The organism is Polaribacter marinus, assembly GCF_022662535.1.
GTDB classification, from domain to species: Bacteria; Bacteroidota; Bacteroidia; order Flavobacteriales; family Flavobacteriaceae; genus Polaribacter; species Polaribacter marinus.
In genome coordinates this window covers 230,686-346,028 of sequence record NZ_JAKQYM010000002.1, presented here as the reverse complement: position 1 = coordinate 346,028, position 115,343 = coordinate 230,686, and the positions used below count along the sequence as shown (strand labels likewise).

114 protein-coding genes, 2 tRNA genes and 1 other RNA gene (3 of these 117 cut by a window edge) are annotated in these 115,343 nt (G+C 28.3%); 35 read left to right on the top strand and 82 right to left on the bottom strand.

Annotated features, from left to right (window positions below; genetic code table 11):
• The 3 genes from MC378_RS04805 to MC378_RS04795 all read right to left on the bottom strand — a co-directional run.
• Positions 1 to 337: the beginning of a cation:proton antiporter gene (locus MC378_RS04805; RefSeq protein ID WP_242177588.1), read on the bottom strand. 914 nt of this gene lie to the left of the window's left edge; 337 of the gene's 1,251 nt are visible here — the first part of the coding sequence; its start codon is at positions 335 to 337; its stop codon lies beyond the left edge, outside the window.
• Positions 338 to 441: 104 nt separating this feature from the next.
• Positions 442 to 846 carry a DUF2059 domain-containing protein gene (locus MC378_RS04800; protein WP_242177587.1) on the bottom strand — a complete coding sequence of 135 codons (405 nt, stop codon included), beginning with the start codon at positions 844 to 846 and terminating at the stop codon, positions 442 to 444.
• A gap of 12 nt (positions 847 to 858) precedes the next feature.
• Complete coding sequence (locus MC378_RS04795; protein ID WP_242177586.1) at positions 859 to 2,133, bottom strand: serine hydroxymethyltransferase; 1,275 nt, start codon at positions 2,131 to 2,133, stop codon at positions 859 to 861.
• A 198-nt stretch (positions 2,134 to 2,331) separates the two neighbouring features.
• Between MC378_RS04795 and fahA the strand changes: the two genes are divergently transcribed.
• From fahA to MC378_RS04780, 3 genes are all read left to right on the top strand, one after another.
• On the top strand, positions 2,332 to 3,609 hold the full coding sequence (gene fahA, locus MC378_RS04790) for a fumarylacetoacetase (RefSeq protein WP_242177585.1): 1,278 nt from the start codon (positions 2,332 to 2,334) through the stop codon (positions 3,607 to 3,609).
• A 91-nt stretch (positions 3,610 to 3,700) separates the two neighbouring features.
• Positions 3,701 to 4,420: a class I SAM-dependent methyltransferase gene (locus MC378_RS04785; protein WP_242177584.1), complete on the top strand. Its 720-nt coding sequence runs from the start codon at positions 3,701 to 3,703 to the stop codon at positions 4,418 to 4,420.
• Between the two features lie 191 nt (positions 4,421 to 4,611).
• The gene (locus MC378_RS04780) at positions 4,612 to 5,340 is read left to right on the top strand and encodes an NYN domain-containing protein (protein ID WP_242177583.1); all 729 of its coding nucleotides are present in this window, start codon (positions 4,612 to 4,614) and stop codon (positions 5,338 to 5,340) included.
• Between the two features lie 78 nt (positions 5,341 to 5,418).
• Here MC378_RS04780 and MC378_RS04775 read toward each other — a convergent pair whose 3' ends face one another.
• The 7 genes from MC378_RS04775 to ytxJ all read right to left on the bottom strand — a co-directional run bounded on the left by MC378_RS04775 (position 5,419) and on the right by ytxJ (position 13,077).
• Positions 5,419 to 5,691 (bottom strand): hypothetical protein, encoded by a 273-nt coding sequence (locus MC378_RS04775; protein ID WP_242177582.1) that lies wholly within the window; start codon positions 5,689 to 5,691, stop codon positions 5,419 to 5,421.
• An 87-nt stretch (positions 5,692 to 5,778) separates the two neighbouring features.
• On the bottom strand, positions 5,779 to 6,747 hold the full coding sequence (locus MC378_RS04770; RefSeq protein ID WP_242177581.1) for a deoxyhypusine synthase family protein: 969 nt from the start codon (positions 6,745 to 6,747) through the stop codon (positions 5,779 to 5,781).
• A gap of 12 nt (positions 6,748 to 6,759) precedes the next feature.
• Positions 6,760 to 8,289, bottom strand: a complete 1,530-nt coding sequence (locus MC378_RS04765; protein WP_242177580.1) for a bifunctional GNAT family N-acetyltransferase/carbon-nitrogen hydrolase family protein — start codon at positions 8,287 to 8,289, stop codon at positions 6,760 to 6,762.
• 9 nt (positions 8,290 to 8,298) lie between these two features.
• The gene (gene speB, locus MC378_RS04760) at positions 8,299 to 9,243 is read right to left on the bottom strand and encodes an agmatinase (RefSeq protein WP_242177579.1); all 945 of its coding nucleotides are present in this window, start codon (positions 9,241 to 9,243) and stop codon (positions 8,299 to 8,301) included.
• Positions 9,244 to 9,253: 10 nt separating this feature from the next.
• Entirely contained in the window at positions 9,254 to 10,702 is a 1,449-nt protein-coding gene (locus tag MC378_RS04755) for an arginine decarboxylase (RefSeq protein WP_242177578.1), read from the bottom strand.
• A 366-nt stretch (positions 10,703 to 11,068) separates the two neighbouring features.
• Entirely contained in the window at positions 11,069 to 12,616 is a 1,548-nt protein-coding gene (locus MC378_RS04750; RefSeq protein ID WP_242177577.1) for a DEAD/DEAH box helicase, read from the bottom strand.
• 59 nt (positions 12,617 to 12,675) lie between these two features.
• Complete coding sequence (gene ytxJ, locus MC378_RS04745) at positions 12,676 to 13,077, bottom strand: bacillithiol system redox-active protein YtxJ (protein ID WP_242177576.1); 402 nt, start codon at positions 13,075 to 13,077, stop codon at positions 12,676 to 12,678.
• A 153-nt stretch (positions 13,078 to 13,230) separates the two neighbouring features.
• Here ytxJ and clpB point away from each other — a divergent pair, with 153 nt between their 5' ends.
• Together clpB and MC378_RS04735 are read left to right on the top strand one after the other, a co-directional pair.
• Positions 13,231 to 15,840, top strand: a complete 2,610-nt coding sequence (gene clpB, locus MC378_RS04740) for an ATP-dependent chaperone ClpB (RefSeq protein ID WP_242177575.1) — start codon at positions 13,231 to 13,233, stop codon at positions 15,838 to 15,840.
• Positions 15,841 to 15,930: 90 nt separating this feature from the next.
• Positions 15,931 to 16,428: a SixA phosphatase family protein gene (locus tag MC378_RS04735; RefSeq protein WP_242177574.1), complete on the top strand. Its 498-nt coding sequence runs from the start codon at positions 15,931 to 15,933 to the stop codon at positions 16,426 to 16,428.
• On the opposite strand, the gene MC378_RS04730 is transcribed toward MC378_RS04735, so the two are convergent.
• Complete coding sequence (locus MC378_RS04730) at positions 16,425 to 18,059, bottom strand: aryl-sulfate sulfotransferase (protein ID WP_242177573.1); 1,635 nt, start codon at positions 18,057 to 18,059, stop codon at positions 16,425 to 16,427. The genes MC378_RS04735 and MC378_RS04730 overlap by 4 nt on opposite strands.
• 25 nt (positions 18,060 to 18,084) lie before the next feature.
• Positions 18,085 to 18,825, bottom strand: coding sequence for a DUF6503 family protein (locus MC378_RS04725; RefSeq protein ID WP_242177572.1), 741 nt, complete (start codon positions 18,823 to 18,825; stop codon positions 18,085 to 18,087).
• 102 nt (positions 18,826 to 18,927) lie between these two features.
• Between MC378_RS04725 and smpB the strand changes: the two genes are divergently transcribed.
• The 5 genes from smpB to MC378_RS04700 all read left to right on the top strand — a co-directional run bounded on the left by smpB (position 18,928) and on the right by MC378_RS04700 (position 22,713).
• Positions 18,928 to 19,395 carry an SsrA-binding protein SmpB gene (gene smpB / locus MC378_RS04720; RefSeq protein WP_242177658.1) on the top strand — a complete coding sequence of 156 codons (468 nt, stop codon included), beginning with the start codon at positions 18,928 to 18,930 and terminating at the stop codon, positions 19,393 to 19,395.
• A gap of 43 nt (positions 19,396 to 19,438) precedes the next feature.
• Positions 19,439 to 20,365, top strand: coding sequence for a geranylgeranylglycerol-phosphate geranylgeranyltransferase (locus MC378_RS04715; protein WP_242177571.1), 927 nt, complete (start codon positions 19,439 to 19,441; stop codon positions 20,363 to 20,365).
• A gap of 33 nt (positions 20,366 to 20,398) precedes the next feature.
• Positions 20,399 to 20,977, top strand: coding sequence for a Maf family nucleotide pyrophosphatase (locus MC378_RS04710; RefSeq protein WP_242177570.1), 579 nt, complete (start codon positions 20,399 to 20,401; stop codon positions 20,975 to 20,977).
• Positions 20,978 to 21,100: 123 nt separating this feature from the next.
• Positions 21,101 to 22,054, top strand: coding sequence for a transketolase family protein (locus MC378_RS04705; protein ID WP_242177569.1), 954 nt, complete (start codon positions 21,101 to 21,103; stop codon positions 22,052 to 22,054).
• Between the two features lie 50 nt (positions 22,055 to 22,104).
• Positions 22,105 to 22,713: a porin family protein gene (locus MC378_RS04700; protein ID WP_242177568.1), complete on the top strand. Its 609-nt coding sequence runs from the start codon at positions 22,105 to 22,107 to the stop codon at positions 22,711 to 22,713.
• A 470-nt stretch (positions 22,714 to 23,183) separates the two neighbouring features.
• Here MC378_RS04700 and MC378_RS04695 read toward each other — a convergent pair whose 3' ends face one another.
• A complete protein-coding gene (locus MC378_RS04695) occupies positions 23,184 to 24,059 on the bottom strand; it encodes an FKBP-type peptidyl-prolyl cis-trans isomerase (RefSeq protein ID WP_242177567.1) in 876 nt (291 codons plus the stop codon).
• 82 nt (positions 24,060 to 24,141) lie between these two features.
• Between MC378_RS04695 and MC378_RS04690 the strand changes: the two genes are divergently transcribed.
• A complete protein-coding gene (locus MC378_RS04690) occupies positions 24,142 to 24,522 on the top strand; it encodes an RNA-binding S4 domain-containing protein (RefSeq protein ID WP_242177566.1) in 381 nt (126 codons plus the stop codon).
• Entirely contained in the window at positions 24,519 to 25,022 is a 504-nt protein-coding gene (locus MC378_RS04685; RefSeq protein ID WP_242177565.1) for a phosphoribosyltransferase domain-containing protein, read from the top strand. Before MC378_RS04690 ends, MC378_RS04685 begins: the two co-directional genes overlap by 4 nt.
• Here the strand turns inward: MC378_RS04685 and MC378_RS04680 are convergent.
• A complete protein-coding gene (locus MC378_RS04680) occupies positions 25,014 to 25,529 on the bottom strand; it encodes a shikimate kinase (RefSeq protein WP_242177564.1) in 516 nt (171 codons plus the stop codon). The genes MC378_RS04685 and MC378_RS04680 overlap by 9 nt on opposite strands.
• Before the next feature lie 95 nt (positions 25,530 to 25,624).
• Here MC378_RS04680 and MC378_RS04675 point away from each other — a divergent pair.
• Positions 25,625 to 25,697: transfer RNA gene (locus MC378_RS04675), tRNA-Lys, on the top strand.
• A 45-nt stretch (positions 25,698 to 25,742) separates the two neighbouring features.
• Positions 25,743 to 25,826, top strand: a tRNA-Leu gene (locus tag MC378_RS04670).
• A gap of 155 nt (positions 25,827 to 25,981) precedes the next feature.
• Here MC378_RS04670 and MC378_RS04665 read toward each other — a convergent pair.
• The 4 genes from MC378_RS04665 to MC378_RS04650 all read right to left on the bottom strand — a co-directional run bounded on the left by MC378_RS04665 (position 25,982) and on the right by MC378_RS04650 (position 29,225).
• The gene (locus tag MC378_RS04665; RefSeq protein WP_242177563.1) at positions 25,982 to 26,959 is read right to left on the bottom strand and encodes a hypothetical protein; all 978 of its coding nucleotides are present in this window, start codon (positions 26,957 to 26,959) and stop codon (positions 25,982 to 25,984) included.
• 196 nt (positions 26,960 to 27,155) lie between these two features.
• Positions 27,156 to 27,341: a helix-turn-helix domain-containing protein gene (locus MC378_RS04660; RefSeq protein WP_274704104.1), complete on the bottom strand. Its 186-nt coding sequence runs from the start codon at positions 27,339 to 27,341 to the stop codon at positions 27,156 to 27,158.
• 197 nt (positions 27,342 to 27,538) lie between these two features.
• The gene (locus tag MC378_RS04655) at positions 27,539 to 27,826 is read right to left on the bottom strand and encodes a hypothetical protein (protein WP_242177561.1); all 288 of its coding nucleotides are present in this window, start codon (positions 27,824 to 27,826) and stop codon (positions 27,539 to 27,541) included.
• A gap of 757 nt (positions 27,827 to 28,583) precedes the next feature.
• Entirely contained in the window at positions 28,584 to 29,225 is a 642-nt protein-coding gene (locus MC378_RS04650; protein ID WP_242177560.1) for an SH3 domain-containing protein, read from the bottom strand.
• Between the two features lie 143 nt (positions 29,226 to 29,368).
• On the opposite strand from MC378_RS04650, the gene MC378_RS04645 reads away from it, so the two are divergent.
• Positions 29,369 to 29,605 carry a helix-turn-helix domain-containing protein gene (locus MC378_RS04645; RefSeq protein ID WP_242177559.1) on the top strand — a complete coding sequence of 79 codons (237 nt, stop codon included), beginning with the start codon at positions 29,369 to 29,371 and terminating at the stop codon, positions 29,603 to 29,605.
• Positions 29,606 to 29,640: 35 nt separating this feature from the next.
• On the opposite strand, the gene MC378_RS04640 is transcribed toward MC378_RS04645, so the two are convergent.
• A complete protein-coding gene (locus tag MC378_RS04640) occupies positions 29,641 to 30,897 on the bottom strand; it encodes a tyrosine-type recombinase/integrase (protein WP_242177558.1) in 1,257 nt (418 codons plus the stop codon).
• Positions 30,898 to 31,168: 271 nt separating this feature from the next.
• Positions 31,169 to 33,361, bottom strand: a complete 2,193-nt coding sequence (locus MC378_RS04635; RefSeq protein WP_242177557.1) for a hypothetical protein — start codon at positions 33,359 to 33,361, stop codon at positions 31,169 to 31,171.
• Positions 33,362 to 33,551: 190 nt separating this feature from the next.
• Here MC378_RS04635 and MC378_RS04630 point away from each other — a divergent pair, with 190 nt between their 5' ends.
• A complete protein-coding gene (locus MC378_RS04630) occupies positions 33,552 to 34,358 on the top strand; it encodes a carboxypeptidase-like regulatory domain-containing protein (protein ID WP_242177556.1) in 807 nt (268 codons plus the stop codon).
• 75 nt (positions 34,359 to 34,433) lie between these two features.
• Here the strand turns inward: MC378_RS04630 and MC378_RS15360 are convergent, their stop codons facing one another.
• The 15 genes from MC378_RS15360 to MC378_RS04560 all read right to left on the bottom strand — a co-directional run bounded on the left by MC378_RS15360 (position 34,434) and on the right by MC378_RS04560 (position 48,123).
• Positions 34,434 to 34,559, bottom strand: coding sequence for a hypothetical protein (locus tag MC378_RS15360; RefSeq protein ID WP_274704101.1), 126 nt, complete (start codon positions 34,557 to 34,559; stop codon positions 34,434 to 34,436).
• Positions 34,560 to 34,733: 174 nt separating this feature from the next.
• Complete coding sequence (locus MC378_RS04625) at positions 34,734 to 35,564, bottom strand: prohibitin family protein (protein WP_242177555.1); 831 nt, start codon at positions 35,562 to 35,564, stop codon at positions 34,734 to 34,736.
• A 42-nt stretch (positions 35,565 to 35,606) separates the two neighbouring features.
• Entirely contained in the window at positions 35,607 to 36,503 is an 897-nt protein-coding gene (locus MC378_RS04620) for a cation diffusion facilitator family transporter (RefSeq protein WP_242177554.1), read from the bottom strand.
• Positions 36,504 to 36,584: 81 nt separating this feature from the next.
• The gene (locus MC378_RS04615) at positions 36,585 to 36,971 is read right to left on the bottom strand and encodes an acyl-CoA thioesterase (protein ID WP_242177553.1); all 387 of its coding nucleotides are present in this window, start codon (positions 36,969 to 36,971) and stop codon (positions 36,585 to 36,587) included.
• A gap of 72 nt (positions 36,972 to 37,043) precedes the next feature.
• A complete protein-coding gene (locus MC378_RS04610) occupies positions 37,044 to 39,071 on the bottom strand; it encodes a VWA domain-containing protein (RefSeq protein WP_242177552.1) in 2,028 nt (675 codons plus the stop codon).
• 95 nt (positions 39,072 to 39,166) lie between these two features.
• Positions 39,167 to 39,706, bottom strand: a complete 540-nt coding sequence (locus MC378_RS04605) for a hypothetical protein (RefSeq protein WP_242177551.1) — start codon at positions 39,704 to 39,706, stop codon at positions 39,167 to 39,169.
• A gap of 13 nt (positions 39,707 to 39,719) precedes the next feature.
• Positions 39,720 to 40,466, bottom strand: coding sequence for a 3-oxoacyl-[acyl-carrier-protein] reductase (gene fabG / locus MC378_RS04600; RefSeq protein ID WP_242177550.1), 747 nt, complete (start codon positions 40,464 to 40,466; stop codon positions 39,720 to 39,722).
• 87 nt (positions 40,467 to 40,553) lie between these two features.
• A complete protein-coding gene (gene sucD / locus MC378_RS04595) occupies positions 40,554 to 41,426 on the bottom strand; it encodes a succinate--CoA ligase subunit alpha (protein WP_242177549.1) in 873 nt (290 codons plus the stop codon).
• A gap of 62 nt (positions 41,427 to 41,488) precedes the next feature.
• Positions 41,489 to 42,415: a UDP-3-O-(3-hydroxymyristoyl)glucosamine N-acyltransferase gene (locus MC378_RS04590; protein ID WP_242177548.1), complete on the bottom strand. Its 927-nt coding sequence runs from the start codon at positions 42,413 to 42,415 to the stop codon at positions 41,489 to 41,491.
• Between the two features lie 4 nt (positions 42,416 to 42,419).
• The gene (locus tag MC378_RS04585) at positions 42,420 to 43,001 is read right to left on the bottom strand and encodes a hypothetical protein (RefSeq protein ID WP_242177547.1); all 582 of its coding nucleotides are present in this window, start codon (positions 42,999 to 43,001) and stop codon (positions 42,420 to 42,422) included.
• A gap of 26 nt (positions 43,002 to 43,027) precedes the next feature.
• Positions 43,028 to 43,594, bottom strand: coding sequence for an elongation factor P (gene efp, locus MC378_RS04580; protein WP_242177546.1), 567 nt, complete (start codon positions 43,592 to 43,594; stop codon positions 43,028 to 43,030).
• Between the two features lie 4 nt (positions 43,595 to 43,598).
• Positions 43,599 to 44,384, bottom strand: a complete 786-nt coding sequence (gene lpxA, locus MC378_RS04575) for an acyl-ACP--UDP-N-acetylglucosamine O-acyltransferase (RefSeq protein WP_242177545.1) — start codon at positions 44,382 to 44,384, stop codon at positions 43,599 to 43,601.
• Between the two features lie 3 nt (positions 44,385 to 44,387).
• Positions 44,388 to 45,779, bottom strand: coding sequence for a bifunctional UDP-3-O-[3-hydroxymyristoyl] N-acetylglucosamine deacetylase/3-hydroxyacyl-ACP dehydratase (locus tag MC378_RS04570; protein ID WP_242177544.1), 1,392 nt, complete (start codon positions 45,777 to 45,779; stop codon positions 44,388 to 44,390).
• Positions 45,772 to 46,815 carry a UDP-3-O-(3-hydroxymyristoyl)glucosamine N-acyltransferase gene (gene lpxD / locus MC378_RS04565; protein WP_242177543.1) on the bottom strand — a complete coding sequence of 348 codons (1,044 nt, stop codon included), beginning with the start codon at positions 46,813 to 46,815 and terminating at the stop codon, positions 45,772 to 45,774. Before lpxD ends, MC378_RS04570 begins: the two co-directional genes overlap by 8 nt.
• 45 nt (positions 46,816 to 46,860) lie before the next feature.
• Positions 46,861 to 48,123, bottom strand: a complete 1,263-nt coding sequence (locus MC378_RS04560; protein ID WP_242177542.1) for an HD domain-containing protein — start codon at positions 48,121 to 48,123, stop codon at positions 46,861 to 46,863.
• Between the two features lie 92 nt (positions 48,124 to 48,215).
• Here MC378_RS04560 and porX point away from each other — a divergent pair, with 92 nt between their 5' ends.
• From porX to MC378_RS04540, 4 genes are all read left to right on the top strand, one after another.
• Complete coding sequence (porX, locus tag MC378_RS04555; RefSeq protein ID WP_242177541.1) at positions 48,216 to 49,763, top strand: T9SS response regulator signal transducer PorX; 1,548 nt, start codon at positions 48,216 to 48,218, stop codon at positions 49,761 to 49,763.
• Between the two features lie 323 nt (positions 49,764 to 50,086).
• Positions 50,087 to 50,494 (top strand): tRNA (adenosine(37)-N6)-threonylcarbamoyltransferase complex ATPase subunit type 1 TsaE, encoded by a 408-nt coding sequence (gene tsaE / locus MC378_RS04550; RefSeq protein ID WP_242177540.1) that lies wholly within the window; start codon positions 50,087 to 50,089, stop codon positions 50,492 to 50,494.
• Positions 50,495 to 50,499: 5 nt separating this feature from the next.
• Complete coding sequence (locus tag MC378_RS04545) at positions 50,500 to 51,696, top strand: alanine dehydrogenase (protein ID WP_242177539.1); 1,197 nt, start codon at positions 50,500 to 50,502, stop codon at positions 51,694 to 51,696.
• A gap of 48 nt (positions 51,697 to 51,744) precedes the next feature.
• Positions 51,745 to 52,116, top strand: coding sequence for a DUF4258 domain-containing protein (locus MC378_RS04540; RefSeq protein ID WP_242177538.1), 372 nt, complete (start codon positions 51,745 to 51,747; stop codon positions 52,114 to 52,116).
• A gap of 47 nt (positions 52,117 to 52,163) precedes the next feature.
• On the opposite strand, the gene MC378_RS04535 is transcribed toward MC378_RS04540, so the two are convergent.
• On the bottom strand, positions 52,164 to 52,841 hold the full coding sequence (locus MC378_RS04535; RefSeq protein WP_242177537.1) for a TrmH family RNA methyltransferase: 678 nt from the start codon (positions 52,839 to 52,841) through the stop codon (positions 52,164 to 52,166).
• Between the two features lie 34 nt (positions 52,842 to 52,875).
• Between MC378_RS04535 and MC378_RS04530 the strand changes: the two genes are divergently transcribed.
• Positions 52,876 to 53,577 carry an SIR2 family NAD-dependent protein deacylase gene (locus tag MC378_RS04530; RefSeq protein ID WP_242177536.1) on the top strand — a complete coding sequence of 234 codons (702 nt, stop codon included), beginning with the start codon at positions 52,876 to 52,878 and terminating at the stop codon, positions 53,575 to 53,577.
• A 109-nt stretch (positions 53,578 to 53,686) separates the two neighbouring features.
• On the opposite strand, the gene MC378_RS04525 is transcribed toward MC378_RS04530, so the two are convergent.
• The 4 genes from MC378_RS04525 to rpsF all read right to left on the bottom strand — a co-directional run bounded on the left by MC378_RS04525 (position 53,687) and on the right by rpsF (position 55,325).
• Positions 53,687 to 54,154: a DUF6495 family protein gene (locus MC378_RS04525; protein ID WP_242177535.1), complete on the bottom strand. Its 468-nt coding sequence runs from the start codon at positions 54,152 to 54,154 to the stop codon at positions 53,687 to 53,689.
• A 67-nt stretch (positions 54,155 to 54,221) separates the two neighbouring features.
• Entirely contained in the window at positions 54,222 to 54,668 is a 447-nt protein-coding gene (gene rplI / locus MC378_RS04520) for a 50S ribosomal protein L9 (RefSeq protein ID WP_242177534.1), read from the bottom strand.
• 15 nt (positions 54,669 to 54,683) lie between these two features.
• On the bottom strand, positions 54,684 to 54,980 hold the full coding sequence (gene rpsR, locus MC378_RS04515; RefSeq protein ID WP_091893627.1) for a 30S ribosomal protein S18: 297 nt from the start codon (positions 54,978 to 54,980) through the stop codon (positions 54,684 to 54,686).
• Between the two features lie 3 nt (positions 54,981 to 54,983).
• Positions 54,984 to 55,325 (bottom strand): 30S ribosomal protein S6, encoded by a 342-nt coding sequence (gene rpsF, locus MC378_RS04510; RefSeq protein ID WP_242177533.1) that lies wholly within the window; start codon positions 55,323 to 55,325, stop codon positions 54,984 to 54,986.
• Between the two features lie 124 nt (positions 55,326 to 55,449).
• On the opposite strand from rpsF, the gene MC378_RS04505 reads away from it, so the two are divergent.
• Positions 55,450 to 56,349: a sterol desaturase family protein gene (locus tag MC378_RS04505; protein WP_242177532.1), complete on the top strand. Its 900-nt coding sequence runs from the start codon at positions 55,450 to 55,452 to the stop codon at positions 56,347 to 56,349.
• Positions 56,350 to 56,476: 127 nt separating this feature from the next.
• Here the strand turns inward: MC378_RS04505 and mqo are convergent, their stop codons facing one another.
• The 3 genes from mqo to MC378_RS04490 form a co-directional block, all read right to left on the bottom strand.
• Positions 56,477 to 57,949 (bottom strand): malate dehydrogenase (quinone), encoded by a 1,473-nt coding sequence (gene mqo / locus MC378_RS04500; protein WP_242177531.1) that lies wholly within the window; start codon positions 57,947 to 57,949, stop codon positions 56,477 to 56,479.
• Positions 57,950 to 58,070: 121 nt separating this feature from the next.
• Positions 58,071 to 60,515 (bottom strand): replication restart helicase PriA, encoded by a 2,445-nt coding sequence (priA, locus tag MC378_RS04495; RefSeq protein WP_242177530.1) that lies wholly within the window; start codon positions 60,513 to 60,515, stop codon positions 58,071 to 58,073.
• Positions 60,516 to 60,769: 254 nt separating this feature from the next.
• The gene (locus tag MC378_RS04490) at positions 60,770 to 61,969 is read right to left on the bottom strand and encodes a THUMP domain-containing class I SAM-dependent RNA methyltransferase (RefSeq protein WP_242177529.1); all 1,200 of its coding nucleotides are present in this window, start codon (positions 61,967 to 61,969) and stop codon (positions 60,770 to 60,772) included.
• A gap of 111 nt (positions 61,970 to 62,080) precedes the next feature.
• Here MC378_RS04490 and MC378_RS04485 point away from each other — a divergent pair, with 111 nt between their 5' ends.
• Both MC378_RS04485 and MC378_RS04480 read left to right on the top strand, forming a co-directional pair.
• The gene (locus tag MC378_RS04485; protein WP_242177528.1) at positions 62,081 to 62,806 is read left to right on the top strand and encodes a class I SAM-dependent methyltransferase; all 726 of its coding nucleotides are present in this window, start codon (positions 62,081 to 62,083) and stop codon (positions 62,804 to 62,806) included.
• On the top strand, positions 62,803 to 63,480 hold the full coding sequence (locus MC378_RS04480; RefSeq protein WP_242177527.1) for a ZIP family metal transporter: 678 nt from the start codon (positions 62,803 to 62,805) through the stop codon (positions 63,478 to 63,480). The genes MC378_RS04485 and MC378_RS04480 overlap by 4 nt, the downstream gene beginning before the upstream one ends.
• A gap of 9 nt (positions 63,481 to 63,489) precedes the next feature.
• Here the strand turns inward: MC378_RS04480 and MC378_RS04475 are convergent, their stop codons facing one another.
• A complete protein-coding gene (locus MC378_RS04475) occupies positions 63,490 to 65,673 on the bottom strand; it encodes an ATP-dependent DNA helicase RecQ (protein ID WP_242177526.1) in 2,184 nt (727 codons plus the stop codon).
• Positions 65,674 to 65,812: 139 nt separating this feature from the next.
• Here MC378_RS04475 and MC378_RS04470 point away from each other — a divergent pair, with 139 nt between their 5' ends.
• The 4 genes from MC378_RS04470 to lptB are packed head-to-tail and all read left to right on the top strand — an operon-like array spanning position 65,813 to position 68,720.
• Entirely contained in the window at positions 65,813 to 66,781 is a 969-nt protein-coding gene (locus MC378_RS04470; protein ID WP_242177525.1) for a KpsF/GutQ family sugar-phosphate isomerase, read from the top strand.
• The gene (tatC, locus tag MC378_RS04465; protein ID WP_242177524.1) at positions 66,781 to 67,596 is read left to right on the top strand and encodes a twin-arginine translocase subunit TatC; all 816 of its coding nucleotides are present in this window, start codon (positions 66,781 to 66,783) and stop codon (positions 67,594 to 67,596) included. The genes MC378_RS04470 and tatC overlap by 1 nt, the downstream gene beginning before the upstream one ends.
• Positions 67,586 to 67,939: a carboxymuconolactone decarboxylase family protein gene (locus MC378_RS04460; RefSeq protein WP_242177523.1), complete on the top strand. Its 354-nt coding sequence runs from the start codon at positions 67,586 to 67,588 to the stop codon at positions 67,937 to 67,939. Before tatC ends, MC378_RS04460 begins: the two co-directional genes overlap by 11 nt.
• Before the next feature lie 43 nt (positions 67,940 to 67,982).
• Positions 67,983 to 68,720 carry an LPS export ABC transporter ATP-binding protein gene (gene lptB / locus MC378_RS04455; protein ID WP_242177522.1) on the top strand — a complete coding sequence of 246 codons (738 nt, stop codon included), beginning with the start codon at positions 67,983 to 67,985 and terminating at the stop codon, positions 68,718 to 68,720.
• Between the two features lie 43 nt (positions 68,721 to 68,763).
• Here the strand turns inward: lptB and MC378_RS04450 are convergent, their stop codons facing one another.
• Positions 68,764 to 69,513: a CDP-alcohol phosphatidyltransferase family protein gene (locus tag MC378_RS04450; RefSeq protein WP_242177521.1), complete on the bottom strand. Its 750-nt coding sequence runs from the start codon at positions 69,511 to 69,513 to the stop codon at positions 68,764 to 68,766.
• Between the two features lie 97 nt (positions 69,514 to 69,610).
• Here MC378_RS04450 and MC378_RS04445 point away from each other — a divergent pair, with 97 nt between their 5' ends.
• The 3 genes from MC378_RS04445 (at position 69,611) to MC378_RS04435 (ending at position 72,923) form a co-directional block, all read left to right on the top strand.
• A complete protein-coding gene (locus MC378_RS04445; RefSeq protein WP_242177520.1) occupies positions 69,611 to 70,591 on the top strand; it encodes a YheT family hydrolase in 981 nt (326 codons plus the stop codon).
• A gap of 74 nt (positions 70,592 to 70,665) precedes the next feature.
• Entirely contained in the window at positions 70,666 to 71,736 is a 1,071-nt protein-coding gene (locus MC378_RS04440; protein ID WP_242177519.1) for a putative type IX sorting system protein PorV2, read from the top strand.
• Positions 71,737 to 71,741: 5 nt separating this feature from the next.
• Complete coding sequence (locus MC378_RS04435) at positions 71,742 to 72,923, top strand: lipoprotein N-acyltransferase Lnb domain-containing protein (RefSeq protein WP_242177518.1); 1,182 nt, start codon at positions 71,742 to 71,744, stop codon at positions 72,921 to 72,923.
• On the opposite strand, the gene MC378_RS04430 is transcribed toward MC378_RS04435, so the two are convergent.
• The 30 genes from MC378_RS04430 to MC378_RS04285 form a co-directional block, all read right to left on the bottom strand.
• Positions 72,903 to 74,288: an exopolysaccharide biosynthesis polyprenyl glycosylphosphotransferase gene (locus tag MC378_RS04430; protein WP_242177517.1), complete on the bottom strand. Its 1,386-nt coding sequence runs from the start codon at positions 74,286 to 74,288 to the stop codon at positions 72,903 to 72,905. The genes MC378_RS04435 and MC378_RS04430 overlap by 21 nt on opposite strands.
• Entirely contained in the window at positions 74,285 to 75,028 is a 744-nt protein-coding gene (locus MC378_RS04425) for a glycosyltransferase family 2 protein (protein WP_242177516.1), read from the bottom strand. The genes MC378_RS04430 and MC378_RS04425 overlap by 4 nt, the downstream gene beginning before the upstream one ends.
• Positions 75,021 to 76,382, bottom strand: a complete 1,362-nt coding sequence (locus tag MC378_RS04420; protein ID WP_242177515.1) for a phenylacetate--CoA ligase family protein — start codon at positions 76,380 to 76,382, stop codon at positions 75,021 to 75,023. Before MC378_RS04420 ends, MC378_RS04425 begins: the two co-directional genes overlap by 8 nt.
• On the bottom strand, positions 76,312 to 77,325 hold the full coding sequence (locus MC378_RS04415) for a glycosyltransferase family 4 protein (protein ID WP_242177514.1): 1,014 nt from the start codon (positions 77,323 to 77,325) through the stop codon (positions 76,312 to 76,314). Before MC378_RS04415 ends, MC378_RS04420 begins: the two co-directional genes overlap by 71 nt.
• Positions 77,312 to 78,637: an O-antigen ligase family protein gene (locus MC378_RS04410; RefSeq protein WP_242177513.1), complete on the bottom strand. Its 1,326-nt coding sequence runs from the start codon at positions 78,635 to 78,637 to the stop codon at positions 77,312 to 77,314. Before MC378_RS04410 ends, MC378_RS04415 begins: the two co-directional genes overlap by 14 nt.
• Entirely contained in the window at positions 78,634 to 79,713 is a 1,080-nt protein-coding gene (locus tag MC378_RS04405; RefSeq protein WP_242177512.1) for a glycosyltransferase, read from the bottom strand. Before MC378_RS04405 ends, MC378_RS04410 begins: the two co-directional genes overlap by 4 nt.
• Positions 79,706 to 80,827 carry a glycosyltransferase family 4 protein gene (locus MC378_RS04400; protein ID WP_242177511.1) on the bottom strand — a complete coding sequence of 374 codons (1,122 nt, stop codon included), beginning with the start codon at positions 80,825 to 80,827 and terminating at the stop codon, positions 79,706 to 79,708. The genes MC378_RS04405 and MC378_RS04400 overlap by 8 nt, the downstream gene beginning before the upstream one ends.
• Positions 80,824 to 81,816: a glycosyltransferase family 2 protein gene (locus MC378_RS04395; protein ID WP_242177510.1), complete on the bottom strand. Its 993-nt coding sequence runs from the start codon at positions 81,814 to 81,816 to the stop codon at positions 80,824 to 80,826. The genes MC378_RS04400 and MC378_RS04395 overlap by 4 nt, the downstream gene beginning before the upstream one ends.
• Positions 81,806 to 83,350, bottom strand: a complete 1,545-nt coding sequence (locus MC378_RS04390) for a glycosyltransferase family 2 protein (protein ID WP_242177509.1) — start codon at positions 83,348 to 83,350, stop codon at positions 81,806 to 81,808. The genes MC378_RS04395 and MC378_RS04390 overlap by 11 nt, the downstream gene beginning before the upstream one ends.
• Positions 83,347 to 84,483, bottom strand: a complete 1,137-nt coding sequence (locus MC378_RS04385) for a glycosyltransferase family 4 protein (protein ID WP_242177508.1) — start codon at positions 84,481 to 84,483, stop codon at positions 83,347 to 83,349. The genes MC378_RS04390 and MC378_RS04385 overlap by 4 nt, the downstream gene beginning before the upstream one ends.
• Positions 84,480 to 85,541: a glycosyltransferase family 4 protein gene (locus tag MC378_RS04380; protein WP_242177507.1), complete on the bottom strand. Its 1,062-nt coding sequence runs from the start codon at positions 85,539 to 85,541 to the stop codon at positions 84,480 to 84,482. The genes MC378_RS04385 and MC378_RS04380 overlap by 4 nt, the downstream gene beginning before the upstream one ends.
• Positions 85,542 to 86,651: a non-hydrolyzing UDP-N-acetylglucosamine 2-epimerase gene (gene wecB, locus MC378_RS04375; RefSeq protein WP_242177506.1), complete on the bottom strand. Its 1,110-nt coding sequence runs from the start codon at positions 86,649 to 86,651 to the stop codon at positions 85,542 to 85,544.
• Between the two features lie 18 nt (positions 86,652 to 86,669).
• On the bottom strand, positions 86,670 to 88,064 hold the full coding sequence (locus tag MC378_RS04370; RefSeq protein ID WP_242177505.1) for a CDP-glycerol glycerophosphotransferase family protein: 1,395 nt from the start codon (positions 88,062 to 88,064) through the stop codon (positions 86,670 to 86,672).
• 12 nt (positions 88,065 to 88,076) lie between these two features.
• The gene (locus MC378_RS04365) at positions 88,077 to 88,952 is read right to left on the bottom strand and encodes an N-acetylneuraminate synthase family protein (protein ID WP_242177504.1); all 876 of its coding nucleotides are present in this window, start codon (positions 88,950 to 88,952) and stop codon (positions 88,077 to 88,079) included.
• Positions 88,942 to 90,105 (bottom strand): acylneuraminate cytidylyltransferase, encoded by a 1,164-nt coding sequence (locus MC378_RS04360; protein ID WP_242177503.1) that lies wholly within the window; start codon positions 90,103 to 90,105, stop codon positions 88,942 to 88,944. The genes MC378_RS04365 and MC378_RS04360 overlap by 11 nt, the downstream gene beginning before the upstream one ends.
• 33 nt (positions 90,106 to 90,138) lie before the next feature.
• Positions 90,139 to 90,774 (bottom strand): class I SAM-dependent methyltransferase, encoded by a 636-nt coding sequence (locus MC378_RS04355; protein ID WP_242177502.1) that lies wholly within the window; start codon positions 90,772 to 90,774, stop codon positions 90,139 to 90,141.
• Between the two features lies 1 nt (position 90,775).
• Complete coding sequence (locus MC378_RS04350; protein ID WP_242177501.1) at positions 90,776 to 91,675, bottom strand: glycosyltransferase family 2 protein; 900 nt, start codon at positions 91,673 to 91,675, stop codon at positions 90,776 to 90,778.
• Positions 91,672 to 92,904: a UDP-glycosyltransferase gene (locus MC378_RS04345; protein ID WP_242177500.1), complete on the bottom strand. Its 1,233-nt coding sequence runs from the start codon at positions 92,902 to 92,904 to the stop codon at positions 91,672 to 91,674. The genes MC378_RS04350 and MC378_RS04345 overlap by 4 nt, the downstream gene beginning before the upstream one ends.
• Positions 92,901 to 93,809 (bottom strand): glycosyltransferase family 2 protein, encoded by a 909-nt coding sequence (locus tag MC378_RS04340; RefSeq protein ID WP_242177499.1) that lies wholly within the window; start codon positions 93,807 to 93,809, stop codon positions 92,901 to 92,903. The genes MC378_RS04345 and MC378_RS04340 overlap by 4 nt, the downstream gene beginning before the upstream one ends.
• Positions 93,809 to 94,813, bottom strand: a complete 1,005-nt coding sequence (locus tag MC378_RS04335) for a glycosyltransferase family 2 protein (protein ID WP_242177498.1) — start codon at positions 94,811 to 94,813, stop codon at positions 93,809 to 93,811. The genes MC378_RS04340 and MC378_RS04335 overlap by 1 nt, the downstream gene beginning before the upstream one ends.
• Positions 94,813 to 95,982 carry a glycosyltransferase family 4 protein gene (locus MC378_RS04330; protein ID WP_242177497.1) on the bottom strand — a complete coding sequence of 390 codons (1,170 nt, stop codon included), beginning with the start codon at positions 95,980 to 95,982 and terminating at the stop codon, positions 94,813 to 94,815. The genes MC378_RS04335 and MC378_RS04330 overlap by 1 nt, the downstream gene beginning before the upstream one ends.
• A gap of 8 nt (positions 95,983 to 95,990) precedes the next feature.
• Positions 95,991 to 96,971, bottom strand: a complete 981-nt coding sequence (locus MC378_RS04325; protein ID WP_242177496.1) for a glycosyltransferase family 2 protein — start codon at positions 96,969 to 96,971, stop codon at positions 95,991 to 95,993.
• Entirely contained in the window at positions 96,962 to 97,993 is a 1,032-nt protein-coding gene (locus MC378_RS04320) for a glycosyltransferase family 2 protein (RefSeq protein WP_242177495.1), read from the bottom strand. Before MC378_RS04320 ends, MC378_RS04325 begins: the two co-directional genes overlap by 10 nt.
• Before the next feature lie 2 nt (positions 97,994 to 97,995).
• Positions 97,996 to 99,858, bottom strand: a complete 1,863-nt coding sequence (locus MC378_RS04315; protein WP_242177494.1) for a hypothetical protein — start codon at positions 99,856 to 99,858, stop codon at positions 97,996 to 97,998.
• Positions 99,859 to 99,868: 10 nt separating this feature from the next.
• Positions 99,869 to 100,942, bottom strand: a complete 1,074-nt coding sequence (locus MC378_RS04310) for an NAD/NADP-dependent octopine/nopaline dehydrogenase family protein (protein WP_242177493.1) — start codon at positions 100,940 to 100,942, stop codon at positions 99,869 to 99,871.
• 66 nt (positions 100,943 to 101,008) lie between these two features.
• Complete coding sequence (locus MC378_RS04305) at positions 101,009 to 101,809, bottom strand: class I SAM-dependent methyltransferase (RefSeq protein WP_242177492.1); 801 nt, start codon at positions 101,807 to 101,809, stop codon at positions 101,009 to 101,011.
• A gap of 12 nt (positions 101,810 to 101,821) precedes the next feature.
• Positions 101,822 to 103,036 carry an ATP-grasp domain-containing protein gene (locus MC378_RS04300; protein ID WP_242177491.1) on the bottom strand — a complete coding sequence of 405 codons (1,215 nt, stop codon included), beginning with the start codon at positions 103,034 to 103,036 and terminating at the stop codon, positions 101,822 to 101,824.
• Between the two features lie 19 nt (positions 103,037 to 103,055).
• The gene (locus MC378_RS04295) at positions 103,056 to 104,126 is read right to left on the bottom strand and encodes a DegT/DnrJ/EryC1/StrS family aminotransferase (protein ID WP_242177490.1); all 1,071 of its coding nucleotides are present in this window, start codon (positions 104,124 to 104,126) and stop codon (positions 103,056 to 103,058) included.
• A 1-nt stretch (position 104,127) separates the two neighbouring features.
• Positions 104,128 to 105,381: an ABC transporter ATP-binding protein gene (locus tag MC378_RS04290; RefSeq protein ID WP_242177489.1), complete on the bottom strand. Its 1,254-nt coding sequence runs from the start codon at positions 105,379 to 105,381 to the stop codon at positions 104,128 to 104,130.
• Positions 105,382 to 105,385: 4 nt separating this feature from the next.
• Positions 105,386 to 106,246, bottom strand: a complete 861-nt coding sequence (locus tag MC378_RS04285; RefSeq protein WP_242177488.1) for an ABC transporter permease — start codon at positions 106,244 to 106,246, stop codon at positions 105,386 to 105,388.
• Positions 106,247 to 106,354: 108 nt separating this feature from the next.
• On the opposite strand from MC378_RS04285, the gene ftcD reads away from it, so the two are divergent.
• On the top strand, positions 106,355 to 108,037 hold the full coding sequence (gene ftcD, locus MC378_RS04280) for a glutamate formimidoyltransferase (protein ID WP_242177487.1): 1,683 nt from the start codon (positions 106,355 to 106,357) through the stop codon (positions 108,035 to 108,037).
• Between the two features lie 110 nt (positions 108,038 to 108,147).
• Here the strand turns inward: ftcD and aroQ are convergent, their stop codons facing one another.
• The 3 genes from aroQ to MC378_RS04265 form a co-directional block, all read right to left on the bottom strand.
• Entirely contained in the window at positions 108,148 to 108,561 is a 414-nt protein-coding gene (gene aroQ, locus MC378_RS04275; protein ID WP_242177486.1) for a type II 3-dehydroquinate dehydratase, read from the bottom strand.
• An 80-nt stretch (positions 108,562 to 108,641) separates the two neighbouring features.
• The gene (locus tag MC378_RS04270) at positions 108,642 to 109,142 is read right to left on the bottom strand and encodes an outer membrane beta-barrel protein (protein ID WP_242177485.1); all 501 of its coding nucleotides are present in this window, start codon (positions 109,140 to 109,142) and stop codon (positions 108,642 to 108,644) included.
• A 170-nt stretch (positions 109,143 to 109,312) separates the two neighbouring features.
• On the bottom strand, positions 109,313 to 109,786 hold the full coding sequence (locus tag MC378_RS04265; protein WP_242177484.1) for a hypothetical protein: 474 nt from the start codon (positions 109,784 to 109,786) through the stop codon (positions 109,313 to 109,315).
• 155 nt (positions 109,787 to 109,941) lie between these two features.
• Between MC378_RS04265 and xerD the strand changes: the two genes are divergently transcribed.
• Positions 109,942 to 110,838, top strand: coding sequence for a site-specific tyrosine recombinase XerD (gene xerD / locus MC378_RS04260; RefSeq protein ID WP_242177483.1), 897 nt, complete (start codon positions 109,942 to 109,944; stop codon positions 110,836 to 110,838).
• Positions 110,839 to 111,124: 286 nt separating this feature from the next.
• On the opposite strand, the gene rny is transcribed toward xerD, so the two are convergent.
• The 4 genes from rny to MC378_RS04240 form a co-directional block, all read right to left on the bottom strand.
• Positions 111,125 to 112,693 (bottom strand): ribonuclease Y, encoded by a 1,569-nt coding sequence (gene rny, locus MC378_RS04255; RefSeq protein WP_242177482.1) that lies wholly within the window; start codon positions 112,691 to 112,693, stop codon positions 111,125 to 111,127.
• A 48-nt stretch (positions 112,694 to 112,741) separates the two neighbouring features.
• Positions 112,742 to 112,849: non-coding RNA, 6S RNA (gene ssrS / locus MC378_RS04250), on the bottom strand.
• Positions 112,850 to 112,903: 54 nt separating this feature from the next.
• Positions 112,904 to 113,194, bottom strand: a complete 291-nt coding sequence (locus tag MC378_RS04245) for a cell division protein ZapA (protein ID WP_242177481.1) — start codon at positions 113,192 to 113,194, stop codon at positions 112,904 to 112,906.
• 13 nt (positions 113,195 to 113,207) lie between these two features.
• Complete coding sequence (locus MC378_RS04240; RefSeq protein WP_242177480.1) at positions 113,208 to 113,498, bottom strand: hypothetical protein; 291 nt, start codon at positions 113,496 to 113,498, stop codon at positions 113,208 to 113,210.
• A gap of 146 nt (positions 113,499 to 113,644) precedes the next feature.
• On the opposite strand from MC378_RS04240, the gene MC378_RS04235 reads away from it, so the two are divergent.
• Positions 113,645 to 115,343, top strand: partial view of a M23 family metallopeptidase gene (locus tag MC378_RS04235; protein WP_242177479.1) — the 5' portion only. It continues 5 nt past the right edge of the window; only the first 1,699 of its 1,704 coding nucleotides appear in the window; its start codon is at positions 113,645 to 113,647; its stop codon lies off the right edge, out of view.
• A protein-coding gene (locus MC378_RS04230) for a TonB-dependent receptor (protein ID WP_274704100.1) crosses the window boundary here: on the top strand, positions 115,308 to 115,343 show its 5' portion. 2,460 nt of this gene lie beyond the right edge of the window; the window shows 36 of its 2,496 coding nt (coding positions 1–36); the start codon lies at positions 115,308 to 115,310; the stop codon falls past the right edge of the window. Before MC378_RS04235 ends, MC378_RS04230 begins: the two co-directional genes overlap by 41 nt.

Sequence of the window (115,343 nt, the reverse complement as noted above, 5' to 3'; positions counted from 1 at the left end):
AAAACGTAGAAGTTACAACTCCTAAAGTAGAAAACATTAAAACAGGCCAACGCTGAATTTTTAATTGCTCGAAGTTTGTATGTAAAGCTCCTGCAAACAAAAGAAAACTTAACATTTCATCTAATAAAAGTGTTCTAAAGTTAATTTTAGATATGATTGATTTTTCTAAATCTAATAAAGTAGGATCAATATAACTTAACAATAGAATACTGATTGTAAATATAATAGTGATAATCATTAACCCTATTGTATTTGGCATTTTTAAAAATCGAACATTGATATAGCCGAAGAGAGCAGATAATAAAATTAATATTGTAGCAATAAAATAAGCGTCCATAAAAAATGTATTTCAAATTTAAAGATATAAAAAAACATCAAGACTTAACTTGATGTTTTTTATTTATTATAGTAAAATTTATTTAAAAACGGATAAAAAATCAATTATTGATATTTAACCATAATTCCCTGAAGTTTTGCTCCCCAATCTGCACCAATTGCTTGGCCTTTTATTGCTAGTTTTGTAGAATTTCCAGCAACTTTTTTACCTAAATCCGTTTTATAAAACTTCAGCAATTCTTTTATTTCATTATGTGTATACTCTTCTATATATAATTCAGTTAAAGAAGTATATAAGTCAGGAAAAGTACCTTCAACTTCGCTTTTAAACTTTTCAAGATTATCTTTTTTAACATATCCAGCAAATTGATCAACAACTGATTTAAAAGCAGGCTTTGAAATTATCTCTACTAATGTATATGCATCTTTTTGGTATGCTGTTTTGTCTTGTGCATTAGCGTTAGAAACAGAAAAAGCTAAGAAAACAAGTATTATTACTATTTTTTTCATTTTATATATTTATTACATTACAAATAATCTGTGAGAACTCATCATTTCAGAAACACTATCAGCAATACTTTCTAAAGCTGTTTCATCAGAAGCATTCATTATAGCTTTATCAATAAAATCAACTATTGTTATCATGTCTTCTTCTTTTAAACCTCGAGTTGTAACAGCGGCAGTACCCACACGAATTCCTGAAGTTACAAAAGGAGATTTATCATCAAAAGGAACCATGTTTTTATTGACGGTAATATCTGCTTTTCCTAAAGCAATTTCTGCATCTTTACCAGAAATATCTTTATTACGTAAATCAATTAACATACAATGATTGTCTGTTCCTCCAGAAATAATATGATATCCTCTAGCTACAAATTCTTTTGCCATTGCTGCGGCATTTTCTTTTACTTGTATTTGATACTCTAAAAACTCATCTGTTAAAGCTTCTCCAAAAGCAATCGCTTTAGCTGCAATCACATGTTCTAAAGGCCCTCCTTGATTACCAGGAAAAACTGCCGAATTAATTAAAGTTGACATTTTTTTAGGTTTTCCACTTTTTAAAGTTTCTCCAAAAGGATTCTCAAAATCTTTACCAATCATAATCATTCCTCCTCTTGGTCCTCGTAAAGTTTTATGAGTTGTAGTAGTAACAATATGACAATGAGGTAAAGGATCGTTTAAAATTCCTTTTGCAATTAAACCTGCAGGATGTGAAATATCTGCCATTAAAATAGCTCCAACAGTATCAGCAATTTCTCTAAATTTCTTGAAATCAATGTCTCTAGAATATGCAGAAGCTCCTGCAATAATTAACTTAGGTTTGTGTGTGTTTGCTTGTTCTTCTAAATGATTATAATCTATTCTACCCGTTTCTTTATTTACACCATAAAAAACAGGATTGTATAATTTTCCAGAGAAATTTACAGGAGAACCATGAGTTAAATGACCTCCATGAGATAAATCAAAACCTAAAATAGTATCTCCAGGTTTTAAACAAGCGGCAAAAACAGCTGTATTTGCCTGAGAACCAGAATGTGGCTGTACATTTACATATTCTGCACCAAATAATTCTTTCGCTCTATCAATAGCAATCTGTTCTACAATATCAACAATTTCACAACCTCCATAATATCTTTTTCCTGGATATCCTTCAGCATATTTATTTGTTAAAACAGAACCTTGAGCTCTCATAACTTGGTCGCTTACAAAGTTTTCTGAAGCAATTAATTCTAAACCGTTTAATTGTCTTTCTTTTTCTTCCTGAATCAGGTCAAAAATTTGATTATCTAGTTGCATTGTTATTGAATTTATTTAAGTTTCAAAAATAGACAAAATCAAATTCGTAAAAAACTACTTTTTACAATATTTTATTATTAATGATTATAATTATGCTTTTATAAATAAAGTACTGTTAAATTTAAACTTTTCATTATTAAATTATTTTAAAATGAGAAAAAATTATGTAGGTTTGAAGAAAAATAAAATCTCAATATAATGATCATAACAGCAAATAATCCTAATAGAAAATCTTGGTTAAAAGTAGCAGAAAATTCAGATTTCCCAATACAAAATATTCCATTTGGCGTTTTTATCACTAGAGATGATATTATAACAATTGGTAGTAGAATTGGTGATTTTGCTATAGATTTAGGTGCTTTTCATCAATTAGGATACTTTGATGGAATTCCTCTTACAGAGGATATCTTTTTACAAGATAATTTAAATGATTTTATTGCTGACGGAAGAAAAACATGGCGATTAGTTCGTAACAGAATTGCAGAAGTATTTGATGTTTCTAACGGAAGTTTACGTGATAATGCCGTTCATAAAGAAAAAATCATCTTTAGAATGGACGAAGTAGAAATGTTACTGCCTGTTGCTGTAGGAGATTATACCGATTTTTATGCAAGTAAAGAACACGCAACTAATGTAGGTTCTTTATTTAGAGATCCGAAAAACGCATTGTTCCCAAACTGGTTACAAGTTCCTATAGGTTACCACGGTAGAAGTTCTTCTATAATTCCTTCTGGAACTCCAATTAGAAGACCTTACGGACAAACAAAACCGAATGAAGGAGAAACTACTCCTAATTTTGGACCAACAAAATTATTAGATTTTGAATTAGAAATGGCTTTTATTACAACAGATGCTAATGTTTTAGGTGATAGAATTCCTATTGAAGAAACAGAAGAATATATTTTTGGGCTAGTACAATTTAATGATTGGTCTGCAAGAGATATTCAAGCATGGGAATATGTGCCTTTAGGTCCGTTTTTAGGAAAAAACTTTGCTTCTACGATTTCTCCTTGGATTGTAACTTTAGATGCCTTAGAACCTTTTAGAGTAGACAACCCAAAACAAGTACACGAACCTTTACCTTATTTAAAACAAGAAGGAAAAGGTAGTTATGATATTCATCTTCAAGTAGGTATTCAACCAGAAAATGGAGAAGAAACTGTAGTTGCCAATTCTAATTTTAAATATATGTATTGGACAATGGCGCAGCAACTAGCACATCATACTGTAAATGGTTGCCCTGTTGAAGCTGGAGATATGATGGGTTCTGGAACCATTTCTGGACCAACAAAAGATAGTTATGGTTCTATGTTAGAATTAACTTGGCGTGGACAAAACCCTATAAAACTAAAAGACGGAACGGAAAGAAAATTTATTAATGACAATGATACCGTTATTATGCGTGCTCATTGTAAAAATGATAAAGTACGTATTGGTTTTGGTGAATGTGTTGGTAAGATACTTCCAGCAAAATAAAAAATACTCATAGAAAAGTAAACAAGAAAAAAAGCCTTATTTTAGATAAGGTTTTTTTTATGCCAAAAAATAATTCAACCTCACAAAAAGAATGCAAGAATTATCAAAAATTTATGAAGCTAAATATATTCAAAAACTATTTGATCAAATGAGTCATTCTTATTCTATAATGAATTATATAGCTTCTTTCGGTTTTAGTGAAAGATGGAGAAAAAAATGTGTCATGGATATTAAAATAGACTCTGGTAAAACAGTTATTGACTTAATGACAGGAATGGGAGAATGTTGGAAATATATTTTAAAAAATTCAAATAAAGACTCAAAACTAATTGGATTAGATTTTTCTGATGAAATGATAAATCGAGCAAAGAAAAATAAAAAAAAGTACCATCAATCAAAAATTACAATTCTAAAAGAAAATGTATTTGAGAACTCTATCTCAAAAGAATCGGCTGATTTTGTAATTTCTGTCTTTGGACTAAAAACATTTAATACTGAACAGTTAGAGAAATTAGCAATCGAAATTCACCGAATTCTAAAACAATCTGGGCAATTTTCGCTTATTGATGTTTCTGTACCCAAGAATAAAATATTAAAACATTTCTATATGTTTTACTTAAAAAAGATTATTCCTTTTTTAGGAAAAATTTTTCTTGGAAGCCCAGAAACATATAAAATGTTAGGTATTTACACAGAAAAATTTGACAACTCAGAAACTGCTTATCACATTTTTAACCGACTCGAATTTGAGATTGAATATGTAGAGTACTTTTATGGCTGCGCAAGCGGTATTAAAGGAAGAAAAATTTAATCACATATAGAAGTCATATCTACAAGAAGTGCAATCGTATTCACAAAAATAATTATTCATTTTTATTTGTTAAATTAGTAGCTTATAAACAAAATGAAACTTGACATTAAAGTTGAATGTCATAAATTTAAAATGACAAAACATAGTTTTCTATACAACACCTTATAATAATCAGTATACTTATAAAAAGAATGAATTTAAATTTAGCTGTACTCATAGATGGAGACAATATTCCTTCTGCTCATGTAAAAGAAATGATGGAGGAAATAGCAAAATATGGAAATCCAACAATCAAAAGAATTTATGGCGATTGGACAAGTCCGCATTTATCTAAATGGAAAAACTTGTTGCTACAAAATGCAATTACTCCCATTCAACAATACGCATATACCACAGGAAAAAATGCTACAGATTCTGCTATGATTATTGATGCCATGGACATACTATATTCTGAAAAAGTAAATGGTTTTTGTTTGGTATCAAGCGATAGCGATTTCACAAAACTAGCCACGAGATTACGAGAAGCTGGAATGCAAGTTATAGGAATAGGAGAGAAAAAAACACCTACCCCATTTATTGTAGCTTGTGATAAATTTATCTATATAGAAATCCTTAGAAAACAAACCGAAAAGAAAGATAATATTAATCAAAAAGACCATAATAAAGAAAGTATTGATAAAATAACATCTAAAGTCATTTCTCTTATTTCCGTTACAATTTCTGATTTATCAGACGATGATGGTTGGGCTTTTCTGGGTGATGTTGGTAGTTTACTTCAAAAAAAACAACCTAATTTTGATTCAAGAAATTATGGTTTTGATAAACTAACACCTTTAATTAAATCTATTGGTAAATTTGAACTAGAACAAAGAGAAAACTCAAGAAGCAAATCCAAATTAATTTACGTAAAAAATAAATAAAATCAATACCAACAAAAATTTATAAAATCTCTTTTCATTTAAGAAAAGAGATTTTTTTTTAACTAGTCAATTAATTTATCAACCTTCTAAATCGTTCACATCAAAATCATCATTATCATCAAAAGAATCTTCATCATCTACATAATCTTCCATGGCTTGTTCTAATTTAGAACTTATTTTTACCAAATAAATAGTATCTTCTGTTTGTACTTCTACAGCTTTAACAGTTTCTCCTTTAGCATTTTTAAAGGAAATAATATCTGAATAATCATAACCATCTGGATATTTATCAATTAATAAATCTAAAATATCTTTGGTTAATTTTGCGTATTCTACAATTACTCTTTTCATAATATTATTTTTTTTCTACTTGAGCACAGTCGAAAGCTTATAAATTCTTCATAAAAAAGAATTCTCGATTGCACACGAGCAGATATTTTACATCTCTAATAAGTATGCGAAAATTAATGGTGCAACAATCGTTGCGTCACTTTCTATAATAAATTTTGGCGTATCAATATCTAATTTTCCCCAAGTAATTTTTTCGTTGGGTACAGCACCAGAATATGAACCATAACTGGTAGTAGAGTCAGAAATCTGACAGAAATAACTCCAAAATGGCGTTTCTGGTTTTTCCATATCTTGGTATAACATCGGTACAACACATATTGGAAAATCTCCAGCAATCCCTCCTCCTATTTGAAAAAAACCAATGCCGTTTTTAGAGTTATTTGTATACCAATCTGCTAAGAAGGTCATATATTCAATCCCCGATTTTACAGTACTTGCTTTTAACTCTCCTTTTAAAACATAAGAAGCAAAAATATTACCCATGGTAGAATCTTCCCAACCCGGACAAATAATAGGTAGGTTTTTTTCTGCAGCAGCGTACATCCAAGAATCTTTAATGTCTATTTCATAATATTGCTCTAAAACACCAGACAATAATAATTTATACATGTATTCATGTGGTAAATAACGTTCTCCCTTTGCTTCTGCCTCCTTCCAAATTTTTACAATATGCTCTTGAATTCTTCTAAAAGCTTCTTCTTCTGGAATACATGTATCAGTAACTCGGTTTAAGCCTTTTTCTAATAAATCCCATTCATCTTGCGGCGTTAAATCTCTATAATTAGGTACACGTTTGTAATGAGAATGTGCTACTAAATTCATAACATCTTCCTCTAAGTTGGCACCTGTACAAGAAACAATTTGCACTTTATTTTGACGAATCATTTCTGCAAAAATCTTTCCTAATTCTGCTGTACTCATTGCTCCTGCTAAAGAAACTAACATTTTAGATCCTTTATTTAATTGTGCTTCATACCCTTTAGCAGCATCAACTAATGCAGCAGCGTTAAAGTGTAAAAAGTATTTTTCTATAAAATTTGTAATTGGTTTTTTCATTTTTAAATCTTGTTATTTTTGAAGTCTTTTAACTTCGAATATGTCTTTTCTTCTATCTTTTAAATTACGTACACTTCCAAATTGATTCAGGTCTTTTAGCAAATCTAAATCCACATCAGCAATTAAAATCATTTCGGTATTTGTAGTTGCTTCTGCCTTAATTCCGTTTGCAGGAAAAGAGAAATCGCAAGGCGTAAATACCATCGACTGTGCATACTGAATGTCCATATTATTTACTTTTGGTAAATTACCAACACTGCCAGCAATGGCAACATAGCACTCGTTTTCTATAGCTCTTGCTTGTGCACAATGACGCACTCTAGAATATCCGTTTTGAGTATCTGTTAAAAATGGAACAAACAAAATATCCATGCCTTCATCTGCTAAAATTCTGCTTAATTCAGGAAACTCAGAATCATAACAAATTAATACGCCAATTTTACCGCAATCGGTATCAAACGTTTTTATTTCATTACCACCTTGCATTCCCCAAACTTTTGCTTCATCTGGTGTAACGTGTAATTTTTCATAACGTTCTGTACTACCATCTCTTTTGCAGATATAACCAACATTATACAGCAACTCATCTTTTATTTCGGGCATGCTACCTGTAATAATATTGATGTTGTATGTAATTGCCAACTCAGAAAATTTCTGAACAATTTGCGGAGTATATTTTGCCAATTCTCTAATAGCTTCCGATTCTGGTAAGTGATTATTAGCTGCCATTAAAGGCGCATTAAAAAACTCTGGAAACAATGCAAAATCAGATCTGTAAGCAGAGACTGCATCTACAAAATATTCTGCTTGCTGCATTAATTCTTCTAAATCTTTATACAAACGCATTTGCCATTGAATCAATCCTAAGCGAACTACTTTTTTCTTTGTCGCTGCTTTTTTAGATTTTTTCTCGTAATAAATATTATCCCATTCTAATAAAACCGCAAACTCACCCGAATTTTCATCACCTTCTAAATATCCTTTTAAAATTTTTGAAGGATGAAAATCATTTGAAATTTGAAAGTTTAAAACCGGATCGTTAATTTCTTTTCGTTTTACACTTTCGATATATTCTTTTGGTGATAAAGTTGCTGCATATTTATGATAATTCGGAATTCTTCCTCCAAATGCAATCCCTCTTAAGTTTTGCTTTTCTGCTAACTCTTTTCTATAATCATACAACCTTCTACCTAAGCGTAAGCCCCTGTATTCCGATTTTATAAAAACATCAATTCCGTATAAAACATCACCATTTTCATCATGCGTATCAAAGGTATAATTATCGGTTATGTCTTTATAGGTATGTTGTTCATCAAAACTATCATAATCTATTTTAATAGAAAGTGCACAACCAGCTAGTTCATCATTTATTTTGATAACCACTTGTCCTTCAGGAAATTTTTCAATTAAAGATTTAATTTGATTTTCTTTCCAATAAGAATCTGGCATACTAGTGTATGCCTGAATCATTGCTTCTTTTAGCTGTTTATAATCCGTTAAGGTTAAATAATGAAGCTCAATATTCTCAATGTTCTTAATCATTTTATAACACTAAAAATCATCGTCATCATCTTTAAACTTCGATAGTTTGCTAAAGGGATTAGTATTCATTAATTCTTCACCATTATCATAAGAATCGTCCTTAGAAGCAAATTTGTAGCTTAACATTTTGTAAAACAATTTAGCTGCTAAAAAATCGGATGATTTCTCATTTTCATTCGGGCATAATTCTACCATATCAAAACCAACAACATTTTTTTCTTTAAATACTTGTTTTAAAAAATCTAACGTTTCATAATAAAATAATCCTCCTGGTTCAGGTGTCCCTGTTGATGGCATAATAGAAGGATCTAAAGCATCTAAATCGAACGTAATAAAAACATTTTCTGTTAGTTGATCTATTACATCTTCCATCCAATCTTCATTAACAGCCATATCATGTGCAAAGAAAACTTTATCTAAATTCATATTTCTTTTTTCAGAAATATCCATACTTCTAATACCAACTTGTACCAAATTTGTTGTAGAATTAGCTTCATAAACCGCACAAGCATGATTACAAGTAGAGCCATCATACTCTTTTCTTAAATCTGCATGGGCATCTATATGTAAAACCGTTAAATTATCAAAACACTCATTAAAAGCTCTAATGGTTCCTATAGATATTGAATGTTCTCCTCCAAAAGCAGTCACAAATTTATTTCTATTGATATATTTTTTTGTGATTTGATGCACTTCTTCAACCATTGCTTCAGGAGAAATATTTTCTGTAATAGCCTCAGCTAAATAAACACCTTCTTTATAAACTTCAGAATCGGTTTCAATGTCATATAATTCCATGTTTTCAGAAGCCTCTAAAAAAGCTTGTGGCCCTTTATCTGCTCCTTTTTGCCAGGTACTTGTTCCATCATATGGAATAGGAATTATTACGATTTTTGATGTTGATAGGTTTCCAAACTCTTGTGGAATTCCTGCATAGGTTTTATTTGTATTCATTTTATGTTTATTATAATACTGCTTCTTTTACTAATTTTTCGGATTCAATTTTATTTTCGGATACTTCTCCATAACCTAATATAGAAAGCAATTCGCTACTTTTTTGTTGTTCTTTAAAGACTCTTGAAGTTAAATTTCCATCTTCATCTCTATCTATAATTAAATGTTTTGGATGCGGTATCAAACAATGTTGTAAACCTCCAAAACCTCCTATAGATTCTTGATATGCTCCTGTGTTAAAAAAACCAATATACAACGGATTATCCTTCTCATAAACAGGTAAATAAATTCCATTTATATGCTGTTCAGAATTGTAATAATCATCGCTATCACAAGTTAATCCTCCTAACAAAACACGTTCATATTGTCTGTTCCATTTGTTTATGGGTAGCATCACAAAACGCTTATTTATTGCCCAAGAATCGGGTAAAGTTGTAATAAATGATGAGTTGATCATATTCCAACGTTCTCTATCATTTTGTTTTTTCTGATATAAAACTTCATAAATCGCTGCACCAGATTCTCCTACAGTAAAACTCCCAAATTCTGTAAAAATATTTGGCACTTCTACTTCTGCTTCATCACATGCTTGTTTAATCTGATTGATAATTTCATCAATCATATATTCATAATCATAGTCAAAAGCCAATGAGTTTTTTATTGGAAATCCGCCACCAATATTTAAGCTATCTAAGGAAGAACATACTTTTTTTAAGTTGATGTAAACGTTTAAACATTTCATTAACTCGTTCCAATAATAGGCATTGTCTTTTATTCCTGTATTGATAAAAAAGTGCAACATTTTCAAATCAACTTGCTCGTTATTAGCAATTTCACGCTCATAAAAAGAAACAATATTTTTATAACCAATACCTAATCTAGAAGTATAAAATTCAAATTTAGGTTCTTCTTCTGAAGCAATTCGAATGCCTACTTTAAAAGGTCTTGATGTTTCTTTTTGAAGTAAGGGAAGTTCTTCAAAATTATCAATTATAGGAATGCAGTTTTGATGTCCAGAATTAATTAAACCACCAATATTTTTAATGTATTGATCGCGTTTAAATCCGTTACAAATAATAAATGTATTGTCTTTTATTTTTCCTTCTTTTTTAAGGTTATTAATGATGTCAATATCAAAAGCAGAAGAAGTTTCTATATGGATATCATTTTTTAAAGCTTCATTTAAAACATGCTTAAAATGAGAGCTTTTTGTACAATAACTATAAAAGTATTTTCCTTTATAGTTATGCTTTGCTATACTATTTTGAAACCAACCTTTGGCTTTAATGATGTTTTCTGAAATTTTTGGTAAGTATGTGAATTTTAATGGAGCGCCATATTTAGCGGTTAGTTCCATTAAATTAATTCCGTGCCAAAACAATTTATTATTTTCTGTTTTGAATTCCTCTTGAGGGAAATCGAACGTTTGCTCGACTAAATCTATGTATTTTGTGTTCACTTTGTGTTTTATATTATGTAAATGATAAATGCACTGAACTAAAACAAAATGAATGTTTTAGAATAGTAGTTATAATCCTATTAAAAAGATTTTTTATCACTGTAATATTTGCAAGTAAACTACGTGCAACTTTGAATAAAGTTGCAATTCTTGAAGAAAAGAAAACGGAGATACCTTAATTTTTTCGTTGCATTTCCAAAATGCTATATAATTATCATTCTCCGACTGATAATTATTCCCGAAATAAGAAAAACTTAACATTTCACTTAAAATAAGTGCTTCAAATGTAAATTATTTTTTAATACAAAACACAAAAGCAAAAAAAAAGTGAAAAAAAATTTTCACTTATTGTTTTACTTGTATTTACTACTCTTCTGGAGGGTATCCATGGATTTTCTCGAAATCTTCATCAAAGTTAGCTCTTAAGTAAGCATTTAATTTCTTTCGATAATCATCTTTTAACCAAGTTACAAAATTGTGTGTACTTTTAGAAATACATTTAGCATATCTATTAATTCTATCATCAATTTCTTCTCCTAACATTTTAGCTAAAATTAATGCATCAAAAACATCTTCACTATTTTCTATACACATTTTTGCATGATGCTCTATTGATTTTTCTAAAACTCTTTTAGAAGATTCTCCTGCTCTAATAGTATCTATATATACTTTTTTCATATCGAAATAGGTATCTGTAGATTTCGCAAATTCTTTTTTTACATCAGCAGGAAGCTCATATCTAAATGTACTTTCTATTTCTTCATCAGATAAAATTGCATTTAAATAATAATCTGGTGCTCTAAACATTTTTTGCCAATCTAAATCTGCTCCCCAAGGACCAAATCTGTGGAAATTGTTTCCTAAGTCAATTACATCAAAAGTACTTTTGTTATCTAAAATCCTAGAACCACGGCCAATCATTTGATAATATAAGGTTAATGATTTTGTAGCTCTATTTAAAATAATTGCTTCAATTGTTGGTTCATCAAACCCTGTTGTTAAAATACTTACAGAAGTAATAATAGCATTTGGTGTTTTCTTAAACCATTTTAAAATAAAATCTCTTTCTTTTCTAGTGTTGGTATTATCTAAATGAGCAATAGGATATCCTGCTTTTTTAAATGCATGATACACTTGAATTGAAGTGTTAATTCCGTTATTAAATATTAAAGTTTTCTTTCCTTTTGCTGTTTCTTCATAAGCCGAAACCAATTTAGAAAGCATGTCTGTATTGGTATATAAATCTTCTGAAGATTTAACGGTATAATCTCCATTTGCTCCTACTTCTAAAGAAGTTAAACCAACATTATAAGAATATAAATTAGCACTTGCTAAGTATTCATGATCAATTAAATGCTGAATAGATTCACCAACAAATAGTTCTTGATAATTCTCATACATTGGTAATTTTATATTAGAACTTAGAGGTGTTGCTGTAACTCCTAAAATAAAAGATTGATCGAAAAATTTAAATATTTTTGTAAAAGAATTATAATGAGCTTCATCAACAATTACCAAACCAATATCAGAGATATCTAGTTTTTCATCGTTCAATCTATTCTTTAAAGTTTCTACCATTGCCACAAAACAACTGTATTTGTCCTGATCGTCTAACTTTGCAGTACTATTAATTATTTTGTTTTTTACACCAAATTCTCCAAGCATTTTAGACGTTTGCTTACTCAGTTCTATCCTATGAGTTAACACTAAAACTTTCTTTTTAAAAGTTTCTAAATAGCGTCTTACAATCTCAGAAAAAATAACTGTTTTTCCACCACCAGTGGGTAATTGATATAATAAATGATAATCTGGAGATGCTGTTTCAAATCTATTAAAGATTTCTTGTAGCGCATCTTTTTGATATCCATATAATTCTTTACCTATTGTAATTTCTGAAGTTTTATTTTCTGCCAAACGAATGTAAATTTAGGCTACAAAAATAAGACTTAATTAAGGTTTATTCCAAGTTTAAACTATATAAATCTTGATAAATTTGTTTGAAGTATATCATAATGTGAAGTCTGATACACAGAAACACCTTTTTTTATCACTAATAATTGAGGTGATTGATGCATTACTTGAAAGCTATACCCTATTTCATCAGAAATAGTTCTGTAATTTAATAGATCTAAATAATATACTTTTAAATTTTGATGTTCTTCTTTAAAAAGTGCCTCAAAACGTTTAATAACCATACTACTAATACCACAACGAGTTGAATGTTTAAAAATTAAAATTGAGGTTGATTTAGAAAGTTCTTTAATTTCATCTAATTGTTCAATTGAAGTTAAAGGAATCCAATTTAAATATGACATTTTTGCTTCTTGAGAAGCTTCACTCTCTTTTCCTCCAAAAAGACTATTAAATATACCCATTGTTTCTTTTTTACCCTTTGTCGATGCAAATATAAGAAACTTTCATCAGCCATAAAGTCAGTAAAAACAAAGCAATTAAAGACAAACTGGCTTGTTTTTAGGTTAAAAATAGGATGGTATTAAAATTGCTCTAATAATTTAAAAAAACAGAAAATGAACTTTAATAATTATACAACAAAATCGCAAGAGACCATACAAATGGCGCAACAGATTGCGCAAGGTTTTGGTCATAATCAAATAGAGAACGAACATATATTTAAAGCCTTAACTCAAGTTGATGAAAATGTATTACCTTTTCTATTGAAGAAATTAAACATCAACATTGGTGTTGTAGAACAGATTTTAGACAAACAGCTAGAAAGTTTGCCTAAAGTTACTGGTGCAGAATTAATGCTTTCTAGAGAAGCAAGTAAAACTTTAACAGAAGCTGCTGTTATTGCTAAAAAAATGAAAGATGATTATGTTTCAATAGAACATTTAATCTTGGCTATTTTTAAATCAAAAAGTAATATTGCTCAAGTTTTAAAAGATCAGGGTGTAACCGAAAAACATTTACAAGCAGCAATAGAAGAATTAAGAAAAGGAGAAAGAGTAACTTCTCAAAGTCAAGAAGAAACTTATAACTCTTTAAATAAATATGCTAAAAACTTAAACAAATTAGCAGAAGATGGTAAGTTAGATCCTGTTATTGGTAGAGATGAAGAAATTAGAAGATTGCTTCAAATTTTATCAAGAAGAACAAAAAATAATCCACTATTAGTAGGAGAACCAGGAACTGGTAAAACTGCTATTGCAGAAGGTTTGGCACATAGAATTGTAGATGGTGATGTTCCTGAAAACTTAAAAGATAAATTGATTTTTTCTTTAGATATGGGAGCATTAATTGCTGGCGCTAAATACAAAGGTGAATTTGAAGAACGCTTAAAAGCAGTTATTAAAGAAGTAACATCTTCAGATGGAAATATTGTCCTTTTTATTGATGAAATTCACACTTTAGTGGGTGCTGGTGGTGGACAAGGAGCCATGGATGCTGCTAATATTTTAAAACCAGCTTTGGCTCGTGGAGAACTAAGAGCAATTGGAGCAACAACTTTAGATGAATATCAAAAATATTTTGAAAAAGACAAAGCTTTAGAAAGACGTTTTCAAAAGGTAATTGTAAACGAACCCGATACAGAAAGTGCAATTTCTATTCTAAGAGGAATTAAAGAAAAGTATGAAGCACATCACAAAGTTCGTATTAAAGACGAAGCTATTATTGGTGCTGTAGAATTATCACAACGTTATATTACCAATCGTTTTTTACCAGATAAAGCCATTGATTTAATGGATGAAGCCATGGCAAAATTACGAATGGAAATCAACTCTAAACCAGAAGAATTAGATGTTTTAGATAGAAAAGTAATGCAATTAGAGATTGAAATTGAAGCCATTAAACGTGAAAAAGATGAAACGAAATTAAAATCTTTACGTTCTGATTTAGCAAATTTAAAAGAAGAACGCAATGAAATGAATGCAAAATGGAAATCTGAAAAAGAAGTTGTAGATAATATTCAGAATGCAAAATTGAATATTGAAAACTTTAAAATTGAAGCAGAAAAAGCAGAGCGTGAAGGAGATTATGGTAAAGTTGCTGAAATTAGATATGGAAAAATTAAAAAGGCACAAGAAGATTTAGAACAACTGCAAAAAACATTGCAAGAAAATCAATCTGAAACTTCTTTGATTAAAGAAGAAGTAACATACGATGATATTGCAGAAGTTGTTGCAAAATGGACTGGAATTCCTGTGACCAAAATGATTCAATCTGAACGTGAAAAATTGTTGCGATTAGAGGATCAATTACACAAAAGAGTGGTTGGACAAGAAGAAGCTATCGTAGCTGTTTCTGATGCTGTTAGAAGATCTAGATCTGGTTTACAAAACCCAAATAAACCTATTGGTAGCTTTTTGTTTTTAGGTACAACTGGGGTTGGAAAAACTGAGTTAGCAAAAGCATTAGCAGAATATTTATTTGATGATGAAAATGCTATGACACGTATTGATATGAGTGAATATCAAGAACGCCATTCTGTAAGTAGATTAATTGGTGCACCTCCTGGATATGTAGGTTTTGATGAAGGTGGACAATTAACTGAAGCTGTAAGAAGAAGACCTTATTCTGTAGTGCTTTTAGATGAAATTGAAAAAGCACACCCAGATACTTTTAATATATTGTTACAAGTACTAGATGAAGGTAGATTAACAGATAATAAAGGGCGTGTTGCTGATTTTAAAAACACAATTATTATTATGACCTCTAATATAGGAAGTCATATTATTCAGGAGAAATTTAGCGATCCAAAAGCAGATCTAGAATCTGTTACTGAATTGGCAAAAATTGAAGTTTTAGCATTGTTAAAACAATCTGTAAGACCTGAGTTTTTAAACAGAATTGATGATGTAATAATGTTTGCTCCATTAACTGAAAAAGATATTTTTGAAATTGTAAAACTTCAGTTAGAACATTTAAAGAAAATGATTGGTAAACAAGAAATTACTTTAGATGCAACAGATGAAGCTATCAAATACTTAGCTAAAAAAGGATATCAACCAGAATTTGGTGCAAGACCGGTAAAAAGAGTGATTCAGAAAGAAGTGTTAAATCAGCTTTCTAAAGAAATTTTATCTGGTAAAATAACAACAGATAGCATTATTTTATTAGATGCTTTTGATGATGAGTTAGTTTTTAGAAATCAAACAGATTTGATAGAAAATTCATAAAAGTAAAGTTTGGTTCGTTAGAGAAGGTGGTGTTTTAAAAGACACCACTTTTTCTTTTTTCTGTATATTCGTTTTCTAAATCAATATTTCATGAAAAAATTATACTTCTTTTTTATTTTCGTTTTTAGTTTATTAAGCTCTTGTACGTCTGATGATACAACAACATATTACTTAATTCGTCATGCAGAAAAAGACAAAACAGATACAACAAATAGAAATCCTAATCTGAATGAAAAAGGATTAGAAAGAGCCATAAAGTGGGCAGAGAGGTTTAAAAATGTACAAATTGACGCTGTTTATTCTACCAAGTATAACAGAACCTTACAAACTGGCACCCCTACTGCTGTGAGTAAAAATTTAGAAATTAAAAATTATAATCCTAGTAAAATGTATGATTCTATTTTTCAAAAAGAAACAAAAGGAAAAACTGTTTTAATTGTGGGACATAGTAATACAACTCCTGTTTTTGCAAATAAAATTCTAGGAGAAAAAAAGTATAAAGATATGGATGAAAATGACAATTCTACATTATTTATTGTGACCATTAATGGTAATAAAAGAACAAGTAAAACAGAAAAAGTAAATTAATTTTTTAAAATTTTAATCACTTTTATTTTATTTTCAGACTTTACTTTTAAAAAGTAAACTCCTCCTGTTTGCTGTGAAAAATCAATTTTATTTTGATTGTTTACTTCCATTATTTTTTTACCTAATAAATTAAAAACTTCAACTTTATAGTCTTTGTTGTCTGGAATGTTTATGTTTATAAAATCCTTAACAGGGTTAGGATAGATATTGACAAAATCCACATCTTCCTTATCTATACTCAAAGCATTACAAGGATTTAAATTATAATTATTTTCAATTGGAGAACTTGGTGTTAGATCTCTACCATTAAAAGCCATATAATTTTTAGAGTATTTTAAAGCTCTAAAAGACATCCCATTCGGTGAAGGATCAAATTGATTTGATATTGTTCCATCAATCTGATTTATTGGAGTATAATATTCCCAAACTTTGTTGTTATCAGAATCAATTTCAAAGAAATAACCTTTTACCCCTTCACAAATTAATAAGTTTCCATTTGGAAGTCTTTGAGCACTACTAACTATTGGAGAGTAAAAAGGCGATGGAGTTTCTGATAAATCTGAATAAACATAACTAGGGGTCTCTGGACCAAAAGAAGAGTTTTCTGTATAATCATAAACTTCATTTGTTTTAGGTGGATCAATTATAAAAACTTCTGAAAAACTAGGAGATCTTCCATTTCCATTATTGAAAAGCAATATTTTCCCTTCATCTTCCAATCCTTCTTCTATAAAATAAGGAGTATGTTGGCCAAATAATTTCCGATCTGCTTCTGTTCCTTGTCTATAAGATTGTGGATTCCCCCATCGATATAACAAATCTCCTCCTTTACCATATAATCCTCCAGTACTAGAAGCTGCTTCTAAAGTTGTTGTAGAATGGTCTATTACCCAAATTTCACTTAAATTTCTAGAACTAATTACTATTTGATTTAACTTATGATTGTATTGAATAGAATTAACGTGTAGCCAATTTGCTTCAGGAGTTTCACCGTTTAAAAAATTAATATCTAACTTTTCTGGAGTATCAGCAACAACTCCAAAATTATTTTTTGTATTATCAAAATCTTGAATTACATGATCAATTGCATTCCATTCCCAAATTATATTTACATCATTTGTACCAATAGGTTCAACCTCTAATATTCTTTCATTATATAACTTCCCTTCAGTTAATAAACTTGGGTTTCTTCCTAAAGAGATGGCATCTTCTTCCGATACCAAAGTTGCCGCTAAAATTAAAATATTTCCATTGGGCATTGGGTATACATCATGATGTTGTCTGTAATTATTTGTATTATAACTATAACTCCAAATGACATCGCCATCCCAATTAAACAGCTCTATTTTTCCTCCATTTCCTCCAAAAGTAATATTACTAGATCCATGTTCTCTACCAGCTCTTAATAAGTTTCCATTTGGTAATAAATACACTGCATTACCTGGTAAATAATTACTAGTCCACTCATTAATTACTTGTCCGCAGTTATTAATTAAATAGGTTATTTTATGTATGGTAAATAAAGTATAACCATCATAAGCATTCTCTGTTATTGAAACATTCCCTACAGTATTTTGGCTAACTGAGATTTGATAAGCAAAAAGAAATAGAATAAGTAGTTTTTTAATCATAAAAAGATTTGATATTTTTGTAAAACTACAACTTTACTTTAATGTCTTTCAAAACAATTTCAGATATTTTTTTTAGTTGATTGGTTTCAAACTCCTTATCTAAATCTATTAAAGGAATTATTTTGTTTAAAGGTTGGTAATTATGATAATCGACAAAACGAATTCCACTTTTAACACATTGTTCTTTTAAAACTCTAAAACGCTTTCCTCCTCCATTTGTATGGTAAGAATACGCTAAATAATCAATTAAAAAATCATTCTTACTTATCCAATAAACAAAAACATCTTCAAAGTCTTCTCCTCCTCCATCTTCAGAAAAACTAATCTCTATTTTATAGTATTCTTTTCCCTTAATTGTAGACGGAGTAAGCAATTTCTTTTTTACAGCTTTGTCGTTTAATCCATAAGGTAACACCGAAAAATAATGTACAGAATTTACAGAATTTGCATATTTATTAGCCATAGAATCTGCAACAGTAATCTTATGTCCATTAACTTCTCTTATAAAACCATTATTGGTAACAATGTCTGATATCGTATCACCAATATCATTTTTATGATTTCTCGCTAAAAAAAAATACCCATTAGATTTTCTAGAAGCAATATAGCTATTGTCTCTAAACTTAAATTGAATTTGTGAATTTGCCACTTTATCTGCACCTGAATATATAATAGTTTTATCTATAATTTGTTGCGCAGTTAGTTTAGGTTCAGAAGGTTTACAAGAAATTAAGAAAGCTAAAAAAAGAATTGATAAATATCTCATTGTTTTTAATTAATTTTAGTCAATAAATAGATTTCAAAATTACATTTCTTTGACCAAAGTAAAAATGTATCTTTGTTAAAATTTATAAATACAAATCAGTCTATGGCTGTTCAAAAGAAAATAAACATACAAAATAAAAAAGCCCGTTTCGAATTTGAAATTCTAGACAAATATGTTGCTGGTATACAGTTAACCGGAACGGAAATTAAATCTATTCGTTTAAGTCAAGCAAGAATTACAGAGAGTTTTTGTGAGTTTAATGATAGAGGAGAATTGTTTATTGTAAATATGTACATTCAAGAATACATGTTTGGACATCACTTTAATCATAAACCAAAAAGTGAACGTAGATTGTTGATGAATAAACGCGAATTACGTTCTTTAAAAAAAGATGTTGAGGCTAAAGGAAATACGATTGTGCCTTTACGTTTATTTATAAATGATAGAGGTTTTGCTAAATTAGAAATTGCATTAGCAAAAGGTAAACAAACGCATGACAAGCGAGAAGTATTAAAAGACAGAGATAACAAACGTGATTTAGCTCGAATTAAAAAGAGTTTTAATTCATAAAATGATTTCTTTTCTAAAACTTATTCGTTACAAAAACCTTTTGATGGTTTTATTAACAATGGTTTTAACCAAATATGCGTTGATCGATTCCTTATTCTTTAGCAACATTAGTTTTAAAAAATACACCTTAATTCATACTACATATTTAGGAGTTACTTTAACCCATTATCAGTTTGCAATACTTTCTCTTAGTGTTTTATTTATTACTGCAGGAGGTTATATTATTAATGATATTTTTGATGTTGATGCAGATGTAATAAACAAACCTAGTAAAGTTCTTATTGGAAAACCCATTGCTAAAAAAAATGCATGGTTTATTTACGTTATCATAAATTTACTAGGCTTTATTTTAGGCACTTACATATCTGCTACTACAAAAAACAGTGAGTACAGTTTCATTTTTTTAGCAACTATTTTATTGCTTTTTTTATATTCCAAATACTTCAAAAAAACACTTCTTATTGGTAACTTATTAGTTTCTGTTCTTTTAGGTTTGGTGATTTTTATAACCGTAGTATTTAATGAGCCTCAAACACATACTAGTAACCTTTTAGAAGCAATAAGTAATCTAGGTACAGGGATTCATTTGTTTTTAATAATGATTACTTATATTGTTTTTTCTATATTAACCAATATTATAAGAGAAATCATAAAAGATATTGAAGATATAAATGGGGATTTAAAAATAAAAGCAAAAACATTACCTATATTATTGGGAAGAAAAAGAGCTGCTAAAGTTGCTTTTTTCTTTAGCTCACTTTTATTAGTTTTTCTATTAATTGTTCTTCAGTCTTTAAAAAATGACCTTATATTTTTAATTTACGGAATTGTTTGTATTTTGATTCCACTACTCTATTTTATGTTTAAATTATGGGGCTCTGAATCTAAAAATGACTTTTCTAAACTAAGTAATTTGATGAAAATAATTATGCTTTTCGGTATTTTATCGATGCTGTTGTTTAAAGTATAATAGATTCCTCATTTTTCTAAAAAGAATAAACAAATGTTAAAAGAAAGATTAAAACAATACAACGTAATTCTAGCTTCTAAATCGCCTAGAAGACAACAATTTTTTAAAGATTTAGACATCGATTTTACAATTCAACTGAAAGAAGTTGAAGAAATATATCCTCAAGAATTAAAAGGAACAGAAATAACTGATTTTTTAGCCGATTTAAAATCACAGCCTTTTACAAATTTAAAAGAGAGTGATCTATTAATTACCTCAGATACCATTGTTTGGTTAAACGGAAAAGCTCTAGGGAAGCCTAAAGACGAAGCTGAAGCTTTTTCTATGTTAAGAGATCTATCAAATCAAAAACACGAAGTAATCACCTCTATATCAATAAAAAACAAATACTTTCAAAAGATTGTAAATGACACCACCATCGTCTCATTTAAAGAATTATCAAATGATGAAATTAATTATTACATCAAAAATTATCACCCTTTTGATAAAGCTGGTGCATACGGAATTCAAGAATGGATTGGTTTTATAGCAATTGATAAAATGGAAGGTAGTTATTTTAACGTAGCTGGTTTACCGGTTCATAAACTCTATAAAGAATTAATGAATATATAAACTAAATAAATTTAGACTTCCTCACATTATGTTAAAAAGTCTTTTTTCTATTCTTAATTTTCTTTTCTCTAAAGCGAAATAAAAGTTTATTTTTACACAAATTTTACAACACAACAATTTATAATGAAAAAATACACATACACAGAAAAAAAAGACACACGTTCTGGTTTTGGAGATGGTTTAACAGAATTAGGAAGAACAAATCCAAACGTAGTAGCTTTATGTGCAGATTTAATTGGTTCTTTAAAAATGGATCAATTTATTAAAGAAAATCCAGAAAGATTTTTCCAAATTGGTATTGCAGAAGCAAATATGATTGGTATTGCTGCTGGTTTAACAATTGGAGGTAAAATTCCTTTTACAGGTACTTTTGCCAATTTCTCTACAGGTAGAGTGTATGATCAAATTCGTCAATCTGTTGCCTATTCTGACAAAAATGTAAAAATTTGTGCATCTCACGCTGGTTTAACTTTAGGTGAAGACGGTGCAACACACCAAATATTAGAAGATATCGGTTTAATGAAAATGTTACCAGGTATGACTGTAATCAATACTTGTGATTACAATCAAACCAAAGCAGCAACTATTGCAATTGCAGATTTCGATGGTCCTGTTTACTTACGTTTTGGTAGGCCAAAAGTTCCTGTTTTTATGCCTACAGACCAAGAGTTTATAGTAGGAAAAGGAATTCAATTAACAGAAGGAACCGATGTTACAATTGTAGCAACAGGTCATTTAGTATGGGAATCTTTACAAGCTGCCGAAAAATTAGAAGAACAAGGTATTTCAGCAGAAGTAATTAATATTCATACAATTAAACCTTTAGACGAAGAAATTATTTTAAAATCGATCGCTAAAACAGGTTGTATTGTTACTGCAGAAGAACATAATAAATTTGGAGGTTTGGGCGAAAGTGTTGCAAGATGTTTAGCCACTAACAATCCTACTCCACAAGAATTTATTGCTACTAATGATACTTTTGGAGAATCTGGTACACCAGAACAATTAATGGAAAAATACGGATTAAGTTCTGGCGCGATTATTGACGCTGTAAAAAAAGTAATATCAAGAAAATAATAACGTTTAAGTTTTTTAAAGCGTCTCTATTTTAATACAAATCAATAATTATGAAAAAAGCAATTTTAATAATTTGTTTGGCTTTTGCATTTAGTCAAACTACTACAGCTCAAATTCAATTTGGTATTAAAGGAGGTATTAATTACAACTCTAATTCTATAAAAGAAGTTAGTACCGATGTTTTTGATGGAGCTAAAAGTAAAACAGGTTATCATGCTGGAATATGGCTAAGAGCTAAAATACCAGTAATTGGTTTATATATTAGACCAGAGTTAGTGTATACAAATTTAGAAAATGAAGTTCGTTATAAAACGTCAAGTATTACTTCTAAAACAACTACTTATAGTTTTCAAAAAATAGATATTCCTGTTTTATTAGGAAAAAAGATTTTTGGAATTGGTAATGTATATATTGGTCCTTCATTTCAGTATATATTAGATTCTGATTTTAGCATAAGTGACATTCCTGATGTAAAAGGCGATGGTTTTACTGTTGGATTACAATTTGGTGGTGGAATTGAATTTGGAAAATTAGGAATTGATGTTCGTTGGGAAAGAGGTTTTAATAATACAGAATCTAGTTTCTTTGATGGTACAACAAACGTAGAGTTTGATACAAGAGTTAATCAAATAATAATTGGTTTATCTTATCGATTATAATTTACTCTAATTTGTTACAAATAAAAAAGAGGGAAATATTAAATATTTACCTCTTTTTTATTTGATCTTTTATCATTTTATTTATGAATTTTAACATAAATAAAATGCAATAAATTAAAATTTAGAAGCCTTAGTATTTTCTTTTTTTTATATCTCTCTATTACTCTTATAGGTAAACCTAGTACCCCCCTTTCCTCCTTTAAAATTGTTCCTCCTTCTATAGCTAAATAACAGCCTTCAGATAACTCCCTTTATAATAATTACTTAAGTTTTTTTTTCATAATACTCATTCCAATATCCATTTTTTATTTGAGAATAGGAAAGGCATATATAAATTTATTCTTCTAAATGCATCGTAAAATGCAATTACAAAAAAAGGATACCTAACATTTGATATATTAATATCAATTTTAAGCATAAAAAAAATGCTCTTGAGAAATCAAGAGCATTTTTTAAATAAGTTTTAAAACTTATTTAATATCTGGATTTAAATAATCTGGTAATGTAGGATTATTTGGATCATTAAAATCATTTGCAGGATTTCCATCTCCATTTCTATCTTCATCTTTGGTTAATACTCCATCCCCATCATCATCTGCATCTAAGTAATTGTCTATAAAATCTCCATCAGTGTCATCTAATCTTGGATCTCCATCTCCATCAGGATCTTCCATAATAGAAGGTACTCCATCGTTATCATGATCTGTATCTTTTATAAAGTCATATAATTCTATATAAAAAACTAAAGACTTATTTATAAGACTTCCTACACTACTTCCTATATTACTATATGCTAAACCAGAAGGGATTATTAAAATTCCTTTTCCTCCATTTACATAAGTAATTGGTCCATTATTTGTTACGTTATCTCCACCTTTAAAATGTGTAAATCCATATGTCCAACCTCTAATAACTCCATTTAAAGTTAACCATAAAGGAGTTTCTCTAGTTTCAAAACTGTATAAAGAATCTTTAGCTTCTATACTTAGACCTTCATACTTAACAAAAACAGAATCCATAACCGTAGGAAAACCTTTATCTACACTAGGACTACCAACCTCTATTTCATAATAATAAAGTTTATAATCTATTTCATTTTCTGTAATATCTAATGTCTTTAATTTAGGATCATCATAAAGTGATGTTTGCCCACTATCTAAAACTTTAATAGAATCTATACTCGTATCAAAATAGTTGTTTTTTAGAAAACTAATTATTGAATCACTATCAATTAAAGCTTGTGCTTCATGATCAAATTCTTCTAAAGTGTTAGAATTAGAATTACCGCAACTATATACTGCTGCTGCAATAAATATAAATAATAATATTTTTCTTAGTTTGTACATTTAATATCCGTTAAATTTGAACGCGCAATTTACCATTTTTATACCTTTGTAAAAAGACAAATAGTAGATTTTAACTTTTTTTATGAGAATTGATAAATACTTATGGTGTATACGAACTTTTAAAACTAGAAGTTTGGCTACTGCTGCCTGTAAAAAAGGGCAAGTTAAAATAGATGCAAAAAACATAAAACCCTCTAAAGAAGTTTTTGGAAATGAGTTAATTTTGGTAAGAAAAAACCAAATAAACTATCAGATAAAAGTTTTAGATTTACCAAAAAGTAGAGTTGGTGCAAAATTGGTTGATATTTATAGGAAAGATATTACTCCTAAAGAAGAATTTGAAAAGAATGAACTCTTAAAATATTCTAAAGATTATTATAGAAAAAAAGGAACCGGAAGACCTACAAAAAAAGATAGAAGAGATATTGAAGGTTATCAAGAAGACACAACACAAGAGATATGATTATAGAAGATAATTTAATTTTAGATACAATTCAAATTAATCAGAAAATTAAAAGAATTGCTTATCAAATCTATGAAAACAATAGTAATGAAAAAGAAGTTATCATTGCCGGAATAGTTGGTAATGGTTTTATTTTTGCTGAAAGATTAGTTGCTATTTTAAAAGAAATATCTGAGTTAAAAGTAACTCTTTGCGAAGTATATATAAATAAGAAAAAACCATTAGAAAAAATCACAACTTCTCTTGAGGTAAATGACTATAAAAATAAATCTTTGGTTTTAGTTGATGATGTTCTGAATTCGGGAACCACACTCATTTATGGCGTAAAACATTTTTTAGATGTTCCTTTAAAAAGGTTTAAAACAGCTGTTTTAGTTAATAGAAATCATAAAAAATATCCTATAAAAGCAGATTTTAAAGGTATTTCACTATCAACTTCAATTAAAGAACACATTCAAATAGAGTTTTCTAAAAATAATTCTAAAGCTTATTTAATATAGAAGTATTCTAAGTTCTGTTATTATTTCTTTTTTCGTTTTATTATCGATTTTTAACGTAATTGAAGCTTGTTCATAAAAGAAACGTCTTTCAAAAAGATGTTTTGCCACAAATTCAGGAACTTTCTCAACTTCTACATTTGCAATTAAAGGTCTTTTACTTCTATTTTCTAACAACCTTTTAACCAATGTTGCAATACTAGACTGAAGATATATAGAATGCACATTATTATCTTTTAAAACCTGCATATTATTGGCATAACAGGGTGTTCCCCCTCCTAAAGAAAGTACAAAATTTTCATTTTTATTTAAATATTCTTTTAAATATTTATTTTCTATGGTTCTAAAATAGATTTCACCTTTTTCTTCAAAAATCTCGGGGATAGATTTTTTTTCTTTTTCAGAAATATAATCATCTAAATCAACAAAAGGAAGCTCTATTTTTTTAGCTAACAATTTACCGATGGTAGATTTTCCAGAAGCCATATAGCCCAATAAAACAATTTTCATCTTATTTTGTAATTTTTACAAATATCGATAAAAATATATCAAAAAAACATTTCCTGTTCCAATGATTGATATTATATTTGCACCTTTAAATATTAGACCTGGTAGCTCAGTTGGTAGAGCATCTCCCTTTTAAGGAGAGGGTCCTGGGTTCGAGCCCCAGCCCGGTCACAAAAAAGGTTAAGCAAATGCTTAACCTTTTTTCACTTTATTTAAGCGCACGTGGCGAAATTGGTAGACGCGCAGCCTTGAGGGGGCTGTAAACGTAAGTTTGTGGAAGTTCGAATCTTCTCGTGCGCACTTTTAAAAAAAATAAACAACTAACCTACAGTTAATTAACCTATTTTGAATAAAATTTTAGCCAACATTTAGCTAACTTATTTATTTTACTCCTTTATCTATACAATTTTTGGAGATGTTTTTGACCTAAAATTAATAAAAAGCCCTCCAACGTTTTAAACATTGTGGGCTTGATTTTTTTTTATTCTTTTAAATTTACTTGCATCTCTCTTACTAACTTTGCAATAACTAACAATACAATCTAAAGTAGGGTTATCTAAAGACAAAAAAATATTGTATTTTTCTTTTTGGTTTTGGGAATTAAATATAGCTACTTTATTATGATTTTTAATAATTAATTTATTGGCTTCACTTATTACATTACTAATTAATTTAGCTGAAGCATAAATCTCAGAATTAAATTTTATTATTTTTTTTTGTTCGTGTAACCTTGCTAAATTAATTTTAACATCAGAATTACTTTTTATTAAAACCTGTATTGCAGTATAAATAGCACTTTCGTAATATTTAGAAGCATTTTCATTTCTAAGGCATGTTCTTAAAGATATTTTTTCACCTTTAGTAAAATAAACCTCGCCATACATTATTGTTTCTTCATGCGGAGAAATAAATGATTTATTATTTTTTAAATTACCCATAGTATTAACCATACCTAGTACTTCTTCATAATCCAATACAGGTTCGAACGCATAATGCCCTATCTTTACTTGACTTTCCTTTTTTATATGTAATGTGAATTTTTGTAATATACATTCTGTAATTTTTTTCCTCATTAAGTGATCTGGATTTGGATTTAAAAACAACAGCATTTCTATCAATTCTACCAAGTAATAATTATCAGGGCTCTCAATTTTACAGGCATAATATTGACTGAATTTGGGAATAAAGTATGGTTTCCTAAAAAGATACACTTTTTTACCATTAAAAAACACCTCATCAACTATTTCCATTTCCACTAACCTCTCATTAAGTATATCATCCCAATTTAATTCTAACCTTACTTTACTTGAAGTATTATTTTTTATTTCAAATGGGTTTATACCTTTTTCAATTTTAGCTTTATTTTGCTTCAACTTAAAACCTTTACGTAACACTTGCATTGTAGGTCTATTACTAAATTTTATCTTTTCCATGTGGAGGTTATATTAAATTTAGTACCATTATTACATTTTAGGTGTATAAATACTATATATACATTAAAGTAATTTTTGGTACTATATTATTTTATTATTAAAACCTCCACATATATTGTAAAAAAAAGATATAAAGCCAACTTGTTGGCGTTACTATACATTCTACAACTTGTTAGTGGAGGTGATTTATTAATTTTTAATTGATTGGTGTTAACATTGCTTCTACATCTGTACGTTTAAAGTACACACGCCCTTCAATGCCAAATGCTTTTAACTTACCTGCTCGCATCCATCTATCTACGGAGCTAAGACTAACTTGCAGTATTCTCATCACATCTTTTTTAGTTAATAATTTTTTAAACTGGTCATTTTTCACCTCCATAACTAATAAATCCAATTGGCAGGCTATTTCTCTCTGTACACTCTTTGTCATCTTTATTTTTGTAAAAAAAAATAGGTAGCCACAACTTTTTAGTTATGCTACCTATTCAGTAAATTAATAATATGCTAACGCTTAAAGCGTTTAATTTTAATTTTTGGTTATTGTTAAACCTTTAGTTTTTTAAGCACTATGTCTTACTATAAACGTTTTAAAAACTGCTTAAATTTGTAAATTGTATCTACAAACTTTTTTCGTATTGTAATCGTCAATAAATCACCAGTAATTAATTGGTAATTTAAAAGTTCATCCTTTTCGTCTTTTGTTACAAAAAAACCAATTCTTGGTATTTCTGGTTTTAATTCTATCCTACCCATATTTAACTCTTCTATAAAATACAGTTCACTATCTTTCATTTTTATAAAAGGGTACTCGGTATTATTTATATCATTATTATTTTTTATCTCAATACTTATTTTTTTATTCATATCAGTTCTAATTTAAATAATTTTGTACTCGTTTTTACTATTTATTTTTTTAACTTCCTTTTTACTTAAAAGCATTTTTAACATTCGACTTTGGGTAATCTTTTACAAAAAATCTCATTCTAAATTATTTTAGGTTATTTCAATAATAGGAGCTTTTTAAAGGGTCATATTATATACTAAAAACTATCAACACGTGTTATTTAATATTTTTTCAGTATAGTTCCTTAAAACGGCTTATTTAGAGTTGAGCTATTTATTTAGTTAATGTGTGGAAAAATAAAATCTAGACATAGGTTACCCACCCCTACCTATAATCAGTTCGGATTATAAAAGTCATTGGGGGGCGTGGTTTGTATGTTGTTACTATAAAAAAGAAATATCGCCCCCTTGGCAAAAGCTTATTAATTTAGCTATACCATTGAACTTTATTAATGTGATACTAATTATCCTTTAAAATTGACTATTGTTAAACATTTAGGCATAGCTAACTAATGCAACATAAAACGTTATATAATTGCAGATAAGAGGTTAAATTACATTTACAAACTACATAGGTTAAAACAAGCAACAGGTTTCTTAAATGTTCTATAAACAGTATTTGCAGGCAAATAATAAATATTAGCCAAGTACACTATTAAAAAGAATACAAATAGAAGTCTAATAGATGAAATTACTACCGGATATAAGGGATTTCATATCCAATAATAATGTATTCTCGTGTTTAAATATGGGTATTTATTAGACAACAAAGAGAAAATTAATGAAAAACTGGAGTACTTGAAGCAATTTTACCTTTTCTATTTTTACCAATATTTACAATATAGTTTGTTCTAATAGTAGCCCCAAATCCATTTTGAGAATCAACATAACCTTTTATTGTGTATCCATAGTATTCACCATCATTCCATTTAATAGCCTTTTCATCCCACAAGCCAAAATCAGCAGTTGAAGGTGATTTCAACAATTTCAAAACGCTCTCATGAGCATAATACTTTGCATCACTTACAAACATAGATGGAATTCTATTTTTCTCCTTTTCCTTTTTTATTTTCACATTATCCTCACGAACTTTTTCTTGATGCTTACTAATATTTTGAAGTTGGGTTTTATTCAATTTATTATTCTGTAGATAGTTTTTAGAAGCCCATCCATATTTGGTACTGTCCTTATTTAGAATTAAAGCAAAACCTTTTACAACTGAATCATAAACAATAACTCTTTCATTAGGTTTAAGCACTCTTAAAACTTCCGCTTCAAGTTCTGGGTATTTTCGGACATTTAAACTTGTTTTAGCATATTTAAAAATAGGATTACCATACTTATTCTCAGGTCCAGAGAAAAATGTAAAAACTGTTATAATCATAACCACAAAGAGAAATATTTTTAAGACATCTTTCATTACTTTTTTTTTAAAAAAATTAGATATATTACTTTAATATAATTTAAGTAATAAATAGTTTTCTACAAATATAACACAATGCGAGCAAACAACCCCTCGTTTGCAATCCCTTTTGAACCGTGACAAATGTCCAAATTTGTAAGATGGCAAGAATAAGAAAAAATCCTATTCCTATAGAGGTAATAAGATTTGGCATTAAAATTAAAGAATTAAGACATGATAATAATATGTCTCAAATGGATGTTGGTGCTGCTATAGGAATCGACCGCGAAAATATAAGGAAGTACGAGAAAGGATTACAAGAACCTAAACTTTCTACAATATTAAAATTTGCTAAAATTTTCAACGTAACATTAGATGAGCTTTTTGATTTTACATAATAACATTTCTTAACAAAACTCTCTGTAGTTTAAAATCATTTAATATTTGATGCACTTAATATTTTTGCCAATTGAATAGACATATCACTAGAAGTTTTGTGTATATATTTCATAAACATAGATTCGCTAGAATGTCCTGTTATATTCATTAATAAAGGCGTAGGGATTTTACCAAAGAAATTTGAAGCGTAAGAACGTCTTCCAACATGACTACTAATAAGTAAATTTTTTGGATACATACCTACTTCCATTCGTTCAGTTTCTTCGTTATAAAGATTCCCTTTTACAATTTCAACAATCCCTGCTGTTTTACATACTTTTTTTAAGATTCTGTTATACATAACCATATTACTGTGATCATGCTTAGAAACTCTTGGCGGGAATTCACCTTTATATTTATTTAAAATTTCCTTAACATTTTTATCAATTGGAATTTGAACAATACTTTTAGTTTTAACTTGCGTTAAATATATAAACTCAAACCCTTGCTCTTTAATTATCATACTAGAGTTCATTCTCAATAGGTCAGAAATACGTTGCCCAGTATAACAAGAAATAATCAACCAATCAGCAACTACTTGATGTAATGGATTTTCGTACAAAGTATTTTTTATTTTCTCAATTTCTTCAAACGTCAAATAAACAAATGGCATTTTTACAGTTTTTAAACCTTTTATTTTTTTAAGCTGTGGGGAAACTCTAATACCATTTACCTCTGCATTAAAACAAATTGTTTTAACATAACCAATAATTCTTGACGCTGTATTGTCTTGATATTTACAATCTACCCTCAAATAATTTAAAAAATTTTCTCCAAAACTTATATTAACATCTTTTACTAAAAAAGTTTTATTAGAAACCAACTCAAAAGCTTCTATTTTATTAATTGTTGTTTGATATTTTTTTACTGTATTTAAAGCAATACCAGATTTCTTCATTGAACTTATAAACTTATTACAGTAAATAAGCAATTTATCTAAATCAACAATTTGAACTCTATTAAAATGAATATCAATTTGACTAGTTAGCCAACCTCCATTAATTTGCTCACCATTGCTAGCTGCATTATTTAATGCATCATATATAAAAGTTGTTAATCCTCTTAAGTCAGATGCAATTTTTTTATTTCCGTTATTATTTAATTTAGGCATTCCTTTTTGCTTATTCCAGTCTACTGACTTCAAAGTAAAACCCACCTTCCGTTTAAAATACTTAGCCCTACCAATAGATAAACGGATATATATCTGAACAACTTCTTTATCAGATTGAATTAAGTATTTAATACTAGCCATAGGTATTTATAATTTATTTTTACAAAAATAATACTTTAGCCAACATCTAGCCAACAAAAAGATATAATTTAAAATATCATAAACTCTAACAACATAAGCTTTTCAAAACAAAAACACTTACTTTAGCCTTATAAAACAGGTAATCACTATATTTCACTGAAAATTTCAAATAAAACAAAAATATAAAAAGTACACTTCTCGTGCGCACTTTTCTATTTATTTTCTTACTTTTTAAATAGCATTGACTATTTCTTAATCGTTTGAAATACTGTTACTTTACTCTTATAAATCTTTCAATTTCATTCTCTAATTCGATGACATCAAAAATTTTATTATCATAATAAAATTCAAATGTTTCAAATGAAGATGTTCTTTTTTCTTTCCCTCTATTACCAGTATTTAAATAATCAGTTCTAATGATATAACCATTATCAAAAAATAAATTTGATTTAAATTCACCACTCTCCCAATAATCTCCATAAAACCCTTTTATAGTTTTAAAATCTAAAAAAGAATATTTTTTAGATTTCATTCCAAATCCAGAATGTATTGAGCTAAACACTATTTTAAAATTTGCATCATCAACTGCTTCAAATACCAACTTTTTATCATATAAATCTGTTGCTCTTTTTAATAATGAAACTATTTTTTCGAAGGATTCTTTCTTTATTTGTTTTTTTTCTCTAGAGCTATATTTTTGTACTTTTGTTCCATTAAAGTATCTATTTAAAATATTTTTCTTTTCACTTGGATGAGAATAAGTAACTCCATCTTCTTGCTCATCATTTTTCCATTTCCCTTTATAAATAGCTCCATTGGTTGGAGAAAAAACTCCATTACCTTCTCGTACATCATTTTTCCATAATCCTTTATAAATATCGCCATTACTCCACTTAAAAACACCAAAACCGTGTTTCAATCCTTTTTTATACTCTCCATTATATTCATCTCCATTTTTAAAAATAGTAGCACCTTTACCTTCCTGCTTCTTGTTCTTCCAATTTCCCTTTCTTATTGTTCCATCTTTAAGAATTAATGTACCATAATCCATTTTATTATATTCAAAAGTACCTTGAAACTTATCTCCATTTTTAAAATACATAATTGCGCCATAACCATGCATTTCATCCCTATTAAATTCCCCTACATATTTATCTCCGTTTTTAAAAATGTTTGTTCCTTTTCCATTTCTTTTACCATATCTAAACTCACCTGTATAAGTTTCTCCTGTATTCCATTTGTAGGTTCCCTTTCCATTTGTACAATCTCCAGAAACACATCGATCTGATTCTAAATTATCTGTACTATCTGAAGATAAAATATTGTATATATGCCAACAATTTCTACCTGTACAATTACCTTCAATTAAGTTTAATGTTTTTATATTCTCTAATGGAACTTCTTCAAATTTAAGTTTTAAACTTAAGTTTCTTATAGGTTTACTTAACCAACCAAATCCTTCGACTTTATCTCCTTTCCAACCAGTTTGACCAATTAAATTGTATTTCTTTCCTTTATCATCAATTAGATAAAAAGCACTTGAAGCACCTGGTTCCCCCAAAGTTGAACCACGATTAACTTTAGAAAATTTTAAATGTACATGTGTTTCTGGTTTTGAATCTCTTTTAAATTTATATATTTCAAACACTTTGACATTGCTAATTTTTGAGGCATTTTTTGTAACTCCATAATATTTAGCGTAACGATCTAAATCTCCATTTTCTTTATACCATTTTTGTTCTCCAACATGAACACCGTTAACATATCTTGCTTCTGTATAAAGTTGCCCATTTTCATGATATGCCTTTACTTCTCCTGCTTGTAACCCATTAATATAAAATGAAGATTCTTTTGGCTTACCATTAGAAAAATAACTTACCCTATCTCCAACTAGTTTTCCACCCTTATAGTTTTCAAATAATATTAGTAGCCCATTTTCACTATAAAATTTCCATTTACCATCCTTTTTTTTATTAATATAATATCCAATAGCCCTAACATTTTTGTCTTTATCAAAATATTTATACTCTCCATTTTCTTTATTTCTTTTAAAAGTTTTATAATATTTTACTTCATTTTTCAAAAAGTACTCCCATACTCCATCTTTATCACCTTTTTTATAATAACCTGTACTTGCTAATTTTCCATTAGAAAGATATTCTTCCCACTTTTTATCCTTATAAGTATAAACCGTTTTATCCTTTCTTTTTCCTTCTGAATAAAAACCTTTTGTCTTAAGTTCTCCATTATCGTAGTACCATTTCCATTCACCAACTTTTTGTGGCTTTGGCTGTAACCAAGTACTTGCTTTATACAACTTATTCATTTGTTTATTTTTAAAAACTATTTCTTCTGCAGAATACTGCTTACCTATAGCTTTTAATTGTCCGTTATTGTAATATTCTTTGACTACTTTTTGAGCCTTAACTGCTGTAAAAAGCAACATAGTTATTGCTATTATCATTCGTTTTTTCATGTCTATTATTTTTATAGTAAAGAATATTAATTTAAGTAAATTTATAAAAAAGAAAATAATTGATTATTTATTAAACTAATAATGAACCTATTATAAAGAATATATAATAGTATTTTAAAATAAACTTCTTCACAAATAATTAACCATTTTAAAAAGTTTTATACTTAATTTTGCATTTATGATGAAAAAAAATCTATTTATTTTGTGCTTATTTTTAAGTTTAAGTGCATTCTCACAAAATGACAGTATTCCTGTTATAAAATTAAAAGGTCAGATTGTGCATGCAGAAAGCAAAAAAGCTTTAAGTGCTGCTCATGTTTTAAATTTAAATTCTGTTGTAGGTACCATTACCAACGATAGAGGTTTTTTTACACTTCCTGCAAGAGCAAATGATACAATTCTTGTTTCTTATTTAGGTTTTGCTTCTATTAAATTAAAAATTACCAATGACTTATTAAAAGGGAATGAATTGGTAATTGCACTTTATGAAAAACCCGAAGAAATAAGAGAGGTTGTTATTAAATCTACCAAATTAATTGGTGTTTTGGAAATTGATGTAAAACAAGTACCAAAAGATAGATATACAAGAATTCATATAAATGGACTTCCACAAACTTATGAAGTTGGAAAACCTAAAGGGAAAGATTTTTCTTCTCCAGTTGCTGCAATTTTTCAACCTGTAGATTTTTTATATAATCTTTTTGGAAAAAAACCTAAACAACTAAGAAAATTAAAGAAGCTTAAAAAAGAAGACGATTTACGTAAAATGCTATCAGGTAAATTTGATAGAGAAGTAATGATGGAATATTTAGAAATGGACAGACAAGAACTTTCTGAATTACTAACTGATTGTAATTATTCTGAATACTTTATTAAGAAAGCTTCTGATTTACAAATGATTGAAGCTGTTTTAGATTGTTATGAAAATTATAAAGCGCTTAAAAAAGGAAAAATAGAACGCAACAAAATCCCTGTTAAAAACTAAAGTTTGTTAAAATTGAAAAAGGCCAGAAACAATGTTTCTGACCTTAATCAACTATTAAAAACTAACTAATATTAACTAAAATACAGTTGTGATGTATTTGTAGTTATACTTTCTTCTTGTATTCCAAGTGGCTCTTTTAGATTGAATAATTTCTACTGTATTATTCTTTTTATTTTCTTTACTGATATTTAATGTATTCATAATTATTTTTTATTACATCTATAAGACGCCGATAACCTAAATTAGTTACAATAAATTTTTACTTTAACAAAATTTTATGAATTACAGATTTAGATATCAACACTTTAGGTGTGTTTATAACAAAAAAAAATCCAGCATAAACTGGATTTTTTAAATTGATATAAAGTTTTTATTTTATTGATTACCAAGAATAATTGGCATCCCTGATTTACCAGATCCAATAACAATTACTTTACTATTTGGTGATTTAGAAAGTTCTAAAGTTGCACTAATTCCTTTTTCTTGTAGAATTTTATCCGTTAAAGAAGCACTTAAGATTTTATTTGCTACAGCTTTCCCTTCTGCATCAATTTTTTGTCTTTTAGCTTCTTTTTCTGCTTTAGCAATTCTAAACTCATATTCTAATGATTCTTGCTCTTGCTTTAACTTTGTTTCAATAGCTGTTCTAATTGTTGTTGGCAATTTCACATCTTCTACCAAAACTCTTGTAACTAATAAATATTGGTCTTTTAAAACAATTTTAATTTCATCTAAAATTTCTTGTTCTATTACATCTCTTTTACTAGAATATAACTGTTCTGGAGTATAACGTCCAACAACACTTCTTGCTGCAGCATTAATGGCAGGATCTAACAATTCACGCTCATAATCTTCTCCTTTGGTTTTTATTAATTTTCCTAAATTAGAAAACTCTGGTTCGTACCAGATTGTTCCATTTACTTTAACTTCTAATCCATTTACAGAAAGCACATTCATTTCATCAGAAATAGATTGTTGACGTACTTTTCTTACAATCATACGATTCCAAGGAGCTACAATATGAAACCCCTCACTATATGTTTTTTCTGTATTTATACCATCTCCTAAAGATTCAAAAATAACTCCTCCTTCACCAGGACCAATAGTTACTGTAGATTTAGAGAATAAAATAATTACTGCTACTGCTATAATAATAAAAAATAATCCGCCTTTAGGAAAATTAAATTCAGGTTGTCTTGTTGCCATTTTTATGTTTTTTTATTTTTATCAAATTTACAATTAAAGATTTTAATTACAGTGAATATAAGCACAATCTTCATTTGACAATTCTAATTCTAAAGTAATATGTTCTAAATGAAAATCATCATGTAAAATTGTTTTAACTTTTGTTTTAAGCAATTTTATATCTGCCCAAGTCATAGTGCTATCTACAATTAAATGCATTGTTAAAACGTTATACTCTCCATCCATACTCCATAAATGACAATCATGTATACTCTTAATTTCCTTAAACTCTAAAATCTTCTTTTTAAGTTTATCAGAAGAAATATATAAAGGTGTTCCTTGTAAAATAATACGAATACTTTCTTTACCATTTTTAAAAACGTTATAAAGTATGTATATAGCAATTAATAATGATAAAATAGGATCTAAAATTGGTAGGTACCAAAATTGCATTATAACACTTGCAATAAGTACTGCTACCCACCCCAAAACGTCTTCTAGCATATGTAATGATACTACACGTTCATTAATTGAACTTCCTTTCTTTAGTTTTAATACTGCAGCTCCGTTTACAATTATTCCTAAAACAGCAAACCACATCATTCCCTGTGCATCTGATTCTTGCGGATGCATAATTCTAGGAATGGCATTTTTTATAATAAAAATGGAACCTATTAATAAAATAACAGAGTTTATAATTGCCCCCAATAAAGAAAATCTCTTATAGCCATAAGAATATATTTTTGTAGCCTTTTTATTAGATATCTTTTGAAAATACCAAGCCATGCCTAGACTGATACTATCTCCTAAATCATGAATTGCATCTGATGTAATAGCTAAACTATTTGTATAAATTCCTCCAAAAAACTCTATAATTGTAAAAAATAGGTTTAGAAAAAATGCTGTTTTTATATTTTCTGTTGCTCCATGATGATGATGGTGACTATGATTACTCGTCATAAACTTTTATTAATTAGACAAATAATTTTATAAAAAGATGCAGTATTATATAAAATTAAATTTTGCTGGTTTTTATAAAAACTACTTCAATCTATCTTTAACGTATTCTACTTCTGTCTTTCCGTGTTTTTTAGGTACTCCGTTTTCATCTAAAGACACCATCACAATTTTATCGATATCAATAATTGTTTTGTGTGTAAGTTTGTTTCTAACAGTACATTTTAGCGTTATTGATGAATTTCCAAAGGCCAATACATCCATTCCTATTTCTATAATATCACCTTGTTTTGCAGAGCTTACAAAATCTATCTCAGACATATATTTTGTAACAGTTCTTGGTATTTCTAGTTGGATAATTGCATAAATACCCAATTCTTCATCAATCCATTGTAATAATCTACCACCAAATAAGGTTCCATTTGGATTTAAATCTTCTGGCTTTACCCATTTTCTTGTGTGAAATCTCATATTTTCTTTCTTTATTTCTTCTGTAAATTTCCAACTATTAGTAAAGATAATCTAGGAATAACAATTACTTTTTTAAATTTTACCATAATACTTTCTGATAAACCATTCTATTGTAAATAAACTAATAACAATAAATAAGATCCATTTCCAGTCTATTAAATTTTGCTGCTTTATAATAGATTTTTGTGTAATATGATACGACTTATTTCTTAATAAATCCTTTAATAAATTATCTGTATTATTTTTATAATATAACTTGCCTCCAGATTTTTCTGCTAGTATCGATAACTTTTTATGATTTGCACTTGTAAACTGTTCTTCAACTTGATAATCAGTGATAAAAAAACGCCCGTATTTATTAATATTCTGCCCTTTTACATTAATTTTATAAGTATAATTTCCAAAAGGAAGGTTTTCAATTTCAACTTGATATGAATTATTTATTAATGAAAATGGAAATTTTGTAATTTCTTTGGTATTTACATTAGTTAAAGTAATTTCTAAAGATGCTCTTGCATCAAATTGATAATTTTTATCTGTATAAAAAGCGGAAATTTTGATAGTTGAATTTGCAGGGTATATTGTATTTGTTACTACTTCTAATCGATTTCTTTTTTTATTTGAAGCTAAATACTGAACTAAGTTTCCTAAAAATTCATCAAATTCTTGAAATGAGTTAGAACTTAAAAAACTTGCCGCTCTCCATTTCCATATGCCTTCTCCAAATAATACAGCAGATTTTTGATTATTTTGTTCAAAAGTGGTTAATAATGGTTGCTCTGTTTGTACACCATTTAGATTTTGAAACAATAATGTTTGATGTTCTTTTGTTAAAATTATTTCTCCGAATTTATCTTTTAAAGGCGCAAACTGATTGAAACCAATATTTTTTTGCAAAAATGTTAAAAAAGAATCGTTGTAAATGGCTCCGTAATTTTCTGTCTGATTGATGGCTTTTTTAGTAAAACCTAGTTGTTTTTTATGAATAAAATTCCAATCTGTATTTGCCCCTGTTATCACAAAATAATTACTATTTTGTTGTTTTAACTGAGAGAAAACCCTATTAAACTTATTGTTGGGTTGATATAGAATTACCAACTGATAATCAATTATTTGATTTTTAAAATCATCTACTAAAAGTACATCTACTGAACGTTGTTTATTACTTTCTATAGCCTTTTTAAAAGTACCAATATCTGGATGTAAAACAGATGTTAATATCAATACTTTTGTTTGTTCATCTATAACTTCTACTGAGAATTTTTTTGTGTTATTTTTTATATTTCTCTCTCCTTCAATTTTTTTAATTGAAGCAGTATAATATTGTAATCCTTCTTTTGTTGAAATTAAATTAGCAATAATTGTTTTAGATTTTTGATCAGCAGAAAACTTTACTTTTTCAGTAAATACCGTTTTTCCTTTTCTATAAATTGAAAATTGAGTGGTTACGGTTTCATTCCCATCATAATTTAGTAAAATCTCTACAGGAAACTTATTTTTAATATAACTGTATTTATTAACATTTAACTGGCTTATTTTTAAATCTTGATGTAAAGTTGTGTCACCTAATACGATGGGATATACGGGCTGTTTAGAGTTGATAAATTCATAATCATTACCAATAGTTTGGTTACCATCTGTAAGTAAAATAATTGGTGCAATTTTATCTTTGTGTAATTCATTTACAGTTAAGATAGCATTAGAAATATTTGTTTCTTTTTCTGTAAAAGAGAGTAAATCTAATACCTGTAAAGAATTACCAAATGTAAATTCTTTTATGTTAAACTTAGACACTAACTCTTTGTTATTCTTAATGTTATAAATAATATTTCTTATTTCTTTATCCTCTTTAAAAAATGGAATTGACACACTATTATCAACCAAAACAGTTAAAATTGGTTTTGTGTTTTCTAATACAACACTCTTTGTTTTTGGATTTATAAAGAGTAAAATCAATAAAAAGAAACTCAGTGTTTTTAAAACAAAGAGTAAGATATTAATTTTAGAATGATTTTTTACTTTATAAAAATATTGAAAAAACGCTACTGAAAGACTCAGTAACAAGGCAAATATGATGTATAAAACTGTAGTTGTTTGCAATGATTATTATTTATTGTGAAGATATAAAGAACTATTTAAAAACAAAAAACCTGTAACGTTAATTTGTTACAGGTTTCAATATTATTTATAGTTTATTAATTCTTTGTTTTTATAATTTCAAAAGAATCCATGAAACGACTGATACTCTTGTTATTATCTTTTGATACTGGGCAAATTACCTCACAAATAAACATTATATTATCTACTAAATAACAATTAAGGTATAAATACCCTCCATCAATTTTTATTTTGGTAACTCTACCTGGATATCCATTAAATCTAACTGTTTTATCATATAATATTTTTCCTTTTATATTTTTAACAGCACCTGCAATAGCTCCATCCAAAACTTCCTTGTTGTATTCCTTTGTAGCGTTTATAAATTGACTTTTAGGATAGTCGGATCTTACTAATAAATATACAAAATTATCATCTTCTCCTTCCTTTTTAGAAACCATAATCATATGCATATCCAACTGTCCTACTTCTGTATCTACTTTTTGAACATTTTTTTCAGGAACTGAAGGAAAATCAGCAATAAATCCTAGTTCTTCATATTTATATCTTGACCAATCTTGACTCATCAAAATTGATGCATTTAAAAACAATACAATAATTAGTAAATTCTTTTTCATAATAATTATTTTTTTAAGTTAACATTCCTCCATCAACAGACAGCGTTTGTCCTGTAATATACGAACTCATATCAGAAGCTAAAAATACACAAGCATTTGCAATATCTTGTGGAGAGCCTCCTCTTTTTAAAGGAATAGCATCTCTCCAACTTTGTACAGTTGCTTCATCTAATTTTCCAGTCATTTCTGTTTCTATAAAACCAGGAGCAATAACATTACTTCTAACATTTCTAGAACCTAATTCTAAAGCTACTGATTTTGAAAAACCAACAATTCCTGCTTTTGAAGCAGCATAGTTAGTTTGCCCAGCATTTCCCTTTAAACCTACAACAGAACTCATATTAATGATAGATCCAGCTCTTTGTTTCATCATTGGTCTAATTACTGCTTTAGTTAAATTAAAAACAGATTTTAAATTTACTTCAATAACTTTATCAAAATCATCTTCAGAAATACGCATTAATAAATTATCTTTTGTAATTCCTGCATTGTTTACTAAAATATCAATTGAGCCAAATTCCTCTAACACATCTTTAGCCAATTGTTGTGCAGCATCAAAGTTTGCAGCATTCGATTGATAACCTTTAGCTTTAACGCCTAAAGCTTTTAATTCTGTTTCTAAAGCATTTGCAGCTTCTACAGAAGAACTATAAGTAAAAGCAACATTGGCACCTTGTTTTGCAAATTCTATTGCAATTCCTCTACCAATTCCTCTAGTTGCTCCTGTAATTATAGCCGATTTATTTTCTAGTAATTTCATATTATAGTATTAGTTGATATTCAAATATAAAAAAGAAATTCCCGTTTTCACGGGAATTTTTATATGTATTTATTCGTTTTTAAAATATTATTTTAAAACACTTGCTACCATTTCTCCAATTTTAGCTGGTGAGCTCACAACATGAACTCCATTTTCTGCTAAAATTTTCATTTTTGCTTGGGCAGTATCATCTGCACCTCCAACAATTGCTCCTGCATGTCCCATTGTTCTTCCTGCTGGTGCAGTTTGTCCTGCGATAAAACCAACAACTGGTTTTCTATTTCCATCAGCTTTAATCCATTGTGCAGCTTCTGCTTCTAAATTTCCACCAATTTCTCCAATCATTACAATTGCTTCAGTTTCTGGGTCATTCATCAATAATCCAACAGCTTCTTTAGTTGTAGTTCCAATAATTGGATCTCCTCCAATACCAATTGCAGTAGTAATTCCAAAACCTTGTTTTACAACTTGATCTGCAGCTTCATATGTTAAAGTACCTGATTTAGAAACAATACCAACTCTTCCTTTCTTGAAGATAAAACCTGGCATAATACCAACTTTAGCTTCATCTGGAGTAATTACTCCTGGACAGTTAGGACCAACTAATCTACAGTCTTTATTGTCTATATATGCTTTAACTTTTACCATGTCTGCAGTAGGAATTCCTTCAGTAATACAGATAATAACTTTAATTCCTGCATCTGCTGCTTCCATAATTGCATCGGCAGCAAAAGCTGGTGGTACAAAAATAATTGAAGTGTCTGCTCCTACTTTTTCTACAGATTCTGCAACTGTATTAAAAACTGGTTTTCCTAAATGTTCTTGACCTCCTTTACCTGGAGTTACACCTCCAACAACGTTGGTTCCGTAATCAATCATTTGACCTGCATGAAAAGTACCTTCACTACCAGTAAAACCTTGAACAATAATTTTTGAATTTTTATTTACTAAAACACTCATTGGTTTCTAAATTTTAATTTGTTATGCAAAAATAACTGTTTGAGTCATTTAAAAAAAGAAAATTAAGATTTCTTTCTGTCTTTTAAAAAACGTTTTATTTCTGCTAATTCTTTTAGTTTTTCTCTTGATTCTGAAATTGGAGTTCCGAAATAACTTTTTCCTCCAATAACCGATTTTGTGACACCTGTTTGCCCTAGAATTATAGCTCCTTTTCCTATTGTAATTCCACTATTGGTCCCAACTTGTCCCCAAATAGTAACTTCATCTTCAATAATAACACAACCAGCAATACCTGTTTGTGAGGCAATTAGACATTTTTCACCAATAATGGTGTCATGACCAACATGAACCTGATTGTCAATCTTTGTTCCTTTTCCAATTGTTGTATCTCCAGTTACACCTTTATCTATTGTACACGAGGCACCTAAATCTACATGATCTTTTAACACTACTCTACCTCCAGAAATCAATTTATCAAATCCTTCGGGTCTATTTTTATAATAAAAAGCATCTGCTCCTAAAACAGTATTTGCATGTATTGTTACATTATTTCCTATAACACAATTGTCATAAATAGTAACATTAGGATGAATGATACAATTTTTACCAATTGAAACATTATTTCCTATAAATACATTTGGTTGGATGACTGTACCTTCACCAATAACAGCGCTTTCAGAGATGCTAACTTTAGAAGCTATAAATGGATTAAAATGTTTTGTAATCTTATTAAAATCGCGAAAAGGATCATCTGAAATTAAAAGTGATTTACCCTTAGGACATGTTACTTCTTTATTAATTAAAATAGTTGTTGCCGCAGAATTTAAGGCTTTGTCATAATACTTTGGGTGATCAACAAAAACAATGTCTCCTATTTCTACAACATGAATTTCATTAATTCCTAAAACTTGAAAAGTTTCAGCTCCAACGTAATCAACTCCTAAGAGTGTAGCTATTTGAAGTAAGGTTTGTGGTTTTGAAAATTTCAACTTTTTATAAAAATTTAAAAGATCCTTGAATCAATTTAAAAGTATCTTTATATTTATTATATCTGTTATCCATTGTCCAAGACATAATCATAAACATTTTGTCTTTACCTTCTATAAACCCAATCAAATAAGCAATTTCTAAATCGTCTACTTTACCGTGAAACTCATATTGTTTAGAATCTAAATTTTTTATTTTATTGTCTAGAGGCTTGACTTTTAAGTCTGTGATATTTTCTTGAAAACTTTGTAATTGAATATTTGTATAATTATCTAAAGCTGATATAGAATCATTATACATTTCTATTTCTTTAAAAGTATCAATAAATTCTTGTTTACTTTCATCTAAAACTACGGTATAGGTTTCTTTAAAAATATTTGCATACTCAAAAGAAGCTTCATCATGAAGAGATTTGAGTTCTGTCATATAATCTGGAACAGATAAAGAATATTCATTATTTACATGAACAGCTTTTAAATCTTCTACGTTAATATTATCTTTTCCTACAGAACTAGCAGACTCAATAATTTTTTTACAAGAAGAAAATGATAATACCGTAAATAAAATTAAAACAATACTTTTTTTCATTTCAAACAATTTTTTCAAAATTAAATTTATTCTTTAATTCTTTCTTGGTAAGTTCCTTTAGTTGTTTCTACCTTAATTTTATCTCCTTCATTTATAAATAAAGGGACATTTACAGTTGCACCAGTTTCAACAGTTGCCGGTTTTGTTGCATTTGTAGCAGTATTACCTTTAACTCCTGGTTCTGTATGTGTTACTTCTAAAATAACACTTGCAGGTAAATCTACTGATAGAGGCATATTGTCTTCAGAATTGATAATTATAGTAACAATTTCTCCCTCTTTCATCAATCCAGGATTATCTAAAGCAGCTTCTAACAAACGTATTTGAGAATAATCTTGTTCATTCATAAAATGATAAAACTCTCCATCATTATATAAATATTGAAATTTATGAGTTTCTACACGAACATCTTCAATTTTTCTTCCAGCAGGGAAAGTATTATCGATAACTTTTCCGTTTGTAACACTTTTTAATTTTGTTCTTACAAAAGCAGGACCTTTTCCTGGTTTTACATGTAAAAATTCTGTGATTTTATAAATATCATTATTGTATCTAATACACAATCCGTTTCTAATATCTGATGTTGTTGCCATTTCTTTAATTTGCTTTAAAATATCCTTTCATTATTCCTCTATGGGAATCTTTTATAAATTGAACGATTTCATCTCGTTCTGGGGTTGCTTCCATTTCAGCTTCTATAATATCTATTGCTTGAGAATTATTGTAATTTTTTTGAAATAAAATTCTATATATATCTTGTATTTCTCTAATTTTTTCTGCACTAAATCCTCTTCTTCTTAATCCAACAGAATTAATACCTACATAAGATAAAGGCTCTCTTGCAGCTTTTACATAAGGTGGTACATCTTTTCTAACTAAAGATCCACCAGTAACAAATGCATGCTTCCCTACAGAAGCAAATTGATGCACTGCAACCATACCGGCCAAAACTACATTCTCTCCAATTGTTACATGACCAGCTAAAGTTGAATTGTTTGAAAAAATACAATTGTCACCAACAAAAGAGTCATGTGCAATATGGCAGTAAGCCATTATCAAACAATTATTACCTATAACAGTTTTCATTCTGTCTGAAGTTCCTCTATTAATTGTAACACATTCCCTGATTGTTACATTATCTCCAATAACCACAGTTGTTTCTTCGTCATCAAACTTTAAATCTTGAGGAATTGCTGATATTACTGAACCAGGAAAAATTCTACAATCTTTTCCAATTCTTGCACCTTCCATAATTGTTACGTTAGAACCAATCCAAGTTCCAGAACCAATTGTTACGTTATTGTGAATTGTTGTAAACGGTTCTATTACTACATTTCTAGCAATTTTTGCTTGAGGATGTACATAAGCTAAGGGTTGATTCATAAGTTATTTTTTTCTAGCAATTTGTGCCATTAATTCAGCTTCTGCAACTAATCTACCATTAGCATAAGCATAAGCTTGCATATGGCAAATCCCTCTTCTAATAGCTGTAATTAGTTCACATTTAAAAATTAGTGTGTCTCCTGGTAAAACTTTTTGTTTAAATTTAACATTATTCATTTTCATAAAATATGTCAAATAGTTTTCAGGATCTGGTACTGTACTTAAAACTAAAATACCACCACACTGTGCCATGGCTTCTACTTGTAAAACACCGGGCATTACTGGAGCTCCTGGAAAATGACCTACAAAGAAATTTTCATTCATTGTTACATTTTTCATCCCCACAACATGCTTGTCTGAAAGTTCTAAAATTCTATCAACCAATAAAAATGGAGGTCTATGCGGAAGAATATCCATAATTTGATGAATATCCATTAAGGGTTGTTGGTTTAAATCGTATTGAGGAACATTATTCCTCTTTTCTAATTTAATAATTTTTGATAATTTTTTTGCAAATTGTGTATTTACTAGATGACCGGGTTTATTTGCAATAACTTTACCTCTAATGCGCTTACCAACCAAAGCTAAATCTCCAATTACGTCTAATAATTTATGACGTGCAGCTTCATTTGCCCAATGTAATTCTAAGTTATCTAAAATACCATTAGATTTAACTTTAATGTCATCTTTATTAAAAGCTTTTTTTAATTTTTGCATTGTACTTTCTGATAACTCTTTATCAACATAAACAATAGCATTATTTAAATCTCCACCTTTAATTAAATCGTTTTCTAATAACATTTCTATTTCATGCAAAAAACTAAAAGTTCTTGCATCAGCTATTTCAGATTTAAAATCAGACATTCTTTCTAAAGTAGCATTTTGAGTTCCTAAAATTTTAGTACCAAAATCTACCATTGTAGTTACCTCATATTTATCTGAAGGCATTAAAATAATTTCGCTTCCAGTAACTTCATCTTTATAAGAAATAATTTCTTTAACAATATATTCTTCTATTTCTGCATCTTGTTCTTCAATACCAGCTTCTTCTAAAGCTTTTACAAAATATTTTGAAGATCCATCCATTATTGGTGGCTCAGACGAATCTATTTCTATTAATAAGTTATCTATATCTAAACCAACTGCTGCTGCTAAAACATGTTCTGAAGTTTGAATTTGCACTCCATTTTTCTCAAGATTAGTTCCTCTTTGAGTATTTACAACATAGTCAGCGTTTGCTTCTATTGTTGGAGCACCTTCTAAATCTACACGAATAAATGCAAAACCATGATTTACGGGAGCTGGTTTTAATATCATTGTTACATTATTACCTGTATGTAATCCAACACCAGATAAAGTTACTTCTTTTTGTATTGTTTTTTGTTTCTTACTCATTTATAATATTATTTTGAGCCTTCAACTCTTTAACTATATTATCTATTTTAGATACTATTTTTGGAAAATTTTTAAAATATACATAGCTCTTGTTAAAATCTGCTACTTTATATGCAGGAGAACCATTAACAATTTCATTGTTTTTTATATTTTTAGAAATACCAGCTTGCGCTAATATTTTTACATTATCACCTATTTTTAAATGCCCAGAAATACCTACTTGACCTCCAATCATACAATTACTTCCAATTTTTGCAGAACCTGCAATACCTGTCTGTGAAGCTATAACAGTGTTTTCTCCAATTTCTACATTATGTGCAACTTGAATTTGATTATCAAGTTTTACACCTTTTCTAATAATTGTAGATCCTAAAGTAGCTCTATCTATTGTAGATGCAGCACCTATATCTACATTATCTTCTATAATTACATTTCCTATTTGCGGTATTGCCTTATACTCGCCATTTTCATCAGGAGCAAAACCAAAACCATCTGAACCAATTATAACTCCAGAATGTATTTTGCAATTATTTCCTATTTGAGATTCTGAGTATATTTTTACTCCAGAAAAGAGAATACAATTGTCTCCAATTACTGTATTATCACCAATATAAGAATTTGGATAGATTTTTACATTATTACCTATACTTACATTTTCTCCAATATAAGCAAAAGCTCCTATATATTCATTTTCTCCAATTTTTGCAGAATCAGAAATAAAATGAGGAACTTCTCTACCGGTTTTGTTGTTTTTTACTTCGTTATAAAACTCTAATAACTTAGAAAAAGATTTATATGCATTATCTACTTTTATCAAGGTAGTTTTAATTTCTTTTTCTAACACTAAAGTCCTATCAACTATAGTAACAGAAGCATTTGTTTTATATAAAAAACTATTATATTTTGGGTTAGATAAAAAAGTTAAAGAACCCTTTTTTCCTTCCTCTATTTTAGATAATTTAGAAACTTCTTCATCAGGATTACCTACAACATCTCCTTCTAAAATATCTGCTATTTGTTGGGCTGTAAATTTCATTAAATGCAAAAATATAAAAATTATAGGGATTGGGCTAATTTGAAACTACTTTGGATAACAAATAAAATGTTTTATCACTGGATTTGTTAACGCTTGTAAATTTAATTGATCTGATGCTTTTGCAATATCTTTTAGTTTTCCTTTTTTATTTAAAATTAAAATGGGCTCATTAGAATTATATGCTTGGTTTCTTATTTCTTTATTAAAGATAAAGTAATCTACTTCATTGAGTGATAAATTTAGTTTTTTAGCAACTTTATTTCGTTTTTTATTGATATAACTTTCACCAAACTTTTCCATTTGAATTTCTATTCGCAATAATTTTCTATCTACAATCATTTTAGATAATAACGACAATATTATATCACTGTGGTTTGTCCATTCTTTTATGGCAGATAATATATCATAATCATCTAATTTAGAGAACATATTTAATGTTTCTAATGTAAAATTCTCTTTCGAAATTTGATGATATAAAAAGTATTTTAAAGAAGAGTTTGCAAAAAGCTCTACACCTTCTACAGCTAATTCTTTAGCTCTTTTTAAAACATTCACCAACATGTTTTCTGCAACCAAACCCGTTTTATGTAAATACACTTGCCAATACATCAGCCTTCTAGCTATTAAGAATTTTTCTACAGAATAAATTCCTTTTTGTTCAATTACTAATACATCTTCTTTCACATTCATCATGGCAATTAACCTATCTGATGATATATTTCCTTCGGTAACACCTGTATAAAAACTGTCTCTTTTTAAATAATCTAATCTATCAATGTCTAATTGACTTGAAATTAACTGACCTAAAAATTTACGGCTATGATTTCCTTCAAAAATTTCTATTGCCAAACTTAGTTTACCGTCAAACTCATCATTTAACTTTTGCATAAATTTTAATGAAATCTCTTCATGAGAAATACCACTAACAATACTGTGTTCTAAGGCATGAGAATAGGCACCATGACCAATATCATGTAATAAAATAGCTATATAAAGTGCATTTTCTTCTTCTTTAGAAATTTCAACCTGCTTAAAACGCAAAACCCTCACAGCTTTTTGCATTAAATGCATACAACCAATAGCATGATGAAAACGTGTGTGATTTGCTCCAGGATACACCAAATTAGAAAATCCCATTTGTGTAATTCTTCTTAATCGTTGAAAATAAGGATGTTCTATAATATCAAAAATTAAAGTATTGGGTATTTGAATAAATCCATAAATTGGATCATTTAAAATCTTTAGTTTGTTAGGTGTTTTTTTTTTCAAGAAATAAAATTTTATCAATCTACTGCAAAGTACGAACATTATTTTTTTTGGCAATATTTTATCATTTTAAAACTTCAAAAAAGATAAGAATTGGTTAATTTTAACGTTAGAGATTAAAATCAAAAAAATATATGAATAGCATACAAATTTTATGGGTTGATGATGAAATAGAATTATTAAAGCCACACATTCTTTTTTTAGAACGTAAAGATTATAAAGTTACAACCTGTACAAATGGTGCTGATGCAATTGATTTAGTTGATGAAAAGAATTTCGATATTGTTTTTTTAGATGAAAACATGCCTGGTTTAACAGGTTTAGATACGTTAGCAGAAATTAAACAAAAACAAGCAAATCTACCTGTGGTAATGATTACCAAAAGCGAAGAAGAATATATTATGGAAGAAGCAATTGGTTCTAAAATTGCTGATTATTTAATTAAACCTGTAAATCCAAATCAGATTTTATTAAGCTTGAAAAAAAACCTAGATAACTCTAGATTAGTTTCTGAAAAAACAACTTCTAATTACCAACAAGAGTTTCGAAAAATTTCTATGGATTTAGCCATGGTAAATTCTTATGAAGATTGGATTGAACTTTATAAAAAACTAATTCACTGGGAATTAGAACTAGAAAACATTAGCGATCCTGGAATGTTAGGTATCTTAGAAAGTCAAAAACAAGAAGCTAATAGTCAGTTTTTTAAATTCATCAAAAAAAATTATCAAGACTTTTTAACCTCACATGATAAGCCTACCTTTTCTCATACACTTTTTAAAGATTATGTAGTACCTAATTTAAGTAAAGAGCAAGGAGTTTTATGGGTTGTTATTGATAATTTACGTTACGATCAATACAAAATTTTAGAACCTTTTATAAATAATTATTATAAAAAAGAGCAAGAATATTCTTACTTCTCTATACTACCAACTGCTACACAATATGCTAGAAATGCTATTTTTTCTGGATTAATGCCTTCTGAAATGGAAAAACGACACCCAAATTTTTGGAAAAACGATACTGATGAAGGCGGAATGAACTTATATGAAAACGATTTTTTATCGGCACAAATAAAACGATTAGGTTTAGATATCAAACACGAGTATTATAAAATTACCAACCTAAAAAACGGTAAAGATTTAGCAGACAATTACAACGGAACAAAACAAAATGATTTAACTGCTGTTGTGTACAATTTTGTAGATATGTTATCGCATTCTAAAACAGAAATGGAAGTTATTAAAGAATTGGCTGGAGATGACAAAGCCTATAGAAGTTTAACCCTAAGTTGGTTTAAAAATTCTCCCTTATTTGAAATCATTCAAAAAGCACAACAATTAGGTCAAAAATTAATAATTACTACAGATCACGGAACCATTAATTGCAAGCATCCAACAAAAGTAATTGGTGATAAAAACATTAGTGCAAACTTGCGTTACAAAACCGGAAGAAGCTTATCTTACGAAGAAAAAGATGTGTATGCTGTTAGAAATCCTAAAGACATATTTTTACCAACTGTAGCAATGAATAGTCCGTTTATTTTTGCTAAAGAAGATTTGTTTTTTGCCTATCCAAACAACTTTAATCATTTTGTAAAATACTATAAAAACACCTATCAACATGGTGGAGTTTCTTTAGAAGAAATGATTATCCCTTGTGCTGTTTATAGTCCAAAGTAAAAAAGTAGCCCGTATTTAGCTGGCAGTAAGTAGTCACAGTTTTCAGTTTCATCAATACATTTATTTTTGAAGCTATTTCCAGCTTTACACTATATCTTTTTGCTGAAAAAGCAAAAAGGATGTCGTTTCAATCTGGGCTAAACTTGTTTGCCAACGGAAATTAATATAAAAAAGTCTGATCATTTTTTAATACTTGTTAGGCTTTTTATTTTATCTGATAAAATATAACAAATATATTATTTGTTTTAAGTCTTCATTAACTTTATATATTATTGATTGTAAACTGTAACTGAATACTAAATACTTTTTATATTTTTGCCTTTATGAACAAAAACTATTCTTTAGAAAACTTATCTGAAGTTGCTACGGAACTTATTTCATCGGTAGAAAATAAAATTTTATTGTTTCACGGTCAAATGGGGGTTGGAAAGACAACACTTATTAAAGAAATTTGTAAGCAATTAGGTGTTATAGATAATATCTCCTCTCCTACCTTTTCGCTCGTTAATGAATATAAAACATCTAAAAATGAAAGCGTTTTTCATTTTGATTTTTACAGAATTGAAAACGAAGAAGAAGCGCTAGATATGGGGATAGAAGAATATTTTGATACTAATAATTGGTGTTTGGTTGAATGGCCAGAAAACATAGAAAATTTACTACCTTTAGATGCTGTACAAATACATTTAGCTGTATTAGATAATGGTCAGCGAAATATTCAACTAAAATAAAACTTATGAGTTCATATTCTCCATTTAGTAAAGAAGAATTACTTCCTCAAGAAGAAATGTTAGAAATAAAAAAGCATAAAGGAGAATTATTTATTGGCTTACCAAAAGAGTCTTATTTAGGTGAAAAACGTGTTTGTTTAACTCCTGATGCTGTAGGTGCTTTAACTGCTAACGGACATAGAATTGTTGTAGAAACAGGCGCTGGAGATGGAGCAAACTATACAGACAAAGAATATTCTGAAGCAGGTGCCAAAATTTCTTACAATATTGAAGAAGCTTTTAAATGCAATATTGTATTAAAAGTTGCTCCTCCGACAGAAGAAGAAATCGTATATATAAATCCGCAAGCTATTTTAATTTCTTCTTTGCAATTAAAAACACAAAGTAAAAAATATTTTGAATGTTTAGCAAAAAAGAGAATTACAGCCATTGCTTTCGATTATATAAAAGATGAGCATAATTCTTATCCTATTGTAAAATCTTTAAGTGAAATTGCTGGTACAGCATCTGTACTAATTGCAGGCGAATTAATGAGTGGAGTTAATAAAGGAAACGGTTTATTATTGGGTAATATTAGTGGTGTCCCACCTTCAAGCGTTGTTATTTTTGGCGCAGGAACAGTTGGTGAATTTGCTGCTAAAACCGCAATAGGATTAGGTGCAAGAGTAAAAGTTTTTGATAATTCTATAACCAAATTAAGAAAATTACAAAATGCTCTTAATGCTCCAATTTACACTTCTACTTTACAGCCAAAATCAGTTGCAAAAGCCTTAATGCGTTGCGATGTTGCTATTGGAGCTATTAGAGGTAAAAATAGATCGCCAATTGTAGGTACAGAAGCTATTGTAGAAAAAATGAAAGAAGGTGCAATTATTGTGGATGTTAGTATAGACAGAGGGGGGTGCTTTGAAACTTCCAATGTAACTACACACAATACACCAACCTTTGTAAAACATGGAGTGATACATTATTGTGTTCCTAATATTCCAGCCCGTTATGCAAGAACTGCTTCTGTTTCTATTAGTAATATTTTTACACCTTATTTATTAAATATTGCCGAAGAAGGTGGTTTTGAAAATACAGCGCGTTTTGATAAAAGTTTACGAAACGGAATGTATTTTTACCATGGAATCCTTACCAACAGAACCGTTGCAGATTGGTTTGATTTACCATTTAGAGATATTAATTTGTTGATTTTATAAATTGATTTTCTCTTTAAAAAAACTAAATTTGCACTCTAATTTTCTACAATGCAATTATTAAAAAGAATAGGTTATTATTTAATTGGTGTTTCACTTAGCTCTATTGGGGTTTACTTTTTTTGGCAAAAGAAAAATGCAACCTTTGATTACGGAATGGATGCAAGAACTTTAAAAACCATTAGAATTAGAAAACGTATTTTTTCCGAAGAAGCTAAACAATCCATGTTGCAATATCATTTAGACTCAACAACAATTGCTACTATTTTAAATAATGGTGATGTTGATTTTGGAAAAGGTAGTCCTAGACAAAAGCCTTGTGCAGCGTATTTTATAACCGGAAAAAAAGAATTAGAAAAAGTAAGTTTATTAGTTAAAAGATGTGACTCTACAGCTACTATTGAAAAAGTAATTGTAAAGTAAAACACTTTTAATATTCTTCTTCAATTAGAAATTTATGATTTTTAGAATTATTTTAAATTTCTATTCTTAAGATAATGTTCTTCTATTTTATCTACATTTTTAATCGTTTTCTTAACCCAATCAAAATAGAGAATTTCCTTTTCTTCATTAGATAATTGCCAATTAACCTGAGAACTTCTAAGTTTTGTTGTTACATCTTGTAAAATAATTGCTGCTGCCACAGAAATATTTAAACTCTCTGTAAAACCAACCATTGGTATTTTTAAAAAGCCATCTGCTTGTTCTTTTACATAATCAGAAACACCCTCTTTTTCTACACCAAAAACAAAAGCTGTTTTTTTTGTAATATCAAAATCTTGTAACAAACAAGAATCGTTATGGGGTGTTGTTGCAATAATTTGATAACCTTTCAATTTTAAATGATCTAAACACATTTTTGTATTATCTCCATCGGCTCTATATCGATACTGATTCAACCACTTTTGAGAACCTTTGGCAACATGTCTAGAAACCTTATTTGTATATTTATTTTCTATAGCATGCACGTCTTGCACTCCAAAAATATCACAAGTTCTTACAACCGCACTTGCATTATGAGCTTGAAAGATATCTTCTAAAACTACTGTAAAATGTCTTGTTCTATCCTCTAAAACTCTTTTAAAAAGTGATTTTCTTTTATCTGTTAAATATTTTTCAAAATATTCTAAAAGTTCTTTGTCAATCATAAACACAAACATAAAATTATTATTTTAGCTATCGATGAAAAAATTAGTTGTTTTAACAGGAGCAGGTATTTCTGCCGAAAGTGGTTTAAAAACATTTAGGGATGCAGATGGTTTGTGGGAAGGACATAATGTAATGGAAGTTGCTACACCAGAAGGGTTTCATGGTAATCCTGAATTAGTTTTAGAATTTTACAATCAAAGAAGAAAGCAATTATTAGAAGTTTTACCCAATAAGGCGCATTTTAATTTAGCCAAATTAGAAACTAGCTTTGATGTAAAAATTATTACACAAAATGTAGATGATTTACACGAAAGAGCTGGTAGTAATAACATTATACACTTACATGGAGAACTTTTAAAAGCAAGAAGTACTGTAGATAAATCTATTATTTTAGATTGGAAAAAAGATTTAATTTTGGGAGATTTATGCAAAAAGAACAGTCAATTAAGACCACATATTGTTTGGTTTGGAGAAGCAGTTCCTATGTTAGACAAAGCCATTGAAATCACTAAAAAAGCTGATATTCTAGTAATAATAGGAACTTCTATGCAAGTATACCCAGCAGCAAGTTTGATAAATTATATAAAACCCAACACGCCTATTTATTTTATAGATCCAAAACCAGCTGTTTCTAAAAGTAGTTTTAATAATTTAACGATTATTAAAGATGTTGCCAGTTTTGGTACTGATAAGTTAATTAAATTGCTAAAAGTTAGCAAACAGGTTTACCCCTGATTGTAGCAATTGTTTGAGCTCTTTTTGAGATTGTGCTTCATAAAAATATCTTTTTATGAAGCACATCAAAAAAGCGAGTGCGAAAAGTAGGAAATAGCTTCTAAAAAAATTATGAAATTAATTGATTAAAATACTCAAATATTTCTCCTTTGGAAATAGCACTACCTTTCTCAATTAAATCAAAAATCTCTGTATTTCTATCACCATTATAAGGTTTAGTACCTTTAAAGATATCAATCAAATCATCTTTAGGGTTATTCATTAACCACTCAAACCCCTCTTGCTCTAGGATATTTATTTTTTTATTTATTTTAATTGCAATTCTGTGAATCACATTTTCATCGCATTTAAATAAATTTGCTGTTGTTTCAGAAAAATGCTCTACATAGCTGGTTTTAGTTAATACATCATCCCAAACTACATCAGAAAAAACATTCATTTCATCTTCTGCAACTTGTGGTTTTTCTTCTTTAATCTGTTTCCATTCTTTTGCATCTATACTTTGCGAGGCTAAAAAACGAGCAAATTCTTGATGTAAACTTTCAAATTGTTCTTTGGTAAGCTGTCTGTATTTCATATATGTACAAAAATAAAAAAGCTCGTTATTTCTAACGAGCTTTTCTGTGTAAAATTTAAAAAATTTCTTATTCAGAAACTACTTCAAATGTAATATCAGCAACTACCGCTCTATGTAATCTTACAGAAGCTTCGTATTTACCTAATCTTTTTACAGAACCACCAACAACTTTAATAAATTTCTTGTCTAATTCTGTTCCTGCTTTTGCAAGAGCTGCAGCTAAATCGATGTTGTTTACAGAACCAAATAATTTGTCTCCTGAACCAACTTTAGATGCAATTTTAATTTCATATCCTTTAACTGTTTCTGCTATAACATTAGCGTCTTCAATTAATTTAGCTTCTTTGTAAGCACGTTGTTTTAAATTCTCTGCTAAAACTTTCTTTGCAGATGAAGTAGCTAAAACTGCTTGTCCTGTAGGGATTAAAAAGTTTCTACCGTAACCGTTTTTCACAGATACAACATCATCTTTAAATCCTAAATTTTCTACGTCTTGTCTTAATATCAATTCCATATCTCTACTTCTTTATTATTTTAACATATCTCCAACGTAAGGCATTAACGCTAAATGACGCGCTCTTTTAATTGCTTGCGCAACTTTACGTTGATATTTTAATGATGTTCCTGTTAAACGTCTTGGTAAAATTTTACCTTGTTCGTTTACTAAATACATTAAGAAGTCTGCATCTTTATAATCGATATACTTGATATCTTTCTTTTTAAATCTACAATATTTTGCTTCTTTTTTTGTGTCTATATCTAATGGCGTTAAATATCTAACGTCAGCAGATTTACCACCTTTTGCTTGTTGTTCTATTGATGCCATTTCTTATTTTTTAGTAGATTTAACACGTTCAGTTCTAACTTTAGCCCAAGCTGCAGCATGTTTGTCTAATCTAACAGAAAGGTAACGCATAACGCTATCATCTCTTCTAAATTCTAACTCAAATGCAGTAATTTCTTCACCAGCAACTTTGTACTCTAATAAGTGGTAAAATCCACTTTTCTTTTTTTGAATTGGGTAAGCTAATTTTTTTAAGCCCCAATCTTCCTTGGAAATCATTTCGGCACCTCTAGAAACCAAATAGTCCTCAAACTTTTGTACTGTTTCCTTTATCTGAGTATCAGATAAAACGGGATTCAAAATGAAAACAGTTTCGTAATGATTCATAATTAAATATTTATTGTTTATTTTTAAGGCTGCAAATATACATACTTTTTTATATTTAAAAGCATCTTTTTTGCTTAATAATTAATTCATTTTTAGAATACTAATCACACTTAAAGATACTGATATGCATATACCTGAAATTCCTAACTTAATTCATTATGCCATTCCTTTTTTTATAATAACAATAATCATTGAAGTAATTTTAACTGTAAAAGTAAAATTAGATGAGTATGAATTTAAAGATGCAAGGACCTCTATTACCATGGGATTAGGAAATGTAGCAATTGGTTTATTTACAAAAGGAATTACATTAAGTCTGTTTTATTTAGTTTATAATTTTTTTCATTTATTTGAAATTCCTTTTGTTTGGTGGGCATGGGTTGTTTTATTATTTGCAGAAGATTTTTGTTATTATTGGTTTCATCGAATTAGTCATGAAAGTAGATTGTTCTGGGCAAGTCATGTTGTACATCATTCTTCTAAAAAATATAACCTAAGTACTGCATTAAGACAAACTTGGTCTGGTGGGTTTTATACGTTTATTTTTTGGTTTCCTTTAATTTTAATAGGTTTTCATCCAGTTATGGTATTGGTACAAATGTCTATTAGTTTAATTTATCAGTATTGGATTCATACAGAATTGATACATAAAATGCCTAAATGGTTTGAAGCTGTTTTTAATACACCTAGTCATCATAGAGTACATCATGCTACAAATCCTCAATATTTAGATAGAAATCACGCTGGAATATTTATAATCTGGGATAAACTTTTTGGAACTTTTGAACCTGAAATAGAGCAACCTATTTATGGTTTGGTAACAAATATAGAGACTTATAACCCTATAAAAATTGCTTTTGTTGAATGGTATTTTATGTTTCGTGATTTTTTTACTTCTAAAACATCATTATCAAATAAATTTAAATATTTAATGAAACCTCCTGGTTGGAAACATGATGGAACAAGTATTTTATCAACTGATTTAAGAAATAAATGGAAAGAAAATAAAAAAGCTAATGTTTAAAAGATTTTGTTTTTAATTGCCTTACAAGTAGTATGACTAGGGATTTTTTTTTTAAAAGAATCTCTGTATTTTATAAAAATTTCTTCAAATATATTTGAATACTTTTAATTTAGGAAAATTAAACTTATTAAAGATTTAATGCAATCCTGCTCTTATTCAATTCCTTAGCAAATAATTCTTTTGTGATTTTTGATTTATAAAAAGGAACTATTTGTTGTAATTTTTCTTTCCCTTCTTTAGAGTTTATAATTTCAGGAAATGCTTTTTCAATCACTTCTAACATAATAGACGTTGCGGTAGAAGCTCCTGGAGAAGCTCCCAACAAACACGTAATACTTCCATCTTTGCTAGAAATTACTTCTGTACCAAATTGTAATTTTCCGCCTTCAAACTCATCCTTTTTAATAATTTGAACTCTTTGGCCAGCTTTCATTACTTCCCAATCTTCACTTTTTGCATTTTTCACAAACTTTCGTAGAGAATCCATTCGATCTTCTTTACTCATCATGACTTGCTCAATTAAATATTTGGTTAAGGGTAAATTATGCCAAAAAGCACCAAACATAGAGGGGATATTATCAAACTGAATGGATTTGAATAAATCTAAATTAGAACCTTCTTTTAAAAACTTGGGACTAAAACCTGCAAAAGGGCCAAACATTAATTGACGTTTACCATCTATATACCGTGTGTCTAAATGTGGAGTAGACATTGGTGGGTCTCCAATTCCTGCTTTGCTATATACTTTTGCATTGTGCTGTTTTATAATATCTTCGTTGGTACAAACCAACCATTCTCCACTTACAGGAAAACCTCCATACCCTTCTTTCTCTTCAATTTCTACTTTCTGTAATAACAACAAACTTCCACCACCCGCACCAATAAAAACATGTTCTGCTTCTAAATTATGTTGTTCATCTGTTTTTAAATTTCTTACTTCTACCGTCCAATCTAAATCTGTGTCAGGATCTATATCTAACACTTCCATATTACAATGAACTGGCGTGTCAAATTCGTTTTTTAAAATAGCGAATAATTTTTCTGTTAACGAACCGTAATTCATTTCTGTTCCTCTATTTATTTTAGAAGCAGCCATGACTTCATCTTCTGTTCTATCTTTTATGATTAAGGGAAACCAGTCTTTCATCTTACTGATTTCTCTTGTATAATCAATCGAATCGAACATAAAATGTTTTTTCATTTCTTGGAATCTTTTTTCTAAATAATCTGCATTATCTTTTCCTAAAACCCAACTATGGTGTTTTACAGAAGTAATAAACTCTTCAGGGTTCTCTAATAAACCTTCATTGATTAAATAAGACCAAAACTGTTTAGAGGTTTCGTATTGTGTACAAATATCGATGGCTTTTTTGATAGAAATTTCACCATTTTTTTCTGGACAATAATTTAATTCACACAACGCAGAATGACCTGTTCCTGCATTATTCCAAGCAGCAGAACTTTCTTGAGCAACTTTATCTAAACGTTCTAAAATTAAAATATTCATTTCTGGTTTTAGCAGTTTTGTAATTAATGCTAAAGTTGCACTCATAATTCCACCACCAACACAGATTAAATCGTATTCTTTTATAAAACTCATAAATGATCTTTTATTTAATAAATATAATGTTTAATTAGTACTCGACTATACTCTAAAAGACAAGCTAATTGAAAACTGCAATTTCCTACTTCCTAATTCCTACTTCCTAATTCCTAATTATTTAATACGCATCCACGTCTATAATAAATCGAATGGGTCTAAAATCTTTTACAGCTTCAAATGTATTTTTAATTTTTGAAAGTTGATTTTTTGTATTTGCTAAACTTTGTTTAGGCGGAATTTTAATAACAATATTTTTAATATATTGATTTCTAATTCTTGAAACTGCAGGAGCTGTTGGACCTAAAACATGTTCACCAAAAGCACTGTATAAAGCTTTAAATAACCAGTTTACACCACTATCTACTTTATTATAATCTTTATGTTTAAGTGTAATTTTTATCAATCGATAAAAAGGTGGATATTTATATTGCCAACGCTCTTGTAACTGTTCTTTATACATTTCTGTATAATTTGTAGTAGAAACTTGTTGTAATATTTGATGATACGGATTGTACGTTTGTATAGCAACATTTCCTTGTTTTTTACTTCTACCAGCTCTTCCAGAAACTTGCACCATCATATCATAGGCACGTTCATGTGCTCTAAAATCGGGGAAATTTAACATAGAATCAGCATTTAAAATTCCAACTAAGGTAACATTATCAAAATCTAATCCTTTAGATAACATTTGAGTTCCTACTAAAATATCAATTTCTCTAGCCTCAAAAGCACCAATTATTTTTTGATAGCCGTGTTTTCCTCGAGTAGTATCTAAATCCATTCTTCCGATTTTAAAATCAGGAAAAAGTTCTTTTAATTCTAACTCTATTTGTTCTGTTCCAAAACCTTTGCTATCTAAAGTATTACTTCCACAAGCTCCGCAACTATTTGGCATTGCACGTTGGTAATTACAATAATGACAACGTAATTCGTTTTTAAATTTATGATAGGTTAAACTCACGTCACAATTAGGACATTGAGGAGAAACTCCACAAGTTTTACACTCTACAACTGGTGAAAACCCACGTCTATTTTGAAACAAAATAACTTGCTCTTTTAGGTCTAAAGCATCTTGAATTAATGTAAGTAATCTATCAGAAAAATGACCTTTCATCTCCTTTTTTCGTTGCTTTTCTTTAACATCAATCAATTCAATTTTTGGCAACAGTACGTTTCCGTGACGTTTATTTAAAACTACAAAACCATATTTATTTTGTTGAGTATTAAAATAAGTTTCTAAAGAAGGAGTCGCAGAACCTAATAAAATTTTTGCATTGTGTAATTTAGATAAAACAATGGCAGCATCTCTTGCATTATATCTTGGTGAAGGTTCAAATTGTTTATAAGAAGTTTCATGTTCTTCATCTACCACAATTAACCCCAAATTAGAAAAAGGTAAAAAGATTGAAGAGCGAGCCCCTAAAACAATTTGTGCTTTTGTTTTGTTTTCTAAAACATTAATCCACACTTCTACCCTTTCATTCATAGAGTATTTAGAATGGAAAACAGAAATTTGATCGCCGAAATAAAACTGTAATCGTGTAATAATCTGAGTAGTTAATGCTATTTCTGGCAACAAAAACAACACTTGCTTTCCTTGATCTAAAACCTCTTGAATTAATTTTGTATACACTTCTGTTTTACCAGAACTTGTAACTCCGTGTAAAAGTACCACGTCTTTTTCTTTAAAAGATTCTTTAATCTCAGAAAATGCTTTTTCTTGAAATTCATTCAATACTTTTAAAGAATTGGTATCACCTTTAAACTGAATTCTATCTGTCTGAATATGATAAAACTCAAAAATATTTTTTTCTACTAAGGATTTTAAAATAGAGGCAGAAACATTTGCTTTTGTTTCTAAGTCTTTTGCTTTTATTGGTTTTTTAGTAGACTGTAATTGAAAGAAAGTTAAAACTGCTTCTCGTTGTTTTTTTGCTCTTGATAATTCTGTCAACAATTTTTCTAAAGAATCATCAGAACTAAATTCTGAATGCAAACGAACATACTTCACCAATTTAGGTTTGTATTGTTCATAAATTTCTTCTTTAACTATAATTGCTGATTTTTTAATCAATGAGTTTACAATGGGCATTACTTTTTTCTTCCCTAAAATGTCTGCAACTTGATAGATGGTTAACTGTGATTGATGATGTAATGCTTCAAAAATTAAAAATTCATCATCTCCTAAAACAGATTCGTCTGTAAAAGTTTCGTTTTTATTGATAATCGTTTCACTTTCTAACAAAAATGCAGATGGTAAAGCAGCTCTATACACATCACCTAAAGAACACATATAATAGGCAGAAATCCATTGCCAATGTTTTAATTGTAGTTCATTAACTAAAGGAGTTTCATCTAAAATTTGATGAATGTCTTTAGCTTCATATAAAGTTGGTTTTGTTTGATGAATATTAAAAACCAATGCAGAATACATTTTCGATTTTCCAAAAGAAACAGCAACACGCATTCCTTTTTTCAAAAAAAGAGCTTCTTCTTCGGTTACAGAATACGTAAAGGTTTTCTGAATAGGAATGGGTAATATAACGTCTATGTAATGTAGCAAATAACTTATTTTTAGTTGTTTGTCATTCTGAACCAAGTAGGAAGCATAATCTCACTTGAATATACAAATTTCTCAATCGTTTTAAAACCTTATTTTCAAAATAACAAGTGGAATCAAAATTACATAAAAATCGCTACATTATAATTAAAAATTACGCACAAATAGAACAAATAAAAGAACTTATTGATTATGATTTAACTTCTAAAAATAGACATGATTTTGTAAATTCCTTTTTCTAAATAAGTCTAAAAAAATTAATCTTCAGAATTTGTTTCTGTATTAGAATCTGTTTCTACTTTAGGTTCTTTAAATTTACGTGTTCCTTCATATAGGTCGTATCTTACAAACTTACAATCTAAATCTCCATTTTTAAGTGCAATTCTTTTAGAGGTTCGTAAGCCTACAGATTTTAAAGCACCTGTATCTGAAGTAATCAACCAAGCTGTAGAACCAGGGTAATTGTGCTTTAATGTATCTCCTATTTTTTTATAAAATTCTTCTGTATCTATATTTAAACGCTCACCATAAGGTGGATTGAATAGAATTGTAGTATTACCAAATACTTCTTTTTTAGAGTTAAAAAAGTTTACATGGTGTACCCCTATAAACTCATCTAAATTCGCATTTTCTACATTGGCCTGTGCTTTTTGTACAGCAGATGGTGCTTTATCAAAGCCCATGATTTTAAAGTGTGAAGAACGGATTTTCTTTAATAAAGATTCTTGTATTGTAAAATATAAGTCTTCATCGTAATCTTTCCAATTTTCAAAAGCAAACAATTTTCTATTAATATTTGCAGGTATATTATTAGCAATCATTGCAGCTTCAATTAAAATAGTTCCAGAACCACACATAGGATCTATAAAATTTTCTTCGCCGGTATATCCTGACAATAAAACCATACCTGCTGCTAAAACTTCGTTTATTGGCGCAATATTAGTAGCTGTTCTATATCCTCTTTTATGCAAAGAATCTCCAGAAGAATCTAAAGAAACGGTTAACCATTCTTTTTGAATATGAATGTGGATTTTTACATCTGGGTACTTTAAATCTACATTAGGTCTTTTATGATATTTATGACGAAAATAATCAGCAATTGCATCTTTTGATTTTAAAGAAATATAATGCGAATTTGAAGTAAAATTTTTAGAATTTACAACAGCCCCTATTGCAAAAGTTCCGTCTGCGTCTAAATAATTTTCCCATTTGATTTTTTGAATGGCTTCATACAGATCTTCTTCATCGTAAATTTTACAAACTTTAATGGGTTTTAAAATTCTAACAGCAGTTCTTAAAGCAATATTTGCTTTGTACATAAAACCTTTATCTCCTCTAAAAGAAACACTTCTAATAGCCTCTTTTACATCTTGTGCTCCTAAATTTTTAAGCTCCTCTGCTAATACACCTTCTAAACCAAAAAGTGTAGTTGCCGTCATTTTAAAATCTTTATCCATAAATCACTGTAATTGTTTGCAAAAATACATTTTTAAATAGGATTTATACTAATTAAGAAATTCATTTTTAAAAACGTAAGATTTGGTTACTTTTACAGACTGAAAATACTTATGAAAACAAAAGATTGGTTTACAAATTGGTTTAATACACCTTATTATCATACCCTCTATAAAAATAGAAATGATACCGATGCACAGTTATTTATGAAAAATATAACTGAGTTTTTGGACTTGCCTAAATCTACAAGTATTTTAGATTTACCTTGTGGAAAAGGGCGTCACTCTGTATTTTTAAACTCTTTAGGATACAAAGTTACTGGTGCAGATTTATCTGAAAACAGCATAAAACATGCTAAAAAATTCGAAAACAACCACTTAAAATTTGAAGTTCATGACATGCGAGAGCCTATTCAAAATCAATATGACGCCATTTTTAACCTATTTACAAGTTTTGGTTATTTTGAAGATGATAAAGAAGATCTTCTTATTTTAAAGAATATAAAGCAAGGATTAAAAAAAGATGGTTTTTTTGTTTTCGATTTTTTAAATGCAGTAAAGGTAAAAGCTAATTTAGTTACAAAAGAAGTAAAAGTTGTAGACAACATTACCTTTAATATAAAGAGAGAAATTAATGATGGTTTTATATTAAAACATATTTCATTTTTTGCTGACGGAAAAGAACATTCCTATACAGAACGTGTAAAGTATTTGGATGTAAATAAAATGAAATTATATTTTGAAAAAGTAGGTTTTACAATTACAAATATTTTTGGTGATTATAATTTATCTACTTTTGATGCAAATACTTCTAACCGATTAATTATTGTTGCCAAGTGAATTATATCTTATTAATTTTATCTGTACTTATTGGTTCTTTATTGGTTTTTATAATGAAACCTAGTAATAAAATTGTACGTTTATTATTAGCTTTTAGTGGTGCTTATTTACTTTCTGTTACTGTTTTACATCTACTACCAGAAGTTTATACGGCAACTTCAAATTACAAAACAATAGGTATTTTTATTTTAATCGGTATAATTTTACAATCAATTTTAGAGTCATTCTCTAAAGGAGCAGAGCACGGACATATACATATTCATAATGATAACAAACAGTTTCCAACTTTGTTATTTATTAGTTTATGTTTACATGCTTTTTCAGAAGGGTTGCCTATTCATAATTCTGGAGATAATTTATTATGGGCAATTATTGTTCATAAAATTCCTATTGCAATTGTATTGACTACTTTTTTATTACATGAAAAATACTCAAAAAAAAGAGTGTTATTTTTCTTGTTTTTCTTTGGATTAATGAGTCCTTTAGGTGTTTTATTAGGAGATAAAGTTCCCTTTTTTATTACATATTCTACAGAAATAACAGCTTTAATTATAGGAGTTTTCTTACATATCTCTACAATTATTCTCTTTGAAAGTTCTGAAAATCATAAATTTAATTTACAAAAATTTACAGCAATTTTATTAGGTGTATTATTAACATTCTTTACTTTATAAAAAGAGAATTTAGTTTCCTACTTCGTTAATAAACTTGATCCTCATTAATCGAAGTTCTTCTTCATCATAATCTCCATCAAATTCGTCTAAAGCTTCCTGAATTTTATCGGTTTCGGCTTCCATAAAATACTCGTGAATTTCTTCTTGCTGGTCTTCATCTAGCAAATCATCTAAAGAATAATCGATATTTAATTTCGTTCCAGAAAAAATAATAGCTTCCATTTCTTTTATCAATTCACTAATTTTTAAGCCTTTCGATTTTGCGATATCTTCTAAAGGCAATTTTTTATCCGTATTTTGTATAATAAATAGCTTTAGTCCAGAATTCATCCCAGTACTTTTTACAATTAAATCGTCTGGTCTTAGAACATCATTTTCTTCTACATAATCAGCTATTAATGTTACAAAATCTTTACCAAATTTTTTAGCCTTTCCCTCTCCAACTCCGTGTACTTTAGAAAGTTCTTCTAATGTACATGGATATTTTAAAGCCATATCATCCAAAGATGGATCTTGAAAAACAGCAAAAGGCGGTACTCCTAGTTTTGTAGCAACTCTTTTACGTAAATCTTTTAAAAGTTTAACTAACTTTTCATCTGCCGCCCCACCAGAAGATTTTGCATTTGTTATAATAGCATTATCATTTTCTTCAGAATATGAATGATCTTCTGTCATCATAAAACTTGTAGGATTATTCATATAATCCTCTCCTTCTTTAGTTAGTTTGATAACTCCATATTGTTCAATTTCTTTTCGAATGTAGTTTACCACCAAAACTTGACGTAATAAGGCCATCCAGTATGAAGCAGACCTGTCTTTTCCTATTCCAAAATAATCTTGTAAATGTGTTTTATGTGAAGTTAGTAAAGCATTTTCTTTACCTATTAAAGTATTTACTACTTCTTTTGATTTGTATTGTTGAAGACTCAACTTGACTACCTTTAATAATTTTACGACATCTTCTTTAGCTTCGTGTTTTTTCTTTGGATTTCTAGAATTATCATCCATATCTGCACCATCCCCATTAATTTCATCAAATTCTTCACCAAAATAATGCAACAAGTATTTTCTTCGGTTCATAGAAGTTTCGGCATAACCCACCACCTCTTGTAACAAAGCATGACCAATTTCTTGTTCAGCAACAGGCTTACTAGCCATAAATTTTTCTAATTTCTCGATGTCTTTATAAGCATAAAAAGCCAAACAATATCCTTCACCGTCATCTCGTCCGGCTCTACCTGTTTCTTGATAATAACTTTCTAAACTTTTAGGAATATCATGATGAATTACAAAACGAACATCGGGCTTATCAATTCCCATTCCAAAAGCAATAGTAGCCACAACCACATCGCAATCTTCCATTAAGAACATATCTTGATGTTTTACTCGTGTTTTAGCATCTAAACCAGCATGATATGGCACTGCTTTAATTCCGTTTACTTGTAAAATTTGTGCAATTTCTTCAACTTTTTTTCTACTTAAACAATAAATAATTCCAGATTTACCCATTCTTTGTTTTACAAAACGGATAATATCTTTTTCTACTTCTTTTGTTTTGGGTCTTACTTCGTAGAATAGATTAGCTCTATTAAAAGAAGCTTTAAATCTATTTGCATCAGTAATTCCTAATGTTTTAAGAATATCTTCTTGTACTTTTTCTGTAGCTGTTGCTGTTAAACCAATAACCGGTACATTATCAATAGCCTTAATAATATGTTTTAAATTTCTGTATTCTGGTCTAAAATCGTGACCCCACTCAGAAATACAATGCGCTTCATCAATGGCTACAAAAGAAATTTTTTGGGTTCTTAAAAAAGTAACATATTCTTCTTTTATTAAAGATTCTGGTGCTACATATAAGAGTTTTGTTATTCCGTTTGCAATATCTTCTTTAACTTGTGCAACTTCTGTTTTATTTAGAGACGAGTTTAAAACATGAGCAATACCATGATTTTCAGAAATACCTCTTATAGCATCTACCTGATTTTTCATTAATGCAATTAAAGGAGAAACAACAATTGCTGTACCTTCTTTCATTAATGCTGGTAATTGATAGCATAGAGACTTTCCACCACCCGTTGGCATTATAACAAATGTATTTTTGTTACTTACTATACTTTTAATTACTTCTTCTTGTAAACCTTTAAACTTATTAAATCCAAAGAATTTTTTAAGAGGACCATGTAAATCCATTTATGTATATATTCGTTTAACATTAAAAACAAAATACAAACCTTTATATAGTTTGTTGAAACTATTTTTTGTAGTAAATTTGCCTGTTTCTTATATCTAAAGATATAACTTTTTTTTATTCTGATAAAATACTTTAAGCTTGAAAAATCATTCCACAATTATTGCAAATGCAAAAGAAACAATTTTAGCTGAAAGCAATGCTATTGCTAATTTAGCAAATTTAATTAATACAGATTTTGAAAATGCTGTTAAATGTATTATAAAATCTAAAGGAAGGGTAATTGTTACAGGAATTGGTAAAAGTGCCAACATTGCAACTAAAATTGTGGCAACCTTTAATTCCACTGGAACACCTGCCATTTTTATGCATGCAGCTGATGCTATACATGGAGATTTAGGGAATGTTCAAAAAGACGATGTTGTTATTTGTATTTCTAAAAGTGGAAATACTCCAGAAATTAAAGTATTGGTTCCGTTAATCAAAAGTTATGGAAATAAAATTATAGCTATTACCGGAAATATAGATTCTTTTTTAGGTAAAAATTCAGATTTTCCATTAAATACTTTTGTAGAAAAAGAAGCTTGTCCAAATAACTTAGCGCCAACAACAAGTACAACAGCACAATTAGTTATGGGAGACGCTCTTGCTGTTTGCCTATTAAAACTAAATGATTTTACAAGTAAAGATTTTGCAAAATATCATCCAGGAGGTGCTTTAGGCAAACGTTTATTTTTAAAAGTTTCAGATTTAACTAAAAACAATTTATTACCTAAAGTTAATGTTACAGATAGCATTACTAAAGTAATTATAGAAATTTCTGAAAAAAGATTAGGGGTAACTGCTGTTTTAAAAGAAGATAAAATTGTAGGAATTATTACAGATGGTGATATCAGAAGAATGTTAAGTAAAACTACCGAAATAAATCATTTTACTGCTAAAGACATTATGGGTAACAACCCAAAGACAATTCTTGAAAGTGCAATGGCTATTGAAGCTTTAGATACGCTAGAAAACAACAACATTACTCAAATCTTAGTTGTTGATGATCATCATAATTATGTAGGTGTAGTACACTTACATGATTTAATTAAAGAAGGTATTTTTTAATGGGAGAACAACAAAAAGAAATGTCCTTTTTAGGTCATTTAGAAGAACTTAGATGGCATTTGGTAAGAAGTGCTGCGGCAATTTTTATTATGACAATTATATTCTTTGTTTTTGCAGAACAAGTTTATAATCACTTTTTATTAGCACATATAAAATCTGACTTTATCACTTACCGATTATTTTGTGATTTCTTTAATTTTTTTGGAATGGATAGTGCTTTTTGTAATGTTAATTTTGATGATAAAAAACTACAGAGTATAAAAGTTACTTCTCAATTAATGAATTCCATTTGGTCTTCTTTTATTTTAGGTATTATTGTTTCTTTTCCTTATATTTTATGGGAAATTTGGAGGTTTGTTTCTCCTGGTTTAACAGCACACGAAATAAAAAGATCTAGAGGATTTATCTTTATTGCTTCTCTTTTATTTTTTATCGGTGTATTTTTTAGTTTTTATGTTATTGCTCCAATTTCTATTCAATTCTTATACAATTATCAAATTACAGATGCAATTCAAAACAGTTTTACTCTAGAATCACATATTGGACTAGTTACTAACATGTTATTAGGTGTTTCAATCTTATTTGAACTACCTGTTTTAATATACTTTTTAACTAAAATAGGTTTAATTACACCAGAGTTTTTAAAGAAATACAGAAAACATGCCCTAGTGGTTGTATTAATTGTAGCAGCAATTATTACACCACCAGATGTTGCCAGTCAAGTTATAGTAGCCATACCTATTCTTATTTTGTATGAAATTAGCATAAAAGTCTCAAGAAGAGTTATCAAAAAACAACAAAAAGATGCCAAGTAAAGTTCAAAAATTTAATGAATATCGTCAGAAAATGAACGATAAAATTTTAGCTTCTGATAATAAAGTAATTAAAAGAATATTTAATTTAGACACAAATGCTTTTAAAGAAGGGCATTTACCTGTAAAAACAAAAGAGTTATTAGGCTTAGTTGCCTCTGCAGTTTTACGTTGTGATGATTGCATTCAATATCATTTAGAAACTGCATATAAAAACGGTGTTTCTAAAGAAGAAATGATGGAAACCATGTCTATTGCCAATTTAGTTGGAGGTACAATTGTAATTCCTCATTTAAGAAAAGCATTAGAATATTGGGAGCTTTTAGAAGAAGAAAATACTTTATAATTACTTTAAGAAATCACTTTAACAGTTTTACTATCTTTGATGTATGATATTAAGAGCAGATAACATTCAAAAGCTTTACGGAAGCAGAAAAGTTGTAAAAGGCATTTCTCTAGAAGTTCAACAAGGCGAAATAATAGGCCTTTTGGGTCCAAATGGAGCAGGAAAAACAACTTCTTTCTACATGATTGTTGGAATGGTAAAGCCAAATAAAGGACAAATCTTTTTAAATGATGAAGAAATTACCGAAGACCCAATGTACAAACGTGCACAAAAAGGTATTGGTTATTTAGCACAAGAAGCTTCTGTTTTTAGAAAATTATCTGTAGAAGACAATATTATGTCTGTTTTACAATTTACCGATTTATCAAAAAAACAACAGAAAATTAAGTTAGAGTCTTTGATTGAAGAGTTTAATATTGGTCATGTTCGTAAAAATAGAGGGGATTTATTATCTGGAGGAGAAAGACGGAGAACAGAAATTGCACGTTGTTTAGCTTCTGACCCAAATTTTATTTTATTAGATGAACCTTTTGCTGGTGTAGACCCAATTGCTGTAGAAGATATACAAAGCATTGTTGCACATTTAAAAGATAGAAACATTGGAATTCTAATTACAGATCATGATGTACAAGCAACTTTAGCTATTACAGATAAAACGTATTTAATGTATCAAGGAAGCATTTTAAAAAGTGGAACTCCAGAAGAACTAGCTGCTGATGAAATGGTTAGAAAAGTATATTTAGGTAAAGATTTTGAATTGAAAAAGAAGAAAGTTTTTTAATTTTCTTAAACTACTTGCTTCATTATTTGCTTTTAACAGACACTTAATTTGTAGATTTTCTCTTATAGTTACTAATTATAGAAAGAATTACATATAATGTGATGATTAAAGGAATTGAAATATAATGTAAGAAAATAATCATTAATAAAGAAGCTAGTAAAAACAAGTATTTCATTAAATTATTCTTTACTGAATACTCTTTAAATTTTAATGAAAACAAAGGCAATTCTGCATTCATCAAATAGGTTAAAAACAAAGTCACCCCAATCAAAAAGTAATTATTATTAATTAAATTCTGAACAAACTCAACATCAGTATTTGCTTGAATTAAAGGTAAAGAAATTATAAACAAACTCATTGCAGGCGTTGGTAAACCTATAAAAGAATCTGATTGTCTTGTATCAATATTAAATTTAGCTAATCTGTAACAAGCACCAAGTGTTAATAATAAACCTATATATTGAAGGTAATTGGTATCGTTTTCAAAAACAAAATTAAAATCAAATAAAGAATTATTATAAACATGTTTATTTGCTATTAAATTAAACATTATAATTCCAGGTACAACTCCGCTTGTAACCATATCTGCTAAAGAGTCTAATTGTTTACCTAACTCTCCAGATACATTTAATAAACGCGCTGCAAATCCATCAAAAAAATCAAAAAATATCCCTAAAACAACAAGCAAACCTGCTGTTACAAAATTTCCTTGTACAGCAAAAATAGTAGCAATTGTTCCACTTAAAAGATTACCAAGAGTTAATAAATTAGGAATCTGTTTTTTTAAATTCATTTTTATTGTTAATTTAAAAGCTAAAATATGAAATCTGATTTAGTTAGTTTTCTAAATCGCTTATTTTTTGTCATATTTGTAGAAATATAAATTTTCTATGCCTGTTTTTACATCTGACTTCTCTCCTACTTTACCGTTTAAAAACAGTCATTTTAACACAATGTACAGACCGCTATTTATGAAAGATAGCGTTCATTATTCAAGAAAAAGAATTACAACTTGGGATCAAGACTTTTTTGATTTAGATTTTTCTTTTGTAGGGTCTAAAACATTGGCCATATTAATTCATGGTTTAGAAGGGAGTTCAGATTCAAAATATATGACTTCGACCACAAAGTACTTAAACTCTAAAGGTTTAGACACTGTTTGTTTTAATTTAAGAAGTTGTAGTGGAGAAGATAATTTATTACTTCCTACTTATCATAGTGGAAAAACGGAAGATGTAGATTATGTAGTAAATCATATCTTAAAAACATATGAATATGACAATATAATTATAATTGGTTATAGTTTAGGTGGTAATCTTACCTTAAAATATTTAGGAGAAAAATCTACAAATATCTCACCTAAAGTAAAAGGTGGAATTGCAGTTTCTGTTCCTATAGATATTGCTTCTTCAGAATTAGAATTAGATAAACTAAAGAACAAATTGTACATGGAAGTTTTTTTTAAGACCATGAAAAATAAAATATTAGAAAAAGCCTACAAGTTTCCTGAATATCAATTAGATAAAGAAAAACTTTTTAAAGCTACTAAGTTTAAACATTTAGAACATTTGTATACAATTCCTGTTTTTGGTTTTACAAGTCCAGAAGATTATTGGGAAAAAGCAAGCTCTAAACCTTACCTTTTAAAAATAGACAAACCAACTTTATTAATCAATGCAAAAGACGATACCTTTCTATCTAAAGAATGTTTTCCATTTGAAGAAGCAAAAAAATCTGAAATTTTTCATTTAGATGTTCCCAATTATGGTGGTCATGTAGGATTTATGAGTTCTTTTAAACCTACAGAAAACAGATGGTTAGAGCAAAGAATCTATCGTTTTATTAAAGAAAATATTAAGATTGATATTTAGTAGACAATAACTATGAAAAACATCAGTTATTTTAGTAGGTTTACAGATATTTTTTATTGAAAAATTTTTAACTTTTGAAACATAAAATATTACTTTTTTTACTCTTTTCATCAACACTTCTATGCGCACAGGCATTTAGAAATTATTCGAATGAATTTTTAACTATTGGTGTAGATGCTGCTGCATTAGGAATGAGTAAAAGTGTTGTTGCAACAACTCATGACGTAAATTCAATTTACTGGAATCCAGCTGGTTTAGTTGGAATTGAAGATTACCAAGGTTCATTAATGCATGCTTCTTATTTTGCAGGAATAGCCAATTATAATCACGCTGCCTTTGCAATGCCTATAGATGGGAATAGTGTACTTGGTGTTTCTGTTATTCGTTTTGGAGTAGATGATATTTTAAATACTACTGAATTAATAGACAGTCAAGGAAATATCGATTTTAATAGAATTAGTCTTTTTTCTGCTGCAGATTATGCTTTTAATGTTGCTTATGCTAGAAAATTAATTTTTAATGATTTAAAGATTGGTGTGAATGCAAAAATTGTAAGAAGAATTATTGGTGATTTTGCAAGTTCTTGGGGATTTGGTTTTGATGTAGGCCTTCAATTTGATAGAAATGATTGGAAATTTGGTTTAATGGCAAGAGATATTACAACAACATTTAATAGTTGGGCTATTAATGAAGAAGAATTCAATAAAATTAAAGATGCTATTCCTGGAGAAAATCAAGAATTACCACAAACCACAGAAATTACTAAACCTAAATTACAATTAGGTGTTGCTAGAAATTGGGAAATTGGACGTTATTTTAATTTACTAACAGAAGTAGATATTAATATGCGCTTTGCAAAAACAAACGATATTTTTTCTTCTGATTTTGTTAGTTTAGATCCAGCAGCTGGTTTTCAACTAGATTATGATAAAATTGTTTATGTAAGGGCAGGTATTGGTAACTTTCAATACATAACAGAATTTGATAATTCTAAATCTCTTTCTATGCAACCCAATTTTGGTGTTGGTTTTAAATACAATGGCATACAAATAGATTACGCATTAACAAATATTGGTAGTGTTGGAAATGCTTTGTATTCTAATATTTTCTCAGTTACAATAGATTATAGTTTTTTTAGACGTTAATTGCTATGAAAAAAAATTACTTTTTAATTCTTCTTTTTGCTTTTTTACTGAATCCTATCTATTCTCAAGTACAACTTTCTGTTTATTCAGAAATAAGTATTGTAACGGCTGGACCAGGAGAAGAATTATATGAATCATTTGGACACTCTGCTATCCGAATTAAAGATCCAGTTTTAAACCTCGATTTAATTTACAACTATGGAATGTTTGATTTTAATCAACCAAACTTCTATACAAATTTTGCAAAAGGGAATATGATTTATAGCTTAGCACGTTATGATTTTAAATATTTTTTAGCTAGTTACAAAAGAGACAAACGTTGGCTTAAACAACAGGTATTAAACTTAACGCAACAAGAAAGACAAGCCTATTTTATTTTTTTAGAAAGAAATGCATTGCCTCAAAATAAAAATTATCAATACGATCCTTATTTTGATAATTGTGCTACAAAACTAAGAGATATCACTAAAGATATTTTAGGAGATAAAGTTGTGTTTAATGATGAAACATTAGAAAAAAAACTAACTTTTAGGCAACTAACAAACCATGAAATTAACTGGAATTCTTGGGGTACTTTTGGATTAAATATAATTGCTGGTACAAAATTAGATCAAATAGCTACTTCTAATGAGTACATGTACTTACCCGATTATATCTATAGTGCTTTTAAAAATGCAACAGTTTATATTAAAAATCAGCCTACAAAATTAGTAAAAAGAGAAGATGTCCTTTTAAACTTTAAAGAAAAAGAACCTAAGGTTTCAGCTTTTAGCCCATTATTAATATTTAGTGTTCTTGCTCTGTTAGTTATATTTATTACTTATAAAGACTATAAAAAAAATAAAAGAACAAAATGGTTAGATTTTACATTGTTTTTTATAACAGGTTTGATTGGGGCTATTTTGGTATTCTTATGGTTTTTCTCAAGTCATTCTACTGCACCAAATAACTTTAACCTTTTATGGGCATTTGCACCAAACTTGTTGGTAGTATTCTTTCTAAGAAAAAAGTATTCTCAAGATTGGGTAAAAAGATATGTATTATTATTACTTTTCTTTTTGTTACTAATTCCAATACTTTGGATGACAAAAATTCAAGTATTTCCAATTGTATTAATTCCTTTTTTACTATTACTTTTTATAAGATATTTATTTCTTTACAAAAAACTATTGACCTTTAAAAAATAAAACCGTAGTTATTGTTTTTATTAGAATTTTAAAATCTAAAAAACCGTTTCTCTCTTTATTATAATACAAGTCATAGCGAAGTTTAGTTTCTTGTTCTTCTAAAGTATTAGCATACGGATAATTCACTTGTGCCCAACCAGTTAAACCAGGCCTTACTACATGTCTGATAGCATAAAAAGGAATCTCAGTTTCTAGTGTCTCTACAAATTCTGGTCTTTCTGGTCTTGGCCCAATTAAACTCATATCTCCTTTTAAAATATTATAAAACTGAGGAAATTCGTCCAATCGTGTATTTCTTAAGAACTTTCCAAAAGAAGTAATTCTAGCATCATTTTTTGCCGCCCAAACAGCACCTTCTTTTTCCGCATTTTTAACCATAGAGCGAAGTTTATAAATTTTAAAAATTTTACCATTAATTCCAACTCTCTCTTGAGAATAAAAAAGTTTGCCTTTATTTCCAAATAAATTCCCTATCAAAAGAAAAGGTAATAATATAAAAAACAACAATAATCCTATTATTGAAACCATAAGATCTAATACTCTTAACCCCAATAAATATAATTTACTATTACTGTTTTTACTGAAATTGATATATTTAAAAAAATCATAATTTAAATACTCTCTAGGTACTCTTGCAGTAACATTTTCATAGAAATTTTCAAAACTAATAATATTCACTCCGTTTTCAAATAAATGAATAAGATCTTTATTAATTATTTTAATTTCATCATTTGACAAATCCTCTTTAGATACAATTACTTCAGAAACAAATTCTTTAGATATAATTTCTAGAAGCTTTACAGAATTAATATTTATAAACCCTTTTACACCTGGAATTTCTTGGTCAGAAATATATGCATTAACATGATGAATATTATCATCTTTAATCTGAAGTATCATTTTTTTTATTCTATCAGATTTTCCTATAAAAACAACGCTTTTAAAATACTTCGGCGAAAATATAAGCCACATATATAGAAACCTCCAAACAACAATTGGTACAGATAGTACTAAGAAAAAATATACAATTTGTAGTCTATTTAAAGGTAATGAAGGTGATAAAAAAGGCGTAAAAATGTAAAAAACAGTGGTTACAAAAGCAGTTAATACCACACTCCTTACAATTAAGTACCTATTGTTAGAAACATTTAAATTATACAACTGAAAAATTTCACCAAAAAGAATATAATAAAAAGTTAAAAGTAGAAGCCAATAAATTGAGTTAGGGTTATAGAAAGTTATATAATTAAATTCTAAATAAATTGAAGCAATAAATAGACTTAAAATTAATAAAATAATATCTACAAAACGTAATAAAACTTTTCTTTCAGAAATATTATAGTATGACGTTTTAGGGTTTGTCATTTTAATAGCTTATTTAATACATTAGAAGATACATAAAACAAAGCCCTAAAATAAGATAATTTTTCTACTTGCCTATATAATTTCCAATTCCATTTTAACATTTCTATTTTATTATTTGAAATGGATTCTTGTCTATTCCTATATTTTGCTAAGATTTTGGGTAATCCATATGCATAAGATTCTTTTTTTAGAATTTTTAGCCATAAAGCATAATCTTGTCTTTTTTTTAGATTGGGCATATAAATTTTACCCAAACAATCTTTATTATAAATAGCTGTTAAGCATCCTATTTTATTGGAAAACAACATATCTTTATAAGATAATTTTTCTTCACAAATAATTGACTTACTTAAATTGCTTCCATCTTCTTTTATTACTTTATATGAAGTATAAGTGAGATTATAATTATTTGCAATCATAAAGCTTAATTGCTCTTCTAATTTATTTTGTAACCAAAGGTCATCACTATCTAAAAAAGCGATAAAATTGCCTTTAGAAAGCTCTATTGCTTTATTTCTAGCAACTGCTGCGCCTGAATTATTTTTTAATTTATGTAATTTAATTCTATCATCTTTCTCAATAAACGAGTTAATAATTTGAACACTATTGTCTGTAGAAACATCATCAACAATTATCATTTCCCAATTTTTATATGTTTGAGAAATAACACTATTGATCGTTTCTGCAATAAATTTTGCAGAATTAAAACTTGGGGTAATTATAGAAACTAAATTATTCATCTATTAAAGATATAAAGTTTTTTAGTTTTCCTTTGGTTTTCTTAAAATCAGAATTTGGTATAATATTATAAAAAATATCTTCTTTAAAGTATTTTAATATCTCTGTATTTAATTGTTCTAACTCATATTTTGAAAGTTCTTGCTCTATCAAAAAAGTTAATTTTCCCTTTTTTTCTTGAATGACTTGATAATTTAAAAATATTTGAAAAGTATTTCCTAAATTTTTGAAAATATAATAAAAATATAAACTTGGATAAATATTTGTCTTACCATAAATACTCTTACCTACTCTACCGGTAACTTCATCTATAATTAAGTGTGATTTGCCACATGAACATTTTTTACTTCTTGGAGCTAGTGTTACATAATCACCTAACTTATACCTAATAATAGGAAAGGATTGCATTTGAAGATTTGTTACTAAAATTTCTTGATCAATTTCTTCTACCAAAACACCTTCCATATTAATATGCATATTCCCTTCTGTACATTCAAATGCAATAATTCCAGCTTCTGTTGCTCCATATTCACTTATCATCTTAACTCCAAAAGCTTTTTTTACTTCTTCTTGATAGATATTTAAGACCTTTTCAGATGTACCTTTTACCATTTTTAGTTTCTTAGGTTTTTCTAATGTAGACTTATTTAAATAAACGGCTGTTTGGTAAATCATAGATGAATATCCACTTATAAAACTGGCATTTTTAGTCTGTTTGATAAAATTTTTAATTTCATTTTCTTCATAACTAAAAATTCTATATCTATTTTGTAAAAAATCTAAAAAATTATTTTTTATCTTTTGAATGAAAGAAAAATTAAATCCCCAGAAATATCCATTTCTAAACCAAGGTTGAATATTAAACCAAGAATAACCTCTCTGAATTGCTGCTCTATTAAAACTATCTGCAGTTTCTTCTCTATTAAATTTTAGTGTTTTTCCTGAAGTTCCTGAAGTTGTTGCTAAAAACGTTTTCTTAAATTTTAAATTTGTATGAATACTTTTTGAATTTGAGAGTAATTCACTTTTTGTAAGAATTGGAATTGATTTGATATCAGAAAGTTTAGAGATTTTATTTACATCTAAATCAAACTCAATAAATTTATTTTTATAAAATTCTGAATGCTCATTTGCTACTAAAAGTAATTCTTTTAATTTTTTAAACTGATAATTTTCTAGCTCTTCTAAAGACCAATTTTCTGACTTTTTTAAGAAATAAAAATGTTTTTTAAGAGATGGATTTCTAATATTTTGTCCTAATAAATAAATAAATTTTCTTAGCATATTATTTAAGAATCTGTATCCATTTAGTTTTATTTTTTTGCCAGCTAAACGATTCTGCTTTTTCTCTAGCATTTAAAACCATCTTTTCATCGTAATTTACAATTAAATTTTTAATAGCTTTATACATTTCCATAGCATTGTTTTTCTCTACTAAAACACCATCAACTGTATTATCTATTAAAAAAGGTAAACCACCAACATTTGTACTAATAATAGGTAAACCTAATGCCATGGCTTCTATAACACTTACGGGCATATTATCAAAATTAGTAGTATTTATAAAAACATCAAATTCAGTAGATTTATGATGCCAATCTTCTTTTGTTAAAGTATCTGTAAACTCGACAGAAGATTCTAAAGAATATTTTTTTATCAAACTTTTAGTTTCTAAAAAAGAATTATCTACAAATGGACCAACCATACATAACGTTGCATTTGAGTATTCTTTTTTTAATAATTTTAAAACTTCAATAGCTAATGTTGGATTATAAATTTCTTTAAAAGCCCTAACCCAAAAAAGTTTAGGCAATATTATTTTTCTTAACTTAAACTGATATAAATCTAATTCAATTATATTAGGAATATGAGTTACTTTATATTCTTTTAATTTAAAAAAACTATAAAGATAATTTGAAGGAGCAATATTTATATAAGAATTTTTAAAAATTAAGTTTGATAAAAATTGATTATTGTGAATTCTATGAGGCAAATTTCCTCCGTGTAAAATAGGAATGTATTTTACTTTAAACAGACGAGCTAATTGAGAAATAACTAAAGCATAGTAAAAATTATAAGTACTAAATGTATCTATTAAAATATAATCTATTTGATTTCTCTTTTTTATTGTTGTAAAAAACATGTCTAGAAATCTTAACAGTTTATTTAGTTTATTTGAAGAAACTGTTACATCATAACCTTCAGTTGTTAAAAGTTTAGATAATAAAAATATAGGCGAACCATATTTAGTTTTTTTAGTTAAATTATTACCAATATATAGAATTTTAATCTTCTTCATTATCAGTAATTCTTATTAAACTTAAACCGTAAATAAATCCCGGTAATGCAATTCTCATTGCAGAATGACTTATGGTAAGCAACCACAATAAATAAAAACAAATAATAAATGCTTTTTGATAATAATTGCTATTTAAAAAATTAAATAAAGGAATTGATATTAACATTATTAAGATTACTAAACCAATATAGCCATGTTCTTCCAACAATCTACCAATTTCATTATGTGATGCTCCCGTAACTTCTTTTAAACTTTCTAATCTTAAATACTTACCGTTACCAACACCAATCCCTAGTGGATTATTTAAAAAATTATCAAATTGAATTTGTAAAATGTCTAATCTCCCTGAAGTAATATCTTTTTGAACACCTATTGCATTCTGACCTACATATCTATTGTCTAGCATACCATTGGTAATATTTGATGTATACAACCAAATTGCAAACATAAAAAAAATAGCAATAGATATGTACTTAAAAAAAACTCCAATAGATATTCTCTTAAATACAATATAAAAAAAAGCAAAAAAGAAGATACAGATTGCAGCAGTTAATATACCTCCTCTAGAAAAAGTTAACAATCCTCTATAGGTAAAATAGATTAGAAATAACGAATCTAAAAAAATAAAACCTGTCAATTTTTCTTTTTGTAAAATAAATATGGTTAGAATTATCATTCCTAAACCTATTGCTGTAGCAACTTGATTTGGACCAAAACCACCTGAAGTTGTAAAGTTTGCAACACCTCCAAAAACTATTTCTGAAACATCTGGTGTTCGGAAATAGAGGTAAGTAATCATTGAAAAAAGAGGCAAAATCATAAAAAAGAGTGCATCCATTAACTGCTGCTTCGATATGGGTCTTAAATAGAAATAAAATGAAACAACCCCTAAAACTATAGGTCCACTTAAATTAAAGACAATATTTGTTCTCAATGACTCACCTACTGGAACTTGAGTATATATAATCCCAAAAAGCAATAATAATATATAAAATATATAATGAACCGAAAATACTTGCTTAAACCTACCAACAAAAATTCCTATAACCAAATATAAAATAACGGCATACTTACCCATTTCATATAAGTAAAACCCTCCAATCATTCTCCCAAAAACCTCTGCACCAACTATATATGATGCAAATAAAAAAGCCTCCTCTTTTTTATTATTAGAAAAAGAAATTAAATATATAGGTAATAGAATAATTAATAATCCATAAATCTTTGGAAAAAGAGGAAATGTCCCCAAAAAACCAAAAGTAATATGAATAATTATTAGTAAAAGTTTATTATCTAATATTTTTTGAATCAATTTATTTGATAAATTTTTAGTAATGTATTGATAAAACTATCCCTAGAATAATTTTCTAAAACAATTTTTGAATGATTTTTACCAAAAAAAAATCTCTTTTCTTCTGATGTGACTAAAACTTTCATTGCTTTATAAAATTCCTTCGAATTTTCTTTTTCAACCAGAAAACCAGAAACACCTTCTTCTATTACTTTTTCACATTCTCCTACATTTGTGACAATCACCGGAAGCTTAGCTAAACCATATTCTAATAGTGAAACAGGTAATCCTTCTGATTTTGAAGAAAGAACTCCGATTGTAGACTGATTTAAAATGTTTTGTATGTCTAAGCATTCGTTATAAACAAAAATATGTTTTTCTAATTGGTTTAGCTCTATATAGCTTATAATTTCTTTGGTATAATTATTTTTATAGAGTTTACCTACTAAATGTAATGTCCAATTTTTATGCTCTTTATGTAAAAAATGAAATGCTTTAATTAAGTTTTTATGATCTTTAACTTGCTTAAAACCTGCAAGGTGAACAATTCTTCTTTCCGTTTCACCAAATAAAACAGTTGTTTTACTGGAGTTTACAAACATTGGAAAGTTATTTAAAAAAAACACTTTTTTTGTTAACAAATTACTCTCTGCCCACTTTTTTAATTCTGAATTTACAGATATAATAGCCTCAAAGAATAAAGAACATATATTTAAAGGAAATGTTTTTTTATTGCTTAAATCTTGAGAGATACCAAAATGATCATGCCAAATTAATCTTACTCTTGGAACAATTAATTTAATTAAAAAAGCAAAAAAATATGAAGTAGAATGTGCGTGAATAATATCAATTTTATTTTTTTTAATGTATTTCTTAAATCTTATAATTGACTTAAAATCAATTGTTTTATTTTTTTTTAAAAATAAATAACCAACTTCTTTATTTACGTTGTTTTTTAAAATCCCTTCTTTTCTTGTAGTGCAAATATGTGAATTAAAACCACGCTCAAAAAGGGCATTAGCTATATTAACAGAAAGAACCTCTGCACCACCAGCATTTAAAGAATCTATAACCTGTATTATACCTTTTTTATTCATTTAAAAGTAACTTTTTAATTTCTTGTTCAAATTTTCCTAGAGTAAACTGTCTCGACCACTGTTTTGCGTTTGCAGCATGCTCTAAATATCTATTAGGTGTTTGTAAATACGCTTCTATAGCACTCACAACCTCATCCACATTAGAATCTACAACTCTACCTCGAGTATTATCTCCTAACATATAAGGCACACAAGACACCTTGGAAGTAATGGGCAAACATTCCCAAAACATAGCTTCTGCAACTACTTTAGGCCAACCTTCGGATTTTGATATAAAAATAAGAAAATGGGATGCTTGAAAAGCTCTTTTAACCACATCTTTCTCTACATTTCCATGTAAGACCACCTTACTTTCTAATTGATGTACTTTTACATAAGCTTCTAACTCTGTTCTTTGAACTCCATCTCCATAAATATGTAACACAACCTCATATCCTTTTTTTAATAATTGATGAGTTGCTTTCACACTAATTAAAGGTTGTTTCCCTACGGTTAACCCTCCTACAAAAATCAACTGAATTTGTTGGTTGACATTTTTAGGAGGAATCGCTATCATTTCATCTTGATGATAACTTGCTGTAAAAAAAGGAATAATATTTTTGGTTTGATTTGGCCAATCTCCATACACTAATACCTTCATGTTTTTCGTTAAAAAAGTATTACTTAATAACCATTTTTGAAATTTATATGAAAGAGGTTGTTTACTTTTTGGGTCCCAATTTCCGGCGTATTTTGCTGTTTTTTGTTTTGAAGGAAATGCTATTTGAACCAAACAACCTAATAAACCAACATTACCAGGACAACGTAAATGAATGTGATTGACTTCTTTCATTACCCTATAAATCAAACTACAAATCTGAGGTATGATTAATATTGATTTTAATAAATTTTTAAAAGAGGTAATATCAAAATTCAGAATTTCAACTACTTTTATATTTGGGTGCTGGTAAGCAATTTCAATACTTGAAATTTCTTTTTTAGTAATTGGAGCTAAAATAATAATTTCATCCACATACTTTGTCCATAAATTCATTTCGCGAACATAAGGTTCATACCCATAAATTTGTCCATCTTTCACTTTATGAACAGCATGTGTTATAATCCCGAATTTCATCTTTCTATATTAGGCTTGTTAAAAATTAATGACACTAAACCAACACATCTTCCCATAGCTTCTGTAAAAGCTTCTTTTCTTTTAGTAGTTGTAAAAACATTTACAAATCGTACTAACATCAATACAATGGCAATAGCGTTCCATTTAAAGCGAGCATTTATACTAGGATTTGCATATTTTACTCGCCAAACATACCAACCATTTCTGGTTACCATTTTACCATATTTAAATTGATTGGGTCTACCTGCAGCATCATGATGATGTTCTAATTTGGCTGCTGTATTGATATACAATTTCCCCTTTTTCGCTAATCTTAAAGAGAAATCAGCATCTTCGTACAATCCATATCCTTCAAAGTATTTTGAAAAGGAAATTTCTTTAAAAACTTCTTTTCTATAGGAAGCAACTCCCCCCATTAATTGCTCTACAGGGTAAATTTTATTGCTTGGAGGCAAAAAACTAATAGAACGACCATTAGAAAATTTAGGCATCCAACCTGGCGGAGTAGTATCTAACAATCCTAGTTTTTTTCTTAGTTTAAATCTAGTACCTTCTTTTCTTACCCAACCATCGTAAGAGAATTTATTTTCACTGACATCATCAGTCTTAACCCAATCAACTTCATTTGTGATATATCCCCCAACCGCTAAAGCCTTTGGATGTGTCATATATGTACCTATTAAGTTTTCAAAATACTTTTCTTGTAATAAGATATCATCATCTAAAAAACAAACAACATCTATATCTTCATGAACTCGTTTAATACCAAAATTACGTTGTTTGGTCAACCCTTTTTCTTCTTGAGAAACCTTATAATAAATTAAGTTTTCAAAAATGTGTTGATCTAAAATTTCTTTCGTTAAATCATCTGTAGAACCATCTACAATTAAAATTTCATTCGGATATAAACTTTGGTTAGTCACCGTTTTTAACAACTTTAATAAAGCTGTTGGTCGCATGTATGTACAAATAATTAGACTAAACTTCATATTCCATTAAATTAGTTGCCCATTTTACACTTGCATTCCAACGTTGTTTAAAATAATGAAAATATTGAATCGGATTTTTAATCGATTGTTTTTTATAAAATTTAACAAACAACAATAATTTATAACCTTTTAATTGTTGGTTGGTTAAGTGTTTTAAATTATAAGCCATTACCGTTGGTGATGGTTTGGGTTGTATGAAATCTTTTTCCCATTTAGGATGAACTTTAGCTCTAAACCCACCAATGGGTGCTTTTAAATGAAGCATTGTAATATACGGAATATATAAATTATCACATCCTTTATTCCGTAACTGCATCCCAAAATCATTATCCTCTCCATATCCAAATTCATGCTCAGATTTAAAACTACATGTTTTTATCTGTTTACTTTCTACTAAAGAAGCATTCGTGCCAAATCCACTCCATTGAAAATGTGTTTTATTATGTTCTATTTCTCCTTTTTGTAAACAACTTATACTAAAACTAGAAATTCCAAACATATTAATATAGCTAAATGATTTTTCTAATAAATCTTTTTCAAATCGAATATCATCATCTGCAAAAAACACCCAATCAGAAGTTACTTTAGACAAAGCAATGTTTCTTGCATTACAAGCTCCTAATTGATGAATAAATATATGATCTATTTCAAAAGGCCAAATATCAATTAAATAATCTAATTCTGAGACCGAACCTTTTACCCCATTTTGCTCTACAATGATTACTTTTTTTGGAAGTAATGTTTGTTTAGATAAATCTTTCAATACATTGTATAAATGTTCTTTACGTCCTAATGTAGGAATTAATACATCTACTTTAAAATCTTTTTTTGCAATTTGTTCTTTACTTGATAAAACAGTAATATGCTTAAAAGTTATCTCATTACCCGTTTGTTTTTTTGCAAACAAACTCAGCCATAAACTCCCTAGATAAATCTTTTTTTGATGATATAATAGGCAAAAAAACAAAATAAAAACCCATTGAATTTTATAATGTTTTTTCACAAACTTAAAAAGAGATTTAGTTGTTGCCTCTACCTCTATTTTAGCATTTTTTAAATCACCTTTCAATAATTTTGGCTCTGAATAACAAAGCAAACCTTTTGGCATGCTTAATTTAGTAAAACTAGATAAATACAATCCAAAAGATTGTGAAATATTCACAATTTCTTTTGATTGCTGAATTACACTTGCATAAGCACCACCAATGTCTCCAGACATCATCCAAGTAGGATATTGAACCTCTTTTTTTACATTGATAAAACAATGTTGATCTACATATCCGATATTATTAGAAATTGAACTGCAACCATAACTCGAAAAAATTAATTGATGATGAAAGATAGAGGTCATCTGCTGATAATTAATATCGTTTTCTAATTTTTCATGACACCATATCAATAATTCATTTGGATACAAATTAGATAAATGATACAAAGATTTTTGTATGGTTTTCTCTTCACATAAAAACACTTCTTTTAAAGTTGTATTTCTATATTTTAGAGACTTAATTCCATTATGAAAAAGAACAATCATAGGAAACTTTTATAAAACTTGATATTTTGTTGAATAGACTTCTCCATATCAAATTCATTTACAATTCTATTTCTTGCCGCTTTAGCCATTATTGATGTTTTTTCAGTTTCATTTAACAAAACTAAGACTTTAGTTGCAAAATCCTCTGTATTTATAGGATTTACTGTATATCCAGTAACTCCATCTATCATTAATTCTTTTGCCCAACCAATATTAGAGGTTACCATTTTTTTTTCTAAAGCCATGGCTTCTAACCAAGTCATTGGAAACGCTTCTGCAAAACTTGGTAATAATACAATTTCTGATTGTTGAATATACGTAATCACATCTTTATAAGGGACTGCATTTATAAAAAGTGTGTTTTGTAATGCTTTTTCTGATAACAATTCTTTCAATAAATTTACTGTAGATTGTTTGGTAATCACATCTTTATTATCTCTTCCTAATAAAGTCAAAGTAACCGTTTGATCTTTCTCTATGATGCTGTTAAATGCTTTTGCTATTTCTAAAACTCCTTTTTTCCTGATAATCGTTCCAAAGTACAATAATGATTTAGGTTTTATTTGTTGATGATTTGGTACAAATAATGAAATATCAATAGCATTATGAATCACTTCAATTTCTTTCTTTAACTTAAATAATTCTTGTGTTTTATCAGCTACAAATTTACTCACTCCAACAATCTTATCTGCTCCTAATAAAGCTCTTTTTTCAAAAAACCTATTCTTTGGTTTTACGGGTCTATTTTCTAAATCACAGAAATAGGTATCAGAACCATGAAGACGAATTACAAAAGGGCATTTAAATTTCATAAAAGCCGTAAACCCCGTCCACTCTGGTGCTTCAATAACTTCTATTTTATTTTTTAAAATAATCTGATTTACATACTTATTAAAATATCGTCTGTTGGTAAACCATGTAATCCCTTTTACCGCATTTTTTTTTACCAAATGTACTTCTACTCCATTTTGAATAACAACATTTTCTTTAGGTTGACTGTGAACAAAAACAGTTACTTTACATTGGTTCTTTACCAACTGTTCTGCTAAGTTTTTTGTAAAGGTTCCTATTCCGCCAATGTTCCCTTTAAAACTAGCAATGGGATATTCTGGAGTAATAAATGCTAAGTTCATGGCAACAATTTTATATGATGTTTAACCATTTTTTCCAAATTATACTCTTGCTCAATTAAATCTGAAGTATTTTCTGTAATACTATCTTTTTCTATAATAATATTTTCTAAAATAGAAGCCAATGCTTTACAATCTCCTGGAGCATATATATATCCGTTTTTATTGTTTTCTATAACTTCTAAATTCCCTCCTACAGTTGTCGTAATTACAGGGATGTTTGCTGATAAACTTTCTAAAATTGACAAACTAAAACACTCCATATAAGTTGGTTGAATCATATAACGATAATTACAAAACAATTCATTTAGTTTAGAAGAACTCCCTTTAAAAGAAACCTTGTCTTGTAATTTATATTCATTAGTGAGTCGTTGTAATTCTTCTTTGTAAGCACCTTCTCCATAAACATCAACAATTACATTTTCTAATAATTTAGGGTTTAAATAACTTAAAGCCTTTAACAAATCTTGAATTCCTTTTGAAGGTCTTAAATGAGAAGCTACTATAAATTTGTTTTTATTTTCTTGTGTTCTTTTTTCAAAAACATCAGTATCAATTCCGTTATAAATAACTTTAGTTTTCTTTTTTAAGAATGTACCATAATCATTTAAAATATGATTCACCGTATATTGTGAGACACCTATAAATTGATGTATATATTTGCTATATAAAATCCCTGCTAATCTTTTTTTCACTCTCTTTTTTAAAGAAAAACCTTCTAAGGGTCTTGGATTATGATCTACAGCAATTACATAAGAATTTGGATTATATGTCTGAATATCTTTATAGAACTTAGTACATAGTTCCGTAAAATGAGTAATGATAATATCATAATGATGATTACAAGAAACTTCTATAAACTTATTTTCTACAGATGTATTATTTGCACTATAAATAGTTAAGTTTTTATAAAAATCAAAAGCTGTGTAATCTGTAAAAAACCAATCTACGGTAAATCCTTGTTCTTTTAGTTGTTCATCAAACAATTTAAAGAATCTATCCATACCACCAATTCTGTTTGGTTTTAAAATATAATTACAAACTACAGCTACTTTTTTCATTTATATAGACTTTAAAACATTTACAATTTGTACACATGCTGTTCCATCTCCATAAGGATTTTTATTACTTACCATAGTACTGTAAACCTCAATATTATCTAACAGAATAGTAGCTTCTTTTATTATTTTTTCTTGATTGGTTCCTACTAATTTTACCGTTCCTTCTATAACCGCCTCTTGCCTTTCGGTAACATCTCTAGTTACCAAAACTGGTTTTTTTAAAGATGGTGCCTCTTCTTGCACACCTCCACTATCTGTAATTATTAAATAGGATTGATTTAACAACCAAATAAAAGCTTCGTAATCTAAAGGAGCAATTAACAATATATTATTATGATTACCTAAAGTATCATAAACCACTTTTTGCACATTTGGATTTAAATGAACAGGGTAAATAATCTGAACATCTTCTCTAGTGGCCAATTGCTTTAAAGCATTACAAAATTCATAAAATTTATCTCCAAAATTTTCTCTTCTATGTCCAGTAACAACAATTACTTTTTTATTAACGTCTATAAACTGTTTAATTTCTTTAATATCTTCTCTACCTTCATTTACATGCTGTATTCCCCATAACAAAGCATCTATTACTGTGTTACCTGTTATAAAAATATCTTTCTCATTTACCTTTTCATTCAGCAAATTATTAGCTGATTGTTGTGTTGGAGCAAAATGAATATCTGCCACTCTTCCTGTTATTTGTCTGTTAATCTCTTCGGGGAAAGGAGCATATTTATTATAGGTTCTTAAACCAGCCTCTACATGTCCTATCTTAATTCCTTTATGAAAACTAGCCAATGCCACCATACTACTAGTAGATGTATCTCCGTGTACCAATACCAAATCCGGATTAAAATCTGATAACACAGGATCTATAGCCATTAATATTCTTGCACTCAACTCATTTAAAGACTGATCGATTTTCATTAAATCTAAATCATAATCTGGAGTAATTTTAAAAAAAGACAATACCTGATCTAACATTTCTCTATGCTGAGCAGTAACACAAACTTTAGTAGTAAATTCTTCTGTTTTTTTTAACTCTTTTACCAAAGGAGCCATTTTAATAGCTTCAGGTCTGGTACCAAATACGACTAGTATTTTTTTCATGATTGTTGATTATGATTCTTAAATAATTTGACTCAATGAATTCACAAAACATTCTGTGGATTTTGAGGGTTCATTACCAACAATTATATGATACCACTCGGTTCCTATTTTAACATTAGATACTTTATTTAACAAGGTATTTTCAACTATTTTTTCTAAACTCTCTTTAGATTCACAAAAAATAACAGCTTCTTTTGATGGCATAGATCTAAAATGAATATAATCATAATTTTGTCCAATATCTCTAATCCCTTTTTTTAATTGAGGTTGTTCATAATTATAATACACGCAAGGTTTTTTGTGTATTACAAAATCAAAAACAGTAGAAGAACACACATTCGTTACCATTTCACTATGATGACAGATATTTGAAAGTAATTTATAATCTTCATTTTCTGGATATCTTGCTTTCGTAGTATTTCCATACTCCTTCCATATTGGATCTATAGATACAATTATGTCTTTGTTATTATTGATAATCTCATCAAATCTATTGGAAAAATCTACCGGACATCTTCTAAAAATAATTCCAATGTTGTTCCCTTTATTATTTAAACTACGTACAGCGTTTGCTAAATCTTCTAAATAATACTGATCTAATGGAGAGGTAGTTTCATCATCACCAGAATAACATATATATTTTTTATTAGTATCCAATCCATAACTCTTACAAAAGTCTGCTCTACTTTCTATTAAGTTATCATCATAATGTGGTTCAAACTGAGGAGTACCAGTAACAATCACCTGATTTTCATCAATAAACGAATAATACTTTAAAAGTTCTTCTTTCATTAAATTACTCCATACATAATAATAATCTGTTTCTAAAACCAACATGGCTTTGGGTACATTATCCCATGATTGAATAAAACACGCTGTTTTTATTCCTAGATCTTTAGCTGCTAATAAGGGTGCTAAAGCTTGTGTATTTCTTTGATTTGAACAAAAAACTAAATTAGGTTTGTAAGCTTCTAATTGAGATTTACAATCTGTATATCTTTGAGTACTTCTTTCTAATTTAACTATTTGATTTTTAACAAAATTTAACCCTTTTTTATTAGAGCAAAATGTCTCTAAAATGTTTACCATTACACTTTTTAGAGTATTCCCAAAATTATTATAAGTTAAAGGGAACTTATACATTTGATAAACATGATCCTTAAATTCTTTGGTAAATAAATTTAACTCAATTCTTTTTCTTGCTCTAGATAAAATTGAAGTTAAAGAATGTGTAGTTGCTTTTTCTATTTTAATTTCTTTACGAAACAGCTTTTCATTAATAGGAAAACATGATCCATTCCAATAAGAAACCTCAACTTCTTTTTGTTGTAATTTTTTATAAAAATCTGAATACACAAAATTTCTAAGTCCTCCACCATCAGGAAGTAAAAACAATATTTTTTTATTTGTCATATTTACAAACTACTATTTTCTGTACTTTAATTTTTTCCTTTGCTCTTCTTCAATCCCTAATATATCCGATTGCTTATAGGTTAATGCTTTATACACTGCTTGTAAATCTCTATTCAATTTACGTAGCCCCATGGGTTCTAAAGATGCTGCATGATCGGTTCCTTTCCATGTTCTATCAATAGTATAATGTCTTTCAATTACATTTGCTCCTAAAGTAAAAGCAGCAATATCTACAGCAATTCCTAAATGATGACCCGAAAACCCTATATGTTTTACTTTGTCTCCGTATTTTTCTATTAACAACTTAATATCCAACAAACAAACATCTTCAAAAGGAACAGGATAACCAGAGGTACAATTGTAAACAACTAAATCTTTGTTTCTTCCTTTTTCTTCAAAAAAACTTATCAAATCATCAATTTCTCCTTTAGTTGTCATTCCAGTAGAAATATGTATTTCTCCTTTATAATTATCTGCCAACCATCCTAACATATCATAATGATTGTTACAAGCTGAAGGAATTTTTATAAAAGCAGGATTTAAACTTGCTATTTCTTTTGCAGAAGTTGTATCCCAAACAGAAGTTGAATATTCTATGTCTATCTCCTCACAATACTCTTTTAAAATTTTGTGTTCCTCTACATTAAACTCTAAATACTCTCTATGTTCTCCATAAGTACCACCATATGAATTTGCTGGATTTGGATGTGGGGCACTATATTGTTCTTCAGTTAATAACTCTTTGTTATTTCTTTTCTGAAATTTTACAGCATCACAATTACAAAAAATCTTTGCAATTTTTATTAATTCTTTAGCTATTTCTATTTCTCCTTTATGATTACATCCTATTTCTGCAATTACATAAGGCTTTTTATAGTTAACACTCATATCTTTTATTATAATTAATTATAAACTCCGAAGCCTCTCTTATTGCTCCCTTTCCGCTTTCTTTATTTAAAGTAATATCTGCAATTGCTTTTATTTTAGTCATTGCATTGTTTGGTGTAAATGACCATCCAACGGCACACATAGGAGCCATATCATTAATATCATCTCCTATATATGCTAGGTGATTAAAATCTATATTTTGATTTAATGCTATTGATTTTAACAAGGCATATTTATCTTTAACTCCAAAATAACCTGCTTTTATTTTTAGTTTTTTCATTCGTTGTTTTACCAACTCTGAATCTTCAGAAGTCATTACAAAAACCTGTACTCCATGCTCTCTTAAAACTTCTAACCCCATACCGTCTCTCATATCAAATTCTTTAGAAAGTTCTCCATCTTTACTAAAAGTGACTGTTCCGTTAGTAAATACTCCATCAACATCCAATACTAAGTATTTTATTTGTTTGGCAGTTCTTTGGTGCTGCAACCTATTTTTTATTAATTGTTCAGCAACAATCCAATCATTCTCGGTATCAATTTCAGTTAATGTATCTTCGTTCATTTCTACCAAACCTATGTTTTGGCTTAGTCTGTTTTTAGAATTTAAAAAGGATTCTTTTTTTATTGCATATACAGCACCATTTTCTATTAATAATCCATTAAAATCTTGTCTTCTAGGTCTATTAAAAATGTCATAATTTACAGGAGTTCCATTCTCAGACCACACAAATCTATGAGTTCTAACAACAGATAAAGAACTGTTATATCCTTCAACAATAACTTTATTTAAACAAGCGTTTATGTCTTTTGAAGTTGTTAATGGAGAAGTAGCTTGCAATAAACAGAGTATATCAAAATTATGATTAATAAGGTTTGAAAACTCTAATAATGCGCTTTCTGTAGAAGCTACATCATTTGCATTTTCATTACTCCTTTTTAGTGTTTTTACTTTTGTAGACCATTGGTAATGTTTGTTTACAAAATCAATAATTTCTTCATCATCAGTAAAAACATAAATTTCATCTAAATTAGAAAAAATAGCTTCTGCTAACACCCAAGAAAACAAAGGTCTCCCTAATAATTTCTTTTTATTTTTCCCTTTTATACTTTTAGAACCTTTTCTTAACGGAATGATTGCTACTTTTTTCATTGTTTTTTTCTTTTTATATAGACAATATTAAATTTAACTTTTAACAGCAACCATTCCATAACTCATACCGAGTGCTTTAGGGTTTCGTTTTTCAATATAATTTTCTAATTGTTTTTTTACCCTTTCTTTAAATGATTTTGGTTTTACCTTTTTATATTGAGTATCTACTATCGCATATTCTTTTATTTCGAAACCTAAGTTTTCTAAATAGAACCGTACAATATGTTCCCAAGGGGTAAAAACATGATGTTCTATAAGGTGTTTTTCTTGAAATGCATAAAGAGTTCCTTTTAAAAATAAATTAAGAGTATTTTTGCTTGATTGTGGATTTGGTGTTGTCAAAATTAATACGCCTCCTTTTTCCATACTGTTATAAATATTTGTTAATCCGAGTAGAGGATTTGCTAAATGTTCTAACACTTCTAAAAAAATTACACCTCCTGCTTTTTTTGAAGTTATTGGTGCATGTTCATTTAAATCCCATATTTGTGCTTCTTCTATTTTACGAACATAATCGAAAGGTTGCCATTGAAAACCTCTAGATTTAATACTTTTTTTCATATTTCCCCATCCAGATCCAATATCACTTACTATACAATTAGGTAAGTTTTTGAAATACTTATCCATCATGCTATTTGCAAAATCTGTTCTATTTTTAAATTTTTCCATATTACTTTTCTTTTGGACTCCAATACAATTTTGTATTTGGTAATTTTTGATATTCTTTAAATTCTTGAAATGTTAATCTATTTGCATTTTTTAGCAATTTAGGAAAATTATAAACGACATCTAAAACAGCTTGAAAAATAGCGACTGTTGCTTTTACATCTCCTTTAAAAGTCTTCTTTTTTATTTGTTGCCAAAAAGTATATGCTAATCTTCTAGGTATTTCCTTTACCGGATAAAATAAAAAATACAAATACCAACCTGATCGTAAAGACCTTCTTAACCTTAAGCTATAATCTTTTTGTTTTTTTCTTAATTTTATATCTACTCTATGATGAACTAATACTTTAGGGTTGTATAAAATATTCCAACCTTTTTTAAATAGTTGAAAAGCAGCAAAATCTTCTTCTCCATAAAAAACAAACCAAGCTGGATATTGGGCTATTGATTTCCATGCTGATTTTCTCCAAACATGTCCACAACCTACAAAGCCTTTGTTCAATTCATAATCTTCAGTACTTGTAATTGAGCTCGGTTTTTCTTTATTCCAATATATTCTTAAATTCTGAACACCACAGTTTGGATAACTATTAAAACAACTCTCAATCTCTTCTAAAACATTTTCTGATAAAAACTGCGCATCATCATCTAAAGAAATAATATACAACCCTTTTGCTTTATTGTTCAATATATTTCTATTAAAAATTAAGCCTTTACTTTTTTTATTGACTATGGAGATACAATCTTTTTTTTTTAAATACTCACCTGTTCCATCTATAGAAGCATCATCACAAACTATTAACTCTACATCTTTTCTTTTTATAATAGTGCTTAAAGATGTAATGGTTTGCTGTAAATCTAGAATTCTATTTTTAGTAGTAATTACTATTGAAAACTTAATCATATAATTGACTCTATAGTTTTTTTTAAATAAATAGGACCTACATACTCTTCTAAATCTATTCTATTTAACTCTTGATTTATATTGTTTTTCCAATTATTATATAAATCTTCTAATAAACGAGTAATAGATTCTACATCATTTGCTTCTGAAATAAAAGGATAATTTTCCCCAAGTAATCTTTTAGTTTCACTGTAATAAGGACCTAATAATAAAATGGGCTTATTAGCTGCTACACAGTGAGGGAATTTACCTGGTAAAAAAGGGCTAATTTCTGATTTTGATTCTAAAATAATATTCACTGAAACAGTATTCTGGACTTGTAATGTTTCTAAAAAAGAAACATTTCCTTTACTCCAATAAACATTTTTATCTATTTGATTATTTAAGTACTCTTGGTAATAACTAGCATTTCCTAATAACAATAGTTTTGATTTTTTTTCTGCCTCAGGAAATTTTTCTAGGAACAATCTATATCCCTTAATCAACGCTTTAGGAGAACGCTGTTTCATTAAATTTCCTGCATGCAAAATATTAAATTTTGAAGTGTCTAAATAATTAGGTAATTCAAAAACTTCATTATTATTACTATCTAAGTTTTGATGTGGTATAATAATTCCTGTTTTTAAAAAATTAGGGAAATAACTCCCCATCCATTCTTTTAATAACAAACTTGGAAAAGCACTATACTTGGCACTTTCAGAAACTTTTCTGAAAAAATCTTCTTTAAATTGATATCCTGCTTCTACCCAATTATAAGGTCTTGGATAATAATGAAAAGGATACGGATCGTGTATATAAGCTAGCCATCTATTATGTAAACTAGGGAAACTTAACATGGCATGATGTGGTCTAAAGCTAGCTCCTTTACTTAAAGTAATTACTAAATCTTCGTTATTATAATACTTTTTAACTGCTTTAGCAATGCTTTTAGAATCGTTAAAAAATGTAAAGGAATGTCCAAATACATTTTCTAAATATTTAGATACATTTATTTTGGTGAGTCTTTGAAAAACTCTTTGTGTTCTACTTAACACATAGTTTAAAGAGAATTTAACTTCAGGAATAATAATACAATCCACTCCATCTAACTGAATCTCTTTTCTAGTATAATGTAATACCTTTAGTTGATATCCTATTTTAACTAAATTTAAAATTAAAGCAACATTTACCTTAGAAGCACTACTATCTTCAATATCTATAGATTCTGATATGATTAATATACTTTTCAAAATTGTTTTAAAAATTTATATAAGTTAAATCTTAATGGATACATCCAAAAATAAACTTTGTCCATAAAACTTTGTTCTAATAATTTAGAAATAATCATTTTTGATTTTAAAGTATACGTTTTATGAAAAAAATATTTCTTTAGCTTATTTGTCATTAAATTAAAAACCATTAAATTTTCACAAACTAATTGTTGAGCTTTAATATATGAAGCCAATCTTATTGGGTTATTATTCCAAAACTCTCCTGTATTAGAATTTTGATGTTTTCTATTAAAATACAATGCGTTTTTTATAATAGAACCTCTTAAATTATTTAATATTAAAAGTCTAGAATAACACTCCCATTCTTCAGCATACATTAATTCTTCGTTAAACAAATTTTTCTCAAATAATGCTGTTTTCCACATTACAGTACAAGATGCCAATGGTAATTTCCCTAAAATTACCTTTTCATATATATTTTCTTCTAATTGTCTTGCCTCAATATTTAAAATTGGTTTTAATAAGTCTTTATTAAAATCTCCTTCAAAAGATTGTTTTTTGTAATGGACAAAACTTATGTCTTTATTTTTAAAACTAGCTACACATATTTCTATTAATTGTGGATGTATAATATCATCATCATCAAAAAACACAAGAAACTCTCCTTTTGCTTTTTTAATTCCAATATTTCTGCTTGCAGGTAAACCTTGACAAATTGTTTCTGGTTTTACGATTAAAATAAATCGATTATCATTAACTACTTGTTTTTTTACTAATTGAACAGTATGATCAGATGAATTATCATCTATAATAATACATTCCCAATTTGTATATGTTTGTGCAATTATAGAATCTAAAGTCTCGCTTATTAAATGAGCTCTGTTATAGGTTGTCAATATAATTGTTATTAATGGGCTATACATTATTTATTTAAAATATTATGTGTTAAAACCTTTAAACTTGTCTTATAATCATTAAGAGTCATTACGTTTCTAAATAATAAAATCATGATAAAAAAAGAGTATACTCCTTGATTTTTTGACTCTTGTCTAACTCCTTTTATATATTTATTTTTTAAACAAAAAAGATGTTTTTTATAAGAATCTCTAAAATGTTTTTTATAAAAAAACTGAATCTCTTTTCTATTTTTAATTATTTTTTTATAAAAAACTATATTTTTCTTTTGTAGCTCAATAATCATTTCTCTTAATACAATTGGGTAATTGTATTTTTCAAAAATATCTAAATACATTTTTAGTTTATTTTTTTCAAATATTATTGATTTTTCAGAATTATTATCATTTATTTCATTAGTCAAACTATCTTGATGAATTCTATATTTATAAACTACTTCATTTATATGATAAAACTTAAATTCCATAAAGCCTCTTAACCAAAAATCATAATCTTCAACCATAAATAAAGATTCATTGTAGCCTTTGTTTTCTACATAGACCTTTTTAGAATACATAAAACATGCTCCAACTACATTTCTCCAAATCAGTTCTTCTGGTTGTTCTAATTTAAATACTCTTAATTCTTTACCTTCATCATTTATTTGTATAAAATCAGCATAAACAAAATCTACTTTTTGGTCAACAATACAATTGAACATTAACTCAATTGCATTGGGTAAATACAAATTGTCATCACTTGTCCATGTAAAAAAATCTCCTACAGCAGTTTTATGCCCTATATTTAAACTTGCAGGTAATTTTTTATTAGCTGTATTATTAATAATCTTAATTCTATTATCTTTTTTTTGATATTTTTCAGCTATAGCCAAAGAAGTATCAGTAGAACAATCGTTTACAATAATTAATTCTATATTTTTATATGTCTGATTTAAACAACTTTCTATTGATTGACTCAAATATTTTTCTCCGTTGTAAACTGGAAGAATTATAGATATAATAGGATTATTCATTAAATATATTTCGATATAATATTTTCTAATTTTTGCACATAAGAGGGTAGATTAAACTTTTTAATTCTTTGTAAATTTAAAGCACTTTCCGTTTCCCTTTTTTCTTTATTGTTTATGAGCTTCTTCAGCTTTTCCTCTAGAACATTTTGATCATTAGTAATTAAATATTCACTATCTTCTAATAATTGCTTACATCCTGGATGGTTAGACACAATAGAAGGTATTCCATAAGCCATATATTCCATCACAGAGTTAGGCATTCCTTCTATTTGAGAAACTAAAACAGCTATATCTAATATATTTAACACAGCAATAACTTCTATATTTGATAATATAGTTACAGATTCTTCTAAATTATTTTTTTTGACTCTATTTATTAAATTTTCATAGATGTTTAAAGAAGCTAAATCATTTTCTTTATTCCCTAATAATATTAAATGAATCTTTACATTCGTATTTTTTTCTATATTAATAAAAGCATCAAATAATAAATCAAAATACTTATCTTTTCTATAATGTGCAATCATTCCTATTATAATTGCATCTTCTGGTACATTTAATTTTGTACGTATTTTTTGCTTGTTTAATTTAACAATATCTAGTGTTAAATATTGAGGTAACAAATGAAATTTAGATTTTGGTATTGGTAACTCTTTTTCAAAAATGTCATAACAATTAGGTGCATTACCAATTACACATGGTATATTTTTTCTTACAATTTCTTCAATCCAATCTTTTTTAATAATATCTAAACCTAGTTGATGCCAAAATGTAAATTTTACTGATGGAATCATTTTATAAATAAAATAAGCCAATTTAGAAGTGTGATTTAAATAAGGAATTACTAATGAATACTTATAAGGTTTTAGTCCCTTACGAACTTTATTAAGATATTTATAATTCCAACGAATTCTCTTGATATTTTTTAATGTCCACTCTTTTGGTAAATACAAATAAGGATTTGCAAAATGATGTGTATTTCTTATACCAGATGCTATGGAGAAATCTTTAAACTCATTAGTTTGAAAATCTGAATGCATTAAAAACAAATCAACATTGCATCCTCTTTCTTCTGTTAAATACTTAGCCAAACCTAAAGCTTGTCTTTGAGCTCCGCCTAAAGCTCCATAATGCAATATGATTAAAATATTGGTGTTTTGCAATTTCATCCTATCCTCTATAACTTTATTTTTTTTCGTACTACAAATAAAAATTCTCTGAGAGGCAGGATAAATAAAGCCTTCAACCTCCATTTCTTATCTATCTTTTCTCTACCTCCTACAAAATAAATATTATAAACTAATTTTCTTATTATTTCATTAATAATTTCTTTTAAAAATTTAGAATCATAGCAATTATTGTTTTTTAATATAATATTGGTCCATTTAAGAAATTGATATAATTCTGCAACACTAATATAATTATTAGTATACATCACTTTAGTTACCAAAGCATCCGTAAATATTTTTTGATTGTAATTAATTTTTTTAAATAAATTTAACTTGATAATAATATCGTTCTCTAATTGAGTTTGTTTAAACTGAGAGGAAACCTGTTTGTCATGAACCCTATAGTAATAAAGTATTTCTTGTAAATTATGAAGTCTACAACTCCATACAGTCCTTGCCCAAAAATCATAGTCTTCAGCATGCCACATTTTTTTGCCAAAAGAAAAACCTTCATAAGACTTACGCCTTAACATTGTAGCTCCCAAACTCATAGGATTACTTAATAGCATATAAGACTTAATTTCTTTGTGAAACTCTTTATGCTTAATAATAACCTTACTTGCACTAAAGGCTTGTAACCAACATCCACATGCATCAATGTCCGTATTTAATTCTAAAAAATTAATTTGTTTTTCAAACCTATTCAAAACATTGATATCATCCCCATCAACTCTTGCTATATATTTTCCTTTAGCAACTTTAAAGCCTATATTTAGACTATCTATTAAACCTTTATTTTCTTCTTTTTCATAAATCTTAATTCTGTCATCCTTATAGTTTCTGATAACATCCAAAGTGTTGTCCGTAGAGCAATCATCAATTACTATAATTTCAAAATCTTGTATGGTTTGGTTTAATATAGAATCCATACATTCTTTTATGTACTTTTCTACATTATAAACAGGTAAGACAACAGTGATTAGTGCCATAATTTTCTTATTTGCCTTATATAATACTTAATGTAAAAAAATAATGCCCCAATACCATTAATTTTTATATCAAAAAATAAATATTTAAAAACAGATTTAAAATTTCTCTGAGCAATTAAATCCAATATATAAGTATTCATTACCTTAGTAACAGTTGCTTTTTGATTTGAATTATATTTTTTGGGAGATAACTCTAAATACTCATATATTTTTATCAATTGATTAGCTTCATGTTCATGATGTTTTACTTTAGAGTTTGATAACATTAAACCATTATTATGAATTCTATAACAAGCAAAAACCTCATTACTTCTATAAGCTAAGCAACCATCATTTTTAAGTATTATTGTATATAATGCCCAATCACCATATAAAATATTTTTATACTCCTTTGGATAATCAAATTTTACATTTCTAAACATTACTGTTAAAGTTGATAAATTATTTTGAGTATAAAAATTTTTTAAAGTTAAAACTCTTTCTTCTTTTTCTGATCTACATAATATTTCCTTATTATTATCTTCATCTTGAAAATAAAAACTAGCATTTGCTGAGTGTATAACATACTCCTCATTTGCTTCCAAAAAATCTACTTGCTTTTGCAACTTTAATGGATCTATCCAATAATCATCGCCTTCGCACATGGCTATGTATTTCCCCCTTGCAGACATCCTGTTCCAAAGACCATTAAATCTACATATAAATTTACCGTTCTCAAAATACTGAGACGTTTTTCTATCTCGTAAAAACAATCTTATTTTATTAGGGTATTTTTCTGCATATTTAATACATATTTCTCGAGTACGATCATCTGATTGATCTTCTCCAATTATTATTTCAAAAGTAAAATTAGTAACTTGTTTTAGTATACTATCTAAACATTCTTCAATAAAATTTTCATGATTGTATGTTGGTACTGAAATTGAAACTAATGGAATATGTTTATTAATTTCCTTGTTTTTCCCTAAATATTCATTTTTTTCTTCAATTAAAAATAATCTATTTAACTCTTTTTGAATCATATTTATTTATTTTCTAAAAAAATATTACTAATTCTTTTTACTGGATCAATCGGCTTTCCTTGATCATCTAAAACATGAATACCTCCATTATATAACCCTGTTTTCCATTTAATAGCATCCTTAAACTCTTCTTTTCCTTCCCATAAATACGGAACTGCAAAAACACCCTTTTTAAAAATTTCATATAATCCTTGTGCAGAATAAGGATTCATAACATTTTCCTCAATAATAGCTCTAATCTTCTTAACTGACTGATATAAATCTTCTGTTCTAGTATTTACATCTTTATTATTAATCATATTATCTATATGTCCAGCTTTTTTAAGTTTCCTATATTCTTTTAATGCTAATGTTGTTATTTGAATACTTTCATTAATTATTTTTGGCGTTGCTAATTCTACTGCTTCACAATAACTTACAACATGAATAATGTCAGGACTTTTAGGGTTTTCTGGTTCTATATCGTCCATCATTGCCGTTACTGATGCTAATTGCATTCTTGCTTTTTCTAGATCTGGTGAAAAATAATCTAAACCTGCCCTGGGCTGAAGAAATACAGTAAAATTTTTATCCTCTAATTCCCTTACTAATTTTAACAAAGCTCTTGCTTTGGCTAAATCCTGTATACCTAATGTATATTTAGGGGTATTAAGCATAATTTGTAAAACAAAATACTTAATCCCATGCTTTTTAGCAGTAATTGCTGCTAAATAAGCAGAGAGAATATATGTGTAATCATCTCCTCCTCTAAATGAAAAATGATGTGGAATGTTTGGTTCAAATGGTTTATTATATAGTGCTATAATTTTAAGAGTTTCTATATGATTAATTAAATTAGTAAGTACATTATGTGGACCTCTACCATCTATTTTATTAAACCACCAAAAAGATAATGCGTGCCACGATATATTTATTGTGCGCTCATAAATTTTGGCCATTTTTTGTGTTTCACGTGTACCTGAATATGTTCTAACTAACATTGGTCTTGAAGCTTCCCATATTTTGTATAAATCTTCTTCTGAATTAATGGGAACTCCTCCACCATTGGGCTTGTCTTTCCAATCGGTACCAAAATCAGACTGACTTAATTGAGATGAACCAACTGACACTATATCTAAGAATTTTGTTTCAGATAATGTTTTTAACCAATTATGAAACTCTTTCTTTACCTCTTCATAGTTTGAGTTATAAGGACCTACATGAACTCTCATTAAAGGAAGATTACTTTCTTTCTTATTATAAGTAATTTTCTCAACTAAAGTGTCTTTAAAGCTACCGTAAGATGGATACTGAATTCTTTTTGGTGGAGTAACAAAATTATATTTCCGAGATAATATTAAATCTTGTGAAAAATCCATCCTTGCATCATCATATTTTGAACCTTTCATTAATTCAGTAGGGATTTTATTCTCAGGTACATTAAACTTCTTTAACGTTTCTAATTGTGTTTCATCCCCTATAAAAACAGATACCTTATTATTATATTCCTGTTTAATTTTTTTACAAGCTTCAGGAAGACCTGCAAAATGAACAGATTTGATTGGACCACCAAGTTCAGCTAATAAAAGTTTATCTTTCAAAAAATAATATACTTTCCCGAAATTAGTTTGAGCATCTTTAGGATCTAATCTATAACTAAATCCTAAAATTGTTATATTATTCTTGAAAATCCACTTCTCAAGAAGACTTAAATTATGTATGTCTGATATATCTGCTACAGCTTTGGCAATTATTGCATTTCCTATAACAACTTTGTAACCGCAGTCTTCTATAATTTTCCCAAATGTAGAAATACCCAGTGTATGGATATCATTCTCCGGTCTTATTAATCCAAAAACATCATTATCTTCTATATAATATTCCATATAACTATTGTTAAAGTGAATTTATAAATTGTTCTTTACTTAAATGATCAATACCCAGATTTTTTAAGGTACGTCCATTAGTCTTAAAATCAACTTTTAATAAAGATTCCATTATATTAAAAACAGCAGTTAATAAAGGCACTTCAACTTTTGCTAATTTAGCTAACTCCATAAATGGTAAAATTCCAGTAGGAAGATCTTCAGTTACCAATCTCGTTTCAAGCTTATCTGGTGCAGTAATTAAAAAGTACGCAGGATTATTTTTCATCTTATCACACAGGGTATCTCCTTGAATATTTGAATATGAAAATGAGACCCAATCACTAACAGAAATCAAGTCTAATCCAAAAGATTTTCCTATTAACAATCTTTCTTTATCTAGTTTCATTAAAAAATCAGCAATTGTAGGTGTCATATCATTATAAAAATAAAACATGTCTCCTCTTTCTATCGAAGCTGCATTAAACATTACAACTGAAGGATGAAAAATAGCTCCAATATTTTCTAAACTTGTTTCTAAAACACTTTTTGCTTTAATAAAACAATTATAAATTTGATTTATAATATTCAAAACATAATCTGTATCAGTTGAAGGATACGCAGCCAAAGGAACTTTATTCTTTACACCAATTATTCTAACCTTTCCTTTCCCTTCAGCTCTACAAGCATAAATTAAACTTTGAGCCTCGGCAATATAAACTCGTTTATTTGAATAATTTTCTACCTCATTTCTAAACTCTAAAGCTCCTAAAGTTCTTCCTGGGTTTAATAAAATTATTTGATTTTCTTTTAAGTATGGAGCTATGTTTTTAGCTACTTCTTTATGAGCAGAGGCTACAGTTGTTACCATTATAATATCTGCATCATCAATAGCATCTTGGTAATTATTAGTTACTTTCTTTACTTTTCCATCACCTTGTATAAAACCACTTAGAGTTATTTTCTTAGTAGTAATAATGTCTGTGAACTGATCAGTATTTCTATTAAATAAAGTTATATCATATCCCAATTTTCCAAAATGACCCGCCATAGCTTGTCCTCCATTACCAGCTCCTAAAATTGTAATTGAATATTTTTTTGACATTATAAATTTATTTACTAAAAGTAAAATACTACTATTTTAAACTTGATAATTACCTTTCAAATTATTTTAATCATTAACTTTTCTAAAAATAAAAAATGTATTCCCATAAGTACTGTTATCATCTTTACGAACTTTTCTAAATGATAAAGCAACCATAATAGAACTCATTATCCTATAAATATAATACCTATTTGCACGAATACTTTTTTCACTATAATCTTTTCCTTTGACAAAAATACGCTTGAAAACAGGAGCGATATATCTTTCAAATAATTTATGAATTGAATAGGTTATTAAAGAACTCTCTTCAACTGTAAAGCCACATTCCTTTGCAATTTCGGAATACTCATTTGATGTTCTTCGACACCAAAAATCTCCTTGCTGACGAAGTGGACCTGTTTGTTCAAATATTATGAAATAACCATCATCGCTAAGTTTATTATGAATATTTTTAAATAGAGCAAGGATAACATCATCATTTAAAACATGAGCAAAAACTGCTATTGAATATACTAAGTCTAAATTATTCCATTCATTATTTATACCATTTGAAGAAACCTCTAATAAAGCCTCAGGGCAATTTTTCTTAGCCTGTTCTATCATTGATTTTGAAATGTCAATACCATACCATTTTTTTGGTAAATCAGTAAACGAAAAATACTTAAGATACTGACCATCACCACACCCAAAATCACAAACATTAACTACTTCTTTATTCTTAATTAACTTGCTTAGTTTTTCACGTACAATTTTCCTTCTACTATAATAATATGGAACTGCTGTTATTGTATAAAAAACTTCTTTTTTATAGGTGTATGAAATCTCTCCTCTTTCTTCCCAATAATCTTTATTTTGTTTTTTTTTCATTTAAACAAAACTTTATATAATTCTCAAGTTTATTCCATCTTCTCCCAAAATTTCAATTTCTTTTTTGGCAGTTTCAAATTTATGTTGATAAACAAGATTGTCGTTATCAGCAATCAAATAACCTGCTGGACGGTCTGAACTACTAATATTATTAGTTATTTCTGTTCCACAGTTTTTATATAAATAAAAATCTTCTATTATTTTTTTTTCTAATAACAACTCAACCCCAATAACTTTATTAAAAACACCCTTTTTTGTATATATATAATTGACTGAAGCATTTTTAAATAATAGCATGTTGTTTTTTGGTCTAATTGTTTTTCTTTCAATAGTTGCTAAAAAACAATCTAAAACATTATAATCTCTTATCTTTTTAATAAAATGATGTTTTGAACCTCCTCCAATTCGAGAACTAAATTCAATAACAAACACCCCATCATCATTAATTATTAATTGTATCAAAAGAAGTACATTTTTTAAATCAAAAGCTTGTGATATTTTTATTGCAATTTGCTCTATTACAGATTTGTGTTCATTATGAATTTCTGAATTAAATAAACTTTGAACTATTGTAAAATTATTATGATTTTTTTCAAACTTCACATTTTCTGAAATCATCAATGCTTCAGCTTTACCATCACTAATTAAAACGTCAGCACTATATTCTTTTCCGGCTATAAATTCTTCTACAATAATTTTTTTATCACGACTAATTTGCATAGCTTCTTTCATGGAAGCTTTAAGCTCATTTTCTGATTTCACTTTAATCACCCCTTTTGAACTATTAGCATCTGACGGCTTAACAACTAAAGGGTATGATATTTCAAGTTCACTACTCTGAATGTCATCAACTATTTGAAATTTAGCGGTAGGAACTCCATACTCTTTAAAGACCTCTTTCATAAAAGTCTTATTCGTTAAACTCAAAGCTTTATCATAAGTTAAATGACAAGGTAAACCCATCTGCTCGCAAACATATGCCATAGTAAGTAAAGCTTGGTCTATACAGGCAGCAATTACAAACGATACTTTATTTTTTATAGCAATTTCTAATACAGCTTCTTTATTTAAAGTACTTTCTTGTATATATTCATCTGCAAAACATTTAGCAGAAGGATTAGCTGTATAATCAACTAACAATACATGAAATTTTTTATTTTTTAATATTTTTATCAAGTCAATATGATCTTGTGTTCCCCCTAAAACTATGACTTTTTCTTTCTTCATACGATAACATAATTATTCTTTAACAACTTAATATAATATTAGATATTAATTTTATGTTTTCTTCCGTCAAATCATAATACAAAGGCAAACACAAAACTCTAGCTGCAATACTTTCAGAAACTGGCATTTTTTGTGTACCAACATAATTTAAGGTGTTTAATGATGGATAAAAATATCTTCTAGGATATATCTCCTTTTTATTAAGTTCTTTTATCACTCTTAATAACTCTTCTTCTGTATTAAATATAACAGGGTAATAACTATAATTCCAATTGGTATGATCTCTTATTTTAATCTTTCTAATTTTTGAAAAATCTAAAAAAGTATTATATCTACCCACCACCTTTTTTCTATCTGAAACAATTTCTTTAAAATATGGAAAAATAGCTAATCCCATAGCAGCTTGCAATTCACTCATTTTTGCATTGATACCAATCCCATGAAAAGATGTTGCTGTTTTATGTCCAAAATTGTGATGGTAAAACAATTTCTCATGTAATTCTTTAGATTTCGTAAATATGGCTCCGCCTTCTCCTGTATGAAATATTTTTGTTGCATGAAAACTACAAGTGCTTATATCTCCATAATTAAATATGGATTGCTTATTATAAGTTACACCAAAACAATGCGCAGCATCATAAATAACTTTCAAATTGTATTTTTTTGCTATTTTTTCAATTTCTATAACGGCACAAGGGTTCCCAAAAACATGAGTAGCCAATATTGCCGAAGTTTTATTTGTAATTGCAGCTTCAATTTTAGTTTCGTCTATCGTTAAATTTTCTGAATCAATATCCACAAAAACAGGTTTACAATTTTCCCAAACAATACTCGATGTTGTAGCTACATAACTAAAGGGCGTGGTAATAATTTCGCCTCTTAAATTTAATGCTTTTATTGCTATTTGTAATGGAAGTGTACCGTTTGTAGTAGCAATAATATTTGGAATCTTTAAGTAATCTTTTAATTTACCTTCTAATTCCTTTACCAATTCTCCTCTATTTGTTAACCAACCTTTCTCCCAAGCTGATTTTAAAATAGCTTGATACTCTTCTTGTGGCGGTAAAAAAGTTTTAGTAACATTTATCATACTATTTTATGATTTCCCATTTAAACTGTGGTTTTATATACCCTGGTTCTTTTCCCATATAAACGCCTAATTCTCTTTGTCTATCAATCACAGTAAACATAGCAATATCTTTTTCTACAAAAATGGCAGTCTTTCTATTTTTCACTAAAAAGAAAGACAGGAAATACTGACCAGATTGAAAAAATGAAGCTGGAAAATTACACTTAATATTATTTTCTCCTTCCTTTAAAGAAATATCTTTAGAATTACTAAAAGAAAACATAGCCTCTCCCATCTCATTATATAAATGGTAAGTAATATGATAATAATCTTCCTTGATATCTTTTAATGTAATGTTTGTAATTAATGACAACTCATCATCTTCCACCAATTTATCATCATTCTTTTTTCCAATAACCTCAATAGCATTTAGTCTAAAAACATCATTTTCATACCTCCCTGCTTCAAATTGTTGATTTCCTTCATTCTTTCCTAAATAATAACTAATCGCATTATCAACATCTGTATCAATAGACACTTTTCCATTTTCTAATACAATAGCCCTAGTGCACAAACTTTTTACCGAAGCCATGTTATGACTTACAAACAAAACTGTTCTACCTCCACTGGTAGAAATGTCTTTCATCTTCCCTATAGCTTTCTTTTGAAAATCTGCATCTCCTACGGCTAAGACCTCATCAACAATTAAAATGTCTGGTTCTAAAAAAGCGGCTACAGCAAACGCCAAACGAACAGTCATTCCACTAGAATATCTTTTTACAGGTGTATCTATATAACGTTCACAACCAGAAAATTCTATAATCTCATCTAATTTAGAAATAATTTCTTTTTTGGTCATTCCTAAAATGGCTCCATTTAAGAAAATATTTTCACGCCCCGTCATTTCTCCATTAAACCCAGTTCCAACCTCTAGTAAAGAGGCTATTTTACCATTGTATTTAATAGAACCCGTTATAGGACCTGTTACCTTAGAAAGAATCTTAAGCAAGGTTGATTTTCCTGCCCCATTTCTACCAATTATCCCAACAACATCACCTCGTTCAACCTCGAAGTTTATATCTCTTAATGCCCATACATAATCTGAATTTCCTTTTTTTGATCTGTCATTGGTTTCTCCTATTTTTAAAAAAGGATCATCTTTTCCTCGTATTTTATAAATAAATCTTTTAAAATCATCCGCTAAACTTCCCGAACCAACATTACCTAATCGATATTGCTTTGATAAATTCTCAACTTTTAAAATAATATCTTTCATAAACTTAAACAGTATCTATAAAGTTCTTTTCTGATCTATTAAATACAATAACTCCTACAAACAAAAGGCCTAAAACTAAACCTATAGTTATTATAAATAAATTGGTATCAAAATGATAACCACTTGTGCCAAATAATAAATACCTACTCATTTCTATAATTCCTGCAAGTGGATTATATTCTACAATCCAAGCATAATCGGGCATTTTTTCCTTAAAAAAAGAAATGGGATACATTACGGCAGATAAATACATTAGCAATTGCAAACCGAAGTTTACTAAAATTTTCATATCTCGATACTTTGTAACAAGAGCGGATATAATTAAACCTAACCCCAAACCTAATAATCCCATCAAAATAATTACTACAGGGAAAAATAAAATAACTGGAGTTAATTTTAAGTTTGCTCCAGAAATATAATAATATGTATAAAAACAGGCGAGTATAAATAATTGTATTCCAAACTTAAACAAATTAGAAACAATGGAAGTTAAAGGTGCTATTAATCTTGGAAAATATACTTTTGAAAAAATTCCTGCATTTGAACTAAATGACGTAGAAGTAGAAATTAAACAAGTTTTAAAATATCCCCAAACAATAATTCCAGACATATTAAACAAAAAAGCTGGAGTTTCACCTGTTGAAACATTTGCTACATTGTTAAAAATTAAAGTAAAGACTACTGTTGTAAACAAAGGCTCTAACAAATACCACAAAGGCCCTAACACTGTTTGTTTATATACTGTTACAATATCACGTTTCACAAACAGCATCAACAAATCTCTATACCGCCATACTTCCTTTAAATTTAAATCGAATAAACTATTTTTGGGTGTTATTTCAAAAAGCCATTTATCATTCTGCATCTTAAATAATTGTATTAAAAACAAATATAATTTATTTAATGCGTTTTTTTAACTTTTATGAAGCAGATTAACGCTTACTTTTTTAAATTTGACTAAAATTATTTTCTAATGAATAAACAATTAATAGAATGTGTTCCTAATATTAGCGAAGGAAGAGAACTAAACAAAATTCATACAATTGCAAATATTGTAAAAACAGTTGAAGGTGTGAAACTCTTAGATGTAGATCCTGGTAAGGCTACAAATAGAACCGTAATTACTTTTGTTGGTGAACCTGAAAATGTTATTGAAGCTGCATTTAGACTGATAAAAAAAGCTGCGGAATTAATAGATATGAGCAAACAAACTGGTGCACACCCTCGTTTTGGTGCTACAGATGTTTGTCCGTTGGTTCCAATTGCTAACATCTCCATGGAAGAAACAACTAAATATGCACATCAATTAGGAAAAAGAATTGGTGATGAGCTAGGAATTTCTGGATATTTTTATGAAAATGCAGCAACATCTAACGCCCGAAAAAACCTTGCTACAGTACGTTCTGGAGAATATGAAGGATTAAAAGAAAAATTATCTAATACTAATTGGAAACCAGATTTTGGTCCAACAACATACAACAAACAAATCATTTCGTCTGGAGTCACAGCTATTTCTGCACGTGATTTTTTAATTGCATATAACGTTAATTTAAATTCAACTTCAACTCGTAGAGCAAATGCCATTGCTTTTGATATCCGTGAAAATGGAAGAGTTAAATTAGTGGATGGAAAAAAAGTCATTGGTAGTAATGGAGAGCCTGAGAGAATTCCTGGTAAATTAAAAGCAGTAAAAGGAATTGGTTGGTTTATTGAAGAATACGGAATTGCTCAAATATCGTATAACCTAACCAACATTTCAATTACTTCTATGCACGAAGCTTTCTATGAAACAGATTTTGCTGCAACCAAAAGAGGTTTACGAGTAACAGGTTCCGAATTAGTTGGTTTGGTTCCCTTACAAGCCATGTTGGATGCTGCTGATTTTTATCTAAAAAAGCAAGAACGTTCTTTAGGGATTAGTGAAAGTGAAAAAATAAAAATTGCCATCAAATCTTTAGGCTTAGACGATTTAAAACCCTTTAATCCCCAAGAAAGAATTATTGAATATGTAATGAATGCTGATGCTGATAAAAAATTAATTGACTTTACTGTAAAAGACTTTGCAGAAGAAACAGCATCAGAATCTATGGCTCCTGGAGGAGGAAGTATTTCTGCTTATGTTGGTGCTTTGGGAGTTTCCTTAGGAACTATGGTTGCAAATCTATCGGCACATAAAGCAGGTTGGGATGCTAAATGGGAATACTTTTCTAATTGGGCAGAAAAAGGACAGAAATATAAAAATGATTTATTATTCTTGGTAGATGAAGACACCAATGCGTTTAATAAAATTATCGATGGGTTTAGAATGCCAAAAACTAATGCTGAAGAAATTGAAATTAGAAAAAAAGCAATTGAGGAGGCAACAAAATATGCTACAGAAATTCCTTTTAAAGTTATGAAAACCGCATATAATTCAATTGAAGTAATGTTAGAAATGATGAAAAACGGATTGCAAAATTCGCTTTCGGATGGAGGTGTTGGTGTTTTATGCGCTAAAACGGCTGTTACTGGAGCATATTTTAATGTAAGAATTAATGCAAAAGATATAAAAGACAGACAATTTGCGGAAGAAATTTTAGAAAAATCCGAAGAAATTTATCAAAAAACTATTGTTTTGGAAAATGAAATGATGGATTTAATCAATAAAAATATTTAATCTTATTCAGAAAAGGAAACTTTCATTTTTATAAAATATTCAAGTCATTTTACATTTTTAATGTAGAATGACTTTTTTTTTGGGAAAAAAGTTTAGATATAAGTTTAAAATTACAAAAAACTCTGAATAGCTAATTCATATCCTTTTAAACCAAAGCCAAATAAAACACCTTTTGCATTTGGGGCAATATAACTTTTATGCCTATACTCTTCACGAGCATGAATATTAGAAATATGTACTTCTACAACCGGAGTTTCAATTCCTTTTACAGCATCACCTATGCCAACAGAAGTATGTGTATATGCCGCTGCATTTAAAATGACACCATCATAATCAAAACCAACTTCATGTAACTTATCTATAATTTCTCCTTCAATATTAGACTGATAATAAGACAATTCAATAGTTTTAAATTGTAATTGTAACTCTTTAAAAAAATCGTCAAAAGATGCGGAACCATAAATTTCTGGTTCTCTTTTTCCTAATAAATTAAGGTTTGGTCCGTTTATGATTATTAATTTCATAATTCAAAAATACATTTTTTAAACAAAAAAACGGAAGCAAAATTAAATTGCTTCCGTTTTTAATAATAATTTTGTTTTTATTATAATGCAAACATAGCACCAAATCCAAAATTAGAAATAGTAAAACCATCTTTACTCATTCCTGTATAAGATGCTTGTAACATTACTTTATCGCTAATAGCGTAACCAACCATTGGTCTGTAATAGAAAGCTCCTTCTTGTCCATTAGGGCTAATTCCAATACCATAACCTAAATCAGCTCCAATAGTAAATTTTTCTGAAGCAGCGTAACGACCAGCTGCAGCAATAGGTAAAAAAGAAGTATCATTAGCATCAATTCCTGTACCTAATATATCATTTTTTCCAAAATAATGAAGATAAGATACAGAAGGCCCTACTTTAAATTCATCTGAAAGATTAAATAAATAATTAGCTTCAACCGAAATAGCAAATGATGAAATATCACTCATATCTCCTGTTGGAAATCCTAAATTACCTCCTACGTTAAATGCCCCTTCTTGTGCATTTGCAGTTCCTAATCCACAAATTGCAAATACTGCAATAAATAATAATTTTTTCATAATAAAGTTGTTGTTTTAAATTTGAGCCGCGAAAATAAGACAAACCATACAAATGAACTATTATTATAATTTATATTTTTTGTTTAACAAAAACAACCTACATTTTAAAATAATTCATAAAAAAACGGAAGCTATTAGCTCCCGTTTTTAAAATATTAAATATTTAAGTCTTAAAAGTCAAACATAATTCCTAAACCAATATTAGAATAAGTTCCTCCTGTAACACTAACACCTGAATATGAAGCATTTAAATTCATAGAATCGCTTAATCCATAAACTACCATAGGTCTATAATAAAAACCTCCATCGTTTCCTGTTGAAGCTCCTAAAGCATAACCTACATCAGCTCCTAAACTAAATTTGTCAGATACAGCATATCTACCAACAACAGCTAAAGGAATAAAACCTGTAGAATCAAAACCATCTTTACCACTGTAATTTTGGTATCCAGCAGCAGCACCATATGTAAAATCTTCATCTGCGTTAAACATGTAGTTTAAATCAACTCCAAAAGAAAATGATGAAAAATCACTTACATCCCCTACTGGAATTCCAAGATTTACACCTCCACTAAATCCACCTTGTGCATTTACTGTTCCTAATCCAAAAATTGCAAAAGCTGCAATTAATAATACTTTTTTCATAATATATTTGTTTAAATTTATGAAGCAAATATAAACAAAAAATAATACCAACAAATTAAACTCTTAAATTTAAGTTTTTTTTTAGACTAAAAGAATAAAAATGAAATATTCTTTTTTATTAAAATTGATGGTTACTTTTGTTATATTTATAATATATGAATTGGCAAAATGCAATTAAAGATTATCAGCTTTTTTTAAAAATAGAAAGAGGTTTGTCTCAAAACACAATAGATAGTTATTCTAGAGATTTAGAAAAGTTACAGTCTTTCTTAGAAGAAAATGCAATTAAAGTTACTCCTATAACTATTGATGATGATTGCATCCAACAATTTATTTATGATGCTGCTAAGAAAATAAACCCTAGAAGTCAAGCCAGAATAATTTCTGGTTTACGCAGTTTTTTTGATTATTTAATTTTTGAAGATTATAGAGAAAGCAATCCTACCGATTTAATTGAAGCTCCTAAAATTGGGAGAAAATTACCAGACACACTTTCTGAAGATGAAATAAATGAATTAATATCTGCCATTGACCTAAGTCATCCACAAGGTGAAAGAAATCGAACTATTTTAGAAACCATCTATAGTTGTGGCTTGCGTGTTAGTGAGCTTATTTCTCTAAAAATTTCTGATTTATTTTTTGAAGAAGGCTTTATAAGAGTTCTTGGTAAAGGAAACAAGCAACGTTTTGTACCGATTCATCACAGTGCTCAAAAATATATTCTATTTTATATAAATAATATTAGAGTCCATATAACTGCTCAAAAAGGTTTTGATGATATTGTTTTTTTAAATAGAAGAGGAAAAGGTTTGACTAGGCAAATGATTTTTATGATTTTAAAAGGTTTGGCAGTTAAAATCGATTTAAAAAAGAAAATTAGTCCACATACTTTAAGACATTCATTTGCAACTCATTTATTAAAGAATGGTGCAGACTTAAGGGCTATACAACAAATGTTAGGACATGAAAGCATTACAACTACAGAAGTCTATGTACACGTAGATAAAAGTTATTTAAAAGAAGTAGTAGAAACATATCATCCTAGAATGTAATAATACAACCTACATAATATAGTTTTTTATATAACTTTTTAAAAGTCACATAGTAAGAAAAAAGAATCTCACCTTTATTTCTTTTAAAAAAATAGTACATTATTTTTAATTTTATACTAGTATATTTTATAAAAAATACTAATATAATTATATAAATATACTAATGTTTTAATAAAATAGTTATGAATGTCCTATAAAAAAGCCTTTCAGACTTACAAAATTTTTAAAGTAAAAAAACCTTGAGTAAATACCCAAGGTTTTTATTTTTTATATATAAGTACTCAATTTATTTAGCCACGTTTACCGCTCTTGTTTCTCTAATTACTGTAACTTTAACTTGACCTGGATATGTCATGTCGTTTTGTATTTTTTGAGAAATGCTAAAAGACAACTCAGCAGCTTTTGTATCATTTACTTTACCACTTTCAACCATAACACGTAATTCACGTCCTGCTTGAATAGCGTAGGCTTTTTGTACTCCTGTGAATCCAAAAGCAATTTCTTCTAAATCTTTTAAACGTTGTATGTAAGAATCTAATACTTGACGTCTTGCTCCTGGTCTTGCTCCTGAAATAGCATCACAAACTTGAACTATTGGAGAAATTAAACTTTTCATTTCAATCTCGTCATGGTGAGCTCCAATTGCATTACAGACTTCTGGTTTTTCACCATATTTTTCTGCCCATTGCATTCCTAAAAGAGCATGAGGAAGTTCGCTTTCAGTATCTGGAACTTTACCAATATCATGCAATAAACCAGCTCTTTTAGCCATTTTAGCATTTAAGCCCATTTCTGCAGCCATAATACCACAAAGGTTTGCCACTTCTCGAGAGTGTTGTAATAAGTTTTGTCCGTAAGAAGAACGGTATTTCATTCTTCCGATAGTTTTAATCAACTCTGGATGTAAACCATGTATTCCTAAATCTATTACTGTTCTCTTACCAACTTCTATAATTTCTTGTGTTATCTGATTTTCAGTTTTCTTTACAACTTCTTCAATTCTTGCAGGATGTATTCTACCATCAGTAACCAATTTATGCATAGATAAACGAGCAATTTCTCTTCGAACAGGATCAAAGCAAGAAAGAATAATTGCCTCTGGAGTATCATCAACAATAATCTCTACACCGGTAGCAGCTTCTAAGGCTCTAATATTTCTTCCTTCACGTCCAATGATTCTACCTTTAACATCATCTGATTCTAAGTTAAAAACAGAAACACAATTTTCTACTGCTTGTTCTACACCAACTCTTTGTATAGTTCCTAAAACAACTTTTCTAGCTTCTTGCTCTGCAGTTAATTTAGCTTCTTCTACAGAAGTTTGTATAAAAGCCATTGCTTCTGTTTTAGCTTCATCTTTTAAAGAAGAAACAAGTTCTTTTTTAGCATCTTCTGCAGATAGACCAGAAATTTGCTCTAACATATCTACGTGACGTTTGTGCATTTTTTCTAGTTCTGTTTCTTTCTTTTCTAAAAAATCTAGTTTATTATTAAAGTCGTTTTCTTTTTGCTCTAAAGAACGATTTAGTTTCTTGTTCTTATCTACTTCTGAAGCAACTTGAGACTCTCTATCTCTAATTCTTTTTTCTACATCAGATATTTTTTTCTCTCTAGATAAAATAACCTTTTCATGTTCTGATTTTAATTCAATAAATTTCTCTTTTGCTTGTAATATTTTATCTTTTTTAATTGATTCTGCATCAATTTTAGCTTCTTTTAAAATTGCTGTAGCTTCTTTTCTAGTACCGTTAAGTAACTTTTTTCCTTTTGCTTTTTCTAAAGCTTTTGCTATTATAAAACCTATTGCAGTTCCTAATATAACTCCCACAATAACGGGTAGTATCATCTCTATCATAATTTCTGTTTAGTATATAAAAAAAGCCTACATTAGTTGGGTTTATATAAACTCCATTATGGTAATTATAGGACTAACTAGTTGATCAAGGATCCATTCTAAGACGGCATGCTTTAGCAACTAAGACTTATCCTTCATAATAGATTAGTGTTGAGTTTATCAAACAAATTACTAACGTAGGCAGTGTGTTGTTAATGTATTTTAATGAACTTATTTTAAATGTGTATTGACTAAATTAGTCAGCTCATTTATTTTTTTTATTGCTTCTGTATTTGTAGAATCTTTTTCTAAAGATTTTATCTCTAATTTAGAAGCAAATTGTAAAGCACACATCGCTAAAACATCTTGTTTATCACTTACTGCGTAATTTTGCTCATACATAGAAATTAACTTATTTATAGCATTTGCCGCTTTACGCATCCCTTCTTCTTCTTTAGTGTTGTTAACACTTAAAGGATATGTTCTACCTGCAATTACAATATTAATCTTTAGTTTTCCCACAATGTAAAGAACTTTATTCTTGCAACTGAATTATACATTTATCTATTTCTCTAATTAATGTATTTATTTTCAGTTTTGTATCTTTTGTATCTGTACTACTGCCGTTAATAGTTTTTGCAATTTTTAACAAATCATATTCTTTTTTTTGCTTTATTAATAACTGCTCTTTTTCTATAAGCTGATGCTGTAATCTTGTGCTACTTTGAAGCAAAATTTCATTTTCATTTTTTAAAAATTCATAATTAGAAAGTAGTTCTTGTAACTTATCTTCCAGTAAATGAATTGCTTCTAGTGTATTACTCATCTTACTTATTAGAATAAACTATGCTTACAAAGTTAATATTCTGTTTTTAATATTACAACTTTTAATTGCTTTTTTATCAAACAATTGATTCTGAGCTCTTTAAAAAAAGAAGGATTTTTATTACTTTTATCAAAAATTATTATCTTTTGAAAAAACTTATTTTAATATTTATTGCTACTACTAATTTACTAGGATTTTCTCAAGAAAAATATCCACAAAATTATTTTAGCCCCCCATTAAATATTCCTATCATTCTTGCTGGTACTTTTGGTGAACTTCGCAGTAATCACTTTCATGCTGGGGTAGATATTAAAACTCAAGGTAAAGAAGGCTTAAAAGTTTATGCTGCTGCAGATGGTTATGTTTCTAGAATAAAAGTACAACAATTTGGTTACGGTAAAGCCATTTACATCACTCATCCTAATGGATATACAACCGTTTACGGGCATCTTAGTAAATATGCCGATAAGATTGAAAATTACGTAAAATCAATACAATATAAAAAAGAAAGTTATCAAACAGGAAACTTATTTTTTAAACAAGATAAATTCCCTGTAAAAAAAGGCGATATCATTGCTTACTCTGGTGATACAGGTGGTTCTGGAGGTCCACATTTACATTTTGAAATTAGAAATACATCAACAGAAAAGGTAATAAATCCTTTATTATTTGGATTAAATGTTGAAGATTCTAAACCTCCAATTTTTCAATCTTTAAAAGTCTATATTTTAAGTAGTGATGCTAGAGTAAATACCCAAAAGAAAGGCTATACCATTCCAATAAAAAAATTAGAAAAAGGAAATTACATTGCAGATAGAATTTCTGCTAGTGGAATTATTAGTTTTGGAGTAAGTGTATTTGATAGATTAAACAAAGCAAATAATAAGAACGGCATTTATAGCTTAGAAATGCTGGTAAATGGAAAACGTTTTTATTATCACGATGTAGAAACCTTTTCTTTCTCTGAAAGTAAATACATCAATTTACATATTGATTATGAGCATTATAAAAGATACAAAAAGCGCTATCAAAAAACATATAAAGAAACAGCTAATAAATTATCTACATATGAAAAACTGATAAATAATGGGAAAATAAACATTAAAAAAGGGTTTAACTATAATGTAAAAATTATTGCTAAAGATTTAAAAGGAAACATCAGCACTATCAAAATTCCTATAACAGGTAAAGAAAGTAATGTGATTTTTGACGAACAAAAAGATACAACTGGATATAAAATTATAGCTAAAAAATTTCAAAAATTCACAAAAGAAAGCGTCACTGTTGCTTTTCCCAAAAACACTTTTTATAATGATCTCTTTTTAAATTTTAAAGTTGAAGATGACATCGCGAAAATTCATACACCAACAGTTCCATTAAATAAAAAATTTACTTTAACATTTAACGTTTCTAAGTTTACTAAAACAGAGCAACAGTATTTATATATTGCCAATTTAGAGTATCCCAAATATCCAAGGTACCAATCAACTAGAAAAAAAGACAGTACTTTTTTTACAACAACAAAAACGTTAGGTAACTACACACTACTAACTGACAAACAGAAACCTACAATAAAATTACTGTATTTTAAAGATGGTCAATGGATTTCTAGCCTAAAAACAATAAAGGTAAAGATTGATGATATTGGCTCTGGAATTAAAAACTTTAGAGCAACAATAGACGGTGAATGGATTTTAATGGAGTACAATCATAAAAAAAAGATATTAACCTATAATTTTAATGATAAAAAATTGGTTGGTAGCAAACATATCTTTAATCTTGTAGTTTCGGACAATGTTGGAAATACTAATGAGATTTCTACAACGTTCTTTAAAAAACAAGCTA

Coding starts and splice junctions, on each gene's coding strand:
- MC378_RS04475 (WP_242177526.1), bottom strand. CDS start 65,673: ATGGATTTACATGGTCCTCTTAAAAAATTCTTTGGATTTAATAAGTTT.
- MC378_RS04630 (WP_242177556.1), top strand. CDS start 33,552: ATGATGAAAAAAAATCTATTTATTTTGTGCTTATTTTTAAGTTTAAGT.
- MC378_RS04560 (WP_242177542.1), bottom strand. CDS start 48,123: ATGTTCGTACTTTGCAGTAGATTGATAAAATTTTATTTCTTGAAAAAA.
- MC378_RS04400 (WP_242177511.1), bottom strand. CDS start 80,827: ATGAAATTCGGGATTATAACACATGCTGTTCATAAAGTGAAAGATGGA.
- MC378_RS04645 (WP_242177559.1), top strand. CDS start 29,369: ATGGCAAGAATAAGAAAAAATCCTATTCCTATAGAGGTAATAAGATTT.
- lpxD (WP_242177543.1), bottom strand. CDS start 46,815: ATGAAATTTACAGCCCAACAAATAGCAGATATTTTAGAAGGAGATGTT.
- MC378_RS04365 (WP_242177504.1), bottom strand. CDS start 88,952: ATGAGTGTTAACTATAAAAAGCCTTATGTAATTGCAGAAATAGGATGT.
- MC378_RS04350 (WP_242177501.1), bottom strand. CDS start 91,675: ATGATTAAGTTTTCAATAGTAATTACTACTAAAAATAGAATTCTAGAT.
- MC378_RS04290 (WP_242177489.1), bottom strand. CDS start 105,381: ATGAAAGATATTATTTTAAAAGTTGAGAATTTATCAAAGCAATATCGA.
- MC378_RS04490 (WP_242177529.1), bottom strand. CDS start 61,969: ATGGATAAAGATTTTAAAATGACGGCAACTACACTTTTTGGTTTAGAA.
- MC378_RS04685 (WP_242177565.1), top strand. CDS start 24,519: ATGATTATAGAAGATAATTTAATTTTAGATACAATTCAAATTAATCAG.
- MC378_RS04605 (WP_242177551.1), bottom strand. CDS start 39,706: ATGAAAAAGAATTTACTAATTATTGTATTGTTTTTAAATGCATCAATT.
- MC378_RS04725 (WP_242177572.1), bottom strand. CDS start 18,825: ATGAGATATTTATCAATTCTTTTTTTAGCTTTCTTAATTTCTTGTAAA.
- MC378_RS04540 (WP_242177538.1), top strand. CDS start 51,745: ATGCAATTATTAAAAAGAATAGGTTATTATTTAATTGGTGTTTCACTT.
- MC378_RS04680 (WP_242177564.1), bottom strand. CDS start 25,529: ATGAAAATTGTTTTATTGGGCTATATGGCTTCTGGAAAATCTACCATC.
- MC378_RS04485 (WP_242177528.1), top strand. CDS start 62,081: ATGAAAACAAAAGATTGGTTTACAAATTGGTTTAATACACCTTATTAT.
- MC378_RS04690 (WP_242177566.1), top strand. CDS start 24,142: ATGAGAATTGATAAATACTTATGGTGTATACGAACTTTTAAAACTAGA.
- lptB (WP_242177522.1), top strand. CDS start 67,983: ATGATATTAAGAGCAGATAACATTCAAAAGCTTTACGGAAGCAGAAAA.
- MC378_RS04705 (WP_242177569.1), top strand. CDS start 21,101: ATGAAAAAATACACATACACAGAAAAAAAAGACACACGTTCTGGTTTT.
- rpsR (WP_091893627.1), bottom strand. CDS start 54,980: ATGGCATCAATAGAACAACAAGCAAAAGGTGGTAAATCTGCTGACGTT.
- MC378_RS04730 (WP_242177573.1), bottom strand. CDS start 18,059: ATGATTAAAAAACTACTTATTCTATTTCTTTTTGCTTATCAAATCTCA.
- MC378_RS04340 (WP_242177499.1), bottom strand. CDS start 93,809: ATGTATAGCCCATTAATAACAATTATATTGACAACCTATAACAGAGCT.
- MC378_RS04380 (WP_242177507.1), bottom strand. CDS start 85,541: ATGAAAAAAGTAGCTGTAGTTTGTAATTATATTTTAAAACCAAACAGA.
- xerD (WP_242177483.1), top strand. CDS start 109,942: ATGAATTGGCAAAATGCAATTAAAGATTATCAGCTTTTTTTAAAAATA.
- MC378_RS04295 (WP_242177490.1), bottom strand. CDS start 104,126: ATGATAAATGTTACTAAAACTTTTTTACCGCCACAAGAAGAGTATCAA.
- MC378_RS04785 (WP_242177584.1), top strand. CDS start 3,701: ATGCAAGAATTATCAAAAATTTATGAAGCTAAATATATTCAAAAACTA.
- MC378_RS04435 (WP_242177518.1), top strand. CDS start 71,742: ATGAAAAAAAATTACTTTTTAATTCTTCTTTTTGCTTTTTTACTGAAT.
- clpB (WP_242177575.1), top strand. CDS start 13,231: ATGAACTTTAATAATTATACAACAAAATCGCAAGAGACCATACAAATG.
- efp (WP_242177546.1), bottom strand. CDS start 43,594: ATGGCAACAACATCAGATATTAGAAACGGATTGTGTATTAGATACAAT.
- MC378_RS04795 (WP_242177586.1), bottom strand. CDS start 2,133: ATGCAACTAGATAATCAAATTTTTGACCTGATTCAGGAAGAAAAAGAA.
- porX (WP_242177541.1), top strand. CDS start 48,216: ATGAATAGCATACAAATTTTATGGGTTGATGATGAAATAGAATTATTA.
- MC378_RS04660 (WP_274704104.1), bottom strand. CDS start 27,341: ATGGAGGTGAAAAATGACCAGTTTAAAAAATTATTAACTAAAAAAGAT.
- MC378_RS04735 (WP_242177574.1), top strand. CDS start 15,931: ATGAAAAAATTATACTTCTTTTTTATTTTCGTTTTTAGTTTATTAAGC.
- MC378_RS04665 (WP_242177563.1), bottom strand. CDS start 26,959: ATGGAAAAGATAAAATTTAGTAATAGACCTACAATGCAAGTGTTACGT.
- MC378_RS04770 (WP_242177581.1), bottom strand. CDS start 6,747: ATGAAAAAACCAATTACAAATTTTATAGAAAAATACTTTTTACACTTT.
- tsaE (WP_242177540.1), top strand. CDS start 50,087: ATGAACAAAAACTATTCTTTAGAAAACTTATCTGAAGTTGCTACGGAA.
- MC378_RS04765 (WP_242177580.1), bottom strand. CDS start 8,289: ATGATTAAGAACATTGAGAATATTGAGCTTCATTATTTAACCTTAACG.
- MC378_RS04710 (WP_242177570.1), top strand. CDS start 20,399: ATGTTAAAAGAAAGATTAAAACAATACAACGTAATTCTAGCTTCTAAA.
- MC378_RS04360 (WP_242177503.1), bottom strand. CDS start 90,105: ATGAAAAAAGTAGCAATCATTCCGTTAAGAAAAGGTTCTAAAAGTATA.
- MC378_RS04420 (WP_242177515.1), bottom strand. CDS start 76,382: ATGCTAGAGAAAAAGCAGAATCGTTTAGCTGGCAAAAAAATAAAACTA.
- aroQ (WP_242177486.1), bottom strand. CDS start 108,561: ATGAAATTAATAATCATAAACGGACCAAACCTTAATTTATTAGGAAAA.
- MC378_RS04625 (WP_242177555.1), bottom strand. CDS start 35,564: ATGGCAACAAGACAACCTGAATTTAATTTTCCTAAAGGCGGATTATTT.
- MC378_RS04655 (WP_242177561.1), bottom strand. CDS start 27,826: ATGAATAAAAAAATAAGTATTGAGATAAAAAATAATAATGATATAAAT.
- MC378_RS04640 (WP_242177558.1), bottom strand. CDS start 30,897: ATGGCTAGTATTAAATACTTAATTCAATCTGATAAAGAAGTTGTTCAG.
- ytxJ (WP_242177576.1), bottom strand. CDS start 13,077: ATGGGTATATTTAATAGTCTTTTTGGAGGAAAAGAGAGTGAAGCTTCT.
- MC378_RS04800 (WP_242177587.1), bottom strand. CDS start 846: ATGAAAAAAATAGTAATAATACTTGTTTTCTTAGCTTTTTCTGTTTCT.
- MC378_RS04430 (WP_242177517.1), bottom strand. CDS start 74,288: ATGACAAACCCTAAAACGTCATACTATAATATTTCTGAAAGAAAAGTT.
- fabG (WP_242177550.1), bottom strand. CDS start 40,466: ATGAAATTACTAGAAAATAAATCGGCTATAATTACAGGAGCAACTAGA.
- MC378_RS04425 (WP_242177516.1), bottom strand. CDS start 75,028: ATGAATAATTTAGTTTCTATAATTACCCCAAGTTTTAATTCTGCAAAA.
- MC378_RS04620 (WP_242177554.1), bottom strand. CDS start 36,503: ATGACGAGTAATCATAGTCACCATCATCATCATGGAGCAACAGAAAAT.
- MC378_RS04695 (WP_242177567.1), bottom strand. CDS start 24,059: ATGTACAAACTAAGAAAAATATTATTATTTATATTTATTGCAGCAGCA.
- MC378_RS04325 (WP_242177496.1), bottom strand. CDS start 96,971: ATGGCACTAATCACTGTTGTCTTACCTGTTTATAATGTAGAAAAGTAC.
- MC378_RS04650 (WP_242177560.1), bottom strand. CDS start 29,225: ATGAAAGATGTCTTAAAAATATTTCTCTTTGTGGTTATGATTATAACA.
- MC378_RS04445 (WP_242177520.1), top strand. CDS start 69,611: ATGCCTGTTTTTACATCTGACTTCTCTCCTACTTTACCGTTTAAAAAC.
- lpxA (WP_242177545.1), bottom strand. CDS start 44,384: ATGAATCAACCCTTAGCTTATGTACATCCTCAAGCAAAAATTGCTAGA.
- MC378_RS04570 (WP_242177544.1), bottom strand. CDS start 45,779: ATGAGTAAGAAACAAAAAACAATACAAAAAGAAGTAACTTTATCTGGT.
- smpB (WP_242177658.1), top strand. CDS start 18,928: ATGGCTGTTCAAAAGAAAATAAACATACAAAATAAAAAAGCCCGTTTC.
- MC378_RS15360 (WP_274704101.1), bottom strand. CDS start 34,559: ATGAATACATTAAATATCAGTAAAGAAAATAAAAAGAATAATACAGTA.
- speB (WP_242177579.1), bottom strand. CDS start 9,243: ATGAATACAAATAAAACCTATGCAGGAATTCCACAAGAGTTTGGAAAC.
- MC378_RS04700 (WP_242177568.1), top strand. CDS start 22,105: ATGAAAAAAGCAATTTTAATAATTTGTTTGGCTTTTGCATTTAGTCAA.
- MC378_RS04355 (WP_242177502.1), bottom strand. CDS start 90,774: ATGGAAAAATTTAAAAATAGAACAGATTTTGCAAATAGCATGATGGAT.
- MC378_RS04535 (WP_242177537.1), bottom strand. CDS start 52,841: ATGATTGACAAAGAACTTTTAGAATATTTTGAAAAATATTTAACAGAT.
- MC378_RS04635 (WP_242177557.1), bottom strand. CDS start 33,361: ATGATAATAGCAATAACTATGTTGCTTTTTACAGCAGTTAAGGCTCAA.
- fahA (WP_242177585.1), top strand. CDS start 2,332: ATGATCATAACAGCAAATAATCCTAATAGAAAATCTTGGTTAAAAGTA.
- MC378_RS04320 (WP_242177495.1), bottom strand. CDS start 97,993: ATGATTCAAAAAGAGTTAAATAGATTATTTTTAATTGAAGAAAAAAAT.
- MC378_RS04415 (WP_242177514.1), bottom strand. CDS start 77,325: ATGAAGAAGATTAAAATTCTATATATTGGTAATAATTTAACTAAAAAA.
- mqo (WP_242177531.1), bottom strand. CDS start 57,949: ATGAGTTTTATAAAAGAATACGATTTAATCTGTGTTGGTGGTGGAATT.
- MC378_RS04780 (WP_242177583.1), top strand. CDS start 4,612: ATGAATTTAAATTTAGCTGTACTCATAGATGGAGACAATATTCCTTCT.
- MC378_RS04585 (WP_242177547.1), bottom strand. CDS start 43,001: ATGAAAAAAAGTATTGTTTTAATTTTATTTACGGTATTATCATTTTCT.
- MC378_RS04505 (WP_242177532.1), top strand. CDS start 55,450: ATGCATATACCTGAAATTCCTAACTTAATTCATTATGCCATTCCTTTT.
- MC378_RS04460 (WP_242177523.1), top strand. CDS start 67,586: ATGCCAAGTAAAGTTCAAAAATTTAATGAATATCGTCAGAAAATGAAC.
- rpsF (WP_242177533.1), bottom strand. CDS start 55,325: ATGAATCATTACGAAACTGTTTTCATTTTGAATCCCGTTTTATCTGAT.
- tatC (WP_242177524.1), top strand. CDS start 66,781: ATGGGAGAACAACAAAAAGAAATGTCCTTTTTAGGTCATTTAGAAGAA.
- MC378_RS04775 (WP_242177582.1), bottom strand. CDS start 5,691: ATGAAAAGAGTAATTGTAGAATACGCAAAATTAACCAAAGATATTTTA.
- MC378_RS04335 (WP_242177498.1), bottom strand. CDS start 94,813: ATGAATAATCCTATTATATCTATAATTCTTCCAGTTTACAACGGAGAA.
- MC378_RS04405 (WP_242177512.1), bottom strand. CDS start 79,713: ATGAATAAAAAAGGTATAATACAGGTTATAGATTCTTTAAATGCTGGT.
- MC378_RS04305 (WP_242177492.1), bottom strand. CDS start 101,809: ATGAAAAAAAAACAAAATAAAGATTATTGGGAAGAAAGAGGAGAGATT.
- MC378_RS04395 (WP_242177510.1), bottom strand. CDS start 81,816: ATGAAGTTTAGTCTAATTATTTGTACATACATGCGACCAACAGCTTTA.
- MC378_RS04285 (WP_242177488.1), bottom strand. CDS start 106,246: ATGCAGAATGATAAATGGCTTTTTGAAATAACACCCAAAAATAGTTTA.
- MC378_RS04240 (WP_242177480.1), bottom strand. CDS start 113,498: ATGAGTAATACACTAGAAGCAATTCATTTACTGGAAGATAAGTTACAA.
- rplI (WP_242177534.1), bottom strand. CDS start 54,668: ATGGAATTGATATTAAGACAAGACGTAGAAAATTTAGGATTTAAAGAT.
- MC378_RS04545 (WP_242177539.1), top strand. CDS start 50,500: ATGAGTTCATATTCTCCATTTAGTAAAGAAGAATTACTTCCTCAAGAA.
- ftcD (WP_242177487.1), top strand. CDS start 106,355: ATGAATAAACAATTAATAGAATGTGTTCCTAATATTAGCGAAGGAAGA.
- MC378_RS04300 (WP_242177491.1), bottom strand. CDS start 103,036: ATGAAGAAAGAAAAAGTCATAGTTTTAGGGGGAACACAAGATCATATT.
- MC378_RS04385 (WP_242177508.1), bottom strand. CDS start 84,483: ATGAACTTAGCATTTATTACTCCAGAATATCCCATTGCTAGTTTTAAA.
- MC378_RS04315 (WP_242177494.1), bottom strand. CDS start 99,858: ATGGAATATTATATAGAAGATAATGATGTTTTTGGATTAATAAGACCG.
- sucD (WP_242177549.1), bottom strand. CDS start 41,426: ATGAGTGTTTTAGTAAATAAAAATTCAAAAATTATTGTTCAAGGTTTT.
- MC378_RS04370 (WP_242177505.1), bottom strand. CDS start 88,064: ATGACAAATAAAAAAATATTGTTTTTACTTCCTGATGGTGGAGGACTT.
- MC378_RS04525 (WP_242177535.1), bottom strand. CDS start 54,154: ATGAAATACAGACAGCTTACCAAAGAACAATTTGAAAGTTTACATCAA.
- MC378_RS04615 (WP_242177553.1), bottom strand. CDS start 36,971: ATGAGATTTCACACAAGAAAATGGGTAAAGCCAGAAGATTTAAATCCA.
- MC378_RS04310 (WP_242177493.1), bottom strand. CDS start 100,942: ATGTCAAAAAAATATTCAATTACAATTTTAGGAGCTGGTAATGGAGGA.
- MC378_RS04715 (WP_242177571.1), top strand. CDS start 19,439: ATGGTTTTATTAACAATGGTTTTAACCAAATATGCGTTGATCGATTCC.
- MC378_RS04330 (WP_242177497.1), bottom strand. CDS start 95,982: ATGAAATTGCAAAACACCAATATTTTAATCATATTGCATTATGGAGCT.
- MC378_RS04270 (WP_242177485.1), bottom strand. CDS start 109,142: ATGAAAAAATTATTATTTATTGCAGTATTTGCAATTTGTGGATTAGGA.
- MC378_RS04450 (WP_242177521.1), bottom strand. CDS start 69,513: ATGAATTTAAAAAAACAGATTCCTAATTTATTAACTCTTGGTAATCTT.
- MC378_RS04390 (WP_242177509.1), bottom strand. CDS start 83,350: ATGATTGTTCTTTTTCATAATGGAATTAAGTCTCTAAAATATAGAAAT.
- rny (WP_242177482.1), bottom strand. CDS start 112,693: ATGATAGAGATGATACTACCCGTTATTGTGGGAGTTATATTAGGAACT.
- MC378_RS04265 (WP_242177484.1), bottom strand. CDS start 109,786: ATGAAAAAAGTATTATTAATTGCAGCTTTTGCAATTTTTGGATTAGGA.
- MC378_RS04530 (WP_242177536.1), top strand. CDS start 52,876: ATGAAAAAATTAGTTGTTTTAACAGGAGCAGGTATTTCTGCCGAAAGT.
- wecB (WP_242177506.1), bottom strand. CDS start 86,651: ATGAAAAAAATACTAGTCGTATTTGGTACCAGACCTGAAGCTATTAAA.